99 protein-coding genes, 3 tRNA genes and 1 pseudogene (2 of these 103 running past the window's edge) are annotated in these 114,872 nt (G+C 72.0%); 53 read left to right on the top strand and 50 right to left on the bottom strand.

Going from position 1 to position 114,872, the window contains the following annotated elements; genetic code table 11:
* The 3 genes and pseudogenes from ACF9IK_RS17840 to ACF9IK_RS17850 all read left to right on the top strand — a co-directional run.
* Positions 1-513: the 3' portion of an MBL fold metallo-hydrolase gene (locus tag ACF9IK_RS17840; RefSeq protein WP_395295183.1), read on the top strand. 435 nt of this gene lie to the left of the window's left edge; only the last 513 of its 948 coding nucleotides appear in the window; its start codon lies off the left edge, out of view; the stop codon is at positions 511-513.
* A 51-nt stretch (positions 514-564) separates the two neighbouring features.
* Positions 565-1,558: pseudogene (locus ACF9IK_RS17845) on the top strand (NTP transferase domain-containing protein).
* A complete protein-coding gene (locus ACF9IK_RS17850; RefSeq protein ID WP_395295184.1) occupies positions 1,555-2,760 on the top strand; it encodes a molybdopterin molybdotransferase MoeA in 1,206 nt (401 codons plus the stop codon). Before ACF9IK_RS17845 ends, ACF9IK_RS17850 begins: the two are co-directional and overlap by 4 nt.
* A gap of 34 nt (positions 2,761-2,794) precedes the next feature.
* On the opposite strand, the gene ACF9IK_RS17855 is transcribed toward ACF9IK_RS17850, so the two are convergent.
* On the bottom strand, positions 2,795-3,850 hold the full coding sequence (locus ACF9IK_RS17855) for a potassium channel family protein (protein ID WP_395298609.1): 1,056 nt from the start codon (positions 3,848-3,850) through the stop codon (positions 2,795-2,797).
* Positions 3,851-4,060: 210 nt separating this feature from the next.
* Between ACF9IK_RS17855 and ACF9IK_RS17860 the strand changes: the two genes are divergently transcribed.
* The 5 genes from ACF9IK_RS17860 (at position 4,061) to ACF9IK_RS17880 (ending at position 10,710) form a co-directional block, all read left to right on the top strand.
* The gene (locus tag ACF9IK_RS17860; protein ID WP_395295185.1) at positions 4,061-5,038 is read left to right on the top strand and encodes an NAD(P)H-quinone oxidoreductase; all 978 of its coding nucleotides are present in this window, start codon (positions 4,061-4,063) and stop codon (positions 5,036-5,038) included.
* Between the two features lie 616 nt (positions 5,039-5,654).
* Positions 5,655-6,188, top strand: coding sequence for a hypothetical protein (locus tag ACF9IK_RS17865; RefSeq protein ID WP_395295186.1), 534 nt, complete (start codon positions 5,655-5,657; stop codon positions 6,186-6,188).
* A gap of 273 nt (positions 6,189-6,461) precedes the next feature.
* Positions 6,462-7,067, top strand: coding sequence for a bacterial proteasome activator family protein (locus ACF9IK_RS17870; RefSeq protein WP_395295187.1), 606 nt, complete (start codon positions 6,462-6,464; stop codon positions 7,065-7,067).
* A 322-nt stretch (positions 7,068-7,389) separates the two neighbouring features.
* Entirely contained in the window at positions 7,390-8,820 is a 1,431-nt protein-coding gene (locus tag ACF9IK_RS17875; protein ID WP_395295188.1) for a protein kinase domain-containing protein, read from the top strand.
* A 111-nt stretch (positions 8,821-8,931) separates the two neighbouring features.
* Positions 8,932-10,710, top strand: coding sequence for a protein kinase domain-containing protein (locus tag ACF9IK_RS17880; RefSeq protein ID WP_395295189.1), 1,779 nt, complete (start codon positions 8,932-8,934; stop codon positions 10,708-10,710).
* Positions 10,711-10,719: 9 nt separating this feature from the next.
* Here the strand turns inward: ACF9IK_RS17880 and ACF9IK_RS17885 are convergent, their stop codons facing one another.
* Both ACF9IK_RS17885 and ACF9IK_RS17890 read right to left on the bottom strand, forming a co-directional pair.
* Positions 10,720-11,808: a phosphotransferase gene (locus ACF9IK_RS17885; RefSeq protein ID WP_395295190.1), complete on the bottom strand. Its 1,089-nt coding sequence runs from the start codon at positions 11,806-11,808 to the stop codon at positions 10,720-10,722.
* A 111-nt stretch (positions 11,809-11,919) separates the two neighbouring features.
* A complete protein-coding gene (locus ACF9IK_RS17890; RefSeq protein WP_395295191.1) occupies positions 11,920-12,579 on the bottom strand; it encodes a response regulator in 660 nt (219 codons plus the stop codon).
* Positions 12,580-12,958: 379 nt separating this feature from the next.
* Between ACF9IK_RS17890 and pdhA the strand changes: the two genes are divergently transcribed.
* From pdhA to ACF9IK_RS17905, 3 genes are read left to right on the top strand one after another with little or no spacing between them, the layout of a single operon-like run.
* Positions 12,959-14,113: a pyruvate dehydrogenase (acetyl-transferring) E1 component subunit alpha gene (gene pdhA, locus ACF9IK_RS17895; RefSeq protein ID WP_395295192.1), complete on the top strand. Its 1,155-nt coding sequence runs from the start codon at positions 12,959-12,961 to the stop codon at positions 14,111-14,113.
* Positions 14,113-15,087, top strand: coding sequence for an alpha-ketoacid dehydrogenase subunit beta (locus ACF9IK_RS17900; protein ID WP_395295193.1), 975 nt, complete (start codon positions 14,113-14,115; stop codon positions 15,085-15,087). Before pdhA ends, ACF9IK_RS17900 begins: the two co-directional genes overlap by 1 nt.
* 14 nt (positions 15,088-15,101) lie before the next feature.
* The gene (locus ACF9IK_RS17905; protein ID WP_395295194.1) at positions 15,102-16,520 is read left to right on the top strand and encodes a dihydrolipoamide acetyltransferase family protein; all 1,419 of its coding nucleotides are present in this window, start codon (positions 15,102-15,104) and stop codon (positions 16,518-16,520) included.
* A gap of 78 nt (positions 16,521-16,598) precedes the next feature.
* On the opposite strand, the gene ACF9IK_RS17910 is transcribed toward ACF9IK_RS17905, so the two are convergent.
* Positions 16,599-17,549, bottom strand: coding sequence for a hypothetical protein (locus ACF9IK_RS17910; protein ID WP_395295195.1), 951 nt, complete (start codon positions 17,547-17,549; stop codon positions 16,599-16,601).
* Between the two features lie 219 nt (positions 17,550-17,768).
* Here ACF9IK_RS17910 and ACF9IK_RS17915 point away from each other — a divergent pair, with 219 nt between their 5' ends.
* The 3 genes from ACF9IK_RS17915 (at position 17,769) to ACF9IK_RS17925 (ending at position 21,830) form a co-directional block, all read left to right on the top strand.
* Complete coding sequence (locus ACF9IK_RS17915; RefSeq protein ID WP_395295196.1) at positions 17,769-18,995, top strand: benzoate/H(+) symporter BenE family transporter; 1,227 nt, start codon at positions 17,769-17,771, stop codon at positions 18,993-18,995.
* 184 nt (positions 18,996-19,179) lie between these two features.
* A complete protein-coding gene (locus ACF9IK_RS17920) occupies positions 19,180-20,412 on the top strand; it encodes a M64 family metallopeptidase (protein WP_395295197.1) in 1,233 nt (410 codons plus the stop codon).
* Positions 20,413-20,483: 71 nt separating this feature from the next.
* Positions 20,484-21,830: an MFS transporter gene (locus tag ACF9IK_RS17925; RefSeq protein WP_395295198.1), complete on the top strand. Its 1,347-nt coding sequence runs from the start codon at positions 20,484-20,486 to the stop codon at positions 21,828-21,830.
* 59 nt (positions 21,831-21,889) lie between these two features.
* On the opposite strand, the gene ACF9IK_RS17930 is transcribed toward ACF9IK_RS17925, so the two are convergent.
* Together ACF9IK_RS17930 and tnpA are read right to left on the bottom strand one after the other, a co-directional pair.
* Complete coding sequence (locus ACF9IK_RS17930; RefSeq protein WP_395295199.1) at positions 21,890-22,729, bottom strand: BRO-N domain-containing protein; 840 nt, start codon at positions 22,727-22,729, stop codon at positions 21,890-21,892.
* A gap of 281 nt (positions 22,730-23,010) precedes the next feature.
* Entirely contained in the window at positions 23,011-23,427 is a 417-nt protein-coding gene (gene tnpA, locus ACF9IK_RS17935) for an IS200/IS605 family transposase (RefSeq protein ID WP_395292292.1), read from the bottom strand.
* Positions 23,428-23,452: 25 nt separating this feature from the next.
* Here tnpA and ACF9IK_RS17940 point away from each other — a divergent pair, with 25 nt between their 5' ends.
* A complete protein-coding gene (locus ACF9IK_RS17940) occupies positions 23,453-24,667 on the top strand; it encodes an RNA-guided endonuclease InsQ/TnpB family protein (RefSeq protein ID WP_395298430.1) in 1,215 nt (404 codons plus the stop codon).
* A gap of 15 nt (positions 24,668-24,682) precedes the next feature.
* Here the strand turns inward: ACF9IK_RS17940 and ACF9IK_RS17945 are convergent, their stop codons facing one another.
* On the bottom strand, positions 24,683-25,504 hold the full coding sequence (locus ACF9IK_RS17945; RefSeq protein ID WP_395295200.1) for a maleylpyruvate isomerase family mycothiol-dependent enzyme: 822 nt from the start codon (positions 25,502-25,504) through the stop codon (positions 24,683-24,685).
* Between the two features lie 172 nt (positions 25,505-25,676).
* Between ACF9IK_RS17945 and ACF9IK_RS17950 the strand changes: the two genes are divergently transcribed.
* The 3 genes from ACF9IK_RS17950 to ACF9IK_RS17960 all read left to right on the top strand — a co-directional run bounded on the left by ACF9IK_RS17950 (position 25,677) and on the right by ACF9IK_RS17960 (position 28,547).
* On the top strand, positions 25,677-26,474 hold the full coding sequence (locus ACF9IK_RS17950) for a carbon-nitrogen family hydrolase (protein WP_395298610.1): 798 nt from the start codon (positions 25,677-25,679) through the stop codon (positions 26,472-26,474).
* A 186-nt stretch (positions 26,475-26,660) separates the two neighbouring features.
* Entirely contained in the window at positions 26,661-27,719 is a 1,059-nt protein-coding gene (locus ACF9IK_RS17955; RefSeq protein ID WP_395295201.1) for a GntR family transcriptional regulator, read from the top strand.
* Positions 27,720-27,899: 180 nt separating this feature from the next.
* A complete protein-coding gene (locus ACF9IK_RS17960; protein ID WP_395295202.1) occupies positions 27,900-28,547 on the top strand; it encodes a hypothetical protein in 648 nt (215 codons plus the stop codon).
* 79 nt (positions 28,548-28,626) lie between these two features.
* On the opposite strand, the gene ACF9IK_RS17965 is transcribed toward ACF9IK_RS17960, so the two are convergent.
* Complete coding sequence (locus ACF9IK_RS17965) at positions 28,627-29,412, bottom strand: SLATT domain-containing protein (protein WP_395295203.1); 786 nt, start codon at positions 29,410-29,412, stop codon at positions 28,627-28,629.
* Between the two features lie 457 nt (positions 29,413-29,869).
* Between ACF9IK_RS17965 and purD the strand changes: the two genes are divergently transcribed.
* The 4 genes from purD (at position 29,870) to ACF9IK_RS17985 (ending at position 36,083) form a co-directional block, all read left to right on the top strand.
* Entirely contained in the window at positions 29,870-31,117 is a 1,248-nt protein-coding gene (purD, locus tag ACF9IK_RS17970; RefSeq protein ID WP_395295204.1) for a phosphoribosylamine--glycine ligase, read from the top strand.
* Between the two features lie 543 nt (positions 31,118-31,660).
* The gene (locus ACF9IK_RS17975; protein WP_395295205.1) at positions 31,661-33,235 is read left to right on the top strand and encodes a hypothetical protein; all 1,575 of its coding nucleotides are present in this window, start codon (positions 31,661-31,663) and stop codon (positions 33,233-33,235) included.
* A gap of 240 nt (positions 33,236-33,475) precedes the next feature.
* Entirely contained in the window at positions 33,476-35,017 is a 1,542-nt protein-coding gene (locus ACF9IK_RS17980; protein WP_395295206.1) for a N,N-dimethylformamidase beta subunit family domain-containing protein, read from the top strand.
* A gap of 166 nt (positions 35,018-35,183) precedes the next feature.
* Positions 35,184-36,083, top strand: a complete 900-nt coding sequence (locus tag ACF9IK_RS17985) for a phosphoribosylaminoimidazolesuccinocarboxamide synthase (protein ID WP_395295207.1) — start codon at positions 35,184-35,186, stop codon at positions 36,081-36,083.
* Positions 36,084-36,113: 30 nt separating this feature from the next.
* Here ACF9IK_RS17985 and ACF9IK_RS17990 read toward each other — a convergent pair whose 3' ends face one another.
* The 7 genes from ACF9IK_RS17990 to ACF9IK_RS18020 form a co-directional block, all read right to left on the bottom strand.
* Positions 36,114-36,734 (bottom strand): response regulator, encoded by a 621-nt coding sequence (locus ACF9IK_RS17990; protein ID WP_395295208.1) that lies wholly within the window; start codon positions 36,732-36,734, stop codon positions 36,114-36,116.
* Between the two features lie 37 nt (positions 36,735-36,771).
* Complete coding sequence (locus ACF9IK_RS17995) at positions 36,772-37,995, bottom strand: sensor histidine kinase (RefSeq protein WP_395295209.1); 1,224 nt, start codon at positions 37,993-37,995, stop codon at positions 36,772-36,774.
* A 116-nt stretch (positions 37,996-38,111) separates the two neighbouring features.
* Positions 38,112-38,951 (bottom strand): ABC transporter permease, encoded by an 840-nt coding sequence (locus ACF9IK_RS18000; protein WP_395295210.1) that lies wholly within the window; start codon positions 38,949-38,951, stop codon positions 38,112-38,114.
* The gene (locus ACF9IK_RS18005; RefSeq protein ID WP_395295211.1) at positions 38,948-39,976 is read right to left on the bottom strand and encodes an ABC transporter ATP-binding protein; all 1,029 of its coding nucleotides are present in this window, start codon (positions 39,974-39,976) and stop codon (positions 38,948-38,950) included. Before ACF9IK_RS18005 ends, ACF9IK_RS18000 begins: the two co-directional genes overlap by 4 nt.
* Positions 39,977-40,134: 158 nt before the next feature.
* A tRNA-Gly gene (locus ACF9IK_RS18010) sits at positions 40,135-40,210 on the bottom strand.
* Between the two features lie 40 nt (positions 40,211-40,250).
* A tRNA-Gly gene (locus tag ACF9IK_RS18015) sits at positions 40,251-40,323 on the bottom strand.
* 131 nt (positions 40,324-40,454) lie between these two features.
* A complete protein-coding gene (locus ACF9IK_RS18020) occupies positions 40,455-40,772 on the bottom strand; it encodes a histone-like nucleoid-structuring protein Lsr2 (RefSeq protein WP_238860361.1) in 318 nt (105 codons plus the stop codon).
* Positions 40,773-41,239: 467 nt separating this feature from the next.
* Here ACF9IK_RS18020 and purS point away from each other — a divergent pair, with 467 nt between their 5' ends.
* From purS to ACF9IK_RS18040, 4 genes are all read left to right on the top strand, one after another.
* The gene (gene purS / locus ACF9IK_RS18025; RefSeq protein ID WP_238860359.1) at positions 41,240-41,494 is read left to right on the top strand and encodes a phosphoribosylformylglycinamidine synthase subunit PurS; all 255 of its coding nucleotides are present in this window, start codon (positions 41,240-41,242) and stop codon (positions 41,492-41,494) included.
* Positions 41,491-42,168 (top strand): phosphoribosylformylglycinamidine synthase subunit PurQ, encoded by a 678-nt coding sequence (purQ, locus tag ACF9IK_RS18030; RefSeq protein ID WP_395295212.1) that lies wholly within the window; start codon positions 41,491-41,493, stop codon positions 42,166-42,168. The genes purS and purQ overlap by 4 nt, the downstream gene beginning before the upstream one ends.
* Positions 42,168-44,423 carry a phosphoribosylformylglycinamidine synthase subunit PurL gene (gene purL, locus ACF9IK_RS18035; protein ID WP_395295213.1) on the top strand — a complete coding sequence of 752 codons (2,256 nt, stop codon included), beginning with the start codon at positions 42,168-42,170 and terminating at the stop codon, positions 44,421-44,423. The genes purQ and purL overlap by 1 nt, the downstream gene beginning before the upstream one ends.
* Before the next feature lie 109 nt (positions 44,424-44,532).
* Positions 44,533-45,375: a sterol carrier family protein gene (locus ACF9IK_RS18040; RefSeq protein ID WP_395295214.1), complete on the top strand. Its 843-nt coding sequence runs from the start codon at positions 44,533-44,535 to the stop codon at positions 45,373-45,375.
* On the opposite strand, the gene ACF9IK_RS18045 is transcribed toward ACF9IK_RS18040, so the two are convergent.
* From ACF9IK_RS18045 to fbaA, 4 genes are all read right to left on the bottom strand, one after another.
* The gene (locus ACF9IK_RS18045) at positions 45,372-46,082 is read right to left on the bottom strand and encodes a hypothetical protein (protein ID WP_395295215.1); all 711 of its coding nucleotides are present in this window, start codon (positions 46,080-46,082) and stop codon (positions 45,372-45,374) included. The genes ACF9IK_RS18040 and ACF9IK_RS18045 overlap by 4 nt on opposite strands.
* Before the next feature lie 104 nt (positions 46,083-46,186).
* Positions 46,187-47,143, bottom strand: coding sequence for a DUF3152 domain-containing protein (locus ACF9IK_RS18050; RefSeq protein WP_395295216.1), 957 nt, complete (start codon positions 47,141-47,143; stop codon positions 46,187-46,189).
* Positions 47,144-47,350: 207 nt separating this feature from the next.
* On the bottom strand, positions 47,351-47,782 hold the full coding sequence (locus tag ACF9IK_RS18055; protein ID WP_395295217.1) for a DUF3151 domain-containing protein: 432 nt from the start codon (positions 47,780-47,782) through the stop codon (positions 47,351-47,353).
* Positions 47,783-47,839: 57 nt separating this feature from the next.
* The gene (gene fbaA, locus ACF9IK_RS18060) at positions 47,840-48,862 is read right to left on the bottom strand and encodes a class II fructose-bisphosphate aldolase (RefSeq protein ID WP_395295218.1); all 1,023 of its coding nucleotides are present in this window, start codon (positions 48,860-48,862) and stop codon (positions 47,840-47,842) included.
* 372 nt (positions 48,863-49,234) lie between these two features.
* Here fbaA and ACF9IK_RS18065 point away from each other — a divergent pair, with 372 nt between their 5' ends.
* On the top strand, positions 49,235-49,954 hold the full coding sequence (locus ACF9IK_RS18065; protein ID WP_395295219.1) for a DedA family protein: 720 nt from the start codon (positions 49,235-49,237) through the stop codon (positions 49,952-49,954).
* A gap of 65 nt (positions 49,955-50,019) precedes the next feature.
* Here the strand turns inward: ACF9IK_RS18065 and pyrE are convergent, their stop codons facing one another.
* The 8 genes from pyrE to ACF9IK_RS18105 form a co-directional block, all read right to left on the bottom strand.
* On the bottom strand, positions 50,020-50,556 hold the full coding sequence (gene pyrE / locus ACF9IK_RS18070) for an orotate phosphoribosyltransferase (protein WP_395295220.1): 537 nt from the start codon (positions 50,554-50,556) through the stop codon (positions 50,020-50,022).
* 33 nt (positions 50,557-50,589) lie between these two features.
* A complete protein-coding gene (locus ACF9IK_RS18075; protein WP_395295221.1) occupies positions 50,590-51,798 on the bottom strand; it encodes an SRPBCC family protein in 1,209 nt (402 codons plus the stop codon).
* A 94-nt stretch (positions 51,799-51,892) separates the two neighbouring features.
* On the bottom strand, positions 51,893-53,560 hold the full coding sequence (locus ACF9IK_RS18080) for a polyamine aminopropyltransferase (RefSeq protein WP_395295222.1): 1,668 nt from the start codon (positions 53,558-53,560) through the stop codon (positions 51,893-51,895).
* 142 nt (positions 53,561-53,702) lie between these two features.
* Positions 53,703-54,230 carry a DUF2617 family protein gene (locus ACF9IK_RS18085; protein ID WP_395295223.1) on the bottom strand — a complete coding sequence of 176 codons (528 nt, stop codon included), beginning with the start codon at positions 54,228-54,230 and terminating at the stop codon, positions 53,703-53,705.
* A gap of 475 nt (positions 54,231-54,705) precedes the next feature.
* Positions 54,706-55,866, bottom strand: coding sequence for a pyridoxal phosphate-dependent aminotransferase (locus ACF9IK_RS18090; protein WP_395295224.1), 1,161 nt, complete (start codon positions 55,864-55,866; stop codon positions 54,706-54,708).
* 160 nt (positions 55,867-56,026) lie between these two features.
* Positions 56,027-56,590 (bottom strand): YbjN domain-containing protein, encoded by a 564-nt coding sequence (locus tag ACF9IK_RS18095; protein ID WP_395295225.1) that lies wholly within the window; start codon positions 56,588-56,590, stop codon positions 56,027-56,029.
* 237 nt (positions 56,591-56,827) lie between these two features.
* Entirely contained in the window at positions 56,828-59,434 is a 2,607-nt protein-coding gene (gene clpB, locus ACF9IK_RS18100; RefSeq protein WP_395295226.1) for an ATP-dependent chaperone ClpB, read from the bottom strand.
* Between the two features lie 167 nt (positions 59,435-59,601).
* On the bottom strand, positions 59,602-60,564 hold the full coding sequence (locus ACF9IK_RS18105) for a LysR family transcriptional regulator (protein WP_395295227.1): 963 nt from the start codon (positions 60,562-60,564) through the stop codon (positions 59,602-59,604).
* Positions 60,565-60,635: 71 nt separating this feature from the next.
* On the opposite strand from ACF9IK_RS18105, the gene ACF9IK_RS18110 reads away from it, so the two are divergent.
* Positions 60,636-61,736 (top strand): C4-dicarboxylate ABC transporter, encoded by a 1,101-nt coding sequence (locus ACF9IK_RS18110; protein ID WP_395295228.1) that lies wholly within the window; start codon positions 60,636-60,638, stop codon positions 61,734-61,736.
* Positions 61,737-62,363: 627 nt separating this feature from the next.
* On the top strand, positions 62,364-63,365 hold the full coding sequence (locus ACF9IK_RS18115) for a LuxR C-terminal-related transcriptional regulator (protein ID WP_395295229.1): 1,002 nt from the start codon (positions 62,364-62,366) through the stop codon (positions 63,363-63,365).
* A 29-nt stretch (positions 63,366-63,394) separates the two neighbouring features.
* Here ACF9IK_RS18115 and ACF9IK_RS18120 read toward each other — a convergent pair whose 3' ends face one another.
* Positions 63,395-64,009 carry a nucleoside 2-deoxyribosyltransferase gene (locus ACF9IK_RS18120; RefSeq protein WP_238860323.1) on the bottom strand — a complete coding sequence of 205 codons (615 nt, stop codon included), beginning with the start codon at positions 64,007-64,009 and terminating at the stop codon, positions 63,395-63,397.
* Between the two features lie 343 nt (positions 64,010-64,352).
* Between ACF9IK_RS18120 and ACF9IK_RS18125 the strand changes: the two genes are divergently transcribed.
* Entirely contained in the window at positions 64,353-64,526 is a 174-nt protein-coding gene (locus tag ACF9IK_RS18125) for a hypothetical protein (RefSeq protein WP_395295230.1), read from the top strand.
* A 28-nt stretch (positions 64,527-64,554) separates the two neighbouring features.
* Here ACF9IK_RS18125 and ACF9IK_RS18130 read toward each other — a convergent pair whose 3' ends face one another.
* From ACF9IK_RS18130 to dnaK, 5 genes are all read right to left on the bottom strand, one after another.
* Positions 64,555-65,583 (bottom strand): helix-turn-helix domain-containing protein, encoded by a 1,029-nt coding sequence (locus tag ACF9IK_RS18130; protein WP_395295231.1) that lies wholly within the window; start codon positions 65,581-65,583, stop codon positions 64,555-64,557.
* A gap of 202 nt (positions 65,584-65,785) precedes the next feature.
* Entirely contained in the window at positions 65,786-66,304 is a 519-nt protein-coding gene (locus ACF9IK_RS18135; protein ID WP_395295232.1) for a heat shock protein transcriptional repressor HspR, read from the bottom strand.
* Positions 66,305-66,311: 7 nt separating this feature from the next.
* On the bottom strand, positions 66,312-67,463 hold the full coding sequence (dnaJ, locus tag ACF9IK_RS18140; protein WP_395295233.1) for a molecular chaperone DnaJ: 1,152 nt from the start codon (positions 67,461-67,463) through the stop codon (positions 66,312-66,314).
* 277 nt (positions 67,464-67,740) lie between these two features.
* Positions 67,741-68,364, bottom strand: a complete 624-nt coding sequence (grpE, locus tag ACF9IK_RS18145; RefSeq protein WP_395295234.1) for a nucleotide exchange factor GrpE — start codon at positions 68,362-68,364, stop codon at positions 67,741-67,743.
* Entirely contained in the window at positions 68,361-70,199 is a 1,839-nt protein-coding gene (gene dnaK / locus ACF9IK_RS18150) for a molecular chaperone DnaK (RefSeq protein WP_395295235.1), read from the bottom strand. The genes grpE and dnaK overlap by 4 nt, the downstream gene beginning before the upstream one ends.
* A 336-nt stretch (positions 70,200-70,535) precedes the next feature.
* Here dnaK and ACF9IK_RS18155 point away from each other — a divergent pair, with 336 nt between their 5' ends.
* The 4 genes from ACF9IK_RS18155 to ACF9IK_RS18170 all read left to right on the top strand — a co-directional run bounded on the left by ACF9IK_RS18155 (position 70,536) and on the right by ACF9IK_RS18170 (position 76,329).
* Positions 70,536-72,758 (top strand): (Fe-S)-binding protein, encoded by a 2,223-nt coding sequence (locus ACF9IK_RS18155; protein WP_395295236.1) that lies wholly within the window; start codon positions 70,536-70,538, stop codon positions 72,756-72,758.
* A 309-nt stretch (positions 72,759-73,067) separates the two neighbouring features.
* A complete protein-coding gene (locus ACF9IK_RS18160; protein WP_395295237.1) occupies positions 73,068-74,216 on the top strand; it encodes a sugar phosphate nucleotidyltransferase in 1,149 nt (382 codons plus the stop codon).
* Positions 74,217-74,370: 154 nt separating this feature from the next.
* Complete coding sequence (locus ACF9IK_RS18165) at positions 74,371-75,333, top strand: Yip1 family protein (RefSeq protein WP_395295238.1); 963 nt, start codon at positions 74,371-74,373, stop codon at positions 75,331-75,333.
* Between the two features lie 105 nt (positions 75,334-75,438).
* On the top strand, positions 75,439-76,329 hold the full coding sequence (locus tag ACF9IK_RS18170) for a metal-dependent hydrolase (protein WP_395295239.1): 891 nt from the start codon (positions 75,439-75,441) through the stop codon (positions 76,327-76,329).
* Between the two features lie 143 nt (positions 76,330-76,472).
* On the opposite strand, the gene dcd is transcribed toward ACF9IK_RS18170, so the two are convergent.
* Both dcd and ACF9IK_RS18180 read right to left on the bottom strand, forming a co-directional pair.
* Positions 76,473-77,048: a dCTP deaminase gene (dcd, locus tag ACF9IK_RS18175; protein ID WP_395295240.1), complete on the bottom strand. Its 576-nt coding sequence runs from the start codon at positions 77,046-77,048 to the stop codon at positions 76,473-76,475.
* An 82-nt stretch (positions 77,049-77,130) separates the two neighbouring features.
* Positions 77,131-77,352, bottom strand: a complete 222-nt coding sequence (locus ACF9IK_RS18180) for a hypothetical protein (protein WP_238860297.1) — start codon at positions 77,350-77,352, stop codon at positions 77,131-77,133.
* A 282-nt stretch (positions 77,353-77,634) separates the two neighbouring features.
* On the opposite strand from ACF9IK_RS18180, the gene ACF9IK_RS18185 reads away from it, so the two are divergent.
* Positions 77,635-77,708: transfer RNA gene (locus tag ACF9IK_RS18185), tRNA-Gly, on the top strand.
* Between the two features lie 145 nt (positions 77,709-77,853).
* Here ACF9IK_RS18185 and ACF9IK_RS18190 read toward each other — a convergent pair.
* The 5 genes from ACF9IK_RS18190 to ACF9IK_RS18210 all read right to left on the bottom strand — a co-directional run bounded on the left by ACF9IK_RS18190 (position 77,854) and on the right by ACF9IK_RS18210 (position 82,096).
* Entirely contained in the window at positions 77,854-78,744 is an 891-nt protein-coding gene (locus ACF9IK_RS18190) for a helix-turn-helix domain-containing protein (protein WP_395295241.1), read from the bottom strand.
* A gap of 2 nt (positions 78,745-78,746) precedes the next feature.
* Positions 78,747-78,980, bottom strand: coding sequence for a hypothetical protein (locus tag ACF9IK_RS18195; RefSeq protein ID WP_395295242.1), 234 nt, complete (start codon positions 78,978-78,980; stop codon positions 78,747-78,749).
* A gap of 646 nt (positions 78,981-79,626) precedes the next feature.
* Complete coding sequence (locus ACF9IK_RS18200) at positions 79,627-80,784, bottom strand: tyrosine-type recombinase/integrase (protein WP_395295243.1); 1,158 nt, start codon at positions 80,782-80,784, stop codon at positions 79,627-79,629.
* Positions 80,784-81,005, bottom strand: a complete 222-nt coding sequence (locus tag ACF9IK_RS18205; protein WP_395295244.1) for an excisionase family DNA-binding protein — start codon at positions 81,003-81,005, stop codon at positions 80,784-80,786. Before ACF9IK_RS18205 ends, ACF9IK_RS18200 begins: the two co-directional genes overlap by 1 nt.
* Positions 81,006-81,538: 533 nt before the next feature.
* The gene (locus tag ACF9IK_RS18210) at positions 81,539-82,096 is read right to left on the bottom strand and encodes a helix-turn-helix domain-containing protein (protein ID WP_395295245.1); all 558 of its coding nucleotides are present in this window, start codon (positions 82,094-82,096) and stop codon (positions 81,539-81,541) included.
* Positions 82,097-82,336: 240 nt separating this feature from the next.
* On the opposite strand from ACF9IK_RS18210, the gene ACF9IK_RS18215 reads away from it, so the two are divergent.
* The 6 genes from ACF9IK_RS18215 (at position 82,337) to ACF9IK_RS18240 (ending at position 88,728) form a co-directional block, all read left to right on the top strand.
* A complete protein-coding gene (locus ACF9IK_RS18215) occupies positions 82,337-83,272 on the top strand; it encodes a DUF2637 domain-containing protein (protein ID WP_395295246.1) in 936 nt (311 codons plus the stop codon).
* 430 nt (positions 83,273-83,702) lie between these two features.
* Positions 83,703-84,239, top strand: coding sequence for a plasmid mobilization protein (locus ACF9IK_RS18220; RefSeq protein WP_395295247.1), 537 nt, complete (start codon positions 83,703-83,705; stop codon positions 84,237-84,239).
* A complete protein-coding gene (locus tag ACF9IK_RS18225; RefSeq protein WP_395295248.1) occupies positions 84,236-85,999 on the top strand; it encodes a relaxase/mobilization nuclease domain-containing protein in 1,764 nt (587 codons plus the stop codon). The genes ACF9IK_RS18220 and ACF9IK_RS18225 overlap by 4 nt, the downstream gene beginning before the upstream one ends.
* 74 nt (positions 86,000-86,073) lie before the next feature.
* Positions 86,074-87,006 carry a ParB N-terminal domain-containing protein gene (locus ACF9IK_RS18230; protein WP_395295249.1) on the top strand — a complete coding sequence of 311 codons (933 nt, stop codon included), beginning with the start codon at positions 86,074-86,076 and terminating at the stop codon, positions 87,004-87,006.
* A 212-nt stretch (positions 87,007-87,218) separates the two neighbouring features.
* On the top strand, positions 87,219-87,539 hold the full coding sequence (locus tag ACF9IK_RS18235; protein WP_395295250.1) for a hypothetical protein: 321 nt from the start codon (positions 87,219-87,221) through the stop codon (positions 87,537-87,539).
* A gap of 226 nt (positions 87,540-87,765) precedes the next feature.
* Positions 87,766-88,728, top strand: coding sequence for a hypothetical protein (locus ACF9IK_RS18240; protein WP_395295251.1), 963 nt, complete (start codon positions 87,766-87,768; stop codon positions 88,726-88,728).
* A 25-nt stretch (positions 88,729-88,753) separates the two neighbouring features.
* Here ACF9IK_RS18240 and ACF9IK_RS18245 read toward each other — a convergent pair whose 3' ends face one another.
* Genes ACF9IK_RS18245 through ACF9IK_RS18255 form a run of 3 tightly spaced genes read right to left on the bottom strand, consistent with a single transcriptional unit; the run spans position 88,754 to position 91,153 of the window.
* Positions 88,754-89,116: a hypothetical protein gene (locus ACF9IK_RS18245; RefSeq protein WP_395295252.1), complete on the bottom strand. Its 363-nt coding sequence runs from the start codon at positions 89,114-89,116 to the stop codon at positions 88,754-88,756.
* Between the two features lie 4 nt (positions 89,117-89,120).
* The gene (locus tag ACF9IK_RS18250; RefSeq protein ID WP_395295253.1) at positions 89,121-89,720 is read right to left on the bottom strand and encodes a GNAT family N-acetyltransferase; all 600 of its coding nucleotides are present in this window, start codon (positions 89,718-89,720) and stop codon (positions 89,121-89,123) included.
* Between the two features lie 23 nt (positions 89,721-89,743).
* The gene (locus ACF9IK_RS18255) at positions 89,744-91,153 is read right to left on the bottom strand and encodes a hypothetical protein (RefSeq protein WP_395295254.1); all 1,410 of its coding nucleotides are present in this window, start codon (positions 91,151-91,153) and stop codon (positions 89,744-89,746) included.
* Between the two features lie 370 nt (positions 91,154-91,523).
* Here ACF9IK_RS18255 and ACF9IK_RS18260 point away from each other — a divergent pair, with 370 nt between their 5' ends.
* From ACF9IK_RS18260 to alaS, 6 genes are all read left to right on the top strand, one after another.
* Positions 91,524-92,357, top strand: coding sequence for an aspartyl/asparaginyl beta-hydroxylase domain-containing protein (locus ACF9IK_RS18260; RefSeq protein WP_395295255.1), 834 nt, complete (start codon positions 91,524-91,526; stop codon positions 92,355-92,357).
* A gap of 36 nt (positions 92,358-92,393) precedes the next feature.
* A complete protein-coding gene (locus ACF9IK_RS18265) occupies positions 92,394-93,266 on the top strand; it encodes a hypothetical protein (protein WP_395295256.1) in 873 nt (290 codons plus the stop codon).
* Positions 93,263-93,862 (top strand): LOG family protein, encoded by a 600-nt coding sequence (locus tag ACF9IK_RS18270; RefSeq protein ID WP_395295257.1) that lies wholly within the window; start codon positions 93,263-93,265, stop codon positions 93,860-93,862. The genes ACF9IK_RS18265 and ACF9IK_RS18270 overlap by 4 nt, the downstream gene beginning before the upstream one ends.
* Positions 93,859-94,410, top strand: a complete 552-nt coding sequence (locus ACF9IK_RS18275; RefSeq protein ID WP_395295258.1) for an orotate phosphoribosyltransferase — start codon at positions 93,859-93,861, stop codon at positions 94,408-94,410. The genes ACF9IK_RS18270 and ACF9IK_RS18275 overlap by 4 nt, the downstream gene beginning before the upstream one ends.
* Positions 94,407-95,075: an HAD family hydrolase gene (locus tag ACF9IK_RS18280; protein WP_395295259.1), complete on the top strand. Its 669-nt coding sequence runs from the start codon at positions 94,407-94,409 to the stop codon at positions 95,073-95,075. The genes ACF9IK_RS18275 and ACF9IK_RS18280 overlap by 4 nt, the downstream gene beginning before the upstream one ends.
* 228 nt (positions 95,076-95,303) lie before the next feature.
* Positions 95,304-97,961 (top strand): alanine--tRNA ligase, encoded by a 2,658-nt coding sequence (alaS, locus tag ACF9IK_RS18285; RefSeq protein WP_395295260.1) that lies wholly within the window; start codon positions 95,304-95,306, stop codon positions 97,959-97,961.
* 70 nt (positions 97,962-98,031) lie between these two features.
* Here alaS and ACF9IK_RS18290 read toward each other — a convergent pair whose 3' ends face one another.
* The 7 genes from ACF9IK_RS18290 to ACF9IK_RS18320 all read right to left on the bottom strand — a co-directional run bounded on the left by ACF9IK_RS18290 (position 98,032) and on the right by ACF9IK_RS18320 (position 106,286).
* Positions 98,032-98,727, bottom strand: coding sequence for a GNAT family N-acetyltransferase (locus ACF9IK_RS18290; protein WP_395295261.1), 696 nt, complete (start codon positions 98,725-98,727; stop codon positions 98,032-98,034).
* A gap of 46 nt (positions 98,728-98,773) precedes the next feature.
* Complete coding sequence (locus tag ACF9IK_RS18295; protein ID WP_395295262.1) at positions 98,774-99,835, bottom strand: phosphotransferase; 1,062 nt, start codon at positions 99,833-99,835, stop codon at positions 98,774-98,776.
* A gap of 236 nt (positions 99,836-100,071) precedes the next feature.
* Complete coding sequence (locus ACF9IK_RS18300; protein WP_395295263.1) at positions 100,072-100,869, bottom strand: phosphoadenosine phosphosulfate reductase; 798 nt, start codon at positions 100,867-100,869, stop codon at positions 100,072-100,074.
* A 218-nt stretch (positions 100,870-101,087) separates the two neighbouring features.
* A complete protein-coding gene (locus ACF9IK_RS18305; RefSeq protein WP_395295264.1) occupies positions 101,088-101,732 on the bottom strand; it encodes a hypothetical protein in 645 nt (214 codons plus the stop codon).
* Positions 101,733-101,893: 161 nt separating this feature from the next.
* Positions 101,894-102,805, bottom strand: a complete 912-nt coding sequence (locus tag ACF9IK_RS18310) for a phospholipase D family protein (RefSeq protein ID WP_395295265.1) — start codon at positions 102,803-102,805, stop codon at positions 101,894-101,896.
* Entirely contained in the window at positions 102,802-104,682 is a 1,881-nt protein-coding gene (locus ACF9IK_RS18315; RefSeq protein ID WP_395295266.1) for an ATP-binding protein, read from the bottom strand. Before ACF9IK_RS18315 ends, ACF9IK_RS18310 begins: the two co-directional genes overlap by 4 nt.
* Positions 104,667-106,286, bottom strand: a complete 1,620-nt coding sequence (locus ACF9IK_RS18320) for a DEAD/DEAH box helicase (RefSeq protein ID WP_395295267.1) — start codon at positions 106,284-106,286, stop codon at positions 104,667-104,669. Before ACF9IK_RS18320 ends, ACF9IK_RS18315 begins: the two co-directional genes overlap by 16 nt.
* A 439-nt stretch (positions 106,287-106,725) precedes the next feature.
* Here ACF9IK_RS18320 and ACF9IK_RS18325 point away from each other — a divergent pair, with 439 nt between their 5' ends.
* The 6 genes from ACF9IK_RS18325 to ACF9IK_RS18350 form a co-directional block, all read left to right on the top strand.
* Entirely contained in the window at positions 106,726-107,895 is a 1,170-nt protein-coding gene (locus ACF9IK_RS18325; RefSeq protein ID WP_395295268.1) for a cysteine desulfurase family protein, read from the top strand.
* Between the two features lie 54 nt (positions 107,896-107,949).
* Positions 107,950-109,050, top strand: a complete 1,101-nt coding sequence (locus ACF9IK_RS18330) for a DUF4007 family protein (RefSeq protein WP_395295269.1) — start codon at positions 107,950-107,952, stop codon at positions 109,048-109,050.
* Positions 109,047-112,607 carry an ATP-binding protein gene (locus tag ACF9IK_RS18335; RefSeq protein WP_395295270.1) on the top strand — a complete coding sequence of 1,187 codons (3,561 nt, stop codon included), beginning with the start codon at positions 109,047-109,049 and terminating at the stop codon, positions 112,605-112,607. The genes ACF9IK_RS18330 and ACF9IK_RS18335 overlap by 4 nt, the downstream gene beginning before the upstream one ends.
* Positions 112,608-112,609: 2 nt before the next feature.
* Complete coding sequence (locus tag ACF9IK_RS18340) at positions 112,610-113,446, top strand: phosphoadenosine phosphosulfate reductase family protein (protein ID WP_395295271.1); 837 nt, start codon at positions 112,610-112,612, stop codon at positions 113,444-113,446.
* Positions 113,447-113,589: 143 nt separating this feature from the next.
* Positions 113,590-114,192 carry a hypothetical protein gene (locus tag ACF9IK_RS18345; protein WP_395295272.1) on the top strand — a complete coding sequence of 201 codons (603 nt, stop codon included), beginning with the start codon at positions 113,590-113,592 and terminating at the stop codon, positions 114,190-114,192.
* Between the two features lie 32 nt (positions 114,193-114,224).
* Positions 114,225-114,872: the 5' portion of a DNA sulfur modification protein DndB gene (locus ACF9IK_RS18350; protein WP_395295273.1), read on the top strand. The gene runs 642 nt beyond the window's last position; only the first 648 of its 1,290 coding nucleotides appear in the window; its start codon is at positions 114,225-114,227; its stop codon lies off the right edge, out of view.

Genomic DNA, 114,872 nt, shown 5'->3' on the forward strand with positions numbered 1-114,872 from the left:
GCGCAGCTGCTGCCCCAGCCGCTGATGATCGACCGGCAGGTGGTCCCGGTGCTGCTGCTCGGCCAGGGCGACTGCAGCGGGTCCACCGTCGTCCACGTGCCCGGCATCCGCACCGTGGTGGCCGGCGACTTCGTCTACAACGGCACCCACGTCTGGACCGCGGACACCACCCCGGAGCAGCGGACCGCCTGGGTGCACAACCTCGGCCGGATCGCCGACCTCGGCGCCGACCGGGTGATCGCCGGCCACCGGGCGCCGGGACAGGACGACGACGCGACCCGGGTGCTCGCCTTCACCGGTGAGTACCTGCAGGACTTCGACCGGCTGCTGGCCGAGCACCCGGCCGATCCGGAGGCGCTGGCCGCCGCGATGAACGAGCGGTACGGCGAGCTGACCCTGCCGGCCGTTCTGGAGCTGAGCGCGGCCGCCAACACCGCCCGGGAGGCCGGCGGGGAGGCCCCGGCCGAGCGCGAGGCGGCCGGGCCGGTCGAGTCGGAGGACGACGAGGCCTGACGGCGCCGGGGCGGGTCCGGGCCGCCCCGGGACGGGGCGGATACTGGCGGCATGACGCCGTACGACGTGATCGTGCCGGCCGGGGGCGCCGCCCGACGGCTCGGAGGGGTGGACAAACCCGGTCTGACCGTCGGCGAGAGGACGCTGCTCGACCGCGTGCTCGCCGCCTGTGCCGGCGCCCTGACCACCGTGGTGGTCGGCCCGGCCCGGCCCACCGCGGCGGACGCGGTCCGCTGGACCCGCGAGTACCCGCCCGGTGGCGGGCCGGTGGCGGCCGTCGCGGCCGGCCTCGCCGAGTCCACGGCGGAGGTCGTGCTGCTGCTCGCCGCGGACCTGCCGTTCCTCGACGAGCGGACCGTCCGGCGGCTGGCCGGCACCCTCGCCGTGGCGGACGGGGAGATCGAGGCGGTCGTGCTGGTCGACGCCGGCGGCCGCGACCAGCCGCTCGCCGCCGCCTACCGCACCGCCGCCCTGCGCCGGGTGCTCGCCTCCCTCGGCGACCCGGCCGGCCTGCCGCTGCGCCGCCTGACCGGCGGCCTGCGCACGTTGCGGCTGGCCGACACCGACGACGTGACCTACGACTGCGACACCTGGGAGGACCTGGAGCAGGCCCGCGACCGCGACCGCGGATAGGTGTTCCGTCGGGTCCGTCGGGGGCCGCCGCGGCCCGTACGGCCGGCCGCTCACGGGGGGGTGCCGTGCCGCGTGCGGGAAACGACGCGCGCCGCTCACGGGGTAAACACCCCGGCGAAACCGGCGATCGGGCAGCATGGGGCCCATGGAGCGCACGCTGGATGACTGGATCGCCGAGGTCGGAGCCGAGCTGGGGGTCGACCTGGAGGTCGACGTCCGCGGGCTGCTCGACCTCGCCCGGGTGGTGGCGCACGGCGTGGACCGACCCGCCGCGCCGCTGACCGCCTTCCTGGTCGGCTACGCCGCCGCGCAGCGCGGCGGCGGCCCGGAGGCCGTCGCCGAGGCGTCGCGGCGGACCGCCGAGCTGGCCGAGCGGTGGGCCGCTGCGGCGGCCGAGCCGGAACAGCGGTGAGCACCGTCGAGGAGCACGCCGTGCTCGGTACGCCCCCCGTCGGGCCGTCGGCCTGGCCGCAGGCGCGGGAGACCGCTCGCCGGGCCGGGCTGCGCCCGCTGCCGCCGCAGCCGGTCGACCTCGCCGAGGCGCTCGGCCACACCCTCGCCGAGCCGCTCGCGGCCCTCACCGACCTGCCCGCCTTCGACACCTCGGCGATGGACGGCTGGGCGGTCGCCGGACCGGGCCCGTGGCGGGTGGCCGGCCGGCTGCTGGCCGGTCGGCCCGCCGGGTCGGCGCTGGACGACGGAGCCGCCGTCGAGATCGCCACCGGTGCCCAACTGCCGCCCGGCGCCACCGCCGTGCTCCGCCGCGAGCACGGTGAGCTCAGCGGGGCGCTGCTGCACGACCGCGGGCCGGCCCCGCTGACCACCGGTCAGGACGTCCGTCCGCGTGCCCAGGAGTGCCGTCGGGGCGAGGCGCTGCTGCCCGCCGGCACCCCGGTCGGCCCGGCGGTGCTGGGCCTGGCCGCCGCCTGCGGCCACGATCGGCTGGGCGTCCGCCGCCGGCCGGTGGTCGAGCTGCTCGTCCTGGGCGACGAGCTGCTGGAGTCCGGGCTGCCGCGTCCCGGCCTGGTCCGGGACGCGCTGGGCCCGCTGCTGCCGCCGTGGCTGCGGGCGGCCGGTGCCGAGATCGCCGGGGTGCGCGCGGTCCGGGACGACTTCGGCCTGCTGCGCGACGCCGTCCGGCACTCCACCGCCGACGTGGTGGTCAGCACCGGGGGGACGGCGGCCGGGCCGGTGGACTTCCTGCACCGGGCCCTCGCCGAGGCCGGCGCCCGGTTGCTGGTGGACGGGGTCGCCGTCCGCCCCGGCCACCCGATGCTGCTCGCCGAACTCCCCGGCGACCGACACCTGGTGGGCCTGCCCGGCAACCCGCTGGCCGCCGTGGCCGGCACCGTGACGTTGGCGCTGCCGCTGTTGCACGCCCTGGCCGGGCGGGTGACCGAGGAGCCGGACCTCGCGCCGGCCGCCGTCGACCTGCCCGGCCACCCCGCGGACACCCGGCTGCTCCCGGTGCGCCGCACCGCGCGCGGCGCCGTCCCGCTGGCCTTCGACGGCCCGGCGATGCTGCGCGGGCTGGCCCGGGCGGACGCGCTGGCCGTGGTGCCGCCCGGCGGCGTGGCGGCGGGGGCGGCGCTCGAACTGCTGGAGGCCCCGTAACGGCCGGTGGTTCACCGGGGACGGCCGGGGGCGGTCAGCCGGCCGGCGGGGCGTCCGGACGGATGGTGATCACCCGGTCGGTGAGGTGGAGGGTGGCGGCCTCCGGGTCGTTGTAGTTGAGCACCCGCCGGCCGCGGACCACCGCGACCACCAGGTCGGCGCACTCGCGCGGGCTGTGCCCGGCCTCGGCCCGGGTCACCGGGCGCTCGTGGACGTCGAGGCCGGTTCCGTAGGTGAGCAGGTCCTCCATCACCGCGCCGGCGTGCGGGCTGAGCATCGACATGCCGAGCAGCCGGCCCGCCGAACTGGAGCTGGTGACCACGACGTCCGCACCGCTCTGCCGCAGCAGCGGGGCGTTCTCGTCCTCGCGGACGGCGGCGACCACGGTGGCACCCCGGTTGAGCTGGCGGGCGGTCAGGGTGATCAGCGCGGCCGTGTCGTCGCGCTCCGGGGCGACCACCACCCGCGAGGCGCGGGGGAGTTCGGCGCGGAGCAGGGTGTCGGTGCGGGTGGCGTCGCCGACCACGCCGACCAGCCCGTCCAGGGTGGCCTGCTCGACGACCTTGCGCTGCGGGTCGACCACCACGATCTCGTCCCGGCGCACGCCCTGGCCGATCAGGGTGTCGACGGCGCTGCGGCCCTTGGTGCCGTAGCCGATCACGACGGTGTGTTCCCTCACTGCGGACCTCCAGCGTCCGATCCGCCACTGCCGGCGGGTGCGTTCGGTGAGCACTTCGAGCGTGGTGCCGACCAGGATGATCAGGAAGAGCACACGCAGCGGGGTGATCACGAGGATGTTGGTGAGCCGGGCGCTGTCGCTGAACGGGGTGATGTCGCCGTACCCGGTGGTGGAGAGTGTGACGGTGGCGTAGTAGGCCGCGTCGAGGAAGCTCACCCCGCCGCCGGCGTTGTCGTTGTAGCCGTCGCGGTCGAGCCAGACCAGCACGGTGGTGACGACCAGGACGCCGAGGGCGATCAGCAGCCGCCCGGACACCTGACGCAGCGGCGGGCGCGGCTGCTGCGCAGGCAGGACGACCCGGTCGCCGGCCTCGACGTCGTTCTCCGCCCGCCCGCCGCGGCGCCCCGGCAGGCGCGGTCGGAGGCCGGATCGGCCGGTCTGGGAGGTCTGCTCACCGTTCGTCACGTCCCCAAGGATGGCCTGCGTGCCGGGGGCCGGGAGTCCCGGGTCGGCGGCTCGGGCGTGTCGGCGGAGCGGGTGCACCGGTCCCGGCCGCCGTGCGCGGGCGGGCCGCGCGGGGCGCGCACCCCGCGCCCGGCCGGCGCGGAGTAGCTTCGGGGCATGCATGCGATGACGATTCCTGAACCCGGCGGTCCCGAGGCGCTGGTCTGGGCCGAGGTGCCGGATCCGGTGCCCGGCGAGGGGGAGGTCCTGGTCGAGGTGGCGGCCACCGCCGTCAACCGGGCCGACCTGCTGCAGCGGCAGGGCTTCTACAACCCGCCGCCCGGCAGCCCGCCCTACCCGGGGCTGGAGTGCTCGGGGCGGATCACCGCGCTGGGGGCCGGGGTGGCCGGCTGGGCGGTCGGCGACGAGGTCTGCGCGCTGCTGGTCGGCGGCGGCTACGCGGAGCGGGTGGCGGTGCCGGTCGGGCAGCTGCTGCCGGTGCCGAAGGGGCTGAGCCTGGAGCAGGCCGCGGCGCTGCCCGAGGTGGTCGCGACGGTCTGGTCGAACGTCTTCCTCACCGCCCACCTGCGGCCCGGGGAGACGGTGCTGCTGCACGGCGGGGCGAGCGGGATCGGGACGATGGCGATCCAGCTGGCCAAGGCCGTCGGTGCCCGGGTGGCGGTGACGGCGGGCAGCGCCGAGAAGCTCGCCCGCTGCACCGAGCTGGGGGCGGACATCGCGATCGACTACCGGGAGCAGGACTTCGTCGAGGTGCTCCGGGAGGCCACCGGCGGTGCCGGGGCGGACGTCATCCTGGACATCATGGGCGCCAAGTACCTGCAGCGGAACGTGGACGCGCTCGCGGTGAACGGCCGACTGGTGATCATCGGTCTGCAGGGCGGGGTGAAGGGCGAGCTCGACCTCAACAGCCTGCTGCGCAAGCGCGGTGCGGTGATCGCCACCAACCTGCGCGGCCGGCCGCTGGCGGAGAAGGCCGCGATCGTGGCGGCGGTGCGCGAGCACGTCTGGCCGCTGGTCGAGTCCGGGGTGGTCCGGCCGGTGATCGACCGGGTGCTGCCGCTGACGGACGCCGCCGCAGGGCACCGCGCGCTGGAGAACGGCGAGCAGGTCGGCAAGGTGGTGCTGCGCGCCTAGGGCGGGCGCGGGGCCCTGTCGTGGGCGGGGCGGGCGACCCTGCGGAGGACGCCCGGGGCGGCGGCCGGGCGGGTCGCCCGGCGGGCGGCGGTTGGTGCACAGCCGTTCGAAATGCCCGGATCGTCGGATCGTGTGAGGCTGGTCGGGAGCTGTCCCGCCGCCGACCGCGCCCATGCGCGGCCGGCCGTCGGAAGGACCTCGATCGTGGCCGCACCTTCGAACGCGTTCCTCGGGCCGCTGCCCGCCGTGGTCCCGTCCCGCAGCCGTACCGGCCGCCGGACCCGATGCCGGACCGCTCGCCGACTGCGGGCGCTGCAGGCGGTGGCGGTGCTCGGTCTGGTCGTGCCGCTGGCCCTCGCCCCCGCCGCGGTGGCGGTCGCGGCGGGGCCGGCCGCTCCCGCCGAGCAGCCGGTCGGGCCGGGGGCGTCCGCGCCGACCCGGACGCCGGACGCCGAGCCGTCCTCCGCCGAACCCCCCTCCCCGGGGCCGTCCGGCGGCCGGGCCGGTGCGGCCCGGCTCGCCCGCCGCGGGGGCCGCGACGCCCGGCGGGTCGTCGTCCCCCACCGCTGCACCGGAACCGCCGCCCGCCGGGCCGTCCGCGCCGCCGGAGCCCGTCGTGCCCACGGTGGGCGGGGTGCCGACCCCGGGACCGCTCCTGCAGTCCGCGCCGCCGCCGCACCAGGCCGGCCGCCCCCGGTCGATGGCCGGCGGGCCGTGGGCCGAGCGGGGCCCGGGGCGCCGGCACCGCCCGGCCTCGGTGCCCGAGCGCGCCGGGGCGGCCCCCGACCGGGTCCCGGACCGGGTGCCGCAGCGGCCGGTCGAGCGGCCCGTGGGACAGCAGCCGGGGGAGCCGGTGGAGCGGCCCGTCGAGCAGCAGGTCGGGCAGTCGGTCGAGGCCGGGCAGACGGTGTTGGGCGCCGACCCGGTCCCGCCGGACACCACCGGGGCCGGGCCGGCCGAGGACGGCGCCGCGAGTGAGGGTGCGGCGCTCGCCGCAGGGCAGTCCGCCCCGCAGACCGTCGCGGCCGTCCCGCTCGTCGTCCCCGCGCGCTGGGTCGACGCGTCGACCCGGCAGCTGCCGCTCGGTGCCGGCCTCGGTCTGATCGGCTGCGGCCTCGGTCTGATCGGCCTGCGGTTGCGCAAGGGCTGAGCCCGCGCACCGGCCGCCCCGCCGGAACGTCGACCCGTGCGGATCCCGCCGCAGACGGGCCCCGCGGCGGACGGGCCCGCCACGGAGGAACCCCGCTGGAGAACCCCGCTGCGCCGCCGCGCGGACTGAGTATCCGTACGGATGCCCGGAGCCCGCCCGGCGGCGTAGCGTCGTGCGTGCCGGCGGGCGGTGCGGCCGGCGGGGACCGAACGGCGGGTTCGCCGGAACCGGGGGCTTCCGTCCGACCAACCCCAGTGAGGGAGAATGTGGTTCATGACGAATCCGATGGACGAGCGCTCGTCGCAGGAGATGTACCAGGCCATGGGCGGGCAGCCGCAGGACGGCCAGAAGGTGCTGATCGTCGGACCGGACGGGCTTCCGGTGGGAGAGGGTTTCACCCCGCCGGCGGGTGACGGCGCCGAAGGCCCGCGCGAGCTCCCGGTGACCGAGATGGTGGAGCAGCCCGCCAAGGTCATGCGGATCGGCAGCATGATCAAGCAGCTCCTGGAGGAGGTCCGGGCGGCGCCCCTCGACGAGGCCAGCCGTGCCCGGCTGAAGGACATCCACGCCAGCTCCATCAAGGAGCTGGAACTCGGCCTGGCCCCCGAACTGGTCGCCGAGCTGGAGCGGTTGTCGCTGCCGTTCACGGAGGACTCCATCCCCACCGAGGCCGAACTGCGGATCGCCCAGGCCCAGCTGGTGGGCTGGCTGGAGGGGCTGTTCCACGGAATCCAGACCGCGCTGTTCGCCCAGCAGATGGCGGCGCGAGCGCAGCTGGAACAGATGCGCCGGGCACTGCCGCCCGGTCTGCACGGCGGTGACCACGAGGGCGACGACGGCGCCGAGGGCCGCGGTATCCGGTCGGGCCCGTACCTCTAGCCGCACCCCGGGGAGCCGGGCGGGACGTCCCGGAGGACGGCCGCCCGGCCTCCGGCACCGGAGTCGGGACGTACCGCCACGACCGGGCGCCGGGCGGACCGGCGCCCGCACCGCCTGCGGGTGACGGGTTGCGGCCCGGACACAGTGTCGGCCCTGCGCCGATCACTGTCGCCGCGAGCCGATACCCTGGGCCCCTGTCGCAGGCCGGGCGAGCGCCGCGACGGGGGCGGGCAAGGCCAGGGGGCCCGGCCCGCACCACGCAGGACGAGACCGAACGTCACGGTCGCGGCGGCACGGCCGCGCCGAGGGGGAGCAGAGGACCATGAGCGAGCACGGCAACGCGGTCGAGGGCCACTCCCTGGGCAACGGCAGGTACGTGCTGCAGCGGGTGCTCGGCGAGGGCGGCATGGCCTCCGTGCACCTCGCCTACGACAACGTGCTGGACCGCCAGGTCGCGCTGAAGAGCATGCACGCCGAGCTGGGCCGCGACGAGACCTTCAAGGAGCGGTTCCGCCGCGAGGCCCAGTCGGTGGCCCGGCTGGAGCACACCAACATCGTCACCGTCTACGACAGCGGCGAGGACATCGCCGCCGACGGTTCCAGCACGCCGTTCATCGTGATGCAGCTGGTCGACGGCAAGGGCCTGCGCGACGTGATCAACGAGGCGGTCGCGCAGTACGGCGCGGTGCCCACCGCCGAGGCGCTGCGGATCACCGTCGGCGTGCTGAACGCGCTGGAGGCCTCGCACGACCAGGGCCTGGTCCACCGCGACATCAAGCCCGGCAACGTCATGTTCGACCGCAAGGGCACCGTCAAGGTCATGGACTTCGGCATCGCCCGCGCGCTGGACAGCGGGGTCACGTCGATGACCCAGACCGGCATGGTGGTCGGGACCCCGCAGTACCTCTCGCCCGAGCAGGCGCTCGGCAAGCCGGTGGACGCCCGCTCCGACCTCTACTCGGTCGGCGTGATGCTCTTCGAGATGCTCACCGGCCAGCTGGTCTTCGACGGCGACTCGGCGTTCTCGATCGCCTACAAGCACGTGCAGGAGGAGCCGGCCGCGCCCTCCACGATCAACCGCGCGGTCAACCCGGCGGTGGACGCCTTCGTCGCCCAGGCACTGCGCAAGGACCCGGCGCACCGGTTCCCGAGCGCGGCGGCGATGCGCGACGAGGCCGAGCGGCTGATCGCGGCGGAGAAGGGCGGCAACGGCAACCAGCTGGCCGCGAGCACCCCGCTGGTGATCACCGACGGCCCGCGCTCGGTGCACGCGGCGCCGCAGCCGCCGCAGCCGCAGTTCCATCAGCAAGGGGGACAGCAGGGCTTCCAGACGCCCCCGCCCGCCTTCCAGACCCCGCCGCCGGCCTTCCAGACCCCGCCGCCCGCGTTCCAGACGCCGCAGTCCTTCCCGCAGCAGGCGCACACCCCGCCGCCGGCCTTCCAGACCCCGCCGCCCGCGTTCCAGACGCCGCAGCCCTTCCCGCAGCAGGCGCACACCCCGCCGCCGCAGGCGATGCCGATGCCCGCGCCGCCGTTCCAGCCGGCCCCGGCGTCGAACAGCGGCGGCTGCTCCACGGCCCTGGTGATCATCGGCATCATCATCGGCGTGATCGTGCTCGCGATCATCATCATCGCCATCGTGGTGACCAAGGCGGAGAAGGAGGGCACCACGACGAAGACCACGCGGAGCGCCGAGCGGCCCGCGACCGTCCTGTACCTGGACACCCCGACCGACCGGAATGGCCTGCTCTGATGCGTTCCGCCCGGATCGGGCGTGCTACGGGGGAAGGCCGAAGGCGGTAGCGTTCGGGGATACGAAGCGACAGGGCACCGCGATCCGAGCGAAGGCCCGGGGCGAGGAGCGATGGCACAGACGCATCAGCCGGACGACGACGAGGGTGCCTGGACGGCCGGCCCGGCCGGCGAGCCCCCGAAGGCGGGCGAAACCGGTAGCGACGGTGCCACCACCGCGCTCCCGCCGTACGGCGGCGGCCCCCGGACGCCCGGCCGCGGCACCGCGGCCCCGCTCGGCACGGTCGGCGACGGCCGCTACCGGCTGACCCACCGGCTCGGCCGCGGCGGCATGGCCGAGGTGCTCGCGGCCCAGGACATCCGGCTGGGCCGCACGGTCGCGGTCAAGCTGCTCCGCGGCGAGCTGGCCCAGGACGAGATCGCCCGGCTGCGGTTCACGCGCGAGGCGCACGCCGTCGCGGCGCTCAACCACCACTCGATCGTCTCGGTCTACGACACGGGCGAGGAGTACGTCGGCGACGAGTCGACGCCGTACATCGTCATGGAGCTGGTCGAGGGCCGCACCGTCCGCGAGCTGCTCGTGGACGAGGAGGCGCCGCCGGTCGACCAGGCGCTGATCATCATCGCCGGGGTGCTGGAGGCGCTCGCCTACAGCCACCGGCACGGCATCGTGCACCGGGACATCAAGCCCGCCAACGTCATCATCACCACCACCGGCGCGGTGAAGGTGATGGACTTCGGCATCGCCCGCGCGCTGACCGGCACCGCCAGCACCATGACCCAGACCGGCATGGTCATGGGCACCCCGCAGTACCTCTCGCCCGAGCAGGCGCTCGGCAAGCCGGTGGACCACCGCTCGGACCTCTACGCGGCCGGCTGCATGCTCTACGAGCTGCTGACGCTGCGCCCGCCGTTCACCGGAGACACCCCGCTCTCGGTGGTCTACCAGCACGTGCAGGACCCGCCGGTGCCGCCGTCGCAGGCCAACGGGCGGGTGCCGGCGGCGCTCGACCACCTGGTGCTGCGCTCGCTGGCCAAGAACCCCGACGACCGCTTCCAGGACGCCGACGAGTTCCGCGCCCACGTCCAGCACGCGCTGCGCGAGATGCACGGCGCCGGCGGGGCCTGGGCGGCGGGCGCCGCGGCGGCCGGGCTGGCGGCCGCGGGCCAGGGCCACAGCGGGGCCACCCCGATGATCGGCACGGACGAGACCGCCGTGCTCGGCGCCGGTGCCCCCGGCGAGGCGACGACGATGATGCCGTTCCCGCCGTCCTCGACGCCGCAGACCTCGGCCACGCCCTACCCGGGTGCCGGCGGACCGTACGGCGGGGCTGGTGACGGCTCGGGCGGCGACGGCGGCGACGGGAACGGCTCCGGGCGGCGGCGCGGCCCGTGGGGCTGGGTGGCCGGCGCCGTGGCGGTGCTGGTCGCGGCCGGGGCCGGCATCGGGTTCGCGCTGAGCGGCAACGGCGGCGACGGCGGGACGAAGCACGGGCCCACGCCCAGTGCGACGGTGTCGACCGCCACCACGACCGAGGCCGGGACGCCCACCACGGGCCCGTCCCCGACCATGGCGCCGACCACGCAGGCCACGCGGCGGCCGCAGCAGCCGACCGACAACACCTTCGGCGGCAACCAGAGCCCGGCGCCCACGGTGCCCTCCGGCAAGCACACGCCGACCTCCACCGCGACCGCCACCGGGACCAGGACGTCGACGCCGACGGCGACGGCGTCCGGGACCCCGACGGGTGGTGCGACCAGCACCCCGACGGGCGGCGGGACCAGCACGCCCACCGGCGGGGCGACGGCGACCCAGCCGCCGCCGAAGCCGACCTCGACCGGCGGCGGTGGCGGCGGCGCCAGCCCGACCATTCCGGGGCTCGGCGGCTGACCGCCCGGGTCAGTTGGCGAAGGCGTCCAGGACCTGTTCGTACTCCTGGCACCACCAGGCCAACTGACCCGCCGAGGCGGGGTAGAGCGGGTCGGCCCGGTGGTCGGCCCGCTGGTAGCGCCACTGGAGCATCCAGAAGTCGTTGAGCCGTTCCCACCAGACCCGGTGCACCGCGGCGGCCAGGTGCTCCGCGGTGGCGGCCCCGGTGGCCCGGTAGGCCTGCGAGTAGTGCCGGACCCGGACCAGGTCGAGGACCCCGGTGGTCCGGTCGTTGAAGACCAGCGTGGCGGCCCGGACGGCCTCCTCCGCGCGGGGCTGGGGGCCGAGCTTGTCCCAGTCCAGGACGGCCGCGACCCGGCCGTCCTGGTGCAGCAGGTTGAGCCCGTGGAAGTCGCCGTGCGTCCAGCCGGTGGGCGGCGCGGCCGTCGGCTCCGGCCGGCGGTGGGCGTGTTCGGCCAGCAGGTCCAGCCGTTCGTCGAGACGCCGTTCCACCAGGGCGTCCAGCTCGCCGTACGGGCGGTGGTCGCGGGCGCGCAGCTGCAGTTCGCGGGCGAGCGCCGCGCTGTCGAGCGGGTCGGCGCTGTGGTAGCCGGTGGGTTGTGTGACCAGGGCGCAGACTTCGTCGAGTGCGCCGTGCAGGTGTCCGAGCAGCGCGCCGAGTTCGTCGCACTGCGGCAGGGTGAGGTCGGTACCGTGCCGGTGTCGGCCATTCACCCAGGGGAAGAGTGCGAACAGCCGGCCGCCGTACGCGGCCACCGTGCCGGAGCGTTCGGCGCAGCCCAGCGGAGGGGAGACCGGCAGTCCGAGTGCGTGCAGCGCGCCCATCGCGCGGTGGTGCTCGGAGATCGTCCCGCGGTTGGCGGTGGCGGCGTCGACGTAGCACTTCAGGAAGTACGCGCCGGCCTCGGTGGTCACGCGGTAGCCGCGGTTCAACAGGCCCTCGGCGACCGGCTCGGCGGTCAGCAGCCGCCCCACCCGGTAGCGGCGCAGGACCTCGGCGAGAGCGGCGTGCGGGACGGGCGGGCTGAGCGTCCCTATCGGGGGTGCGGAGAGGTCGGGGCGGGCCGGTGCGCAGGCGAGGGTCTGGCTGAAAGTCACAGCCCGAGGTTAGGGCCAGCCGGTGAGAGTCCTTGACAAGGCGTCAGATCTGTGCATGTAGAAGGGGTCGGCGGTGCGGCGGTCCCGGCCGGTGCTCCGGCCGACGTCGCGTCAGTGCTGCTGGTCGGCCTGGTGCCGGGCCACGAAGGCCGCGGCCTGGGTGCGCCGCTCCATGCCCATCTTGGCCAGCAGGCTGGAGACGTAGTTCTTCACGGTCTTCTCGGCCAGGTGCAGTTCGTTGCCGATCTGGCGGTTGGTCATCCCTTCGCCGATCAGGTCGAGGATGCGCCGCTCCTGCCTGGTCAGCTGGGCCAGTCGCTCGTCCTCCTTCTCGCCGCCTTCGCGCAGCCGGGCCAGGACCCGGCTGGTGGCGACCGGGTCGAGCAGCGACCGCCCGGCCGCCACGTCCCGGACGGCGGTGATCAGGTCGGTGCCGCGGATCGCCTTCAGCACGTAGCCGGAGGCACCCGCCATGATCGAGTCGAACAGCGCCTCGTCGTCCGAGAACGAGGTCAGCATCAGGCACTTGATCTCCGGCAGCCGGGAGCGGACCTCGCGGCAGACCTCCACGCCGTTGCCGTCCGGCAGCCGGACGTCGAGCAGGGCGACGTCGGGGTGGACGGTCGGGATCCTGATGATCGCCTCGGCGGCGGTGCCGGCCTCGCCGACCACCTCGATGTCGTCCTCGACCGAAAGCAGATCGTGGACGCCCCGGCGGACCACCTCGTGATCGTCGAGTAGGAAAACCCTGATATGTCCGTTATCAGTCACGCGCAAAGCCTCCCATATCACCCTACAAAAGACCTCTCGCCTGTACGGGGCCGGGATCGCTATCCGGCCAGAGCGGTCAAAACCGATGCCGGTAACCCCCTTACGCGGAAGCCTCCGCCCGGATAACGTGCGCTGGTGTCCTGAAGGCGACCGAATTGAGAGCTGCGCCACACCCGCAGTTGTCGGAGCCCAACAAGTAGGACGTCCTAGCGCAAGGGCGCCAAGGGCTGCCGCTGGGTAACGTTCTCGTGAGGGACGCCGTCGGAACAGGATCACCACCAGCCTCGCAGCCGGTGCGCACACCCACGCGCGCCCCGCAAGGCGGTGACCGGACCGGTCACCGGCGACCCCGGGCGGCCGGACAGACCGAGGAGTGAACGTGACCGTCAAAAGCACGGCGAGGGCTCGCAAGAAGGCGGCCCCCGGCGTCCCTGACACCCTCCGCGCCAAGGGTACGGACGCCCAGCCGGAGCTCGTACAGCTGCTCACCCCGGAAGGGGAGCGGGTCGAGCACAAGGACTTCCCGCTCACCACCACCCCGGAGGAGCTGCGCGCCCTCTACCGCGACCTGGTGCTGGTGCGCCGGTTCGACGCGGAGGCCACCGCGCTGCAGCGCCAGGGCGAGCTGGGCCTGTGGGCCTCGCTGCTCGGGCAGGAGGCCGCCCAGGTCGGGTCCGGGCGGGCCATGCGCACCGGCGACTACGCCTTCCCCACGTACCGCGAGCACGGCGTGGCCTGGTGCCGCGACGTGGACCCGCTGAACCTGCTCGGCATGTTCCGCGGCGTGAACCACGGCGGCTGGGACCCGAACGAGAAGAACTTCCACCTCTACACGATCGTGATCGGTGCGCAGACCCTGCACGCCACCGGCTACGCGATGGGCGTGTCCAAGGACGGCGCGGACGACGCGGTGATCGCCTACTTCGGCGACGGCGCCTCCAGCCAGGGCGACGTCAACGAGGCCTTCACCTTCGCCTCGGTCTACAACGCCCCGGTCGTGTTCTTCTGCCAGAACAACCAGTGGGCGATCTCCGAGCCCACCACCACCCAGACCAAGATCCCGCTGTACCGGCGGGCCTCCGGCTTCGGCTTCCCGGGCGTCCGGGTCGACGGCAACGACGTGCTGGCCTGCCTGGCCGTCACCCGCTGGGCGCTCGACCACGCCCGCAGCGGCAACGGCCCGGTGCTGATCGAGGCGTTCACCTACCGGATGGGCGCGCACACCACCTCCGACGACCCCACCCGCTACCGGCTGGCCGAGGAGACCGAGGCCTGGAAGGCCAAGGACCCGATCATCCGGCTCAAGGCGCTCCTGGAGAAGGAGGGCCTGGCCGACGAGGAGTTCTTCGCCTCGATCGACGCCGAGAGCGAGCAGCTGGGGCTGCGGGTGCGCGAGGGCGTGCGGAGCATGCCGGACCCGGACCCGACCCTGATCTTCGACCACGTGTACGCGGAGCCGCACGCGCTGGTCGATGAGGAACGGGCCGAGTACCTGGAGTACGCGGCCTCCTTCGAGGCGGGGGAGAACCTCTGATGGCCGGTCAGCTCAGCATCGCGAAGGCGCTGAACGAGGCGCTGCGCAAGTCGCTGGAGAACGACCCGAAGACCGTCCTGATGGGCGAGGACATCGGCAAGCTCGGCGGCGTGTTCCGGATCACCGACGGTCTACAGAAGGACTTCGGCGACGGCCGGGTCATCGACACCCCGCTGGCCGAGTCCGGCATCGTCGGCACCGCGATCGGCCTGGCCCTGCGCGGCTACCGCCCGGTCGTGGAGATCCAGTTCGACGGCTTCGTCTACCCCGCGTTCGACCAGATCGTCTCCCAGCTGGCGAAGATGCACGCCCGCGCCCTGGGCCACGTGAAGATGCCGGTCACCGTGCGCATCCCGTACGCCGGCGGCATCGGCGCGGTGGAGCACCACAGTGAGTCGCACGAGGCGTACTTCGCCCACACGGCCGGCCTGAAGGTCGTCACGCCGTCCAACGCGCACGACGCGCACTGGATGCTGCGGCAGGCGATCGAGTCGGACGACCCGGTGATCTTCCTGGAGCCGAAGCGCCGGTACTGGGACAAGGGCGAGGTCGGCGACGCGGCCGACCTGGACCTGCACGCCGCCCGGATCGTCCGCCCCGGCGCCGACGCCACGCTGATCGCCTACGGCCCGATGGTCAAGGTCTGCCTGGAGGCGGCCGCGGCGGCGGAGGAGGACGGCCGCCGGCTGGAGGTCGTGGACCTCCGCTCGCTGTCCCCGGTGGACTTCGCCACCCTGGAGGAGTCGGTCAAGCGGACCGGGCGCGGCATCGTGGTGCACGAGGCGCCGGTGTTCCTGGGCATGGGGGCCGAACTGGCCGCCCGCCTCACCGAGAAGTGCTTCTACCACCTGGAGGCGCCGGTCCTGCGGGTCGGCGGCTACTACGCGCCGTACCCGCCGTCCCGGGTCGAGGAGGCCTTCCTCCCGGACCTGGACCGCGTGCTCGACGCCGTCGACCGCGCGCTCGCGTACTGAACCGGGGAGCGACCATGACCACCGAAGTCCGCTCGCTCCGCGAGTTCAAGATGCCCGACGTGGGCGAGGGCCTCACCGAGGCCGAGATCCTCAGCTGGTACGTCAAGCCCGGTGACACCGTCACCGACGGGCAGGTCGTCTGCGAGGTGGAGACCGCCAAGGCCGCCGTGGAGCTGCCGATCCCGTTCAACGGGGTCGTGGAGCAGCTGTTCTTCCCGGAGGGCGCGACGGTCGACGTCGGTACCGTGATCATCTCGGTCGCGGTGGCCGGCGAGGCCGGGGCGGCCGCCCCGGCGGTGCCCGCACCCGCAGCCGCCCCCGTGCCGGCCGAGGCAGAGGCCGCCCCGGCCGAGCCGGAGCGGCGAGCGGTGCTGGTGGGCTACGGCCCGCGCACCGGCGGCACCCAGCGCCGGGCCCGGCGCACCACGACCACCACCAAGGTCGCCACCCCGGCTCCGGCCGCTCCGGTGGCGCCCGTCGCTCCGGCCCCCGCACCGGTGGTGCCGGAGCAGCCCTCGGGTGAGCGGCCGCTGGCGAAGCCGCCGGTCCGCAAGCTGGCCAAGGACCTCGGCGTCGACCTGCGGGCCGTCACCCCGACCGGCCCGGCCGGTGTGATCACCCGCGAGGACGTCCACGCGCACGCAGCCGCCGTGGCCGCGCCCGCCGCCCCGGTGGAGGCCCCGGCCGCCCCCGAGGCGCCGGTGGCCGTGCCGGTCGCGGTGTCCGGTGCCGGTGACGTCCGGGTGCCGGTCAAGGGCGTCCGCAAGGCGACCGCGCAGGCGATGGTCGCCTCGGCGTTCACCGCTCCGCACGTCACCGAGTTCGTCCAGGTCGACGTGACCCGGACGATGAAGTTCGTGCGCCGGCTCAAGGAGAGCGGCGAGCTGGGCCGGGACGTCCGGGTCAGCCCGCTGCTGCTGGTCGCCAAGGCGCTGCTGGTCGCGATCAAGCGCCACCCGGAGATCAACGCCCACTGGGACGAGGCCGCCCAGGAGATCGTCATCCGCGGCCAGGTGAACCTCGGCATCGCCGCGGCCACCCCGCGCGGTTTGATCGTCCCGAACATCAAGGACGCGGGCGGCAAGACGCTCTCGGGCCTGGCGGTCTCGCTCGGCGAGCTGATCGACACCGCCCGCCAGGGCAAGACCCCGCCGGCCGACATGCAGGGCGGCACGATCACCATCACCAACGTCGGCGTCTTCGGCGTCGACACCGGCACCCCGATCCTCAACCCGGGTGAGGCGGCGATCCTCGCCTTCGGTGCGGTCCGGGAGCTGCCGTGGGTGCACAAGGGCAAGGTCGTCCCGCGTCAGGTGACCACCCTCGCGCTCTCCTTCGACCACCGCCTGGTGGACGGGGAGCTGGGTTCCAAGGTGCTGGCCGACGTGGCCGCGCTGCTGGAGCACCCGAAGCGCCTCATCACCTGGGGCTGACCGGCCCGGGAGACCGAAGAGGGGCCCTTCCCCCGCACCGCGGTGCGGGGGAAGGGCCCCTTCCGTTGCCGGGTCCGGTCAGCGCTGGGGACGCAGCCGGCGCACGGCGATCATGACGCCGGCGCCCAGGGCCAGGACGGCGGCGGAGGCGGCGGCGAGGAGGCCGGTGGAGGCGTCCGCACCGGTCTGGGCCAGCTCGGCGGTGCCGGCCGGCGCCGTGGCGGGCGCGGCGGTGGTGGGTGCGCCGGTGGCTGGCGCGGCGGGAGCCACCGGTGCGGCCACGGCCTTGCCGTCGGCGGTCTGGGCCGGCACGGGCTTGGCGGCAGCGGCCGGCTTGGCAGCGGCCGGCTGGGCGGGAACCGGCTTGGCGGCGGTGGCCGGCTTGGCCGCAGGGGCGGCGGCCTTCGGGTGGATGACCCGGACGGTGCGGTAGCCCCAGCGGCCCTGCTCGCCGTTGCCCGCGGAGGCGTCCGTCACCATGGTCACCTCGTTGAGGCCCTGCGGGGCGTTCGGCGAGAGGGAGACCCGGAACAGCAGGTTGGCCGACCGGCCGTCGGCCAGGCCGGTCCGGAGCGAGCGCAGGTCGGCGCCGAGCCCGGTACAGCCCTGGTTGAGCTTGAGCGGCTTCCACGCGCCGTGCGTCATGACCTCGACCCGGACGTCCGCGGCCCGCAGGGGGAGGCCCCGTGCCACGTTCGCCAGACCGAAGCTCGGCTCGACGTTCGGCAGGTCGGCGCCGGTGAAGTTGACCATTCCCACGCCGAACTCGGTCCACGATCCGTCGGCGCTGATGGTGGCGGGGAGCGGGTCCCGGAAGTCCGCGACGGGAGCGAGCGCCGTGTTCGCCTGCCCGGAGTCGATCGCCGGCGGGGTGCCGTAGCGGATGTCCCCACAGGCCCAGGCGGTGTCGGTGGCGAGGAGCTGCACACCGCCGGCCAGGACGACGGTGGTGGCCAGGGTGGCGAGGGCGCGGCGGCCGGAGAAGGCGCGGTCGTTCTTCGCGAAACGGTTGATAACGGACTTGCGCATGACGTGACTCCCCAGGGTCATCGTTCTGACGGTGTGTTGGTGAAGACGACCGGCCCCGCTCCTTGCGAGCGGAAGCGCCCCCCGGCTCTGCCGGTCTCGCTCTCCGTGCCTTCATCCGTAGAGACGTCCATCCCCGCCGGGGGTTGCAGGTGGGTTCGGAAGTTCTTCGAGATTCCTTCGGACGGCCCGCCGAGGGGGTCCCTTCGGGATACTGCCGGGATGGCAGAGGAGCTGATAACCCGTTCGAAGGGCCGCCGCACCGACCCGGGGGAACGCCGCTCGCTGCGCCGCGACGCCTCCGTCCCGGCGCTGCTGGCCGGGCTGGTGTGCATCGTGGTCTCGTTCTCCGGGCCGCTGGTGGTGGTGCTCGCCGCGGCCGCCGCCGGGAAGCTGGACGAGGCCCGCACCGCGTCCTGGATCTGGGCCGTGGCGATCGGCAGCGGGCTCACCTGTCTGCTGCTCAGCTGGTGGACCCGGACGCCGGTGATCACCGCGTGGTCCACCCCGGGGGCGGCGCTGCTGGTGACCAGCCTCGGTGAGTACCCGTACCGGGAGGCCGTCGGCGCCTTCCTGGTGAGCGCCGTGGTGGTGGCGCTCTTCGGCGTCACCGGACTGTTCGGCCGGCTGATCGCCGCGATCCCGGCGGGCATCGTCAACGCGATGCTGGCGGGCATCCTCTTCTCCTTCGGCGCCGGGATCTTCGGGGCGGTGCACGGTGCGCCCGTCCTGGTGCTCGGCAGCTTCGCGGCGTTCATGCTGGCCAGACGGCTGGTGCCGCGGTACGCCGTCCCGGCCGCGCTGCTGGTCGGCGGTGTGCTGACGGCGGCCACCGTCGGACTGCCGCTGGACCTGGGGCAGGGCGGGCCGACCCGGCCGGTGCTGACGGTGCCCGCCTTCTCCGGGCCGGCCATGGTCGGCCTGGCGCTGCCGCTCACCATCGTCGTGCTGGCCTCGCAGAACGCCCCCGGCCTCGGGGTGATGCGGGCCTTCGGCTACCGGCCGGACGACCGGCTGTTGATCGGGGCCACCGGCGGGCTCTCCGTGCTGCTGGCGCCGCTCGGCTCGCCGGGGGTCAACCTCGCGGCGATCACCGCGGCCATCTGCGCCGGACCGGAGAGCCATCCGGACCCGCGCCGTCGCTACGTCGCCGGGATGTCGGCGGGCGTGCTCTACCTCCTGGTCGGCAGCTTCGGCGGTGTGCTGGTGAGCCTGTTCACCGGCCTGCCGAAGGAACTGATCGCGGTGGTCGCCGGGGTGGCGCTGCTGGCCCCGCTGCAGGGCAGCCTGGCCACCGCGGTCGCCGAGGAGCGCGGCCGGGACGCCGCGCTGGTGACCTTCCTGGCCGCCGCCTCCGGGATGAGCCTGTTCGGCATCGGCTCGGCGTTCTGGGGCCTGCTCCTCGGCCTCGCCACCCACCTGGTGCTGGAGGTGCGCCGGGGCGGCTGAGGTCACGGTCCGTGAGCGCGATCCGTGTGGTCGGGCTCATCGGTATGACCGGTGTGATTCTTGTCGTTCGGCCAGGTCGGTGACTTTTTCGCCGAACCGGAGGGGAGGCGCACCGGGCCGGGTACGTCTTCGCGTCCACCACCCGGGCGACGCCGGGTGACCGGATCCCCGAGGACGCACCCGTATGCCGCCTGGCAACCCTGGCCGTCTCGTCCGGAGTCTGGCCGCGCTCGTGCTGGTGTCCACCGCCGTACTGCCGGCCGCCCTGGAGCTGGCCGGCCCCTCGCCGTTCGGCGTGATCGGCCCCGGCGCCCCCGCCGACCGGGCGGTGCCGCCGCACACCGCCCAGCGCGCCGACCTGCGCGCCGGCGGCGCCGCCCCGACCGTCGACATAAGGCGGACCGGCGACCCGGCCAATCGCATCACCCTGGTCCTGCTCGGCGACGGTTACGCCGCCGACGAGCAGGACCTCTTCCGCCAGCAGGCCGACCGGGCCTGGCGGGCGCTGATGGAGATCGAGCCGTTCCGCAGCTACCAGGGCTTCTTCAACATAAGGCGGGTCGAGGTGGTCTCCCCGGTCTCCGGCATCGCCGAGACCGAGAGCCGGGGCCGCCACCCGGACACCCCGCTCGGCATGCACTTCTGGTGCGAGGGCACCGCCCGGCTGCTCTGCGCCGACGAGTCCGCCACCGCCCGCTTCGCCGGCGACGGGGACGGTCCGCAGTACCTGATCGCGCTGGCCAACTCCACCGAGTACGGCGGCGCGGGCGGCACCGGCGTCACCACTCTGGCCGGCGGCAGCCAGGATGCCGGGCGGATCATCCAGCACGAGATAGGGCACACCGTGGGCGACCTCGGCGACGAGTACGACAGCGCCCCGGACGACGCCGACTACCCCAACCTCTCCACCGAGAACGCCGACGAGATGCGCCGCAAGCAGAACAAGTGGTGGCGCTGGCTCGGCGCGGAGTCCCCGGACGGCGGCGGGACGATCGGTGCCTACCGGAGTGCGAACGGGATCTACCGGCCCACCCAGGACTCGGTGATGCGCACCCTCGGCGGCTCGTACAACCTGCCGTCGCGGGAGGCGATCATCGAGGAGCTCTACCGCCGGGTCCGGCCCACCGACGCCCCGGTGCCCGCCCCCGGCGAGGTGGCGGGCCGGCCCCGCCTGGAGGTCCGCCCGCTGCCGCTGGCCGGCGCGCGGCAGCTCAAGGTCGACTGGACGGTGGACGGCGTCCCGGTGGAGCCGCAGGCGGCGGACCGCAGCTGGCTCGACACCGCCCACCTCAATCTCCCCGCCGGGCACGGCGCCACCGTCACGGCCACCGTCCGGGACACCACCGACTGGGTCCGGGACGAGGCCTTCCGTGACCGCTACATGACCAGGTCGGTCTCCTGGACGGTCACCGGCTGAGGCGCTTCGCGCACGACCCGTGCGGCCCCGACCTAGGCGTCCAATCATGGGATGACTAGTCTTGGGTCACTATGCCCGTGGAGCCCGCCCGTTCAGCCCGCCCCCTGTCCGCCTCCGCTCCCCGCTCCACCGCCGAGCCCGCCCCCCGGGCCGCCGCGGTCGCCCCACCGCCCGGTGGCTGCGCCGCCTGGCTCGCCTGGGCCATCGGCGCCAGCGTCTACGTGCTCGCCGTCATCCACCGGACCAGCCTCGGCGTGGCCGGCCTCGACGCCGCCGACCGCTTCGGCATCGGGGCGTCCGCGCTCTCCACCTTCTCGATCCTCCAGGTGCTGGTCTACGCGGCCATGCAGATCCCGGTCGGCCTGCTGGTCGACCGCTTCGGCCCCCGCCGGGTGCTCCTGCTCGGCGTCGTGCTGCTCAGCGCCGGGCAGCTCGCCTTCGCCTTCTCCGCCGCCTTCGCCCCCGCGCTGGCCTCCCGGGCGGTGCTGGGCTGCGGCGACGCGATGACCTTCATCAGCGTGCTGCGGATCGCCGCGCGCTGGTTCCCGGCCGCCAGGAACCCGCTCGTCGCGCAGCTGACCGGCCTCGCCGGGATGGGCGGCAACCTGGTCACCACGGTGGTGCTCGCCCAGGCGCTGCACAGCGAGGGCTGGACGCCGACCTTCACCGCGATCGCGCTGCTCGGCGCCGGCGTCTTCGCCCTGGTCGCGCTCTTCCTCCGGGAGGCCCCGGCGGGTGCCCCGGTCGCCCCGGTCGCCGCCGCGCCCCGGCTCGCCGTCGGCCGGCAGGTCCGGGAGGCCTGGCGCGAGCCCGGCACCCGGCTCGGGCTCTGGGTGCACTTCACCACCCAGTTCCCCGGCAACGCCTTCGGACTGCTCTGGGGCCTGCCCTACCTGGTGGAGGCCCAGGGTCTGTCGCGGGCCGGGGCGGGCGGACTGCTCACCCTGCTGGTACTCGCCAACATGTCCTTCGGCCTGCTCTTCGGTCGGCTGCTCTCCCGGACCGCCCGGGCCCGGATGCCGATCGTCCTCACCGTGATCGCCGCCACCGCGGCCGGCTGGGCGGTCGTCCTGGCCTGGCCCGGCCACCGTCCGCCGCTCTGGCTGGTGGTCGGGATCATCCTGGTGATGGGCACCAACGGCCCGGCCTCGCTGGTCGGTCTCGACTACGCCCGCGCCCTCAACCCGGGCGAGCGCCTCGGCACCGCCTCCGGCATCGTCAACATGGGCGGCTTCATCGGCACGATGGTGACCCTCTTCGGGATCGGTGTCCTCCTCGACGTCCTCACCCCGGCCGACGCCGCCGGCTACTCGGCGGAGGCCTTCCGCTGGGCGTTCTGCTGGCAGTACGTACCCATGGCGGTCGGCACGCTGATGATCCTCCGGCTGCGGAAGAAGGTCGCCGCAGCCGGGGCGTAGGGCTTGCGGCCCGGGGAAACGGTGCGACCCTCACCCGAAGTGGGGGTCACCCGAGGGGATCAGCCCCCGTACGCGCGCATCAGCTCGGCGATCTGCGGGGGCGATCCGTAGATCCGGGCACCGTGCAGCTCCGCGTACACGAGCCCGCGATCGGGCGGCGGCGCCGGCTCCTCGACGGGTTCCGGCCGTGCTGCACGGCGCAGCCGGATCAGGTCCACCAGCCTCAGCTTCGGACAGCCCGGGAGCACGCGGCCGCCCCCGATGCCGACCCGCTCCACCGCCGGGCAGGAGTAGTAGCCGCCGAACGGCGGCCCGCTGTCCTCCTCCCGGCCGGGCATCCGGAAGGCCATCTCGCCGTGGCGGCAGTGCACCGTCCCGTCGGAGCGGACGGTCACCTCCGGCCAGTCCTCGTGGTCGATCTGCGCGACGATCCGGACCTGCCGGCCGATCGCGTCGGTCAGGGTCTCCGCCATCCGCCGCTGCTGGGCGGGGACGTCGGTGTCCCCACGGCGGACGGAGGGGAGGAGATCCTGCGTGACCCACTCCTGGAAGGGGCGGGCGTTGGGCTTCCTCGACCTCATGACGAGCAGGTAGAGCCCTCCCTCACTCACCAGATTCAGGAATGGATTTCCACGGGCGAGTCCATTCCCACCTGCGGAAACGCGGTATGCCTCACTTTCAGTGAGGCATACCGAGCGCATGTCCACGGTCCTGGTGTCCTCGGGCGTCACGATCTTGCTGGCCCAGCTCGGATTGCTGCGATCCAGCACCGCACACACGTCGGTCGTCGCGAACCACGGCTTCCCGTCGATCAGCACCACCCTGATCGGCTGCCCCGTGACCGGGAAGCTGGACCGCACCAGCACCATTCGTTCCCGCTGTTCCTGTTCGTCGTCCATCGGGACGTCCCTCCTTCTTCCGGGTGACGGTCGGTTTGCCCGGAACAACGAGGTCGAACGGGTGAGGTGCTGGTGCCAAGCTGACGCACGGGAGCGCGAAGCGTGCCACCCGGCGTGCGGTGGTGTGTGTACGCCGGGTGGGTGACACGGGGCCGGCGTGGCGCTACCTGGACTAATCGCAGTGCACGGGCTTCAGCCCGGTGGTGAAGCGATTCTGAACCCTGCTCTGACCTGTGCGGTGGGCGCCCTCCCGCACTGTGGACGGTGCCCACCGCAGACCGTCAAGCCGGACGGTTCTGCTGCTCGATGTACTGCCGGACTATCGACAGCGGCGCGCCGCCGACTGATCCGGCGAAGTACGAACCGGACCACAGACGCTGTGCCCGCCAGTAGTGCTTGACCAGCTCGGGGTACTCCTGCCGCAGCCGGCGCGAGCTGACGCCTTTGAGCGAGTTGACCAGCTTGGACAGGGCGACCTTCGGCGGGAAGTTCACCAGCAGGTGGACGTGGTTGTTCTCGCCGTTGAACTCGACCAACTCCACCTCGAAGTCGGCGCACACGTCCCGCATGATCTCTTCGAGCCGGGTCAGATGCCGCTCGGCGAACACCTTGTGACGGTACTTCGTCACGAAAACCAAGTGCGCATGCAGGGCGAAAGCGCAGTGCCGACCAGTGCGGATGTTCTGATACTCAGCCATAAACCAAAATGGTACGGTGCTGACCGTGCAGCTCAGGTACAGCTTCCGCGTGTACCCGAACGGGCCTCAGCGTTCCGCGCTGGCCAGGGCGTTCGGGTGTGCACGGGTGGCCTTCAATGATGCCCTCCGGGCACGTGAGACCGCCCGCGCCGCCGGGCTGCCGTTCATCCCGTCCGGCGAGCTGTCCAAGCAGCTCACGGCCGCGAAGAACACCCCCGAACGGGCATGGCTCGGCGAGGTGTCCGCCGTGGTGCTGCAACAGTCCCTCCGGGACCTGGACACCGCCTACCGGAACTTCTTCGACGGCCTCAAGGGCATGCGCCCGAAGATGGGACCGCCCCGGTTCAAGTCCCGCAAGGACACCCGGCAGGCGATCCGCTTCACCGCGAACGCCCGATGGAAGATCACACCGGGCGGCGACCTATCGCTGCCGAAGATCGGCGACGTGCGGGTGAAGTGGTCCCGCGCCTTGCCGTCCGTGCCATCCTCGGTGACGGTGATCAAGGACAGCGCAGGCCGGTACTTCGCCGGCTTCGTTGTCGAGACGGACCCCGAGATCCTTCCCGAGACCGAACCGGTCACCGGTCTCGATCTCGGCCTCGGACACTTCGCCGTCCTCTCGGACGGGCGGAAGATCGACGCCCCGAAGTTCCTCCGGCGCGCAGAGAAGAAGCTCAAACGCGCACAGCAAGCCCTGTCCCGTAAGGCCAAGGGCAGCAAGAACCGCGAGAAGGCCCGTCACAAGGTCGCTCGCAACCACGCACGGGTGGCCGACGCCCGGCGCGAGTTCCACCACCAGGTCTCCACCGGACTGATTCGCGAGAACCAAGCAATCGCGGTGGAAGACCTGGCGGTCAAGGGACTCGCCCGCACACGGCTCGCCAAGTCCGTGCACGACGCCGGATGGTCGGCGTTCGTCACCATGCTGGAGTACAAGGCCGCGAAGTACGGCCGGAACCTGATCAAGATCGGCCGCTTCGAGCCGACCTCCCAGGTGTGCTCCCACTGCGGCGTCAAGGACGGCCCCAAGCCGCTGAACATCCGCGTCTGGCAGTGCCAGGCGTGCGGCGTCTGGCTGGACCGGGACGTCAACGCCGCCGTCAACATAGCCACGGCCGCCGGACTGGCGGTGTCAGCCTGTCGAGCGCGGGTAAGCCGGGGACCCGTCCCCGCACAGCGCGAAGAAGCAGGAACCCACCGAGACGGTCAGACGACCGTGGTAGGAATCCCCGCCCTTTAGGGCGGGGAGCGGAAGTCAAAGCGTGACGGAGAAGTTGGCCAGGATGCGGGAGGCGAGCTCCCGGTCGCCCTCGACGGTGACCGGTCCGGGGCGGCCGCGGCCGCAGGCGAGGCGGACGTAGGTCTCCCAGTCGAGGGTGAGCTGGACGTCGGGGGCGAGACTGATCGACTCGTCGACCGTGCCGCGGCCGCCCGCGTCCACCCGGACGGTGCGCAGGAACTCCACCGGGCCGGTGACGTCGACGACCAGCGCCGTTCCGGCCGGGGCCCCGGCCTGGTGCGCGACCGCCTTGGGCAGCAGCTCCAGCAGGACGTCCCGGGAGACCAGCGCGCCCGGGGAGTCGAGGTTGCCGGGCGCGTCGAGGGCGCGCCGGAGGTCCTGCTCGTGCACCCAGACGTCGAACGCCCGGCGGCGCAGCAGCTCGTGGTACGGCAGCTCGCGACTGTGCGGTCCGGCGGGCCAGCGGATCTGCTCGGTGGGGGTGTGCTTGGCGTTCCGCAGGGCGCGCGAGCGGCGGATCACCGTGTACTCCAGCTCGCCGACCAGCTCCACCGAGGTGTGGCAGCGCCGCTTGTCGACCGGAAGTTCGATGTAGCGGGCGAAGTCGGTGGTGACGTGGCGCAGGTCGCGGGGGAGCGAGTGGATCGGTCGCGGGTCGCCGAGCAGCTCCGACTCGATCGCGATCACGTGGGAGACGACGTCCCGGACGGACCAGCCGGGGCACTCGGTGGCCCGGTTCCAGGAGTCCTCCGGGAGGGGGGCCACCAGTTCCGATATCGATTCGATGGACTGCGTCCACGCCTCGGTGTAAGCCTGCACGGTCTGGTTGTCCGTCACGGGAATCTCCGGCCCTCCGTCAGCTGCCCTGCCATGCGCGCCCTGGCTCCGGCACCGGGCGGGTTGCTCGGCTTCCGGGCGCGCACGCTAAGCGCACGTTACGCTGCCGGGTGAGAGCAGGGCAGTGCTTTCGGGTGACGATCGTAGGACTCTTGCCGTGGACGGTGGTACTGTGCGCGCTTCATTGATCCAACTCGCGGTCTCCGACACCGAGCCGCCCGCCGAGCGGCGGGCCCGGGCGGCCGCCCTGGTCCGCGCCCAGCAGGGCGCGGACCTGGTCGTTCTCCCGGAGCTGTGGCCGCTGGGCGGATTCGCGTACGACCTCTGGTCGGACGGTGCCGAGGCGCTGGACGGGCCGACCTCCGACGTCATGGCGGCGGCCGCCAAGGCGGCCGGGGTCTGGCTGCACGCGGGTTCGATCGTCGAGCGCGACCCCGACGGGCCGATCTACAACACCTCGCTGCTGTTCGCTCCGGACGGCGAGCTGGTGCACACCTACCGCAAGATCCACCGCTTCGGGTTCGACAGCGGCGAGGCGGTGGTGATGGGGGCCGGCCAGGAGATCGTCACCGCCGCCACCGACTTCGGCACGCTGGGCCTGGCCACCTGCTACGACCTGCGGTTCCCGGAGCTGTTCCGGGCGCTGCTGGACGCCGGCGCGCAGCTGCTGGTGGTCCCGGCCGCCTGGCCGGCGCGGCGGCGCGAGCACTGGACGCTGCTGGCCCGGGCCCGCGCGGTGGAGGAGCAGGCGTTCGTCCTGGCCTGCAACACGGCCGGGACGCACGGAGGGGTGGAGCAGGCCGGGCACAGCATCGTGGTGGACCCCTGGGGCCGGGTGCTGGCCGAGGCGGGCGACGGCGAGGAGGTGCTGGCGGTCGAGTTCGACCCGGCCGAGGTGGCCAAGGCCCGCGCCGACTTCCCGGTGCACCGGGACCGGCTGCTGGGGATCCCGGCTCCGGTCCAGCGGTGACCCGCCGGGGCGCCCGGCGGCGGCAGCGGGCGCCCGGCGCTCCGCGGCCGTGCCCGGGGCCGGGTGACGCGGCTGCGGCGGTCCGGCGGCATCTTTGAGAAGATGAGCGTTCGTCGTGTTCCCCGCCCTTCACCTGCCGGTCCGCCCCGGGGCCGGTCGTAGAGCCCGCCCGAGGAGGTCGCGCGCATGTCCGGCACCGGCGCAGGCGACACCCGCCCCGTGATCCACCGCAACAGCCTCCGCGAGCAGATCGCGGGCGCGCTGCGCGAGGAGATGATGGCCGGCCGGCTGGCGGCCGGGCGGAACTTCACCGTCAAGGAGATCGCCGACCTGTACGGGGTCTCGGCGACGCCGGCCCGCGAGGCGCTGGTCGACCTGGGCGCGCAGGGGCTGCTCCGGACCGAGCACCACCGCGGGTTCACCGTGCCCGAGCTCGGCTGGGACGACTTCCTGGAGATCTTCGAGGCCCGGGTGCTGCTCACGGACAGCTACGTCCGCCAGCTCGCGCTGCGCCCGGAGTCCTCGGACACCGACGCCCGGCTGCCCTCGCTGCGGCGGCGTGCGGACGCGGCCGTCCGGGCCGCCCGGGCGGGCAACCTGGACGTGATGGTGGGCTGCGACCGCCGGTTCTGGCAGGAGGTGGCCGGGCTGCTCGGCAACCGCCGGGTCGGCGACTACCTGGACTGGCTGCGGGTGCAGTCCTGGATGTTCGCCGCGCCCTACCTGCGCGGGATGTCGAGGCTGGACGGGGTCTGCTGGGACCGCCACCTCGACCTGGTCGACGCGATCGCCGCGCGGGACCTGGCGGGCGCGTACCGGATCATCTGCGAGTACAACCTGTTCACCGTCCGGTTGCTCGCGGAACTGACCGGCCGGCCGCTGGAGTCGGTGGGCGTGCTGCCGCTGCTCACCGCCGGGCTCGGGCCGGCGGAGCCGGCACCGGAATCGGAGGGGCCCGGGGCGGAGGGGCCCGGGGCGGACGGCGCCGGGCCGGGCGGGTCCGCGGCGGGCGCCGTCGGGTCCACGGCCGGGAGCGACGCGGGGAACGGCGGGGGGAACGGCGGCCCGGGCCGGCCCGCCGAGCCGCCGCACTCCGCCGACGCCACCGCCACCGCCGACGCCACCGCCGGAGGCGCCCGCCTCCGGGACCGCGAGCTGGGCCGGGAGCTCGGCCGCGAACTCGGCCTGGGGCTCGGCCTCGTACCGCAGCCGCGCTCGGTGGCCTTCACCCGATTCGGCCGCTGACCGGCGGACCCGACCTCCGGCCGGCCGGCCGAGGGGCGGCCCGACCCGCACCGCGCGCCGGGCCGGTAGGGTGGGCGGTCGTCGTCCCGCGGTCCCCGTACCGACCGTCCGGACCCGACCCGCCCATCCGTCGTTCGCCCCGCGAGCGACGTCCGCCGTCCGGAGAGGAAGAGCCGGCCCATGGCCTGCGACCTCTGGCTCGTCCCGCTCGTGGACGTCCTGAGCCACAGCCCCGAGAACCCCTTCCGGGACGACCTCGCGCTCTACAACACCGTGCTCACCGCTCACGGACTGCCCGAGGTGCCGGTCTTCCAGTACGTACCCGGGCTGAGCGGGGCGGTCGAGCCGATAGCCGCCTTCGACTACGACTCGCTGCACTTCCTGCGCCGCGCCTACCTGTTGGGGCTGACCGGCCTGGACATCACGCCGGTGGACGCGCTCGGCGGCGACTACGAGCAACTGCTGGAGATGTTCGAGAGCAACGCCGAGCAGTCGCACCTGGTCTGGCACTTCGACCACGCCGGGGCCTACGTGCCGATCGAGTTCGCGGTGCCGCTGGTCGACGACGTGCTGCTCGCCTCGGGCGGCCCGCTCGGCTCCAGCTACGGCCTGCTGCGCGAACTGCAGGCCGTGGCACCGGCGCTGGGCGTCGACCCGCTCAATCCGCCGAGCCCGACCCGGCCGCTCGGCCCGACCGGCCTGGAGCAGCCGTTCGGCCCGCCGCTGGACGACCTGCACCCGTTCGCCCGGGAGCGGCACGCCTGGGCCGGCCTGTACGCGGCGGCCACCCGCAGCGTCACCCAGGGCTCGATGATCGTCTTCGCCTGATCCGGACCGGATGCCCGCCCCGGTGGTCCGGCGGCGGGCCCGGCGGCGGCGCCGGCGTAGTGCACGCCCCGAACGGGCCTCAGCGCAGCGGGCCCTCCGGCGGCCGCTGGCGCGGCATGGTGGGCCTGGTCCCCGGCGGCGGCAGGATCCGCACCTGCGCCCCGCCGACCGTCTCGCTCCGCCCGCCCCAGCTGCCGGCGGCCTGGGTGGGCAGCTGGGTCATCCCGGCGCGGAACTCCAGCATCCACTCCGAGGTCTCGGTGCGGACCATGTCCGAGACGTCCTCGCAGAACCGCCGCAGCACCCCGAGGCAGCGCTCGGCCGCCTCGCCGGCCGTGCCCTCGGTGGGGCCGAGCACCTCGCGCACGCACTCCGACGCCCAGTCGAACTGGAAGGCCTCCAGCCGCCGTTGCAGCGCCTGCGCGGTGGAGACGTCCCGCATCCAGCCGGAGGTCAGCCCGAACACCCGGTCCGCGCCGTAGCAGGCCGCGGCGAGCGACAGACCGACGTAGCCCCAGCTGGTGGCGTGGGCGACGGCACCGGTGAGGTCCACCAGCGGGGCGGTGACGCCGCCGGCCGCGAAGCCGGCCGCGCCGAACCGCAGCAGGCGGGCCCAGCGGCGCTTCCAGACCCGGTCCCGGCGGTACCAGTCGATCGCCTCCACCGCCCGCTCCTCGGACCAGCGGTAGAGCTCCTCCAGCCGCTCGGCGGGCTCGCCCCAGTCCCCGAGCGGGAACTGTCGGGTGCTCAGATCGGCCCGACGCCCGGTGGAGGCCCGGCGCGCGACGGTCGCGGCGGGCGGGTCCTCCTCGCCGATCTCCTTGCCCCAGGCACTCTCCTCGGGCTGCATTTCCGGCTGGCTCACCTGTGGGGCTCCCTGTGGCGGGCGGACTGCTTGGTCAGACGGTGCTTCCCCCTGGCGCGCCGTCGGCCTGGCCGGCCGCGGAGCGTCGGGCGACGCGATCGGACCCGCGACACCCCGGGCAGTGTGGGCACCCCGGGCGGCGCACCGGCCGCGGCCGGTGGTGGTCCAACAGCACTTCTTACCGCCAAATGGCTGACCGTGGGGGCGCTTCGCCAATGATCGTTATCTGATTCGACCGCCGGACGCCGAGGTGAGGGGGTTGCGGCGGTCGGCGGGATTTCACCCGTCCGAGCGAGGCTCCGGTGACCCACCGTCCTGACCCGGACACCCGGGGCATCCGACCGGAGGGGTGCTTTGGAGGAACCTCCCACTCCGGCCGCGTGCGGACGGATCCGGTTGGTGTGTTCCGACGGGACCGGCGGACGGCCCGAACCGGTCAGCGACTACCCTTCCCTCCGTGAAGGTCCTCGTCATCGGCGGCGGCGCCCGCGAACACGCCCTGTGCCGCTCTCTGTCCCAAGATCCCGCCGTGACCGAGCTGCACTGCGCCCCGGGCAACGCCGGGATCGCGCAGGTGGCGACGGTCCACCCGGTCGACCAGCTGAACGGCGCGGAGGTCACCGCGCTCGCCCGGCGGCTCGGCAGCGAGCTGGCCGTCGTCGGCCCGGAGGCCCCGCTGGTCGCGGGCGTCGCCGACGCCCTGCGCGCGGCCGGCGTCCCCGTCTTCGGTCCGTCCGGCCGGGCCGCCCAGCTGGAGGGCTCCAAGGCCTTCGCCAAGGACGTGATGGCCGCCGCCGGCGTGCCCACCGCCCGCTCCTACGTCTGTACCACCCCGGCGGAGGCCGCCGAGGCGCTGGACGCCTTCGGGGCCCCCTACGTGGTGAAGGACGACGGCCTGGCGGCCGGCAAGGGCGTCGTGGTCACCTCCGACCGCGAGGCCGCACTGGCCCACGCCGCCTCCTGCGAGCGCGTGGTCATCGAGGAGTTCCTCGACGGCCCCGAGGTCTCGCTCTTCGCCATCACCGACGGCACCACCGTCCTCCCGCTCCAGCCCGCCCAGGACTTCAAGCGCGCACTGGACGGCGACGAGGGCCCCAACACCGGCGGCATGGGCGCGTACTCCCCGCTGCCCTGGGCCCCCGAGGGCCTGGTCGAGGAGGTCCTGGAGACCGTTCTGCAGCCCACCGTGGACGAGCTGCGCCGCCGCGGCACCGAGTTCTCCGGCCTGCTCTACGCCGGCCTGGCGCTGACCTCGCGCGGCACCCGGGTGATCGAGTTCAACGCGCGCTTCGGCGACCCGGAGACCCAGGTCGTGCTGGCCCGGCTGCGCACCCCGCTGGCAGGCGTGCTGCACGCCGCCGCCACCGGCACGCTGGACCAGCTGGAGCCGCTGCGCTGGGACGACGGCGCCGCCGTCACCGTGGTGGTCGCCTCCGAGGGCTACCCGGCCGCGCCGCGCACCGGCGACCCGATCGAGGGCCTGGCCGAGGCCGAGGCCGCGGACGGCACCGCGTACGTGCTGCACGCGGGCACCAGGGCGGGCGAGGACGGCCAGGTGCTGAGCGCCGGCGGCCGTGTCCTCTCGGTGACCGCCACCGGGGCCGATCTGGCCGAGGCCCGCGACCGCGCGTACCGGGCGGTGGGCCGGATCGCCCTCAAGGGCGGCCAGCACCGGACCGACATCGCGCTCAAGGCCGCCCAGTAGCAGGCGGGTTAAGCGTTCCGCAGGGCGCTGTGTCCGAAGGGGAAACAACCCCCTTGGACGCAGCGCCCTGCGGCGTTTCCGGGGCCGGCGGGCTCGGAGCGGCTCCACCGGTCGCCACACCGTTCGGCGGCCGGAATCCAGCCCATCGAGTGACAGCACCCGCATCCGGCTGACGCAACCGGGCGCACGGCCTTATGGTGCGCTGGTCCGCAGCGCCACGGGCGGGTGGCCCGTGGTCGCCGCCGGGTAGCGGCGGTCGTGCGGGGGGATGCTGGACGGCGTCCGGCCGGGTGGACACGCCCGGGCCGCTTCGCGCGGGCCCCGACGCGTCGTCCGGAATCCGGGCGCCGTCACCGGGACGAGTGGAAACCGGGAGAACCGGAACACCCGCCCGGAGACGGGCGTCGAAAATGTCAGAAGCGCCACGCAGCATGTACTACCGGGGATCGGACGCCGCCGTTTCCCAGTCGGAACTGATCGTTTCGAGTCGGCTCAGGGCCCGTCGCCGGGTGCCCGAGGACTCCGAAGGGGGTGCCGCACCGTATGGCCGCTGTCGACACCGCGCGCGCTCACGCCCAGGCGGTCCTGCGGGTCCGAGGCCTCGCCCTGGCCGTCGCCGCGCTGCCCGCCGCCGTCGCGGTGGTCCTGCTCGCGGGCCGGATCACCGGCCGGATCGGCGCCCCGGGTGCGGCCGACGCCGCGGCCTGGGACGCCGCCCGCTGGGCGGTCTGCGCCGTCGCCGCCGTGACCCTCCTGGTGGCCGGTCTGGCCGCCCGGACCTACCGCCGCGCCGTACCGCCGCAGACCCCGGTCGTCCCGCTGGTGCGCGCCGAGGCCCCCGAGCTGTACCGGTTGATCGACGAGCTGGCCGACCGGCTGGACGTGCCGGCGCCCTCCGCGATCGCGCTCACCCCGGACTGCGACAGCTGGCTGGAGGACGTCGCGCCGGCCGCCCCGCCGGCCCGTCACCGCCGCCGCGCCCGCGGCGCGGAGGCGCCCGCCCCGGTGCTGGTGGTCGGCTCGCCCTTCCTCTGGTGGATGCGGGCCGGGGAGCTGCGCGCCCTGCTGGCCCCCGTGGTGGCCGGCACCGCGGCCGCCGCCGACCCGGAGATCGCCGCCGCCCGCCGCTTCCTGCGCTCCCTGGACGCCAGCCTCGCCGACGCCCCGCCGCCCGGCCTGGGCGGCGCCCCGGTGCCCGCCGCGCCGCGCACCGCCCGCCGCGGCCCGGCCGCCCTGACCGACCGGATCACCCGCCGGCTGCTCCGCGCCTGCCGCGCGCACTCCGCCGAGCTGGAGCGGGCCGTGGCCGGCCGGGCCTCCGAGCGGGCCAGGGCGGTCGACTACGGGCTGCGGATCGCCGCCCAGGAGCAGGTCGGCCTCGCCTACGCCGGATGGGACCGGCTGCTCACCCGGGTCGCGCTGCCCGCCTGGCGGCTCGGGCGCCACCCGGCGCACCTCAACGCCGGCGTGGTCGCCGCGCTCACCGAGCTGTCCCGCCGCGACCGGCTCGCCGACGGCTACAGCAGCCGCCTCGGCGACCGCCCCGCCTGCGACCTGCTGGAGGAGCCGGGCGCCGTCGACGCGGCGGTCTCGCGGCTCGCCGCCGAGCTCTTCTTCGGCCGCCCCGCCTCCGGCGGCTGGCAGGAACTGGAGTGGTCGGACTACCCGGCCGAGGTGGTGGACGCCGGCTGGCGTGCCCGCGCCGCGGCCCTGCAGTCCGCCCTGGACGGCCCGGCCCCGCAGGCCCGGCCCGGTGCCCCCACCCTGACCCGGCTGCTGGTCCGGCTCGCCGAGGGCGACGGCGAGCAGCTGGCCGCCGCGCTGACCGCCCAGCTGGCCCGCACGACGGCCCCCGCGCCTCTGCTGGAGCCCGTCCGCACCGGGCGGGACCTCCTGGTCGACCACGTCACCGCGATGGTCTGCTGCGCGGCCGTCGACACCGCCGGGGCCACCCCCGGCCTGGACTGGCTGGACGGCCCCGTGCTGCTGATGCGCGGGGTGCGCCGCACCGACCTCGCCGGCCCCGTCGCCCAGGCCGTCGAGCAGGGCCAGGACGGCCCGCTGCGGGCCTGGCTGGACGCGGCCGGCGTCCGGCTGGAGAAGCCGGTGCGGCTCTGACCGGCGGCCGGACCGCGCCGGCCGGGGGAGGGCGCTCGCCCGCAGGTCCGCGCCCCCGGCCGGACCGGCGGCGGCAGGTCTTCGCAGGCCGGAGGCCCTTCCGGGGCGGAGCGGAAGATTCCCCACCACCAGTTGCTACCGTTGGGTGACGCAGCGCCAGCGCTCTGTGGTGTATTAGACCGCACGCACCTCCGGTGGGCACCTGCCATCCGGCGGAGGGTGCACCAGTGGGAGGGGCGCGTGGGGACGGAACTCAACCGCCGATGGGAGTCCGGAACGCACGCGTACAGCGTCTCCGATCCCTTCGGCCAGGGCCCGCTGCCCTGGCTGCGCAGCCCGGACCAGTACCTGGCGGGCGCCGGGGGCGCCGTCCCCTGGTACGTCTCGGTCGACGCCCCGGGGCAGCAGCCGCTGACCGCGGGTTCCAGGCCCAAGCCGTCGGTCGGCACCCCGCAGGGCGCCAACGACGTGGTGCAGCAGATCAAGGGCTTCGCCTCGGCCGGGGTGGTCCGCCCCGGCGGCTCGGTGGACTTCCGGGTCACCGTCAACCCGCCCCGCGAGTTCACCGTCGACGTCTTCCGGATCGGCCACTACGGCGGCGACGGCGCCCACCACATGACCTCCAGCCCGCTGATCGCCGGCATGCTCCAGCCCGCCCCGCTGGTGGCCGGCCGGACCGTCTCCTGCCACCACTGGTGGCACACCTGGCGCTTGCAGATCCCCACCCACTGGAGCCCCGGCGCCTACGTCGCCGTGCTGACCACCGGCGACATGCTGCACCGCAGCCACATCCCCTTCACCGTCCGGGACTTCGAGGACCGGATGCACGCCGCCGAACTGCTCCTGGTGCTCCCGGACGTGACCTGGCAGGCGTACAACCTCTTCCCCGAGGACGGCCGCAGCGGCGCCAGCCTCTACCACGCCTGGGACGACGGCGGCCGGCTGGTCGGCGAGCCGGAGGCGGCCGTCACCGTCTCCTTCGACCGCCCGCACGCCACCGCCGGGCTGCCGCTGCACGTCGGCCACGCCTACGACTTCATCCGCTGGGCCGAGCGCTACGGCTACGACCTCTCCTACGCCACCGCCACCGACATGCACGCCGGCCTGGTCGACGCCTCCCGGCACCGGGCGCTGATCTTCCCCGGCCACGACGAGTACTGGTCCGAGCCGATGCGCCGGGCCGCCGAGCGGGCCCGCGACGGCGGCACCTCGCTGGTCTTCCTCTCCGCCAACACCATGTACTGGCGGGTCGAGCTGTCCGCCGCCGCCTCCGGCGAGCCCAACCGGCTGCTCAACTGCCGCAAGCGGCAGAAGGTCCCGGCCGGCAGCCCGGCGGCCGGCGCGTCCGGCGCCACCAGCGCGCTCTGGCGGGACGCGGGCGAGCCCGAGCAGCACCTGCTCGGGGTGCAGTACTCGGGCCGGGTCGCGGCACCAGTCCCGCTGGTCGCGCGGCACACCACGCACTGGCTCTGGGCCGGTACCGGCCTCCAGGAGGGTGACGAGCTGCCCGGCCTGGTCGCCGGCGAGGCCGACCGCTACTACCCTCGGGTGGCCCTGCCCGAGCACACCGAACGGGTGCTGCTCGCGCACTCGCCGTACCGGGACCTCGCCGGCCGCACCCGCTTCCAGGAGACCTCGCTCTACCGGGCGCCGAGCGGCGCCTACGTGTTCGCCTCCGGCACCTTCGCCTGGTCGCCGGCGCTGGACCGGCCCGGCCTCACCGACGAGCGGATCCAGCGGGCCACCGCCAATCTGCTGGACCACCTCTGCAAGAACGGCTGATGCGGGATCGGCCGGCGCGGGATCGGCCTGCAGGAACCGCCGATGCGGACACGGCCGATCCGCCCCGGTCCGGCCGGCACCGGCGTCCATGACAGACTCGGGGGCACTGACCTCCCCTTTCGCGCCGCCCCACGCCCGCGAACGACCCCTGAGGACTGAGACGACCGTGAGTGGATTTGTCACCAAGCCCGAGCCGGTCCAGGTACCCGGCCTGGTCCACCTGCACACCGGCAAGGTGCGCGACCTCTACCGCACCGGGTCGGGCGACCTGGTGATGGTCGCCAGCGACCGCACCTCCGCCCACGACTGGGTGCTCCCCAACGAGATCCCCGACAAGGGCCGGATCCTCACCCAGCTCTCGCTGTGGTGGTTCGAGCGGATCGCCGACATCGTTCCCAACCACGTGGTCTCCACCGAGGTCCCGGCCGGCGCCCCCGCCGACTGGAAGGGCCGCACCCTGGTCTGCCGCAGCCTGGAGATGATCCCCGTCGAGGCCGTCGCCCGCGGCTACCTGGCCGGCTCCGGCCTCACCGAGTACGACGAGAGCCGCACGGTCTGCGGCATCGCCCTGCCCGAGGGCCTGGAGAACAGCTCCGAGCTGCCCGCCCCGATCTACACCCCGGCGCTCAAGGCCGAGGTCGGCGAGCACGACGAGAACGTCCCCTACGAGGAGACCGCCCGCCGGATCGGCGCCGAGCTCGCCAACCAGCTGCGCCGCACCACCCTGGACGTCTACGCCCGGGCCCGCGACATCGCCCGCGAGCGCGGGATCATCCTGGCCGACACCAAGTTCGAGTTCGGCCTGCTCGACGGCGAGCTGGTGATCGGCGACGAGGTGCTCACCCCGGACTCCTCCCGGTACTGGCCCGCCGACCAGTGGCAGCCGGGCCGTTCGCAGCCGTCCTTCGACAAGCAGCTGATCCGGGACTGGCTGGTCTCCCCGGCCTCCGGCTGGGACCGCCACAGCGAGGAGCCGCCGCCGGCGCTGCCCGCCGAGATCGTCGAGCGGACCCGGACCAAGTACATCGAGGTCTACGAGCGCCTGACCGGTACCACCTGGGCCTGACCCCCGCCCGGCCCGCGGGTGCGGCGGATCTCAGATCCAGCCGTGCTCGCGGGCGATCCGCACCGCCGCGTGGCGGTTCTCGGCGCCCAGCTTCCCGGCGGCCGAGGAGAGGTAGTTGCGGACGGTGCCCTGGGAGAGCGACGCGCGCTCGGCGATCTCGGCGATCGAGGTGCCGTCGGCGGCCAGCTCCAACACGTCCGTCTCGCGCGGGGTCAGCGGAGTCTCGCCCGCGCTGATCGCGTCCGCCGCGAGCTCGGGGTCGACGTAGCGTCCGCCCGTGCGCACGGTCCGGATGATCCCGGCGAGGTCGGCCGCCGAGACGGTCTTCGGCAGGAAGCCGCGGATGCCGACCTCCAGCGCCCGCTTCAGGTAGCCCGGGCGGCCGTGGCCGGTGACGATCATGCAGCGGCAGTCCGGCAGCAGCCGGCGCAGCCGGGACGCCACCTCGATGCCGTCCAGCCCCGGCATCTGCAGGTCCAGCACGGCGATGTCCGGGAGGTGCGCCTGCGCCATCGCCAGCGCCTCCGGGCCGGACGCGGCCTGGGCCACCACGGTGATGTCGTCCTCCAGCGAGAGCAGCGCGGCCAGCGCCCCCCGGATCAGGTGCTCGTCGTCGGCGAGCAGGACGCGCACGGGGGCGGTGTCGGTCATCGGGCGGGCCTTCCTGCGGGGCGGGCGGCGGAGCGGGTCAGAGCGGGACGGTCGCGAGCAGCCGGAACCGGCCCGGCCCGGCGTCCGGGACGGTCAGCTCGCCGTCGTGGGCGGCGAGCCGCTCGCGAAGTCCGCGCAGCCCGGTGCCGCTGCCCTGGGAGGGGACCGGCACGGCGGGCACCCCGTCATTCTCCAGCTCCAGCACCGCCCGGTCGCCCGTCCGGGAGAGCCGGATCGCGCAGTGGCCGGCCTCGCTGTGCCGCAGCACGTTGGTGGTGGCCTCGCGGATCACCCAGCCCAGCACGGACTGCACCGGCAGCGGCAGCCGGTCGGCGTCCTCGCCGAGGTCGATCTCGCAGCGCACGTCGGCCGAGCGGAGTACCGCCCGGGCGCCGACCGCCTCGGCGTGCAGGTCGGTCGTGCGGTAGCCGCGCACCACGTCCCGGACCTCACGCTGGGACTCCTGGGCGATCTTCTGCACCTCGGCCATCTGCTCGGCGGCCTCCGCGCGCCCGCGCCGGGCCAGCTGCACGGCGAGCTCGCTCTTCAGGGCGATGGTGGTGAGGTTGCGGCCCATCACGTCGTGCAGGTCGCGCGAGAACCGCAGCCGCTCCTCGGCGACCGCCAGCCGGGACTGCGCCTCGCGGGCCGCGTCCAGCTCCCAGACCACCGACTGCAGCCAGGCGAAGCTGCGGCAGCTGCAGCCGATGAAGGCCATGACGACCGCGGTGAAGGTGAGCGCCCCGCAGGCGGTGGCCGGGTCGATGCCCACCAGGAACATGGGCGGCGCGGCGGCCAGCAGCCCGGCCAGCCCGGCCGGGGCCGACCAGCGCGGCGGCAGCCCGACCGCGGCCGGGCCGAAGGCCGAGAAGAGGATGGTGCTCGCGTAGGCGGCGCTGAACGGCAACGGGTCCGGTCCCGTGCCGCCCCGTGGTCCGAGCAGCAGGACGGCCCAGCAGGCGGCCACCGCGACGCCGCCGTTCAGGGCGAGCCAGCGCAGGTGTTCGGAGGGCCGCTTGAGGTAGTGGTCCAGCGAGGTGCGGTAGGCGCGCAGGGTGGTCAGGGTCAGGGCGAGGCCGGCCACCAGGGCGACCCGGGCGGCGGCCGCGTAGCCCTGGTTCTCCGCGGCGGAGGCGTTGCTCAGCAGGCTGATCGGCAGCGGGGCGAGCGCCATCAGGTAGAGCGACCAGCGGAGGTAGAGCTCGGAGCGCTGCGGCTTGGTGTAGCCCCGCCACTTGCGCACCGGATTCACGACGCCCATCTGTTCCGCTCCCCGTCCGGTCATGATCGTGCTGCTGTCTTCCTATCAGAGGCCGGTGCGGAGGCCGGACCCAGAGGTCGGACGGGGAGCGGACCTCCGGTTCCGCGCCCGGCCGGTCAGCGGCGCGGCTCCCAGCGGAAGTAGCGGACGGCGCCCCAGACGGCCAGCGCGAACCAGGCGGTGCCGGTGACCAGGTGCGGGGCGGCGGCGGCCCAGGTGCCGGCGAAGCCGGTGGGGGCGGCGGAGCCGTCGGTCCCGAACCAGCCGAGGCGCATCAGCTGGAAGGCCGGGGTCGTGGGCAGCAGCCGGCAGCCGTCGGCCAGCCGGTCGGGCATGATCTCCAGCGGGACGAACAGGCCGGAGCCGAACTGGGTGAGCAGCAGGACCGGCATGGTGGTGATCCCGGCGCTCTCGACCGTCTTGGTGAAGGCACTGGAGAGGGCGGCCAGCGCCATCAGGGTGCCGACGACCAGCACCAGACCGGCGGCCAGCAGCAGCGGATTGACCGGCGCGGTCAGGTCCAGCGCGGCGGCGCCGACCCCGCCGACCACGGTGCACATCAACAGGGCCAGCCCGACCGAGGGCACCGCGGTGCCGGCCAGGATCTCCGCGTCCCGGGCCTCGCCGGTGCGCAGCCGCTTGAGCACCAGCTCGCCGCGGCGGGCCACGTAGGCGGCCGTGAGGTTGTAGTAGACGACGAAGGCGAGGACCATCCCGACGGCGCCGTTGACCAGCAGGGAGTCGACGTCCAGGCCGGGGTTGTCCTTGGCCTGCTCGTTGAGGACGTTCTTCAGCCCGAAGACCAGCAGCACCGGCAGCAGCAGGGCGGTGAACAGGGCGGTCCGGTTGCGCAGCAGCAGGACGGCCTCGGCCCGGCCGAGGGCGAGCAGCCGGCGGGCTGTGGTGCTGGGGCGGCCGGTGCCCTGCGGGACGGCGGTGGTGGCGGCGGTGCTCATCGGGCGAGTCCCATCAGGCGGCGGCGGGCGGGGCGGTCGGAGGGGGTGTCGGTCGGGGGCTCGCCCCCGGCCTGGCCGGGAGGTGCCAGGGCGGCCTCGGAGGCGATGGCGAGGAAGGCCTCCTCCAGCGAGGCGCTGCGGGCGTCCAGGCCGCCGAGCTCGATGCCGTGGCGGTCGGCCCAGCCGAGCAGCTCGGTGAGGGTGGCCTGGAGCCGCGGGGTCTGGACGGTGACCTTCCGGCCGTCCAGGGTGACGTGGGCGCCGGCCAGCGGCGGGAGCGAGGTGCCGGCGAAGGCCGGGAGCTCGAAGCCGATCCGGGACGGGCGGCCGGCGATCACCTCGGCCACGGTGCCGGTGGTGACGACCCGGCCGCCGTGCATGATGGCCAGCCGGTCGGCCAGCTCCTCGGCCTCCTCCAGGTAGTGCGTGGTGAGCAGCACGGTGGTGCCCTGGGCACGCAGGTCGCGGACCAGGCGCCAGACGGCGGCGCGGGCCTCCGGGTCCAGGCCGGTGCTGGGCTCGTCGAGGAAGAGCACCTCGGGCCGGCCGAGCAGGGCCATCGCCAGGTCCAGCCGGCGGCGCTCGCCGCCGGAGAGCTGCTTGACCCGGACGCCGCTGCGGTCGGTGAGGCCGACCAGCTCCAGCGCCTCGTCGACCGGGCGGGCGCCGCTGGTCATCCCGGCCCAGGTCCGGCCGGTCTCGGCGACGGTGAGGTCGCCGGGGAAGCCGCCCTCCTGGAGCATGATGCCGATCCGGGGGCGGACGGCTGCGCGCTCGCGGTGCGGGTCGCTGCCGAGCACCCGGACCCGGCCGCCGGTCGGGGCGGCGAGGCCCTCGATCAGCTCCATCGCGGACGTCTTGCCGGCCCCGTTGGTGCCGAGCAGGGCGAACAGCTCGCCGCGGCCGACGGTGAGGTTGATCCCGCGTACCGCGTGGTAGCCGGTGGTGCCGGATCCGTAGTGGCGGTGGAGGTCGGTGACCTCGATCACGGGGTCGCCCGGGGCGAGGGGCTGGCGCGTTTCCATGGCTCAAGCCTTCCGCCGGGAAGGCTGCGCGGGCAGTGCGCGGCCTCATCGGACGGCGGTGCGGATCCACGGGTCGGCGATGACAAATGTCATCGGCCCGGTCGGGGAGTGCACGGGGAATGCCGAAGGGCCCCCTCGATCGAGGGGGCCCTTCGTACTGGAGCGGACGACGAGATTCGAACTCGCGACCCTCACCTTGGCAAGGTGATGCTCTACCAACTGAGCCACGTCCGCATGGTCAAACTATTGAGTTGTGCTGTGCTCGCGCACTGCGAGCGGACGACGAGATTCGAACTCGCGACCCTCACCTTGGCAAGGTGATGCTCTACCAACTGAGCCACGTCCGCACGGTGCCTGGTTGGGCACCGGCCGCTTCTTCGGATCTCTCCGTTGCGGCGACGAGGAATACTCTACAGCATCCATCGGGGTGGTCGTCCCACCCTCCTGAGGTGGATGGGACGACCGGGCCGCGGAGCGGTCAGTTCGCCTCGGCGAACGCCTCGTAGACGTGCTTGGGGATGCGGCCACGGGCCGGCAGCTCCATGCCGCGGGACTGGGCCCAGGCGCGCACGGCGGCCGGGTCCGGGGTGAGTGCGGTACGGCGGAAGGACTTTCCGGTGCGGCTCTGGCGGCGGCCGGCCGCGACGAACGGAGCGAGGGCCTCCCGCAGCTTTTCCGCGTTGTCCAGAGACAGGTCGATCTCGTACGACTTCCCGTCGACGCCGAAGTGGACGGTTTCCGCGGCGGCGCCGCCGTCCAGGTCGTCGGAGAGCGTGACGACTACACGCTGAGCCATGGGTGTCAATCCTCTCGGGCAATTCGGCCGAAGGGCGCGGGGTGCGTTCCCCAGGCCTGATGTGCACCACTCGCGCAAGCGCACGCGGGCAGGCCTGACGGCGTGCCGGATACGCGGCGCTTGCCGCGGCAGGTGGCCCTATTCTGCACCCGAAGGGGGTCGAAATCGAAGAGTCCGGCTTTCTTTTCCGGATATTCACGTGTCTTCGCCGGAGTGCCGGATACCCGCGCACTCGGCCGGTCGATCTGTCCCGGAGTGCCGGTATTCGGGTGCTCTTCGGGCGTTCTCCTTCGGGGCGCCGAATCCACTGAAATCGGATGCCGGGGGGAGTGCCCCGAGGGGCCGGAACCCTTGCGGCGTAAGGGTCCCGGGTCTACGCGCGTCGCCCTCCCCGGCCAGCAATCCCGCCCGAAACCACCGGTAGTCTGGAGTTCCCCCGCCTCACGAAGACACCACCGGGAGTGCCAGTGGCACGCGTCGTAGTCGACGTCATGCTCAAGCCGGAGATCCTCGACCCCCAGGGACAGGCGGTGCAGCGTGCACTGCCCCGTCTCGGATTCGCCGGGATCGCCGACGTCCGCCAGGGCAAGCGTTTCGAGCTGGAGCTGGAGGGCCCGGTCGACGACGCCGCGCTCGCCCGTATCCGCGAAGCCGCCGAGACCTTCCTCGCCAACACCGTGATCGAGGACTTCACCGTCCGCATCGAGGAGGAGGGCAAGTGACCACCCGAGTCGGCGTCGTCACTTTCCCCGGTTCCCTCGACGACCGCGACGCCCAGCGCGCGGTCCGCCTGGCCGGCGCCGAGCCGGTCGCCCTCTGGCACCGTGACAAGGATCTCCACCAGGTCGACGCGGTCGTCCTGCCCGGCGGATTCAGTTACGGCGACTATCTGCGCTGCGGCGCCATCTCCCGCTTCTCGCCGGTGATGGAGACCGTCATCGAGCAGGCGAAGCAGGGAATGCCGGTCCTCGGTATCTGCAACGGCTTCCAGGTGCTCTGCGAATCGCACCTGCTGCCCGGTGCGCTCACCCGCAACGACTCGCTGCACTTCATCTGCCGCGACCAGAAGCTGCGGATCGAGAACGCCGGCACCGCGTGGACCCGGGATTACTCGGCCGGCCAGGAAATCGTCGTGCCGCTGAAGAACGGCGAGGGCCGCTTCGTCGCCGACCAGCACGTCCTGGACGAACTGGAGGCCGAGGGCCGGGTCGTCGCCCGCTACCTGGACGGCAACCCGAACGGTTCGTACCGCGACATCGCCGGCATCACCAACGCCGCCGGCAATGTCGTAGGCCTGATGCCGCACCCGGAGCACGCCGTGGAGCCGCTCACCGGTCCGACCACCGAGGGCCTGGGCTTCTTCACTTCCGTCCTGAAGCAGCTGGTGAACGCCTGATGAGCCTCGACACCGTCAAGAACGCCGAGCAGACGCCGGACGCCGCCCAGCCCTGGGCCGAGCTCGGCCTCAAGGAGGACGAGTACGCGCGCATCCGCGAGATCCTCGGCCGCCGTCCCACCGGCGCCGAGCTCGCGATGTACTCCGTCATGTGGTCGGAGCACTGCTCCTACAAGAGCTCCAAGGTCCACCTGAAGCAGTTCGGTGAGAAGGCCCCCGAGAACGACGCCATGCTCGTCGGCATCGGCGAGAACGCCGGCGTCGTCGACGTGGGCCAGGGCTACGCGGTCACCTTCAAGGTCGAGTCGCACAACCACCCGTCGTACATCGAGCCCTACCAGGGCGCGGCCACCGGCATCGGCGGCATCGTGCGCGACATCCTCGCGATGGGCGCCCGCCCGGTCGCCGTGATGGACCCGCTGCGCTTCGGTGCGGCGGACCACCCGGACACCCGGCGCGTGCTGCCCGGCATCGTCGCGGGCATCGGCGGCTACGGCAACTGCCTGGGCCTGCCGAACATCGGCGGCGAGGTCGTCTTCGACTCCTGCTACCAGGGCAACCCGCTGGTCAACGCGCTCTGCGTGGGTGTCATGAAGCACGAGGACATCCACCTGGCCAAGGCCTCCGGCCCCGGCAACAAGGTCATCCTGTACGGTGCCCGCACCGGCGGAGACGGCATCGGCGGCGTCTCCGTGCTCGCCTCGGAGACCTTCGACGCCACCGGCCCGGCCAAGCGCCCCGCCGTCCAGGTCGGCGACCCGTTCCAGGAGAAGCTCCTGATCGAGTGCACCCTGGAGATCTTCAAGGAGGACCTGGTCGCCGGCATCCAGGACCTCGGCGGCGCCGGCCTCTCCTGCGCCACCTCCGAGCTGGCCTCGGCCGGCACCGGCGGCATGCGGATCGAGCTCGACACCGTCCCGCTGCGCGACAACACGCTCTCGCCGGAGGAGATCCTCATGAGCGAGTCGCAGGAGCGCATGTGCGCCATCGTCGAGCCGGCCAAGGTCGCGCGCTTCCTGGAGATCTGCGAGAAGTGGGACGTCATCGCCACCGTCATCGGTGAGGTGACCGACGGCGAGCGCTTGGAGATCTTCTGGCACGGCGAGCAGGTCGTGGACGTGCCGCCGCGCACCGTCGCCCACGAGGGCCCGACCTACCAGCGCCCGTTCGCCCGCCCGAGCTGGCAGGACGCGCTGCAGGCCGACGCCCCCACCGGCGAGCGGCTGGCCCGCCCGGCCACCGGCGAGGGCCTGAAGGCCGACCTGCTCAAGGTCGCCGCCCACCCGAACCAGGCCTCCAAGTCCTGGATCACCGACCAGTACGACCGCTACGTGCTCGGCAACACCGTGCTCTCGGTCGGCGAGGACTCGGGCATGATCCGGATCGACGAGGAGACCAACCTCGGCGTCTCGGTCGCCACCGACGGCAACGGCCGCTACACCAAGCTGGACCCGTACACCGGTGCCCAGCTGGCTCTGGCCGAGGCGTACCGCAACGTCGCGGCCGGCGGTGCCAAGCCGCTCGCCGTCTCCGACTGCCTCAACTTCGGCTCCCCCGAGGACTCCGACGTGATGTGGCAGTTCGCCGAGGCGACCCGCGGTCTGGCCGACGCCTGCCAGGTGCTCGGCACCCCGGTCACCGGCGGCAACGTCTCGCTGTACAACCAGACCGGCGACGTCGCCATCCACCCGACCCCCGTGGTCGCGGTGCTCGGCGTCATCGACGACGTCACCCGGCGTACCCCGGTCGCCTTCGCCGAGGAGGGGCAGCTGCTCTACCTGCTCGGCGACACGGAGGACGAGCTCGGCGGCTCGGCCTGGTCGCAGGTGGTCCACGAGCACCTCGGCGGTCTGCCGCCCAAGGTCGACCTGCAGCGCGAGCGGCTGCTCGGTGAGATCCTGATCGCCGCCTCGCGCGACGGCATGATCGACGCCGCGCACGACCTCTCCGACGGCGGTCTCGGCCAGGCCCTGGTGGAGAGCTGCCTCAAGGGCGGCCACGGTGCCCGGATCATCGTGCCCGAGGGCATGGACCCGTTCGTCTTCCTGTTCTCCGAGTCGGCCGGCCGCGCGGTCGTCGCGGTGCCGCGCAGCGAGGAGCTCCGGTTCAACGACATGTGCACCGCTCGCGGCCTGCCGGCCACCCGGATCGGTGTGGTCGACGGCGATGCCCTGGACGTCCAGGGCCAGTTCACCGTCTCGCTGGCCGAGCTGAAGGACGCCCACACCGGCGTCATCGAGGCTCTGCTGGCCTGATGCGTGCTTCGCCCCGGGCCGCGCCCGGGGCGAGCTGTCACGTGGCCGAGTGACGCCGAGGGGCGGACGGTTCAGCGGAACCGTCCGCCCCTCGGCGTATGTTGGGGCCATGCCTGCCAAGCCCCGTACGTACCGGCCTGCGAAGGTCCGCGCCGCGCTCGCCGCGCAGACCGAGGCGCTGCGCGCCGCCGTCCGGCAGCTCTGCGCCCGGCCGGACGCCGCCGACCTGTTGGAGCGGCCGGCCGGTCCGGGGGAGTGGCGGGTGCGCGAGCTGGTGGCGCACCTGGCCGTCCGGCTCGACCGGGTGCCCGCCCACCTGGACGACCCGCTGGAGGGTCGCCCCCCGCTGGACCTGCTCCGCTGGGTGGCCCGGGTCACCGAGTCCGCTCCGCTCCTGGACGAGGGGGTGCACGAACAAGCGGCGGGCGGGTTCGGCGGTGCCCCGGCCGCGGTGGCGGCCGCCTTCGACCGGGCCGCGGACGCGCTGCTCGCCGTCCTGGCCGGTCCCGAAGTCGCGGACCCGGAGCGCAGGTTCGAGATCCGGCTCGGCTCGATGCTGCTCTCCGACGTGCTGGTGACCCGGCTGGTCGAGACGGTCGTGCACGCCGACGACCTGGCCCGGGCGGTCGGCGGTGCGGCCTTCCCGCACGACCGGCAGGCGCTCGCCGCCGTGGCCCGGCTGCTCGCCGACGCGCTGGCCGACCGGGCCCCGGGCGGCGCGGTCGAGCTGAGGGTGCCGCCGTACGCGGTGGTGCAGGCGGTGGAAGGCCCGCGGCACACCCGCGGCACCCCGCCGAACGTCGTCGAGACGGACCCGATGACCTGGATCCGGCTCGCCACCGGCCGCACCGACTGGGCCGCGGAGGTGGAGGCCGCCGCCGTCTCGGCCAGCGGTGAGCGGAGCGACCTGCGGCCGTACCTGCCGCTCCTGGGCCGGGCGCCGCAGGCCTAGGGGTGCAGCTGGGCGGCGAGGCGCTCGGTGGCCCTGCGGAGCGGTTCGCCGGTGAGGTCGGACAGCCGCTGGGCGTCATCGGTGTCCTGGGAGAGCGTCAGCGTGATGTCGCCGTTGCCCTTGGCGGCGACCCGGGCGACCCCGGCGAGGCCCGCGCCCGGGGTGAGCCTGGTCTCGCCGGGCTTGGGCTGGTCGATCGAGAACTGGCGGAGCTGGTCGACGCCGACGTTCCCGAACCGCTGGATGTGCGGCAGCATCAGGGAGACCGCCACCCCGTTCTCGGGAACGGCCAGCAGGTCGACCCGGACCGGGGTCGAACCGACGGTGTAGGTACAGGTCACCCAGGCCGTCGGGGGCGTGGCCGGCATCGAGGCCATCGACGGCGGCGCAGTGACGCCCGAGGGCCAGGGCTGGGCGGCGACGCCGTTGCCCAGGTCGGTGTCGACCGCGGGCCGGTCCGCGGCGCCGGGGGTGGCCGGCCGGTCGATCCCGGCGTCCCGGAGGGCGGCCGCGAGATCCAGGCCGAACGGGCAGGACCCGGACTTCGCCAGCCCCTCGGCGGTCGACCGGACGTGGGCGTAGGAGAGCGTACCGCCGCCGGCCGGTTCGCCGGAGGAGGAGCAGGCGGCCGTTCCGAGGAGGATGCCGGCGGCGCCCGCCGCGGCGAGGTGCCGGCGGCGCTGTGCCGGGGTGCGGTCTGCTGTCATGCCGTCAGGGTAGAACGGGTCCCGTACCGTCCGGTCGGTGACGGTGTATCGGATCGGTCCCGGTGCCGGGCCGGCGTCGTGCGCCCACGGGCGGTCCCCGTGGCTCAGGGCACCGAGGGGCCGCCGAGGTAGGTGCCCTCCGCGGTGTAGGGCCAGGCGTTGGGCTCGCAGCCCTTGAGGCCGTAGATCTGCTGCATCATCGCCGGTGCGGGCTTGCCCTTGCCCGGACAGGTCTCGTGCCCGTGCCCGATCCGGTGGCCGACCTCGTGGTTGACGATCAGCGCCCGGTACTCGTCGATCGGGCCGCTGAACTGGGGTGAACCGGTGTTCCAGCGCTTGACGTTGACCAGTACCTGGCTGCCGACGTTGCAGTTCACCTCGCCGTGGGTGTCCAGCCCGGACGCCCTGCAGATCCGGTCCACGGTGGCCGGTGAGGCGATCTTCACCGTGAAGTCGTAGGCGCCGCTCGCGACCAGCTGGAAGCCGTTCCTGCGGTCGTTGGTCCAGCCGCGGCGGTCGGCGAGGATGCCCTGTACCTGCGTCGCGGCCGCCGCCGGGTCGATCCCGATGCCGTCCTCGACCTCGACCCGGTACCGGCGGACGGGGCCCCTGCCGACCGGGGCCGCCGCGCCGGGGGCGACGGTGAAGGTGCCCGCGCCCTTGCTCGGGCCGGGGTCGGGCGCGGTCGGCGTGGGGCTGCTCGGCTGCGGGTCGGGTCGGGCCGACGCAGTGGTGGGCGTCGGCGTCGGTGCGGCGGCCGGGGGCGCCCCGGTGGTGGCGTCGACGCCGGACGGCGCGACCCGGCCCTGGGCGGTCCGTCCGCCGTCCGGCAGGACGTCGGGGCGGCTCAGCACGAAGAGCGTGCCGCCGAGTATCACCAGGGCGGCGACCAGCGCCGCGACCGCCCCGGGCCCCGGTCTGCGGCGCTGCCTGCGCCGCCGGCGGCCGGCGCCCGACCGCCGGCCGGTGCCGTGGGGCGCCGTGCCCCGCGCCCGGCCGGTGCCGGACCGGCCGGCGCTGCGCGCGCGGGAGCCGCGCTGGTCGGATCGGGCTGCGGGCACGCTGGGGCTTCCTGTCGGGACCGGTTGGGGCCGCGGAGCCGTCGAAATGCCGTGTGGTGCGTCCCCCTCGCCCGCACACCCTGGCACGGCGGACGGGTGACTGTCCACATACCGGGTATGCAGAGCGCGCGAAGCCGCCCCCGCTGCCCGGAGGGGCGACGGGGGCGGCCGGGAAGGGCCGGTCGGCCCGGAGGCGGGTGGGGCCGGTCAGCCGAGGGTGGCGGCGGCGGTCGGCGAGCTGTCCCGGAGGAACTGGGTGCAGCGCTCCGCCTCGTCCTTCTCCCCGATCGCGGCGGCGGCCCGGCCGAGCGCGTGCAGCGCCCGCAGGAAGCCGCGGTTCGGCTCGTGCTCCCACGGCACCGGGCCGTGGCCCTTCCAACCGGCCCGGCGCAGCGCGTCGAGGCCGCGGTGGTAGCCGGTGCGGGCGTACGCGTAGGACTCGACGGTGCGGCCGGCCGCGAAGGCGTCGTCGGCCAGCTGCGCCCAGGCCAGCGAGGAGGTCGGGTACTCCGCCGCGACCTCGGCCGGGGACGCGCCGCCGGCCAGCAGCTGCAGCGGACCGGGCTCCGCGGGCAGCTGCGTCGGGGCGGGGCCGCCGAGGAGGTTCTGTCCCTGGAAAGGAGTGGGGTCTGTGGTCATGCCCCCCAGTGAACCACTGAGGGGCATGACGGCAGGACCGGTCCGGGGACCGGGTTGCTACTTCAGGCGGTTGCCGGCCGAGCGCAGCTGCTGGGCGGCCTCCAGCACGCGGGCGGCCATGCTCGCCTCGGCGAGCTTGCCCCAGGTCCGCGGGTCGTAGGTGTTCTTCTTGCCGACCTCGCCGTCGACCTTCAGCACACCGTCGTAGTTGCGGAACATGTGGTCCGCGACCGGGCGGGTGAAGGCGTACTGGGTGTCGGTGTCGAGGTTCATCTTCACGACGCCGTTCTCCAGGGCGGTGGCGATCTCCTCGGCGGTCGAGCCCGAGCCGCCGTGGAAGACGAAGTCGAACGGGTCGGTCTTGCCGTACTGCTTGCCGATCGCGTCCTGCAGCTCGCGCAGCAGCTCCGGCTTCAGCACGACGTTGCCGGGCTTGTACACGCCGTGCACGTTGCCGAAGGAGGCGGCCAGCAGGTAGCGGCCCTTCTCGCCCAGGCCCAGGGCCTCGGCGGTGCGGACGGCGTCGTTGACGGTGGTGTACAGCTCGTCGTTGATCTCGTGGCTGACGCCGTCCTCCTCGCCGCCGGTCGGGGTGATCTCGACCTCAAGGATGATCTTGGCGGCGGCGGCCTGGGCCAGCAGCTCCTGGGCGATCCCCAGGTTGTCGCTCAGGGTCTCGGCGGAACCGTCCCACATGTGCGACTGGAAGAGCGGGTTGCGGCCGTTGGCCACGCGCTCGGCCGAGATCGCCAGCAGCGGGCGGACGTAGCCGTCCAGCTTGTCCTTCGGGCAGTGGTCGGTGTGCAGCGCGACGGTGATGTCGTACTTGGCGGCGACGACGTGCGCGAACTCGGCGAGGGCGACGGCGCCGGTCACCATGTCCTTGTTGTGCTGGCCGCCCAGGAACTCCGCACCGCCGGTCGAGATCTGGATGATGCCGTCGCTCTCGGCCTCGGCGAAGCCGCGCAGGGCGGCGTGCAGCGTCTGCGACGAGGTGACGTTGATGGCCGGGTAGGCGAACTTGCCCGCCTTGGCCCGGTCCAGCATCTCGTTGTAGACCTCGGGGGTTGCGATGGGCATGAGATCCGCTCCTGTCGGGTTGCGGCGTACGGACGGTGCTGTCCGACGCTGTGTACGCCTTCGTTACGACTCCGGGGTACCGGTCGCCGATGCGCGGCACTGCGGTGCGGCTCCCGGTACCAAGGTTCGCGGCGGCCACCGCGGTACGACATGAGGGTGGTTGCGACCGCGGTCCGGACGCCGGGGCCATCCTCCCAGACTCGTGCTTCCAGGTCAGCATGTGGCCCGCCAGTCGGGACGGCGGGCCCGGGGCCGTGCTGCGGCCCCTCGACGCGGTCTTCCCCGGCCGCCCCCACGTGCGACGAAGGGACGAAGCCCACCTCGACCCCCGGGGCCAAGCCGCCGTGAAGGAACGCCCGCTATTCTGCGCGAGTGGACTACAACCAGCTGGCCGTCAACCTGCTCGACGCCAAATCACTGATCTCGTCCCTCGGTGCCATCGGGCTGATCGCGATCATCTTCGCGGAGACCGGCCTCCTGGTCGGGTTCTTCTTCCCGGGTGACTCGCTGCTGATCATCGCGGGCGTCGCCGCCTCGAACGCCGCCTCGTCGGTACTCGGTGACGGCACCAAGCTGCCCATCGCCGCCCTGTTGATCGGGGCACCGCTGGCGGCCATCGCGGGCGCACAGCTCGGGCACCTGATCGGGGTGAGGGTCGGACCGAAGATGTTCGACAAGCCCGAGTCGAAGATCTTCCGCCGCGAGTACGTGGTGAAGGCGGAGGAGTACTTCAACAAGTTCGGGCCCGGCAAGGCCGTGGTGCTGGCCCGCTTCATGCCGATCGTGCGCACCTTCCTCAACCCGGTCGCGGGCACGCTGGAGATGCCGGCCCGGACGTTCTTCCTGTGGAACGTGGTCGGCGGTGTGCTGTGGACCGAGTCGATGCTGCTCATCGGCTACTTCTTCGGTGACGCGCTGGCCCCGGTGATCGACAAGTACCTGATCCCGGCCGTGCTGCTGATCGTGCTGCTCTCGATCTCGCCGATCCTGGTGGAGATCGTCCGCGAGCGTCGGAAGAAGAAGGCCGGGGGTGCCGAGGATCCCGCTGCCGGCGACGCCGTCCAGGCCGGCGGGCGCCACCGCCGGGCCTGAGTGCCCCGGCCGTTCGCATCGGTTGCCCCGGGGCGCGTCGGACACGGCCCGGGGCGACCGGACGATCAGAGACCCAGGTCGTCGAGGGTGTAGGCGGTGACGTAGGGCAGGCCCTCCGCCTCGACCGCGCCGGCGCCGCCGCGCTCCACGATCACCGCGACGCCGACCACCTCGGCACCTGCCTCGCGGAGCGCCTCGACGGCGGTGAGCACCGAGCCACCGGTGGTGGAGGTGTCCTCGACGGCCAGCACCCGGCGGCCCTTGACCTCCGGGCCCTCGATCCGGCGCTGCAGGCCGTGCGCCTTGCCCGCCTTGCGGACCACGAAGGCGTCCAGCTCGCGCCCGCGCGCGGCGGCGGCGTGCAGCATCGCGGCGGCGACCGGGTCGGCGCCCAGGGTCAGACCGCCGACGGCGTCGTACTCCAGGTGGGCGGTCGCGTCCAGCATCACCCGGCCGACCAGCGGGGCGGCCTGGCCGTCCAGCGTGATCCGGCGCAGGTCGACGTAGTAGTCGGCCTCCTTGCCGGAGGAAAGGGTGACCTTGCCGTGGACGACGGCCTTGTCCTTGATCTGTGCCAGCAGGGCGTCGCGGTCGTTGCTCATGAGCGTCCAGTCTAGGGCCTGCGACCTGCCGGGCTAGCGGCGGCGCAGCGCCCGGGCCAGCACGACGGCGCCGCCGAGCAGGGCGACCCCGCCGCCGATCACCCAGGGCACGGCGCTGCGGCCGCCCGGGCCCGGCACCACGATGCCGCCGGCCTCGCCGCCCCAGCGGGAGGCAGCACGGGCACGGGCGCTGCGGGCGGGCAGGGCGGGGGCGTAGCGGCCGCGCGGCGGGGCGTGGTCGACCTCCTCGGCGGAGCGGCCGACGATGCTGCGGCGGACCGGACCGCCGAGCACCGGCTCCTCCTCGTGCTCGAAGGGCAGCCCGGCGGGGAGCCCGGTGGCCGGCTCCGGCTCCGGCTCCGCCCCGGCGGCCGGGCGGTCGTCCTCGGCGGGCTCGGCGCGGTCGTCGTCCTCGTCGGGGCCTCCGGTGGGGAGGCCGAAGCGCTCGGCGTCGGCGTCCGAGAAGGCGATGAGGTCGGAGAGGTCGTCGTCCACGTCCTCGCCGGGGGCATCCTGGTGGTCCTCCAGGAACAGCACGGTGGCGGTGGCCTCCTCGGCCTCCTCGGCCTCCTCGGCCTCCTCGGTGCCGTCGTCCGAGGCGGCACCGTCGTCCTCGGTGCCGTCGTCCGAGGCGGCACCGTCCACGGTCTCGTCGGTCTCCTCCGCGGTCCCGGCCCTTTCGGTGCCGGCGGCACCGGCCTCGGCGGCCTCCGGAGCGGTCCCCGCACCGGAGGCATCCCCGGCGCCGGCGTCCACGTCGGCCTCGGCCTCGGCCTCGCCGTCCGACTCCGCCGCGCCGTCCGGTGCGGCGAGTGCGGCGGCGAAACGGTCCAGCAGGCGGCGGCCGGTCGCGGCGAGGGTCTCCTCGTCGAACTCGGTCAGCCGGCCGGTCGCGTCCAGCTCGCCGGTGAAGCGGACCACCGTACTGCCGTCCTCGGCGCCCCCGGCGACGCTGACCCGGACGGTGGCGGTCGCCTCGCCGCTGCCGCGGGCCTCCTGGCCCTCGGCGAAGACGGTGAGCACGCCCTCGCGGCCCTCGATCAGCGACAGCACCCCGCGGTAGGTGATGGTGGAGGCGCCGATCCGCAGCTTCAGCCGTCCGCCGATCTCCTCGGCCGGTCCGCTGCCGGCCGCGGCGGGTTCGGTGCTCAGCCCCGGCACGCAACGGGCCAGCAGAGCCGGATCCTGCAGGGCCTGCCGGACCTGCTCGGCCGGCATCGGGACGACAACCTCATGCTCCATGGCACGGAGCCTACCGACCGAACCCCCGCCGGTCCCCGATGCGGCCCCACCTTTTGTGCGGTCCTCCCCGGCCGGCCCCGCGGCCGGTCCGCCGTCACCGCGGCCCCAGCAGGGTGAGTGCGGCCGGCGGTCGGGCCGGGCGCAGGGCGGTGAGACGGGCGGCGGAGGCCCGCAGGCCGTCCGCGGTCAGCGCGCGCGGCGGCGGGGCGTCCGGAGCGAGCCCGAGCGGGGGCTGGGCCGCCGACGCGAGCAGGAAGGCCTGTCCGGGCTCCGCATCCGCCGCCGCGCGCTCCGCCGCCTTCTCCGCCGGACCGGGCGGGCAGCTCGCGGTGGCGCCGCCCGCCACGGCGTAGGGGATGGTCCGCAGCCCGGCGGCGCGCAGGCCGGACTCCACCTGCCAGAGCTCCTCCCGCTCGCCGCCGGCCCGGACGGCGAACCGCCCGCCGGGGGAGAGCAGCCGGGTGGCGAGTCCGTAGAACTCCTGCGAATGGAACTTCACCGTCCCGCTGTCGGCCGGCACCGGCAGGTCGGCGAGCACCACGTCGAAGGTCCGGCCGGAGGGCCGGACGCCGCGCAGCCACTCCAGCGGGTCGGCCTCGGCGACGCGGACCCGCGGGTCGTCCAGCGAGCGGCCGGAGAGCGCGGCCAGGCCGGGGTCGGTGCGGGCCAGCCTGGGGAGCGCAGGGTCGGCGTCGACGACCAGCACCGAGCGGACGCCGCCGTGCCGCAGCACCTCGCGCAGGGCGAGCCCGTCGCCGCCCCCGAGCAGCAGGACCCGGGCGTCCGGACCGGCCGCCATCGCGGGGTGGACCAGCGCCTCGCTGCCCCGGTACTCGTCCGGTCCGCAGACCGCGAGCCGACCGTCCCGGTAGAGCCGCAGCGGCCCCTCGGCGGGGCCGGTGAGCACGATCTCCTGGTACCGGGTGTGGGCCGCGAAGCGGACCTGGGTGCCGTACAGGGCGCTGCGTGCGGCGCGTTCGATCGCGCCGGACCCCGCGGCGGCCGCGGCCAGCAGGGCGAGGACGAGCGCGCAACAGCCCCAGAGCAGCAGCCGGACCCGGGGCCCCGGTTCCTCGCGGAAGAGCCAGAGCACCACGGCGGCCCCGGCGACGGCGTTGACCGCCCCGGTGACCAGGGCGCCGGTGCCCGGGCCGAAGGCGGGCAGGATCAGGAACGGGAAGGCGAGCCCGCCGATCAGCGCGCCCACGTAGTCCGCGGCGAACAGGTCGGCGGCGGCCCGCCCGGCGTCCTCGCGCCGGATCCGCTGGATGAGTGTCATCAGCAGGGGGATCTCGGCGCCGATCAGGATGCCGATCAGGCAGGTCAGGCCGACCATCGCGGCCTGGTAGCGGCCGGTCCAGGCCCAGCACGAGTACAGCGCGAGGACGGAGAGCCCGCCGGTGAGCGCGAGCGTGCACTCGACCAGGGCGAAGAAGGTGGCCGGGCGGCAGGTGAAGCGCTTGGCGAGCAGCGAGCCCAGCCCCATCGCGAACACCATCACGGAGAGCACGACCGAGGTTTGGGTGACCGAGTCCCCGAGCAGATAGCTCCCGAGCGCCACGAGTTCGAGCTCGTAGACGAGTCCGCAGGCCGCGCAGACGAAGGCGGCCAGCAGGACGGCGAGGCGGGCGCGCCTCGGGTGCGCGCGCAGCCGGGACGGACGGCGGGCGGGCTGGGGCGTCAGGCTCCGCTCGGACCGGGGTGGGCTGCCGCCGTCGAGATCGAGCCCCTGTGCGGGTGGACCGGCCGGATGGTTGATCACGAACAAACGCTAGGGGACGTTCGGCACGGATGGCTGCATCCATTCGACGGACAGTGCGATGCGCCTGGTTGACGAATCGTTCCTGCGTGCGACCGGGCAACGGATCCGTGGCCTAAGACGGCATCGGCATCGGCGGGTGCCCTCATCCCGCCAGCACCAGCGAGGAGCGGGTGCAGACCAGCTGTCCCTCCTGCGGGTAGGCGTGCCAGGTCCGCCAGAGCAGCCGGTCCGCACCGCCCTGGGTGACCAGCGCGGTGAAGGCGCTCGGATCGCCGGGGAAGACGCCGGCCAGCCCCCGCGGGTGCCCCTCGACCAGGGCCAGCAACTCCTGGGCGCGGGCGGCGAACTCGTGCGGCGGCAGGACTTCGATCCGCGCGGCGAACTCGTACTCCCAGCCGTCCACCTGCTTGGCCACCCGGGCCGGCAGCGGGGTCCGCCGCCCGGGCAGGCAGGCGACGGTCTCCAGGCACTTGCCCGGCCCGGCGGCGATCACCACCTGGTGGGAGGCGCCGAGCAGGCGCAGCTGGACGGTGCCGGGCGGGCCGGGGCGCCCGGCACCGTCCATTCTCAGGTCACGGACCGCGAGAGCGGGCAGCGGTTCGCCGCCCAGGCACCAGGCCAGGTCACCGGCGCGGGTGTCCGTGTAGGAGGTCTGCAGTGTGGTGAGCATGCTCGGCTCCGCGTTTCAGCTCCGTGCGCGCCCGCCGAGCAGCAGCGAGTAGGCCCAGTCAGAGGCGAGGCTGTTCGTGGCTGTGCGGTCCAGGGCGCGGCCGACCGTGGAAGGAAGGATTCCGGCTGGAGATTCAGCAGCAGAGAAGCATGAATACGCCGGGCCCGTCGGTGATTTACCCAACTTTGTCAAGCATTCACCGTTTCGAGCACACCCGCTTCCCCGCTCTGCTCGACCCGGTGTGCGACTCTGCACCGCGCGCGCTCCTCACCCCGGCCTGCGCGCCGTGCACGCAGGCCGTGCGCCGTGCTCGGGGTCTGCACGCCCCATGCCGGCGGAGTGCCGCGCGAGCGGTGGCGTGCGAAGGGCCGCGGCCTGCCAAGGGGGCATGACGAATGTCCGAAAGGCAGCAAACCCCCTTCCGTTCGGGCAAGTTGACGACGCGTTGGAACCTCGCGGCGGGTCGGGCCGGGCGTCAGATCCGGGCGAGCCGGGCGACCGCCTCCCGCAGTACCTCGTCCTTCTTGCAGAAGGTGAACCGGACGAGCGGGCGGCCGGCCTCCTGGTCGTCGTAGAAGACGGCGTTGGGGATGGCGACGACGCCGCAGCGCTCCGGGAGGGCTCGGCAGAACTCGACGCCGTCCTTCTCGCCGAGCGGGGTGATGTCGGTGGTGATGAAGTACGTGCCCTCGGGGTTGAAGACGCGGAAGCCGGCCGAGGCCAGACCGCCGGCGAGCAGGTCGCGCTTGCGCCGCAGGTCGGCGCGGAAGTCCTCGAAGTAGGCGTCGGGCAGACGCAGGGCCTCGGCCACGGCGTACTGGAAGGGGCCGGCGCTGACGTAGGTGAGGTACTGCTTCGCCGTACGGACGGCGGCGACCAGCGGCGCCGGGGCGGTGACCCAGCCGACCTTCCATCCGGTGAAGGAGAAGGTCTTGCCGGCGGAGGAGATGGAGACGGTGCGCTCGCGCATGCCGGGGAGGGCGGCGATCGGGTGGTGGGCGCCGGCGAAGACCAGGTGCTCGTAGACCTCGTCGGTGACGACCAGCAGGTCGTGTGCCACGGCGAGTTCGGCGATGGCGGTCAGCTCATCAGGAGCGAGGACGGTGCCGGTGGGGTTGTGGGGGGTGTTGAGCAGCAGCAGCCGGGTGCGCGGGGTGATCAACGCCCGGAGCTCGTCGATGTCGGGGCGGAACGACGGCGCTCGCAGGGTGAGCGGGACGCGGGTGGCGCCGGCCATGGCGATGCAGGCGGCGTAGGAGTCGTAGAAGGGTTCGAGGGCGATGACCTCGTCGCCGGGCTCCAGCAGGGCGAGCAGCGCGGCGGCGATGGCCTCGGTGGCGCCGGCGGTGACCAGGACCTCGGTGTCCGGGTCGTAGGCGAGACCGTAGAAGCGCTGCTGGTGCTCGGTGATCGCCTGCCGCAGCTCGGGGATTCCGGGGCCGGGCGGGTACTGGTTGCCGCGGCCTTCGCGCAGCGCCCGGACGGCCGCCTCGCGGATTTCCTCGGGCCCGTCGGTGTCGGGGAAGCCCTGGCCGAGGTTGATCGAACCGGTGGCGGTCGCGAGCGCGGACATCTCGGCGAAGATCGTCGTGCCCAGCCCGTCCAGCCTGCGGTTCAGCAGCGGCCTCGTACCCATTGCGGCTCCTCACGCTTCGGTGTCGGGCCCCATCCTCGGGCCGGGCGGGGGCCGCGGACAAGGACGGCCCGCCACCGGGTGCGCCGGTGGCGGGCCGTACGGATGCGCGGGGCCGCGGGATGGCCGCTGGGGCGGCGGGCCGGGCCCTCGGGCGCCGGGCTCAGGCCTCTTCGGTGCCCTCGGGGGCCTCGCCCTCGCCCTCCTCGCCCTCGATGTCCTTCTGCAGGCCGAGGCGCTCGATGATCCACTGTTCGAAGCCGACGGCGGCCTGGGTCCAGTTGGCCGTGGTGGTCACGAAGTAGTCCAGGTTCACGCCGGTGCCGACGATCATCTGGGCCTCGCCGATCAGGCGGACCACGCCGTCCTCGTGGGTGTGGGTGTAGACCTTGGGCCAGAGGGTCTCGCGGTTCCACTCGTCGATCAGGTCGAGGATCTCGCCCTTGGCCTCCAGCGGGTACGGGCGGTCGTAGAACGCCCGGACCGCGAAGAGCTCCTTCTGCTCGCCGCGGAACATGTAGTAGACGCGGAAGCCCTCCCAGGGGGCGGTGAGGTCGCCCTCCTCGTCCACGACGTGCTTCAGCTGCATCTGGTCCAGCAGCTGGGTCACCAGCGCCTGGTCCGGAACGATGATCGGCGGCGGGCCGGCCGGCTGCCCGCCCTGGCCGCCGGGCTGCCCGCCCTGCGGCAGGCCGAACGACGGGATGGACGACGGGTCGATGCTCATGGGGGGTCCTCTTCCTCAGTGCACGTGGTGGCCGGCAATGAGAGGCCGCCCTTTCCACCTCCCATCCTGCCTCATTCGGGCCCGGCCTCACAGGGGCGGCCCGCACTCGGAGGGATCTTGGCCGGAGCGTCCCGGGAGGCCTCGGCGACCCGGGGTGAGCACCCGGTCGGCCGTCGCCGCGTGGCGGTGGGCCGCCCCTTCGGAAGGGGCGGCCCACCGGGTCGCGGGCTCCGGCCGCTACTTCTCCAGCGGCCCTCGGGCACGGACGGTGAGGTTGTCGGCGGCCTCGTCCCGTTCGACCAGGACGGTGTCGCCGTCGTGCACCTGGCCGGAGAGGATCGCCCGGGCCAGCTGGTCACCGATCGCGGACTGCACCAGCCGCCGCAGCGGGCGGGCGCCGTACGCCGGGTCGTAGCCGGTGAGCGCCAGCCAGTCCCGCGCGGCCTCGCCGACCTGGAGGGTGAGCCGGCGGTCGCGCAGCCGCTCGCCCAGCCGGGCCACCTGGAGGTCGACGATCCGGCTGAGCTCGGCGGTGCCCAGCGGGTCGAAGACCACGATGTCGTCCAGCCGGTTGAGGAACTCCGGCTTGAAGGCCGCCCGGACGGACTCCAGCACCAGGGCCTTCTTCCGGTCCTCCGGGGTGGCCGGGTCCACCAGGAACTGCGAGCCCAGGTTGGAGGTGAGGATCAGGATCGCGTTGCGGAAGTCCACGGTGCGGCCCTGGCCGTCGGTGAGCCGGCCGTCGTCCAGCACCTGGAGCAGCACGTCGAAGACCTCGGGGTGGGCCTTCTCCACCTCGTCGAGCAGCACCACGCTGTACGGGCGGCGGCGGACCGCCTCGGTGAGCTGGCCGCCCTCCTCGTAGCCGACGTACCCGGGCGGGGCACCGACCAGGCGGGAGACCGAGTGCTTCTCGCCGTACTCGCTCATGTCGATGCGGACCATGGCGCGTTCGTCGTCGAAGAGGAAGTCGGCAAGCGCCTTGGCCAGCTCGGTCTTGCCGACGCCGGTCGGGCCGAGGAAGAGGAACGAACCGGTCGGGCGGTCCGGGTCGGCGATGCCCGAGCGGGTCCGCCGCACCGCGTCCGAGACGGCCTGCACGGCCTCGCTCTGCCCGATCAGCCGTCGGCCCAACTCCTCCTCCATGCGCAGGAGTTTGGCGCTCTCGCCCTCCAACAGCCGGCCGGCCGGGATGCCCGTCCAGGAGGCGACCACGTCGGCGACGTCGTCCGGGCCGACCTCCTCCTTGACCATGGAGGCGGAGGAGTCCTCGTCGGCGGCGCGCGCCTGGGCCTCGGACAGCTCCCTCTCGGCGGCCGGCACCTCGGCGTACATCAGCTTGGAGGCCCGCTCGAAGTCGCCGTCCCGCTGGGCGCGTTCGAGGGCTCCGTGCAGGTCGTCCAGCCGCTCCTTGAGCTCGCCGACCCGGTTGAGGCTCTTCTTCTCCTGCTCCCACCGGGCCGTCAGCACGGTCAGGTGCTCGTTCTTGTCGGCGAGATCGCGCCGCAGCCGGGCCAGCCGGTCGACCGAGGCCGGGTCGGACTCCTTCTCCAGGGCCAGCTCCTCCATCCGCAACCGGTCGACGGCGCGCTGGAGTTCGTCGATCTCGACCGGGGAGGAGTCGATCTCCATCCGGAGCCGGGAGGCGGCCTCGTCGACCAGGTCGATCGCCTTGTCGGGCAGGAAGCGGGAGGTGATGTAGCGGTGCGAGAGCGTCGCCGCGGCGACCAGGGCGGCGTCCGAGATCTGTACCTTGTGGTGCGCCTCGTAGCGGCCCTTGAGCCCGCGCAGGATGGCGATCGAGTCCTCCACGCTGGGCTCGCCGACCAGCACCTGCTGGAAGCGGCGCTCCAGGGCCGGGTCCTTCTCGATCCGCTCGCGGTACTCGTCCAGCGTCGTGGCGCCGACCATGCGCAGCTCGCCGCGGGCCAGCATCGGCTTGAGCATGTTGCCCGCGTCCATCGCGGAGTCGCCGCCGGCTCCGGCGCCGACCATGGTGTGCAGCTCGTCGATGAAGGTGACGACCTGGCCGTCGCTCTGCTTGATGTCGTTGAGGACGGCCTTCAGCCGCTCCTCGAACTCGCCGCGGTACTTGGCGCCGGCGACCATCGCCCCGAGGTCCAGCGCGACCAGGCGCTTGCCGCGCAGCGACTCCGGGACGTCGCCCGCGACGATCCGCTGCGCCAGGCCCTCGACCACGGCGGTCTTGCCGACGCCGGGTTCGCCGATCAGCACCGGGTTGTTCTTGGTGCGCCGGGAGAGCACCTGGACCACCCGGCGGATCTCCTGGTCCCGCCCGATCACCGGGTCGAGCTTGCCGTCCCGGGCGGCCTGGGTGAGGTCGGTGCCGTACTTCTCCAGCGCCTTGTAGGTGCCCTCCGGGTCCGGCGAGGTGACCCGGCCGCTGCCGCGCACGTCCTTGAAGGCGGCGAGCAGGGCCTTCGGGGTGGCGCCCTGCTGCACCAGCAGCTCGGCGACCGGCCCGCCCTCGTGCGCCAGGCCGACCATCAGGTGCTCGGTGGAGACGTACTGGTCGTCCAGGTCGTCCGCGCGCTTGCCGGCCTCGGTGAGCACGGCCAGGGTGTCACGGGCCAGCTGCGGGGCGGCGACGGTGGAGCCCATCGCGCTGGGCAGCGCGGCCAGTTGCCGGCGGGCCTCGGCGTCGATCCGGGCCGCGTCCGCGCCGACCGCCTCCAGGAGGGGTTTGGCGATGCCCTCGGGCTGTTCCAGCAGGGCGATCAGGATGTGCACCGGCTTGACGTCCGGGTTGCCCGACGAGCCGGCCTGCCGGATCGCGGCGGACAGGGCGTCCTGCGTCTTGGTGGTGAACTTGCTGGCGTCCACTGCTGGGGTGTCCTCCTCGCTCGTGCGGAGCGCTGTGTCCGTGCGCTCAGCTGTGCCGGTGCCCGCTGCCCGTGGTCCTGCCCCTCGGCCGGCCATCGGAGTCAGGGGCATCGTGCTGCCGGGTAGTGCTGATGCATACAGCATGCACTAAGTTGAGTCTATTCCGCTCAACTTTCGGAGACTTTCCGGTGAACGGCTCCGGAGCGGTGCGGGCGCAGGGGCCCGGCCGTCCGCCGGGTCAGCGTCAGCAGCTCCCTGGCCGGCCCGCCGGGCCGTTGCCCGGCGGGCCACACCGCCCGCAGCGGACGCCGCAGGTCCAGCTCCTCCGCCAGCGGCACCGCCACCAGCCGCCGGGTCGCCAGCTCCTCCACCACCGCCAGCTCGCTCAGGCAGACCGGCCCGGCCCCGGTCATCGCGGCCGCCTTGAGCGCAGTCGACGAGGCCAGCTCCAGCCGCGGCCGCGCCGCGCCCCCGAACGGCGCCAGTGCCGCCTCCAGCACCTCGCGGGTGCCCGAGCCGGGCTCGCGCAGCACCAGCGGGGTCGCGGCCAGCTCCGCCCCGGTCAGCCGGGCCCGGCGGCGTGCCCAGGGGTGGTCCGGGGCCACCACGACCACCAGCCGGTCGGCGGCCACCACCGCGCCGGCCAGGCCGGCCGGGGTGGACGGGCCCTCGACGAAGCCGAGGTCCGCCTCGCCGGCCAGCACGTGCCCGGCGACGTCCGCCGAGTTCGCCGTCCGCAGCGTCACCGCGGTCCCCGGGCTGGACTCGTGCAGCGCCAGCAGCCAGCCCGGCATCAGGTACTCGGCGACGGTCAGGCTGGCCACCACGACCAGCCGGGCGTCCCGGCGCTCGCGCAGCGCGTCGATCCCGGCGTCCAGCGCCTGGGCGGCCTCCACCACGTGCCGGGCCCACTCGACCACCAGCCGGCCCGCCTCGGTCGGCCGGCTCCCGCGTGGCGAGCGGTCCAGCAGGGGCACGCCGATCTGCCGTTCCATGCCCTTGATCCGGGCGCTGGCGGTGGGCTGGCTCACGCCCAGCTCGGCCGCCGCCCGGCCGACGCTGCCCAGCCGGGCCACCGCGATCAGCAGCTCCAGCGCACCGAGTTCGGGGACGCGCGGGGAGAGGGTCATAGGTTCAGCCTATGCCGTCATAGAGAGCCCGGCGCTACCGGCATCCGGCTCGGGCGGCGACGGTGGATGCCATGGCCACCCTGATCAGCGCCCGACCGCTCGCCCGCACTCCCCGCCCCGACCTCGCCCAGCTGGGCCCCAACTGGTACGCGGTGGTCATGGGCACCGCGATCGTCGGCAACGGGGCGGCCGCCCTGCCGGTCGGGGTACCGGGGCTGACCGGCTTCTCCGAGGTGATGTGGGCGCTCGGGCTGGCCGGACTGCTGGTGCTCGGCGCGGGGCGGCTGGTCCACCTCACCCGGCACCGCGCCGCCGCCCGGGCACAGCTGCTGGACACTCCGGCCACCGCGGTCTTCTACGGCTGTCCGCCGATGGCCCTGATCTCGGTCGGCCTCGGGACCCTCGTGGTCGGCTCACGGGTGATCGGCGCCGGTCCCGCCGTCGCACTGGACGCCGTGCTCTGGACCGCCGGGACCCTGTACGCGCTGACCGTCGCGGCCGGCATCCCGTACCTGATGATCACCCGGCACCGGGTCTCCCCGCTGGAGGCCAACCCCACCTGGCTGCTGCCCGTGGTCGCCCCGCTGGTGGCCTCCGCGGCCGGTCCCGCGCTCGTTCCGCACCTGCCGGCCGGCACGGCGCAGCAGGCCATGCTGTACGGCTGCTGGGCCCTGTTCGGCGTCGGCCTCCTGGCCACCCTCGCCCTGCTGCCGGTGGTGTTCACCGGCCTGGTCCACAGCAAGCTGCCCGCCCTGGTGCTCACCCCGTCGCTCTTCCTGGTGCTCGGCCCGCTCGGCCAGTCCACCACCGCCCTCCACCAGCTCGCCGACGCCGCCCGCCCGGTCACCCCGAAGCTCGCACCCGCCGCACTCGCCCTCGCCGAGCTGTACGGCGTCGCGGTGACGGGCGTCGCGATGCTCTGGCTGGCCGTCGCCGCCGCCGCCAACCTGCGGGCCCTTCGGGCCGGGATGCCCTTCGCGATGACCTGGTGGGCGTACACCTTCCCGATCGGCACCTGCGTCACCGGCGCGGCCGCGCTCGCCCGGCACACCGGCTTCCCGGGCTTCACCGGCCTGGCCGCCGGGCTCTTCGTGCTGCTGGTCGCGGCCTGGGCGGTCGCCGCCGGCGGCACCGCGGCCGGGCTGGCCGGCGGGCGGCTGCTGGCGCGCTGACGGGCGCACCGGGCCGCCGGGCCGTGCGCCGGTCTGCGGCCGGGTGGTCCACGACCGAATGACCGGACGGTCGGACTCCACGGCCCGGCCTCGCTGACCAGCCCCTTTACCAGCGGCCGCGGCCCGGCGCGGGAAGGCGCTCCGAGTGGTCGGTGCAGGTTCCTGCAATTGCGGGAACCTGCACTCTGGCGGCACTTGTTCACCGGCCGTCACGCTGTGAGGGTGGAGTCACGCCAGGTCGACCGGGCACCGCAGCCCGTGGTGGCGACTTGCTCTTCAGTACTGGATGCGACAGGTACTCCGTACCTGCATATCGGGGGGAAGAGCGCCGGCCGGGACGCCATGTGTGGTGATGGCCCCCGGGACCGGATCCGGCGAGGCGTTGCTGCTCCGCCTCGCCGGAAGCGCGCAGACCCTGGCGTGGCAACGGCGGCCCCCGGCCTCCCGGCGTGCGACGGCACCCGGGACCCGGGGGTGCGCCGGCGCGCAGTACCGTGATCGCGTGCGGCGCGCGGTGCTGGGATCACGACCGGAAGGCGCGTGGGTACGCGTGGCGCCGGCCCGCCCGAGCGCGGCCCGGCCGAGGCACAGGCACATCCGCGATCCATTCGGCAGGGAGTGTTCCAGGTGACGGCGGAGCCGACGGCCGCCCCGGGCCCCGGCGGGCCCGGCGGCGAACCGGACGAGGCGGCCCGGCAGCTCTACCTGGCCGTCCTCGCCGACGGCGGGCGCATCCCGGCCGCCGACGTCCCGGAGTCCGACCAGGGCGCCCTGCGTCAGCTGGTCGACGTCGGCCTGCTGATGCCCAATCCGATCGACGCCTGCTACGTCGCCGTCAGCCCCCGCTCCGTCAGCGACCGCCTGGGCGCCGAGCTGCGCAGCGAGGCCACCCGGTTGCTGGTCCGCGCGGAGAACCTCCCCGGCGCCCTGGACGGCCTCACCCGGGCCTACGACGCGATGCCGCCCCGACCGCCCGAGCGCTCCGGCGGTGCGGTCTACATCGAGGGCCACGTCCACATCCGGCACCGCATCTCGCAGCTGGTCTCGGACTGCCGCACCGAGGTGCTCACCGCCCAGCCGGGCCACCGCCCGCCGGACGCCCTCAAGATCGCGCTGCTGCAGGACGTCCAACTGCTCCAGCGCGGCTGCTCGCTTCGGACCATCTACCAGCCGATCGCCGTCTCGGAGCCGGCCGCCCGCGCGTACGCGGCCGAGGTCACCCGGCTCGGCTCGGCGATCCGGACCCTGGACGAGCCGTTCCAGCGCCTGTTCGTCTTCGACCGCTCGGTCGCGGTGATCTCCGCCGCCCAGGACCACAGCGCCGCGGCGTTCATCTCCGACCCGTCCGCGGTCGCCTTCCTGGTCAGCGCCTTCGAACGGGACTGGGCCCGCGCCGAGAGCACCGACTGGGCCGCCGCGCACGCCCACGGCACCAGCCGCGACGGGCCCGACCGGGTCGGCCGGCTGCTCGCCCGCGGCCTCACCCAGCGTGCCGTAGCGACCCGCCTGGGGCTGAGTGAGCGCACCGTCGCCGCCCACATCTCCCGTCTGCGGGACCGCCACGGTGCGCAGACCCTCTTCCAGCTCGGCTGGCTGATGCGGGGTGAGCAGGACGGCGACGCGGGGTGAGCGCGGCCGCCCGGTGCGGGCCGCCGCGGTCAGCCGGTGGCCGCGCCGGTGGGCCAGTAGCCGGTCGGGGGCTGCTGGCGCGGGACGGTGAACTGCTCGCCCGGGGCGGTCCAGAAGCCCTCGCGCAGCGAGAGCGCCATGCCGGCCCAGTCCAGGGCGGTCTCCACGGTGTGGTGGAGGGCCTCCTGCGACCAGGTGTCGTCGAAGACCAGCGGCAGGACCGGGGCGACCTGCTCGATGGTGGCGATGAGCGGGTTGTGCGTGATCGCCTCGTCCACCAGCAGCACGATGGGCTTGCGCAGGGCCGAGGCCCAGCCGAGCTCCAGGCTCACGCCCGCGGAGAGCGGCGCACCGACGTAGGCGAAGACCAGGTCGGCGGACTGCAGCGCGCGGAAGTCCGAGGGGACCCGGGGCTCGGGGGCCCGGCCGGACACGGTCCACGCGTCGCTGTGGTGGGCGCTGTACACGGCGGCGCCGCTGCGGAGCAGGGTGGTGCGGAGCGTCGTCAGCCGCGTCCGGCTGGCCAGGGTCACCACGCTGTCCGCCGGGCCGGTCAGCCGCATCAGCGGTGCGGCCAGGAAGACCCGTGCACGCCGGCCCTCGTGGGCCTGGCTGTCGTGGTGACGCAGGTAGGGCTCGGTCATTGTCGACTCCGGGGGAAGGGCGTCGGCTCGGCTGCTCCTGGCCGACACCGGGTGTGGAGATCAGGGCGGGACAATCGCAGGGATTATTCGCTGTTCCAACGCCGGGAAGAGGCGTTAGTTGATCGTCCACCGAGCAGAGTCACCAGTCCACTGATGCCTGGTGGCATCCGTCTGCATGGCAGAGAGATGACACCCTCTGACGTGAGTGCGCCCGTGACAGTCAGAACTGCCGTGTGGCACCATCTGATCGTTTGACGGTGCGTCGCGCGTGTATTCGATCCGACGTGCCACTAGAGGATGAGGTGCGCGCATGTCTCGTATACGTCGGGCTGCTCGGACGGTCATGGTGACGATGGCCGCCGGCGTCCTCGTGATGCTTGGCGCCAGTGCTTTTGCCACTGGCCATCATGCTGATCGTTCCGTTCATGTCAATTACTCGGTTTCCGAGGACGGCGCGAACGGTGTTTCCGATCAGGCTTCCGCTCTGCTGCTGGACCAGGACCACTCCTGGACCTGACGGTCGGTTGGGCTGCGAATCTCGCCGCTCACCCGTTCCCGGGGGCGGCGGGATTGGCAGGCCCGTGGTGGGACTCCCGTGACGACCGCGCCAGCGCGTACCCCAGCTGGAACAGCGATTCCACCTTGTAGTCCTCCCGCATCTCGGCGAGGTGGCGGGCCAGGGTGCGTTCGCTGATGCCGAGCCGGCGGGCGATGACTCTGTGGTTGGTGCCGTCGAGCAGCAGGTCGATGATCGTCTGCCGCATCCGGGACACCACCTGCTGGGGGACGGTCCGCCCGCCGCTGAAGTCGAGCCCGCGGTTCCAGTTGCGCTCGAACACCTCGTGCGTGAGGAAGTGGATGACCGCCGGGTCGTGGATGAACGCGGCCAGGTTCAGGTCCTCGGCCACCGGAATGACGGCCAGCGCCCGGTCGACGATGATCAGCCGGGTGTACGGCTCGTCCAGCGTGCGGAACCTCCCGCCGGCCTCGGTGAGCGTCGCCACGTAGTCTCTGGTCGGCGCGTGGTACCGGGTGCTCGGGTGGTAGATGGTCCGTGCGGAGATTCCCCGCCGCAAATCCTCGATGTCCTCGGCGAGGGTTTGGGAGAGGACCTCCGGAGGCCGGGGACCGCCGGGCTGGGCGGCGAGCACCTCTTCCTTCGCCGAGGCGACCGCGTGATTGATGCGCTGATTGATGATCGCCTTGCCGCGGACGTATTCGACCGTCCCCCCGGTCGCGTCCGGGTTGTGAAAGGCGTCGGCGAGCCCCTGGAGGTCGCCGGGTATGGCTATTGCGCGGGCCAGGAGTTCCAGCGCCTGGCGCTGCCAGGTCGCGCTCAGGCCGGACGAGAGCTGCTGCGGATCGGCGGCCAGCAGAACGTGCGGATCATCTGTGTCGGGGACGAGAAGGCCGATGTCCAGCAGTTCGCTGAGATAGCTGTACTCGGATTCCGCCACTTCCTTGCGCGCGATACGGCCGTGCGTGCGGATAACCGCGAGATAGAGATCGTGGGCGCCTGAGGACAGGGTGCCCTGCGTGCCGACGCCCGCGGTGGAGTCGTCCCTCCCGCTCATTCGCGGCTCCTTCTCGACGACAGATTGGCTCCAGGACTGTACGCGCCCCCGCCGGCGATCTTAGGTCGTGGGTCGGGTTCGGGATCAGGCATTGTTCCACCGGTTCGCGGTGGGGCTGTCGAGTGGCAGCCTCTCATCAAACACCGAGCCGCCGGCACCCCCCGTTCAGGAGGGAACCGGCGGCCGTCGGTGAGTGGGCCGGTCAGCGCTTCGGCCGCCAGACGACCAGCGCGCTCGACTGGGTCGGCGGCTGGTACGGGACGAGATCGCGGCGGTACGAGGCGTGCACGGCGGCCTCGCGCTGCTGGAGCGTGGTGGCGGCGCCCTCCAGCGAGTCGATCAGTTCCGCTATGCGGGACTGGAGCGCGGTGACCTGGTTCTCCAGCTCGATGATCCGCTTGATGCCGGCCAGGTTGATGCCCTCGTCCTGGGAGAGCCGCTGGACCTCGCGCAGCTGCTGGATGTCCCGGGCCGAGTAGCGCCGCCCGCGGCCGGCGGTGCGGTCCGGGCAGACCAGGCCGAGCCGGTCGTACTGGCGCAGGGTCTGCGGGTGCAGGCCGGAGAGCTCGGCCGCGACCGAGATCACGTACACCGGGGTGTCCTCGGTGAGGACGTACTGCGGCGGCGGGGCGGTGCGGCGGGCGCGCGGTGCGGCGGACCCGGGCAGGCCCTCGCCGATCCCGGGGCCGATCGGGCCGCGCGCGTTGCTGTCGGGGGTCATCTGGTCGTCACGCTCCCTCCGCCGCCTTGAAGAGGGCGGCACGCGGGTCGTCCGAGGCGGTGGCCTCGCGGTACTGCTCCAGGGCCGTCAGCGCGTCGCCGGTGACGTGCTGCGGCACCACGACCTCCACGGTGACCAGGAGGTCGCCGCGGGTGCCGTCCTTGCGGGTGGCGCCCTTGCCGCGGGCCCGCAGGGTGAGGCCGTTGGCACTGCCCGGGGGCAGCTTGAGCTTCACCGAGGGGCCGTTCAGCGTCGGTACCTCGATGGTGCCGCCCAGAGCGGCCTCGGGGAAGGAGACCGGGACGGTCACGGTGAGGTTGTCGGCCTTGCGGCCGAAGACCGGGTGCGGGTCGACGTGCACGGTGACGTAGAGGTCGCCGGGCTGGCCGCCGCGCTCGCCCTGGGCACCCTTGCCCTTGAGGCGGATGCGCTGGGCGTCCTGGACGCCGGCCGGGATCCGCACCTGCATGGTGCGGGCCGAGCTGGCCCGGCCGCTGCCGTGGCAGTCGGGGCACGGGTCGTCGACGATCATGCCCCGGCCGCGGCAGTCCCGGCAGGGCTCGGACAGGGCGAAGGCGCCCTGTCCGCGGCTGACGGTGCCGGCGCCGACACAGGTCGGACAGACCCGGGGGGTGGTGCCGGCCTTGGCGCCGGTGCCGCTGCAGGTGCGGCAGGGGGCCTGGCTGGTCATCCGCAGCGGGACGGTCGCGCCGTCGACGGCCTCCTCGAAGGAGAGCGTCACCTCGGTCTCGACGTCGGCGCCTCGCCGCGGCTGGGCCTGCCGGCCGCCGCCGCGGTTGAAGAGGCCGCCGAAGACGTCGCCGAGGCCGCCGCCGGAACCGCCCTGGCTGCCGCTGAAGAGGTCGCCGAAGTCGAAGCCGTAGTTGCCGCCGCCGGGGCCGCCGGCGCGGAAGCCGCCGCTGGCGAAGAGGGCGCGCGCCTCGTCGTACTCCTTGCGGCGCTTCTCGTCCGACAGGACGTCGTAGGCCTCGGAGATGTCCTTGAAGCGGTCCTCGGCCTTGGTGTCGCCCTTGTTGGCGTCGGGGTGGAACTCGCGCGCCAGCTTGCGGTAGGTCTTCTTGATCTCGGTGGCGGAGGCGTCCTTGGGCACGCCGAGGACCTTGTAGTAGTCCTTCTCCACGAAATCCTTGCCGCTCATGCGCCCACCTCGCTCCGCTCGGCGGCCGCTTCGCGGAACGCGCACCTCTCGACGATTCGCTCGCTTCGCACGCTCATGCGCCCACCTCGCTCCGCTCGGCGGCCGCTTCGCGGAACGCGCACCTCTCGACGATTCGCTCGCTTCGCACGCTCATGCGCTCCCGCCACCTCCCAGAGTCAACAGTTACGGCGCCAACAGGTACGGCGCTGCGGAGCCGGCCGCCGTACTGGCCGGCGTACGACTCCGCAGCGCACAGGGTCTCAGCTGTCACAGGTGGTCAGCTGTCCGCGCCACCGTCAGCCTCGTCCGAGTCCGCGGACTTCGCGGACTTCCCGGACTCGGCGTCCGGGGCGGAGGTGGTCTGGGTACCGGGCTGGGGCTCCGCCACCGCCACCATCGCCGGGCGGATGATCCGCTCGCCGATCCGGTAGCCGGGCTGGAGGATCTGGACACAGGTGTCCTCGGTGACGTCCGAGGAGTAGCTGTGCATCAGCGCCTCGTGCATGGTCGGATCGAAGGGCTCGCCCTCCTTGCCGAACTGCTGCAGGCCCAGCTTGGCGACGACGGTCTCCAGCGACTCGGCGACGGACTTGAAGCCGCCCGTCACCTCGCCGTGCTCGCGGGCCCGGCCGATGTCGTCCAGGACCGGGATCAGGGACTCCAGGATGTTGGAGACCGCGATCTCGCGCACCGTCAGCCGGTCGCGCTCGACGCGCTTGCGGTAGTTCTGGTACTCGGCCTGGAGGCGCTGGAGGTCCGCGGTCCGCTCGGCCAGCTCGCGCTTGGCCACGGCGACGTCCTCGTCGGAGCCCGCCGCGGCGGCCTCCTCGGCCGCCTTGACCACGGCCTCCTCGGCGGCGGAGTCGTCGCCGGGCTCAGCACCCTGCGGCTTCTCCGTCATGCCGCACCACCCTTGGGCTTCTCGTCGTCCACGATCTCGGCGTCGACGACGTCGTCGTCCTTGGCGCCCGTGGCGTCGCCGGCCGGCGCGGCACCCGCGGCGTCGGCGTTGGCGTAGAGGGCCTGGCCGAGCTTCTGGGCGGTGGTGGAGACCTTCTCCGAGGCCTCGCGGATCTTCGCGATGTCCTCGCCCTTCAGGGCCTCCTTGAGCTCGCCGATGGCGGTCTCGACCTCGGTCTTGACCTCGGCTGGGAGCTTGTCGGCGTTGTCGGCGATGAACTTCTCGGTCGAGTAGACGAGCTGCTCGGCCTGGTTGCGGGTCTCGACCGACTCGCGGCGCTTGTGGTCCTCCTCCGCGTACTGCTCGGCCTCGCGCATCATGCGCTCGATGTCCTCCTTCGGCAGCGCGGAGCCGCCGGTGACGGTCATCTTCTGCTCCTTGCCGGTGCCGAGGTCCTTGGCGCCGACGTGCATGATGCCGTTGGCGTCGATGTCGAAGGTGACCTCGATCTGGGGCAGGCCGCGGGGGGCCGGCGGCAGGCCGGTCAGCTCGAACATGCCGAGCTTCTTGTTGTACGCGGCGATCTCGCGCTCGCCCTGGTAGACCTGGATCTGCACGGACGGCTGGTTGTCCTCGGCCGTGGTGAAGATCTCGGAGCGCTTGGTCGGGATCGTGGTGTTGCGCTCGATCAGCTTGGTCATGATGCCGCCCTTGGTCTCGATGCCGAGGGACAGCGGGGTGACGTCGAGCAGCAGGACGTCCTTGACCTCGCCCTTGAGGACACCGGCCTGGAGCGAGGCGCCGATGGCGACGACCTCGTCCGGGTTGACGCCCTTGTTGGCCTCCTTGCCGCCGGTCAGCTCGCGGACCAGCTCGGCGACGGCCGGCATGCGGGTCGAGCCGCCGACCAGGACGACGTGGTCGATCTCGGAGAGCGCGATGCCGGCGTCCTTGATCACGTTGTGGAACGGGACCTTGCAGCGCTCCAGCAGGTCGGAGGTGAGCTGCTGGAACTGGGCGCGGGTGAGCTTCTCGTCCAGGTGGAGCGGGCCCTCGGCGGAGGCCGTGATGTAGGGCAGGTTGATCGAGGTCTCGGAGGACGAGGACAGCTCGATCTTGGCCTTCTCGGCGGCCTCGCGCAGGCGCTGGAGGGCCATCTTGTCCTTCGACAGGTCGACGCCGTGGCCGGCCTGGAAGGTCTTCACCAGGTGGTCGACGACCTTCTGGTCCCAGTCGTCACCACCGAGGTGGTTGTCACCGTTGGTGGCCTTCACCTCGACGACCCCGTCGCCGATCTCCAGCAGGGAGACGTCGAAGGTGCCGCCGCCGAGGTCGAAGACCAGGATGGTCTGGTCGTCCTTGTCCAGGCCGTACGCCAGGGCGGCCGCGGTCGGCTCGTTGACGATGCGCAGGACGTTGAGGCCCGCGATCTCACCGGCCTCCTTGGTGGCCTGGCGCTCCGAGTCGGAGAAGTACGCCGGGACGGTGATGACGGCGTCGGTGACGGTCTCGCCCAGGTAGGACTCCGCGTCGCGCTTCAGCTTCTGCAGGATGAAGGCGCTGATCTGCTGCGGGTTGAAGTCCTTGCCGTCCAGGTTGATCTTCCACCCGGTGCCCATGTGGCGCTTGACCGAGCGGATCGTCCGGTCGACGTTGGTGACGGCCTGGCGCTTGGCCACCTCACCGACGAGGACCTCGCCGTTCTTGGCGAAGGCGACGACGGACGGCGTGGTCCGCGCACCCTCGGCGTTCGTGATGACGGTGGGCTCGCCACCCTCAAGGACGCTGACGACCGAGTTCGTCGTACCGAGGTCGATGCCGACCGCGCGTGCCATCGTAGATACCTCCACGGAAGAGTTGAGCTTTACGGGCTCAAGGATGCACGACTCCCCCGGGAGCGTCAACAGCGTTGAGTCGGAAGCGCTCAACTTTGCTGAGCTCGGGCGCCGGGTCGGGTGCGGGATCGGTGCGCGGTGCGCGTCGAGCGGGCGTGGGCGGGCCGATTCGAAGTGCCGAGGGTGGACTTACGTGACTGCCGCCATACCTTGAGCATCTTCAGGAGAAGAGTTGACAAACGGTAATGTCCCGCCCGTCGGCCCTGTAAGTTACCGACGAGTACACTGACCCCGGAGAAACTGCACCCCAGGAATGCCGCAGGAGACGGAGAGCCGATGCAGCTAGCAGCGATCGTCATCTCGCTGGTCACGTTTGTGATCGGCACCGCGCTCGCCGCCCGTGCGGCGATGTACATCTTCAAGGTGGTGCGGACCGGCCAGTCCGATCCCACCCGGTTCGGGCAGCCCGTCCAGCGCGTGAAGACCGTGGCCGTCGAGTTCGTCGGCCACACCCGCATGAACAAGTGGGGCGTCATCGGCGTCGCGCACTGGTTCGTCGCGGTCGGCTTCTTCAGCCTGGTCCTGACCATCGTCAATGCGTTCGGCCAGCTCTTCGACGCCGAGTTCGCACTGCCGATCATCGGCCACTGGATGCTCTGGCAGCTCTTCGTCGAGCTGATCGGCACCCTGACCACCCTGGGCATCCTGACCCTGATGGTGATCCGGCTGCTCAACCTGCCGTCGAAGTCCGGCCGCAAGTCGCGCTTCGCCGGCTCGATCGCCTGGCAGGCCTTCTACGTCGAGTACACGATCCTCGGCATCGGCCTCTGCATCACCATGCTGCGCGCCCTGGAGGGCGCCCTCGCCCACGTCGACTCCTACGGGCCGGAGCACCTGGTCTCGTACCCGATCGCCTCGGCGCTGAGCGGCCTGTCGGACGGGACGCTGGAGAACCTGGTCTACCTCTTCGCGATGCTGAAGATCTGCATCTCCTTCGCGTGGGCGACCACCATCGGCCTCAACCCCTCGATGGGCGTGGCCTGGCACCGCTTCCTCGGCTTCTTCAACATCTACTTCAAGCGCGAGGAGGACGGCGGCACCGCGCTCGGCGCCCTGCGCCCGATGACCAGCGGCGGGCAGCCGATCGACTTCGAGGACCCGGCCGACGACGCCGTCTTCGGCGTCTCCCAGGTCGAGCACTTCTCCTGGAAGGGCATCCTCGACTTCTCCACCTGCACCGAGTGCGGTCGCTGCCAGTCGCAGTGCCCGGCCTGGAACACCGGCAAGCCGCTCTCGCCCAAGCTGCTCATCATGAGCCTGCGCGAGCACGCCTTCGGCAAGGCGCCGTACCTGCTGGCCGGCGGCGGCAAGGACATGGAGGGCGAGGAGCGGGCCACCGCCGAGCAGCTCAAGGACGTCCCGGCGGCCGCCCTGGCCGAGGCCGAGCGCCCGCTGATCGGCACCGCCGAGGAGAACGGCGTCATCGACCCGGACGTCCTCTGGTCCTGCACCACCTGCGGCGCCTGCGTCGAGCAGTGCCCGGTGGACATCGAGCACATCGACCACATCGTCGACATGCGCCGCTACCAGGTGATGATCGAGTCCTCGTTCCCGACCGAGGCCGGGACGATGCTCAAGAACCTGGAGAACAAGGGCAACCCGTGGGGCATGGCCACCAAGGCCCGCCTGGACTGGGTCAAGGAGCTCAAGAAGGAGACCGGCATCGAGGTGCCGGTGATCGGCGAGGACATCGACCCCGCCGAGGTCGAGTACCTCTACTGGGTCGGCTGCGCCGGCGCCCTGGAGGACCGCGCCAAGAAGACCACCAAGGCCTTCGCGGAGCTGCTGCACACCGCCGGCGTGCAGTTCGCGATCCTCGGCAAGGAGGAGTCCTGCACCGGTGACTCCGCCCGCCGCCTGGGCAACGAGTTCCTCTTCCAGATGCTCGGCGCGCAGAACGTCGAGACGCTGAACGCGGCCCTGGAGGACGCGCCCAAGAAGCGGATCGTCGCCACCTGCCCGCACTGCTTCAACACCATCGCCAACGAGTACCCGCAGCTGGGCGGTCACTTCGAGGTCATCCACCACACCCAGCTGCTGCAGCACCTGATCGACGAGGGCAAGCTCGTCCCGGTCAACCCGGTCGAGGGCCTGATCACCTACCACGACCCCTGCTACCTGGGCCGCCACAACAAGGTGTACAGCCCGCCGCGCGAGATCATGGACAAGGTCCCGGGTCTGCGCCAGCAGGAGATGCACCGCCACAAGGAGCGCGGCTTCTGCTGCGGCGCCGGCGGCGCGCGGATGTGGATGGAGGAGCGCATCGGCAAGCGGATCAACACCGAGCGCGTGGACGAGGCGCTGTCCCTCAACCCGGACATCGTCTCCACCGCCTGCCCGTTCTGCCTGGTGATGCTCTCCGACTCGGTCAACGGCAAGAAGAACGAGGGTGCGGCCAAGGAGCACCTGAAGGTCGTCGACGTGGCCCAGCTGCTGCTCGACTCGGTCAAGGCGACCCCGCCCGCCGCGGCGGAGCAGCCGGAGACCGTGGACGCGTAGCGCCCCTGTTCGACAGTTCTGCTACAACTGCCCGGCCCGGTGGACGCCGCGAGAGCGCCTGCCGGGCCGGGGCTTTTGGCCCCCGGGGCGCCCGAGGCAGACACCCGCGGGGGGCGGGACCTGTGAGGGGCTGGTGCCAACGGCACGGCCGCCTGACCGAGCCCGCGTTGGAAGGAAATACAGTAGGCGCCTGACCGGCCCTGTGCCGGTCGCCCCGCTCCGGCCCACCGGACGGGCTTCCTGACCACTGACGGAGGTATCGGCCCGCCGGGCCGGGCCGCGGAGACCACAAGGGGAACAGCGCAGACCATGACCGAGGCGATCATGCTGGTCGGTGGTAAGGGCACGCGACTGCGCCCGCTCACCACCCACACCCCCAAGCCCATGCTGCCGGTGGCAGGCGTTCCGTTCATCGCGCACCAGCTGGCCCGCGCGGCCGCGGCCGGGGTCACCCGCGTGGTGCTCGCCACCTCCTACCTTGCCGAGGTCTTCGAGGACCACTTCCAGGACGGCACCCCGTACGGGATCGAGCTGGTCTACCTCACCGAGCGCGAGCCCCTCGGCACCGGCGGCGCCATCCGCAACGCCGCCTCCGGGCTCACCTGCGGCCCCGACGAGCCGGTCCTGGTCTTCAACGGCGACATCCTCTCCGGCGTCGACATCGCCGCCCTGCGCGACGGCCACGTGGCCGCCGGTGCCGACGTCACCCTGCACCTCACCCGGGTCGAGGACCCTCGCGCCTTCGGGCTCGTCCCCACCGACGGGAACGGGCGGGTGCTGGAGTTCCTGGAGAAGCCGGAGACGCCGGAGCAGATCGTCACCGACCAGATCAACGCCGGCTGCTACGTCTTCACCCGCTCCGTGATCGACCGCATCCCGGCCGGCCGGGAGGTCTCCGTCGAGCGCGAGACCTTCCCCGAGCTGCTGGCCACCGGCGCGCTGCTGCGCGGCGTGGTGGACACCTCGTACTGGCTGGACCTCGGCACCCCGGCGGCCTTCGTGCGCGGCTCGGCCGACCTGGTGCTCGGCAAGGTGGACTCCCCGGCCGTCCCCGGCCCGACCGGCGACGCCCTGCTGCTGCCCGGCTCGACCGTCCACCCGGGCTCGGTCCTCAGCGGGGGCACGGTGATCTCCGAGGGCGCGGTCGTCGAGGCCGGCGCGATCGTCGAGGGCAGCGTGATCCTGCCCGGCGCGGTGATCGGCCCGGACACCCTGGTCAAGGACTCGATCGTGGGGGCCTACGCGACCATCGGCGACCGGACCGCGCTGGACGGCGCGGTCATCGGCGACGGCGCGATCGTCGAGGCGGACAACGAGCTGCCGAGCGGCATCCGGATCGCCTGCGGCACGCTGCTGCCGGTCGGCGCCGTCCGGACCTCGGCCGGTCCGGGCGGTTGCCCGGCTGGCACCTCGGCGGCCGCGGCGGTGCACGGCCCGAAGGTCTCCGCGCAGCGCTGAGCCCGGACCGGCCCCGAGGCCGTCCGTGCGGGCGGGGCCGGTGGCGGGCCGTGGCGGCCGTCACCGCCGTCACGGCCGTCACAGGCTCGCTGCAAAGCTGACCCGACCCGGTTCCCGGCCGACGCGGAGTCAGCCGGACGGGTACCTTCGGAACGTGGCTGGTAATCGATACGACAGCGGTCAGGGCGCCGATCCCCGTGGCGGGTGGTCGGCCCCTCCGCCCTCGGCGGGTGCACCCGGTGGGTACGGGCAGACGGACGGGCCGGAGTACTTCACCGCCCCGCACCGGGGTGCGCCCGGCTCCGCCGCCGGCGAGCCGGCCGGGGGGCACGACCCGTACGCCGCGGACCAGCCCGGTCACACCCGGGCCTTCCCGGTCGGCAGCGACCCGTACGCGGGCGAGCCGCCGTACCCCTACCCCGACCAGGGGTACCCGCCGCAGGACGGCGAAGGGTACGGGGCCGGGTACGGCGGGGAGCACGGCCAGGGTGGCTACGGTCAGGAGCAGGGCTACGGCCAGGACAACGTCGCGGTCTACCGGGCCGGCGGACAGTCCGCCCCGCACGCCGCCGGGCCGCGCCCGACCTGGCGCGAGCTGCTGGTCGGCATCTTCCGCAGCCCCGCCGCGACCTTCGACCGCACCCGCGACCACCAGGTCTGGCTGCCCGCGCTGACCGTTTCGCTGATCTACGGCGCACTCGCCGTGCTCGGCATCGGCCTGACCCGCGACGACGTCTTCGATTCGACCTTCGCCGTCGCGCTCACCTCGATGCTGGCCGCCGCGGTCGGCTTCACCGTCGCCGGCGCCACGCTCGGCGCGGTCACCTACTCGCTGGCCCGCCAGTTCGGCGGGGACGGCCCGTGGAAGTCGACGGTCGGCCTGGCCGTGCTGATCGGCTGGACGACGGACGTGCCCAGGCTGCTGCTGGCCCTGGTGCTGCCGTCCGACAACGTCGTCGTCCAGGCGGTCGGCTGGGCCAGCTGGCTGGTCTGCGCCGCCCTGCTGACCACGATGGTCCGCCGGGTGCACGACCTGCCCTGGGGCAAGGCGGCCGGTGCGGCCGCCCTGCAGCTCGCTGCGCTGCTGGTGCTGATCAAGCTGCCGACGCTGGGCTGAGCCCGCACCCGGCCGCCCAGCGGGGGTCCGGGGGAGAATGGTCGACGGGCCCCGCCTGCGGGGCCCGTTCCGCTTCCGCCCACCCTCACCCGCACGGAGCCAGGCATGACCCTCCCCACCACCCACGTCAGCTTCCCGGCCGGGGCGGTGACCGGCGAGTCCCCGGTGCTCGCGGTGCACCCGCTGGACGGCGGCCGGTTCGCGGTCGTCACCGCGGCGACCCCGTTCCACCCGCTCGACCACACCTGGCCCGACCAGCCGGCCGACCTCGGCACCCTCACCGTCGACGGCACCGAGCTGGCCGTGGTGGACTGCCTGACCGGTGCCGTCGGTCCGGACGGCGGCGCCCCGCTGGTCGGCGCCGACATCCCGGTCCGCCGCGGCGACGAGGAGTGGTCCTGGCTTGTCCTGCACGTCCTCGCCACCGACCCCGGCGACATCGTCGGGCACACCGCCGTGCTGGCCGTCGACGCCGAGCGCCGGGGCGCCCTGTCCGCCTCGCACAGCGGCTGCCACCTGTTGGCCCTGGCCCTGAACGAGGCCCTCGCCCCGCGCTGGCGCAAGGACCCGGGCCGTGCCGACGCCTTCGGCCACCCGGACTTCGACAGCCTCGCCATGGCGAGCTCGGTGATGGACACCGAGGCGAGCACCGACACCTACCGGCTCGGCAAGTCGCTGAAGAAGAAGGGCTTCACGGTGGACGCCACCGAGGAGTTCCCGGCCCTCGCCGACGCGCTGCCCGCCCTCACCGAGGCCGTGAACGCCCGGCTGGCCGCCTGGGTCGCCGCGGGCGCCCCGGTCCGCATCGACGTCCCCGGTCCGGAGCTCACCGCCCGCCGCCAGTGGCACTGCGAGCTGCCGGAGGGCGCGGCGCAGATCTTCTGCGGCGGCACCCACCTGCACCACCTCGGCGAGCTGGCCGAGCTCCGCACCGAGCTGCGGCTCTCCGAGGACGGCAGCGAGCTGGTCGCCGTCACCCGGCCCAAGCGGGCCTGAGGTCCCGCGCGGGGCCCCTGGGCGGGGCCCGGTGCGCCGCGGACACGGCTGCGGGCGGCCGCCCCTCATGACGGAGGGGCGGCCGCCCGCTGTGCGTGCGCTCTGCCGCGGTCGGGCCCCGGGGCCGCCGGAGCCCGACCCGGTCAGACCCGGGTGCGGTGGAAGTTCAGGTAGGAGCGGGACGGCGTCGGGCCGCGCTGGCCCTGGTAGCGCGAGCCGTACCGCTCGGAGCCGTACGGGTGCTCCGACGGCGAGGAGAGCCGGAACAGGCAGAGCTGCCCGATCTTCATCCCCGGGTAGAGCTTGATCGGCAGCGTCGCGACGTTCGACAGCTCCAGCGTGACGTGGCCGCTGAAGCCCGGGTCGATGAAGCCGGCCGTGGAGTGCGTCAGCAGGCCGAGCCGGCCGAGGCTGGACTTGCCCTCCAGTCGCGAGGCGACGTCCTCGGGGAGCGTGATGACCTCGTAGGTCGAGGCCAGTACGAACTCGCCCGGGTGCAGGATGAAGGCGTCGTCGCCCTCCGGCTCGACCAGCCGGGTGAGGTCCGGCTGCTCCTCGGAGGGGTCGATGTGCGGGTAGCGGTGGTTCTCGAAGACCCGGAAGAAGCGGTCCAGTCGCACATCGATACTGGAGGGCTGGATCATCGCGGGGTCGAACGGGTCGATCACGACCCGGCCCTTGTCGATCTCGGTCCGGATGTCCTTGTCAGAGAGCAGCACGCTTCGAGGTTACGTGCACAGTGCGGCCCCGGACGAATCGCCCGGGGCCGCACCCTTCACCGCTGTTCCGCGACCGCTCCGGTCAGGCCAGGAATTCCGCGGCCTCCAGCCGCATCGCGCGGGCCAGTTGCGGCTCGGAGAGCTCCCGTGCGTCGGCCAGCACCGAGCTCCGCAGCCGTCCGCACTGCGGACAGCGGATCAACCGGCCGGGCCCCAGCCGGCCGGGTCCGAGGTTCTGCATCGGGAACGTGGTGGTGCTGAACAGGTGCCCCTCGGCACAACGAACGACGGCGCGCTGCTCCATCGGTCCCCTTCCCATCCTTACCCCAGTACTCACCCGTACTCTTCGCGCCCCGAGTGGGCGAGGCCCCTCGGGACAGCGTCACATTAGGGGATGTTCCGGACATTCCACACCGCGGCTCGCCGCCCCGCACCCCACCCGCCCGGAGCGCTCTCACGCGGGCCACACAGTACGCCTCCCACCCCGTTCCGGGCGGCTCCGCCGCGGCCCTCCGCCACTTGTGCAACCGGCGTCACGGATGGGGTACAGTGAGAGCGGATCGAGCGGTCTCTGACGGCTCATCAGGCGGGCGTAGTTTAATGGTAGAACATGAGCTTCCCAAGCTTAGAGCGCGAGTTCGATTCTCGTCGCCCGCTCCAGCAGTAAAGCCCCAGGCCAACGGCCTGGGGCTTTCGCATTGTCTGGACCAATCCACCCCCGCCGTGCCAGATCCGTGCCAGAACGCTCCTGGGGCAGCAGTCGCCTCCAGGTGGGGCGTGCTCGGCGGGGCGCCAGGAGCCGTCCTCAGTCGGCAGGGGGATCACATCTTAGTAGCTCGAATATCTCTCCGTACCACCCTCGGCGGAGACGAATTCGGTCCGTCAGATCCTTGAACTGTTTCATGCGTTGGCCAAAGCAACGTGAGCACCAGAATTCCGAGTCGCTGCTGACGGCCTTTGGGTCAAGGTCCGCCAATGGATTTCTACATCCTGCACATGCGACACTGGCAGGCTCGCCATGCTCGGTGACGGAGTAGGCGTCGTAATCTGGATTCTTCCGCCCTTTGAGCTCGGACCGTATAGAGGATCGCATCGAACGCCTCTGGCTCACAGAGAGTCGAGCTTTCCCCGGGTGCAGCTCTGCGTTTGCCCGCTCCCATGCCATCTCCCATGACTTCAACGTTGGGCCTCTCACGCCGCAGGTTCGCGCGAAGGCCACGACAAATTCGCGGCTCGGCGGGTTCTGCCTATTAAAAACGCGACTTAGGGTTGAGATGGAGAGTCGGCCGTACCCTCCGGCCCGAATGGCCAGCTCGCGGTATGACCTGCACCCATCCCTGCGATGAAGATCTACAAGTGCGGCATGGAGATCTGAGAAACTCTCGACGTAGCTGATATGTACGGCGGGAAGCTGCTTCTTTGCTGGAGAGATGACGTTTTCGCTCCGCGCAAGCTTCCACAACCGTTCGGCTTCAGAGGTGTCGGAGCCGCATGCTTTCGCAAATTCCTGCACTACTGCCAGCCGGGGGATCTTCTTGCCAGAAGCGGCGCGCCTCAGGGTGTCGTCGCCATAGGAAGTCAGTGTCGCCAACTTCTCGTAGCTCAGCTTCGCGCTCTCGCGCTGGCAGCGAAGCCAGTTCGCGAGAGCGCGTAGCGACTCGCTCTGCGCGCCGATGGGATTCTCTCGGCGCCCCACTGCTACGCCGCTTTGAGACGCGCCAAGCGCACCGGCGTGACCCTGAGGCGCTTCTTGAGCCGCAGCCCAAGATCAAACGCCTGAGCGCCCACCGCCAGTGAGAGGGCGCTGGGAACGCTTGAGATCGCAAGGGCCGTAACCAGCAGGATGACGATCACCACCAGCGTGACCTCGTACGAACCGAGCGTTGGCGTCTTGTTGTTGACGCACCGGGCTGCAAGCTTCGACCTGCTCATGAGATGTCCTTCACGTATGGGCTCCAACTGACGGACGTGAAGCGGTGGTTGCCGACACCGTCCGCACGTCTGACTTGATTTTGACAGGACGTCACTTTGAATCCCACTTCGCGACCGCCGGCACAGGGCATTTTCCGCAGCAGTGTTCCAACCTGGCGGCCACCTGGAGCCCCTCCCAAAACGGCCGCACCGAACGGATCTGTGCAGGTCAGAGCCTTGCCTGCTCTGCCATTTCCGCAAAGTCGTTCCAGTTGGGGTTGACCTGCTGGCACCTCGCCCCCATCGTTGTGGCTGAGATGGACATGCATGCCCACCGCAATGGAGCAGCCATCTCTTCCGGGCGCTGTGGGCTCCACCCAGGCTTCGGAACCGCCGGAAGTGGATCACGTTGCCGCGAGGATCGCTTCTGAAGTAGCGCACGTCAGCCATCTGGCGTGCGCTACTGGGTCGCACCCTCGGCCGTCGAGCCTGGTTTGTCGAGCGGTGACAGGTAGCGATTCCTATGGCGTGCCGGTCTGAGCCCCCTGGCCTGGCATGGCGCACGCTGGGAGGCCACTTCACCGAATCGCGTGTGCTCTGGATCGCTGTCGGGAGCGACTGAGCCCGGCCAGCGAGAAGCTGACCGGGCTCTTCCCCCCTTGGGTGGTTACGCCTCGCGGGCCTCCTTCGTCTCGTCGGCGGTCGGCCGACGGCGGCGGGTGCGGATGTCTACGACAGCAGCGCTGATGCCGTCGGAGATCTTGGTCTGCTGCTCCTCGGTGGAGTGCTGGTAGATCAGCGCGGCGCGGGGGGAGTTGTGGCCCATGAAGGCCATGAGGTCGCGGAGGCTGGCGCCGGTGCCGGCCGCGAGGACGTTGCCGGTGTGGCGGAGGTCGTAGAAGCGGAGGTGGTCGAGCCCCAGCTTCTTGCGGGCCTTGCGCCACTTGCGGCCGAAGGTCGAGCGGCGGAAGGGGGCTCCGCGCTCGCCGACGAAGAGCAGGCCGTCCTCCCCTTCCTGGGCGTACCAGCGCAGGTGCCGCTCGAACTCCGGGAGGAGTTCGGGCGGGATCCGGAGCGCCCGCTTGCCGGCTTCGGACTTGGGGTCGCCCACGGCTCGTTCGCCGGTGCAGAGTTCGGGGGCCGCGCGGCGGATCCACACGACTCCCTTCTCCAGGTCGACATCGCGGCGCCGGAGTTCGGCCTGCTCCTCCGGGCGCAGGGCCATGAAGGCGGCGATGAAGACCATCAGCTGCCAGCGCGGGCCCATCAGCTCGGCGAGCTGGAGCACCTGCTCGATCGTCGCGTGGGGACGCTCGGCGGCCACCTCCTTGCCACCTCCCTTGACGCGGCACGGGTTGCGGCGGATCAGCTCGTCGTCGACCGCGGTCTCCATGACCGACTTGAGCAGCCGGTACGACTTGGCGGCGGTGGTCTTGATGCCGCGCTTGCGGAGTGCGGCGCGCCAGGAGCGGACTTGGGGAGCGGTGATGTCCTTCACGTCGGACTCGCCGAAGGTCGGTGCGATGTGGAGGCGGAGGAGCCGGCGGTACAGCTCCTCGGTGAGTGGTGCGAGGTCGCGCTCGTCGATCCAGGCAGTGGCGTAGAGGAGGAAGTTGACGGCCCCGGCGTTGGGGTCGCGCCAGTCGCCGCGGCGCATGTCCGCCTCGGTTTCGACGAGCCAGGCTTCGGCGTCGGCCTTGGTCTCGAAGGTCTCGGGCGCGTTGCGCAGGGCGCCGTCGGGGCCGGGGTAGCGGGCCTGGAAGCGGCCGGAGGGGAGCTTGCGGACGGAGCCCCAGCGGCGCCGGCGGCCGGAGTTGTTCGCCATCAGACAGCCCTCCCGAAGCGGGAGCGGCCGGAGCGGGTCGAGCGGATGGCCGGGACGGTGCTGGCCTCGATGTAGGCGGTGAGGACGCTCTCGGCGATGCGGACGTGGGTGCCGATCTTGACGAAGGCGATGCGGCGCTCGGCGATCAGGCGTCGGGGGAAGCGCTCGCTGGTGCCCAGGCGTTCGGCGACCTGGGCGACGGTGAGGTACTGCTCGGGCACGTGGCTCCAATCGCGGTGGCCGGTGGGCTGCAACCCGGGCCACCGCGTGCGGTGTCGTGGATGGGCGGTGTGAGGGGAGGGGAGTGGGCGCCGTCTCCGGGCAGGTGTGGGCGCGCGGGTGCGCGGCGACTGCGGGAGTGGCGTGGAACAGCGCGGGGCGCTGGAAGGGGAAGCCGCCGGGTGCGGGGTAGGCGGGCGGCGGCTGGAGAGGACCGTCAGATCGGTCTGGGAATTTCGGCGGTGAACGCCGGAGCCGTCGGAGTCGGCCGCGTGGATGGGCGGGGCGACGGGAGGGTGGCGTGCTTGGTTGGTGGCACGCGGTTCCTTCCTCGGTGGCTGGCGGGCTGCAACCCTGCACCGGGGTCGATCGTCGTGGATGGGCGGTTCACGCGGTTGGTGGCCGCGTGGGGTGTGACGTTAGCTCTGCTTCCCGGCCGCGCCAAGTGGCGCTTCCGTGGTGCAGTGGGGACTGTAACCGGGGTCCGGCTCGCTCTGAAGAACGATCATGGTCGTGCTCAGGATCGGCCGGTGACTTACTCCTGCGCGGCGGCGTCCGACGGCTTCTCGGCTTGCTGGAAGGTCGGGTAGCGCAGGAAGACCAAGGGGCTCTCGCGGACGGGGCCGCGGCGGCGGTTCTCCTCGGCGATGGCGCGGGCGATGCGGTCGTTCAGCTCCGCGGCGTGCTGGGGAAACATCGCGCAGTACTGGTCGACGACTTTGAAGGCGTCGCCAGTGCTCTTCATCAGGTCGAGGAGTCTGCGGTACATGTCGAGCACGACGTCGGTGACATCGGCGATGTGCTTGTTGGAGGAGGACTCGGGTGGGCCGAGGAACTCCTCCAGCGGCAGGCCGAAGACCTTGGCGAAGCCGATCGCCTCGTCGAGGTTGATCCGGCGGCGGGGCTCGCCGCTCTCGATCCGCCAGACGGAGGACTGGTTCATCGGGTAGCCGGCAGCGGTCATCCGCTTCGCGAGTTCGCCGGTGCTCCACCCCAGGTACTCGCGTTCCAGGCGGACCCGTTCGGCGGCGTGTTCTTCGCTCAGCTCGGGTGTTGGCGATGGGCTTTCCGGCGTGGTCGGCTGCTCGGACATTTGATTCACCTCGCATCGATGACTGATGGCATTTGCATGGGAGCCGGGTCGACTATAGAGTGACCCGTAGAGGATCGCAAGTCGATGCAAAGCGCATCGTGCGCCGTCTCTGCTCGCGGAGATGCCGAAGGCCCCCGGTGCTACCAACACCGAGGGCCTGAAAGGTCCCAAAACCGCCCATCCACGACGATCGACCCCGGTGCAGGGTTGCAGCCCGAGCGCACCGAGGAAGGAACCTGCGTGCTCCAGCGTACGGTGTTGCCCACCGCCGACGCAGCCGTCCGGCTCAGCCCCCTTGTTGTCTCCCGTCCCCGTGCCACCTTCTGGGACCGCCTCGCCGTCTCGCTGATCGGCTTGGCCGGCTTCATCCTGTCCTTCGATGCCCTCCAGCAGATGGCCGTCGCGATCCACGTGCGCGGACCGCTGACGTACGTCTTCCCGTTCACCATCGACGGGTTCATCGCCTACGGCGTGCGCGCCCTGCTCGTCCTGCGTGCCGCACCCTGGCCGGCCAGGGCCTACGCCTGGCTGCTGTTCGCAGGAGCGACGGCGGCGAGCGTGTGGGCGAACGCCCTGCACGCGGTCCGGCTCAACCACGTGCTCGACGGAACTGGTCCGCTCCGGCTCGGGGACGCGGCGGTCGGCGTGCTCGCCACGCTCTCGCCAATTGCCCTCGGCGGCGCCGTCCACCTCTACATCCTCATCGCCCGGCACATTCCCGAGCAGCCAGCTGGCCAGGGCGGCCCGGCCGAGGCGACTTCTGCCGACCCCGTGCCGTCGGCCGCAGACGAGCCGGACGGGACGGCTGCGGCCGGTCCGGTCCAGGGGCCCCGCGATGCCGACGACCATCCGTCCGCCGAGGGCGGTGATGGTCAGGGGGCCGGGTCGGCAGAACTGCCCGTCCCCGAGGAGCCGACGGACGGCCTCCCCTCGGACGAGGGGGAGGAGGCCCGGGCCCGGCGGACCGGACGGCCTCCGGGCGCGTCGATGGACCAACTGCTGGAGGTCAGCCGTCCGGCGGTCCGGGCGCATGGCCGGCCCAGCCGTCCGGTCGTCGAGCGCGCGGTCCGCGAGGCCAACCTGCCGCTCGGCAGTACTCGCTTCACGGTCCTGATGGACGAACTTCGCAAGGAGTTCCCGGAGGACCAGGCCCGCCAGCACCCGTCGACCGACTGACCCGACCGGGGTGACCGGCCGGACCGGTCCGGCCGGTCACCCCGACTTCTGCCGATGCGCAGAAGTCCTCCACGCACCGGTCCCGCCTGCGGTCGATGACTGACCCTGGCGGGACCGGCAGCTCTCGTCCCGTCGACCGCGTGGTTCCCGACGCCGCGTGACCGCCGACCCGTACCAGCGGTGTCCGGCACCGCCAAGCCGGACGCCGCGCGGACACTGCCTCCGCGCTCGCAGACCCGTACCCGAGGAGCATCCTCTGACCGACATCCGACCCGCAGCGTGCCAGTACCCGGCTGGTGTCATAACCTCTACGGGCCCCAACGGAGTTGACCACCGCCACGCCAACGGCGGAGCAAGCGAGTGCATCCGGACCCCTGATCGGGGCCCGGATGCGAACGCCCCCGCCCAGGAGGGCGCGGGCGAGGCGGTGTTGCCGAGCGCGAGGGCGCGCCCGGCAACACCGCAGGAGCACCGCGAGGGCGCGGCACTCCAGGAGAAACCCATCGCCGTCGGCGCTGCCGCCGTCCACCCTGCTGATCGTGCCGACGCGCGCTGCAAGCCCAAGCGCCGCCGCCGTGACGACGAGAACCCGAAGCACACCAAGGTCTCGTTCCGCGTCAGCCCCGCAGCGAAGACCGAGATCGAGAGCCGGGCGAAGGCCGCGGGACTGACCGTCGCGCACTACCTGTTCCGCAAGGCCTTCTCCGAAGACGGCGCCGGCATCGGCGGATGGGACGCGAGCCTGGACGCGGCCGTCGACGAACTCAGGGCGACCCGCCGCCAGCAGGCCGGCGCGATGAACAACCTCAACCAGCTCACCCACGTCTACCACTCGGGCGCCAGCGTGCAGCCCGCCGCAGTCCGGGACGCCGCCACGGCCGTCCGAGCCGCCTTCGAGGCGGGGCTGCGGGCCATTGCCGGAGTCGACTCCGCCGCGATGCGGCTGGCGAAGGCGAAGCAAGGTTGATCAGCAAGGCCGTCCACGGCAGCAACACCCTCGGCGCGCTCCGCTACCTGTTCGGGCCCGGCAAGGCGAACGAGCACACCGACCCGCACATCGTCGCCTCGTGGGACGGATTCGTTCCCGACCCCGGTCGCGACCCGGCAGCCACCCTCGAACAGGTCCGGGACGCCCTCGACCTCCACGTCGTCCAGTACGGAAGGAAGATCAACAACCACGTCTACCACCGCATGATCCGCGCCGACCCCGGCGACCGCATCCTCGGAGACGAGGACTGGGCGGCCATCGCCCGCCGGGTCATGTCCGCCGCCGGCATCGCCCCGGACGGTGACGAGGACGCCTGCCGCTGGGTCGCCGTGCGCCACGCCGACGACCACGTCCACATCCTCGCCACCGTCGTGCGGGCCGACCTCAAGCAGGCCCGCCTGCGCGGTGACCAGTACCGTGTCGAAGCCGAACTCACCAGGATCGAACGTGAGTACAAACTCGCCGACCTTTCCGACACCCGCACCCGCGAGTACCGGGATGCGATCCCCAGGCGTGCCAAGGGCTCCGAACTGCGCAAGGCTCAGCGCCTCGGCCGGGAAGGTACCGACCGCGACCGGCTGCGTGCCGCCGTCCGCCAGGCCCTGGTCGGGGCTGTGGACGAGGAGGAGTTCACCGTCCGGCTCGCCGCGAAGGGTGTGCTCCTCGGGGTGCGCCGCGCGCCGTCCGGCGACGTGACCGGCTACAAGTTTGCGCTCTCCAACGGCGACGGGGGCGGGCCGGTCTGGTTCTCCGGCAGCAAGCTCGCCGCCGACCTCACCCAGCCCCAGATCCAGGCGCGCTTCGGCCTCGGCGTCGACCGGCCCGCCCGCTCCGCACCCGATCCGCGCGTTCGGCTCGTCGCCGGCCGCCACCGGGCCAGCACCACCGTCGAACGCGCCTACTCGGCGTTCGTCGACGGCCAGGACGTCGCCCGCGCGGAGGCGGTGATCCGAGGCGGCCTCGAAGTCCTCGACGCGCTCGCCACCACCAGCCCGACCCTCAGCAGGAAGGAGGTCCACCAGGCCGCACGGGCCCTGGAGTGCACCCGCATCGCCCACACCCGCGCCGCCGGCGCCGACCTGCGCGCGATGCGCTCCGCCGCCCGCGAACTCCTCTACGCCGGACCCGCCACCAGCCGCGGCGAGGACGGCACGGCCGCCGCCACGATCCTGACTAGCCTCGTGCTGCTCGCGATCGTGATCGCCAAGTGGCACGCCGCCCGGGGCCACCGCCACCAGGCCGAAGCCGCCCACGCCGCGGCGGGGCACCTGCGCGCTGCCTACTCCCGGCACGCGGCCAAGCCGCTCGCCCACCTCGACCTCGAAGGCCGGCACCTGCCCGCCGCGGTCCGGGACCGGCAGGAAGCAGCACTCCGCCGCGTCCTCCCCGCCGACCAGGCTGCCCGCCTGCTCACCGAGGACGGCTGGGCTGCGCTCGCCGCCACCCTCGCCGAAGCCGTAGCAGCAGGCCACGACCCCACCACCCTGCTCACCCAGGCCGCCGGACGGCGCGAACTCGTCACCGCCGACTCACCCGCCGCGGTCCTCACCTGGCGCATCCGCCGCAGTGCCCGCCTTCCCGCACCCGCGCAGACCGTTACCCAGGAGGAACTGCGCACCGCTGCGGCCCGCTCCAGGGGCACCACCGGCCGCCCCACCGCTCCCGCGGTGACCGCGACCGTGCAGCCGTCCAGGCAGCCGGCGCCGCCCGCCCCCGGCGCGGGACGCCCCAGGCGGTAACCGTCCGGCTCATGCCGGGCCCTTGACTGTCGCCGCACCGGCCAACCCGCACCTCTACCCCTTCAAGGAGTCATGTGAAGGTCCACCCCCTCACCGCCACGTTCCCGACCATGAGCGAGGCCGAACTGCTCGACCTCGCCCAGGGCATCAAGGAGGACGGCCAGTACGAACCGATCCTGCTCGACGCCGACGGCGTCCTGCTGGACGGCCGCAACCGCCTCGCCGCCTGCAAGCTCGCTGGCGTCGCCCCCCGCTTCACCACCTACAAGGGCGATGCCCCCGCCGGCGACGCGGCCTGGTCTCTCAACGCCCGACGCCGCAACCTCACCCAGGGGCAGCGCGCCATGATCATCGCCAAGGAGCGTTCAGCTTCGAAATTTTCCGCGCGAGCCGACGCTGCCACCTACGGCATCAGCCCCGCCCGCGTCTCCCTTGCCACCACGGTGATCAAGTACGCCCCAAGCCTCGCCCGTCCGGTGATCACCGGGGCGATGGGCCTGGACGCCGCCTACGAGCAGGCCCGCAAGAACAAGGCCGACGCCAAGGCCAAGCAGGCCCAGTACGACCGTCTCCGTGACCAGGCCCCCGACCTCGCCGCACGCGTCACCGAGGGCGACTTCGACCTGCCCGCAGCGCTCACCGAACTCGAGCGCCGCCAGGAGGAGGACCGGCTGCGCGCGCGGGTCGAGCAGGCCGACGCCGTCCGCGCCGCCGACGGCGACACCCAGCCGGCCTTCGCCCAGCTGGTCGACGACGGCGTCATCGACTGGCCCGAGGCCGCCCAGCGCGCCGACCACTTCCACACCCAGCGCCAGGACGCCGTCCAGCACTCCCAGCAGGCACTCCACCTGATCACCCACCACTGGACCACCATCCGCAACCTCGCCCTCCGGCCCGACAGCGCCTTCACCCGCGAGGTCCTCGACGGCCTGGTGCCCGAGGCGCAGGCCCTCGTTGACCAGCTCCTCGCGCGCGAAGTCGGCACTTCGCTCACCGGTCGAGACTGACTCGCCGCCCGGCACGAGGCTTTTCCCGGAGAATCCGCAGTGGCTTTCCGGGAAAAGCCCCTCGGATTTTCCGAGAAGGGACAGTCGAGGCGACCCTCAACCGGCTTGCCGCGCAGTCGTGATGTCGATCCGATGTCGTTCTCCGGTGACCGGGAACCGTCCGGCCACGGGTCGGCTTGTGGTGCTTGCATCCGAACCGAAGGGCACCGCACTTGACCAATCCCGCCGACGCCGGCCGCAACGTCGTCCTCGCCGTTCCCCACCCTGCACCCCTCAACCCCCGCGGCATCACCATCACCTGCGCCATGTGCGACTCCGCCCGCGACTGGCTGCTGATCCACGTCCAGCCCGACCTGGTCTTCGTCCGGTGCCGCTGCACCCACGAATGGCGCGAGCACGACCTCGGCGCCACCTACGTCACCGTCGCTCGCGGCGCCGACAGGGACGAGCGGGAGTGGGAGTCGTTCGAGCAGATGTACCGGGGACTCGGCTTCGACGGGCTGCTTGCCGGCGCGGTGTGGAATCTGAGCTGACCGGCGACGGGGCCGCCGCTGACCGGCGGCGGCTCTCCCTCTCGGAGGGGAAGTTTCGACGTGTCAACTTCCCTACTGTCATTGGCCTCAGAGTGTGATCGTGATCGCTCACGATCCTTCGATCTTCCGGCCCTACGTGTGCTACGTTCCGTAGTCCAATCGAAAATAGGCGACCCCGGCAGCGCGCCAACGCTCCGGGGTCCGGCAACAGGAGCCACAACTCCCGATGCGAATCCATCGTAGCGCCCACGCGCGCAACTTCACCGTGCTGCCCAACGCCGTCCTGCAGTACCGACGGCTCTCCTACACCGCCCGCGGCCTGCTCGCGGACCTCCTCTCCCGCCCCGACGGCTGGCGCGAGGACGGCCGGCACATGGCCGACACCAGCCCCCAGGGGCGTGGCGCGATCCGCAAGGCCCTGAAGGAGCTGGCCGAGGCGGGCTTCTACAGGGTCGAGAAGATCCGCATGGCCGACGGCACGATCATTACCGAGACCCACGTCTACGACACCCCGCAGCTCACGGCGCTGCCGGGTGCCACCCGTCCGGTCTCCGGTGAAGCGACCACCGGCGGTCCTGACGCCCTTGTAAAGGACCTGGTGAAAGAACCCTCCCTCCCCGCCGAGCAGACCGTCGAGCCGGTGCTCGCCGACGAGCCGCAGGCGACGGCGGGAGGGCGGGAGGAAGACTCCGAGGAGAAGGTCGTCGAGCAGCCCGCGGCGGTGCCGGACGAGCAGGTCCGCGAGGCGGTCGCCACGCTGTTCCGGGTGATCCGCCCCGAGCCGCGCCTGCGGCTCGGGCAGGCCGAAGCCGAGGAACTCGCGCCCCTCGTCGCGCAGTGGCTGGAGCGCGGCGCGACCCAAGCCGACCTCGCCCAGGCCCTGCTGCCGGGCCTGCCCGCACCGATGCACTCGGCGGTCGCGGTGCTCCGCTACCGCCTGGAGCGCAAGATGCCGCCCGTCCAGCTCGCTGCACGGCCCGCAGCGGCCCGCTACGCCGAGTGCTCCAAGTGCCACGACCCCGTACCGCAGCCGGGCATCTGCCGGGCGTGCGCGGGCCTCGGAGAACGCACACCCGCCGTTGGAGGAAGCGAGACGGTCACCCGCAGCGGGGCGGCCCGCGCCAGGGCGGCCCTCCGCGCCGCGCGGCCAGCCGGGCTGAGCATCGGCAACCTGGTCCCGACCGGCTGACCGACACGTCCGCCCGACAGCAGCACTACCGAGGGATCAGCGACCAGCTCGAACGACGATGGCGGCCCGGGCGCCTGGCCGCCGGCCGGGGTTCTCGGCCCTGCGGGGCGGGCTGTGCCGGACAGGACGGCTCGTCGTTGAGCAGGATCGAGCGCCAGACCCGTTCCTGGAGCTCGCGGATGCAGGGTCCGCAGGCGTACATGGGCGCCTGGGCGCCGGCGACGTGAGCGGGGCCGATCCACAGGACACGGGTCCACTGCTGGCCGCAGTACAGCCAGCAGAAGCCGTCGACCCAGGCGTTGCCGTCGTCGGTCGCCGGCGGGTCGGGCACGTCGCCGCGGGCGAACCCGGTGATGCCGGGGATCACGATGTGCGGCTCGGGCAGCATGGGTTCACCTTCCCGGGCTGTGCTCGCCATCGGATTCAGCGGCTCCGTCCGTTTCCAGCCCGTCGATCGGTGCCCACTCGTGTTCCAGGATCGAGTAGGTGATCGAGTCGCGCCACGCCCCGTGGACGAAGACGTGGTCGCGGATCCGGCCGTCCTCGGTCATGCCGGCGCGGAGAAGCGTTCGCGCGGAGGCCTCGTTGAGCGGTGATCGGGCGGCCCAGATGCGGTGCAGGCCGAGGGTGTTGAAGCCGAGGGCGCACAGCAGGTGGACGGTCTCCGTGCCGAGGCCCTTGCCCCACGCGGCCGGGTGGAGGGCGAAGCCGATGGTGGCGGCCTGCTGCGGCTCGGTGGCCAGGCGCGCGTAGCCGATCAGCTGGTGCTCACCGCGTCGGGTCACGGCCAGGCAGTACTCGGTGCGCGGGGCGGCGTGCGCGGAGTCGATGGAGCGGGTGGTGATCACTTCGACCTGCTCGCGGGTGCGGGGTTCGAAGCTGAGGTGCCGGGTGGCCTCGGGGTCACCGTAGATCGCCAGCAGGTCGTCGGTGTCCTCGGGTTCGACTTCGCGCAGTGCCAGGTTGGGGCCGTTCAGGTGGAGTGGGGTCATGGCTGCGGAGCCTATCCGCGGGGTCACCGGACGAGGGCCGAGGTGGGGGTGGCGGTGAAGGCCTCGATCTCCTGGCGCAGACCGGCCGCCGCGCCGCCGCTGCTGCGACGGCCGGCGCCGTGCAGGGCGGCGTGGACGCGTTGGGCGCTGCTGACGATGCCGAAGTTCCGTTGTTCGACGGGGAGGTCGAGCACGGGGCGGACGGCTTCGGCGGCGCCCTCGATCTCGCCGCGGGCGATGCGGGCGAGGGCGAGGTCGGTCTGGGCGCCGGCCTGGTCGCCGAAGGCCCACTCGTCCTCGGTGGCGTCGCGGTAGGCGGAGACGGCGGCTTCGGACTGGCTCTCGCCGAGGGCCGCGTCTTCGCCGAGCTGCACGGTGGCCTCGGCGACGTAGTAGAGCTGTCGGGGGATCGGGAAGGTCATGATGCCGCCGAAGGCGTCGAGGTCGTCGGGTTCGACGGTCGCGCGGGCCTCCTCGGCCTGTTGGATGGCGGTGCGGGTGGCCTCGCCGTCGCCGAGGAGGGAGTGGGCGCGGGCGGAGAGGCAGGCCAGCCAGACGCTGGTGGTGCCGCGGACGTCGCCGATGGCGCCCTGTCCGAGGGCGGCGTAGTCGGCGGCCTCGCCGGGGCGGCCAGCCCAGTAGGAGATCAGCGACTGGAGCGAGCGGACCCAGGCGCGCATGGCGTGGTGGTCGGCGTTGTCGGCGCAGACGAAGGCGGTGCGGGCCTGCATCATGGCGGCGCTCGGGTTGCCCAGGTCGTGGCTGGCCTTGGCGAGCATGCCGGAGGTGATCCCGGCGAGCAGGTACAGCTCCCGGGCCTGCGACGGCTTGGCCCGTCCGTGTTCCAGCAGTTGGAAGGTGAGGTCCTGGACCTCGACCAGGTCACCGAGCAGGGTCGGCAGTGCCAGCTTCGGGTAGGCGACAGTCAGTCGCCGTACCTCGTCGTTGATCTGGCCCAGGGTCTCCGAGCCGATGCTGCTGCCCTCCGCCATCGCGGTGAATCGAAGTGCACGACGAGCCGCCATCGTGACCTGCCTTTCCAATTCCGTGGTGCCCGCGTCGAAGCGGGGCTCGCTGCTGAACGGGCCACCGACAGGCAGTGCCGCTGTCTGCTCGGGTGGGAGGAGGACAGGGACCGGCCGTGGTGGCGGGACGGCGAACGAGGCGGTGGTGGCGGGCACGGATACGGGGCCGGCCGGTGCGGGCGCGAGGAGTTGGTCCACGCCGACGCCGAACATGGCCTCCAGCACCCGGCACTGGTCCGGGTAGGGGCGGGTCTTCACCGCGCCGCCGTACCAACGCTCGAACTGCCGCTTGGAGACCGACAGGCCCCGAAGTCGGGGGTCGCGCTCCTGCTCGGCGGCCGAGTTCGCCGTCGCCTCGAACCGGAGGCGGAAGGTCTCGTAGACCTGCCAGTGTCGCTGAAGCGTCAAAACCCTTAGGAGTGTGGGAGTTTCAGCCACCGCGGATCATCTCCGTCCCCGTTCGTCTGTTCTGACGATAGCCATGGTCGCTCGACAGGAAACCCGTTCGAGGTCGTCTCAGCCCAGATGACGGCGGCCGTGACGGCAGTCATGACGCGTACCGACATGGTTCGCCTTTCGGGACGGCGGGACGGTGACGGCAGCCGCGTCGTATCGATGCCGCACCCGGCGCCGCCATCCTGAACGCCACCTTGCTGTCCGTGCATCGCCGACAGCGAAGCGTGAGATCAAGGCGCTGGGATCCGCGCCCGATCGACCCCATCCAGCACCACGTGCATTCCGGTTCGCCATGCCGCGAGCCGGCAACGGGAGGGAACCGATGGACAACACCCTGACCGCTCTGGCCGGGCAGATCGCCCAGCTGGACGCCGTGGACTCCGCCCACCTGGAGCGGATGCGCCACGAAGCCCTGACCGCTCAGGCCCCCTGGAAGGCGGAGTACGGCGCCTACCAGTCCGGCGGCTGGTGGACCACCTCGCTGATGAACGCCTCCGGTGACGCCGCCGACGTGACGATCGGAGACTGCGCGGCCCGGCCGACCGACCTGCTGGGCCGGATGCCGGCCACCGCCGCATTCCTGGCCGACCTCGGCCTGGACTTCATGTGGGTGCGGCTCGCCCGGCTGGAGGGCAACGCCTTCCTCTGGGAGCACCGCGACTACGACGACCTCGACCAGGTCGAGCGGCACCGGCTGCACGTCCCGCTGCACACCAACAGGTCCGCCTTCCTGGTCACCGGCGGCACCAAGGTGCACATGACGGGCGGGCGGATCTGGCGGCTGACGCCGACGTACGCCCACGGGGTGTGCAACCTGCTCGGCCCGGACCGGATCCACCTGATCGCTGACGTGTACGCCGACGACGCCTACCGCCACCTGGCCCGCCGTCCCGCGCTCAGCCCGGTGGTCGCGGAGCCGCTGCCCGTCGCCGACCAGACCGTCCTGGCCGCGCGGCTGGAGAACGCCCGCAACATGGCCACCCTCGGCTACACGGAGGCGGCCGAGCGGATGCTGCTGCGGCTCTTCTACACCTACGCCCTGCCGGAAGGCACGGCCTACGACCTGATCGCCGAACTGCACACCTCCCTCGGCGACATGGAGGCCGCGACGCGCTGGGAGACCGCCAAGCGCCGCCTCCTCGCCATCCCTGCCTGATCCCAGCCCGCACCCACGCCCGGAAGGAAGAAGCGCATGCCCACCCTGCAACTGGCGGCGATCACCCAGGCCAACCGGCCCGCGCAGCTGCCGCTGCTGTCGAAGCTCGCCGACATCCTGGCCACCTCCCCGGCGGTGACCCACCTGATGGTCCGCGGGTCGCTGGCCCACGGCACCGCCGACCGCCTGTCCGACGTCGACTTCGTCGCCGGCGTCCACGACGCCCGGTTCCCGTCGTTCGTCGAGGCCCTGGACACCCTGATGCCGGTCGAGGCCGGCGCCCTGCTGCCCGGCTGGCGCGACACCATCGTCGCCGACCTCGGCGGCGTCGGGATGGTCTTCCTCGTCCCGGACGAGGGCAAGCTCCACCAGATCGACCTCTACGTCGCACCGGCCTCCCGGATCCCGCGGCTGCAGGAAACGGTCAGCACCGCCGTCCTCCTCGACCGCCGGCCCGGACCGGTCACCGCGCCGGACGTCGCGGCGGCCGAGAGCTTCGCCGCCGCCTTCCTCGCCCGGCCGCGCTCCTGCGCCGAGCTGCTGATCGAACACCTGGTGCTGGCCGTTCTCCTGCACAAGCGGATCAAGCGCGGCCAGCGGTTCGTGGCGTACTCCGAGTGGCACCGGCTGCACACGGCCACGAAGGACCTGATCAAGACCGCCCTGGCCCCCGCCTCGCGGTTCTGGGGCTGGTACCAGCTGCGCGAGGAGATCGCCGTCACCCCGATCGGCCGCGCCTGCCTGGGCGACCTGGACGCCGCGATCAGCGGCCCGGCCATCCCGGAGGCGGCGGACGTCACCGAGGCGATCGAGCGGGTGCTCGCCCTGGCCGAGCGGGCCTGCCCGCAGGCGCTCGACGGCCTGCACGACGCCGTCGCCGCCTACCGCACCTACCAGGAGCTGGTGTGAACGCACTCCACCTCGCGGGCCCGGCCGCCAGCCGGGCCCGCGAGGGCCTGACCGCCGTCTTCTTCGGCGGCGTCGTCCCCGCCTCCGCCCAGGAGGAGACGCTGGCCGAGGAGATCGGCCGGGCCCTCGCCCAGGCCGGCTACCAGCTCCTGCACGGCGGCTACAACGGGCTGATGGAGGCCGCCGCCCGCGGAGCCGGAGGCCAGGGAGCCATGGTCACCGCCGTCACGCTGACCGGCAAGCACGACGAGTGGGGCGCGTTCAACCCCCACACCACCCTGTCCGTCCACCTGCCCGACCCCGGCGCCCGCCTCAGCCACTACCTGGAGAACGCCGACCTGGTCGTCGCCATGGGCGGCGGAGTCGGCACCCTCCACGAGCTGACCGCCGCCCTCTACTACGCGACCACCATCCGGCCCGTGCCGGTCTGTCTCGCGGGCGCGTCGGCCCTGCGCCTGCTCGCCTTCCTGCGCGAGGAGCGGTGGCTGTACGAGACCCCGACCCGGCCGCTCGGCTTCCTCGCCACCGTCGAGTCCGCCGACGCCTTCCGCGCCCACCTGGCCTCGCTTGACACCACCTCGATCGGAGGAGCATGACCACCCGTACCCCGCCGGCCGGCCTCGCCGCCCGACTCGCCGAAACCGCGTGCGTCAACGCCCCGTTCAAGCTCGCTGACGGCGGCCGGCTCGACGCGTACTTCGATGAGTACCGGCTCGCCTCCGACCCCGCGCTGCTGCGCGACACCGCCACCGCCATGGCCGGCCTCGTTCCCGGCGACGCCCAGGTGCTCGCCGGCATCGAACTCGGCGGCGTCCCCCTCGTCGTGGCGCTGTCCGCCGCCACCGGCCTGCCCGCCGTCTTCGTGCGCCGCAAGCCCAAGAGCTACGGCTCGCGCCATCAGGTCGAAGGCCTTCCCATCGACGGCCGCCGCATCGTCCTGGTCGACGACGTGGTCCGCTCCGGCGGCCAACTGCTTCACATGGCACGCATCCTGCGGATGGTGGGCGGACCGGTCACCCACGCGCTGTGTGTCCTGGAGCGCCCGCTCGGCGGCCGGACGCTGCTGGCCGAGCACCGCGTCACGCTGCGCTCGCTGTTCACCGAGGCCGACCTGCCGTCACCCCGGGCGGGCGGTGCCGCGTGAAGCGAGCCGTGCTCTTCGATCTCGACGGCGTCCTCGTCGACAGCCGGGACGCCCAACTCGCCACCCTGGCAGGCTATGCGACCGCCGCGCTCGGCAGGCGGGTGACCGTCGCCGATCTCCCGGCCGGCGCCGCGACCACCCCGCGCGAGTACGTCCTGTCCGACCTCGGACTGGACGGATCGATCAACGAGGAAGGCTGGGCCGCGGCGAGCGCCACGGCCACCCTGACCGCCGAGGTGTTTCCGTACGTCGCCGAGACCCTTGCGGCGCTCCGCGAGGCCGGAGTCGGCACAGGTGTCGTCACCCTGCGAAGCCGCGAACGGGTCAACTGGCTGCTGCCACAGGACATCCTCGACCAGCTGGACACCGTCGTCTGCTACGAGGACGCCCAGCCCAAACCCGCCCCCGACGGCGTCCTGCTCGCCCTCGACCGGCTCGACGTTCCTCCGAGGGCGGGCATCTTCGTCGGCGACACCGAGACCGACATCCACGCCGCCCACGCCGCGGGCGTCACCGCCGTCGGCGCAGGCTGGGGCTTCGCCGGCCCCGAAGCCCTCACCCGGGCGGGAGCCCACCTCGTGATGCCCCGCGCCGACCACGCCGCCTTCGTCCTGCCCCTCCTGGTCGGCATCGGCCGTCAGGAGGACTACTCCAAGCGATCTTGACCCCGGAGCCGCTACTGTTGGTGGCGCAGTCGCAGCGGACCGTTGCGTCCGTTGTCGGCTGCGCCACCTCAGAGCGACGGATACCGGAGTCATGGTCTACACCGTGGGGGCGCGAGCTATCTGCGCCGAGCTGGAGAACTGAGAACCACTCAGTCCTCGTTCTCGGCCCGGCTCGGCGTGTGATCACCCCCCACCTCTCCGCGACTCTTCCGTGAGGGCCCTACCGCCATGCGCTCGACGCAGATCCGCTCCACCTTCCTGGACTTCTTCACCTCACGCGGCCACCGCCACGTCCCGTCCAGCCCGCTCATCCCCTCCGACCCGACCCTGCTGCTGGCCAACGCCGGCATGAACCAGTTCAAGCCCTACTTCCTGGGCGAGGTCACCCCGGAGTACCCCCGCGCCACCACCATCCAGAAGTGCGCCCGCACCTCCGACATCGACAACGTCGGCCGCACCAACCGGCACGCCACGTTCTTCGAGATGATGGGCAACTTCTCCTTCGGCGACTACTTCAAGGCCGACGCCATCGCTTACGCCTGGGAACTCCTCACCCAGGGCTACAACCTGGAGAAGGACCGCCTCTGGATCACCGTCCACCAGAGCGACGACGAGGCCGAACAGCTCTGGCGCAAGATCGGCGTCCCCGCCGAGCGCATCCAGCGCCTCGGCGCGGACAACTTCTGGGACATGGGCGTCCCCGGCCCCTGCGGCCCCTGCTCCGAGGTCAACTACGACCGGGGCCCGGCCTTCGGGCGCGAGGGCGGCCCGGCCGTCGACGGCGAACGGTACGTCGAGATCTGGAACCTCGTCTTCATGCAGTCCATGCGCGGCGAGGACGACGACAACGGCACCTTCCCGATCCTCGGCGACCTCGCCCAGCAGAGCATCGACACCGGCCTCGGCCTCGACCGCCTCGCCGCGATCCTCCAAGGCGTCGAGAACGTCTGCAGCACCGATCTTCTCCTACCCACCCTCACCACCGTCCAGGAACTCGCCGGCCGCGGCTACCCCGGCAGCGGCGGTGGCGAGGAGAAGGTCTCCTTCCAGGTCGTCTCCGAGCACGCCCGCTCCATCGCCTACCTCATCGCCGACGGAGTCCTGCCCTCCAAGGACGGCCGCGGCTACGTCCTGCGCCGCCTGATGCGTCGCGCGATCCGGCACGCCCGTATGCTCGGCATCGACCAGCCCGTCCTCGCCCCGGCCACCGCCAGCGTGATCGCCAACCTCGGCGACGTCTGGCCCGAACTCACCAGCCAGGCCAGCCTGATCGAGCAGGTCGTCACCGCCGAGGAAGAATCCTTCACCCGCACCCTCACCCAGGGCACCCGGCTCCTCAACGCCGCCATCACCCGTAGCCGTGAGGGCCGCTCCACCACCCTCACCGGAGACACTGCCTTCGAACTGCACGACACCTACGGCTTCCCCGTCGAGCTCACCATCGAGGCCGCCCGCGACGCCGGGCTGAGCGTCGACGAGGACCGCTTCACCGCCCTGCTCGCCGAACAGCAGAAGCGCGCCAAGGCGGGCGGCAAAGCCAAGACGGCCGAGGCCCTGCGCCGGCAGGACGCCTACCGCGAACTGTCCTCCCGCCACGGCCGCACCGACTTCACCGGCTACGATCGCCTCGACACCGAAGCCACCGTACTCGGCCTCATCTCCGACGGCATCGTCGTGCCCGGCGCCGACCAGGGCAGCACCGTCGAAATCGTCCTCGACCGCAGCCCGTTCTACGCCGAGTCCGGCGGCCAGGTCGGCGACACCGGCACCATCCGCACCACCGGCGGCGCGCTCCTGGACGTCCTGGACACCAAGCTCGGCCTGGAGGGCTTCCACGTCCACACCGTCCACATCCGCGAAGGCGAGATCCGCACCGGCGAGCAGGCCGAAGCCCTCGTCGACGGCCCGCGCCGCGACGCCGTCGCCCGCTCCCACTCCGCCACCCACGTCCTGCACGCCATGCTCCGCCGCACCCTCGGCGACCACGCCCGCCAGCACGGCTCCCTCGTCGACGCCGGCCGCCTGCGCTTCGACTTCGCCCACTTCTCCGCCGTCGAACGCACCCAGCTCGCTGCCATCGAGACCCTCGTCAACGACCACCTCCTCGACGATCCCGAAGTCCGCATCTGGCAGGCCACCCGGTCCGAGGCCGAGGCCGCCGGAGCCACCGCCCTGTTCGGCGAGAAGTACGGCGACCACGTCCGCATCGTCGACATCGGCGACTTCTCCCGCGAACTCTGCGGCGGCACCCACGTCGGCCACGGCTCCAACGCCGGCCCAGTCCGCATCCTGGGCGAGGCCTCCATCGGTTCCAACCTCCGCCGCATCGAAGCCCTCACCGGCCGCGACGCCCTCACCTACCACGACACCGAACGCCGCCTCCTCGAAGAACTCTCCACCCTCCTCGGCACCCGCCCCCAGGACGCCCCCGACACCCTCCGCAAGCGCCTCGACGCCCTCACCACCGCCCAGCAGGAACTCGCCCGCCTCCGCGACGCCGAGCTGCGCACCCGTGCCCAGCAGCTTGCCGCCTCCGCCCGCGCCGTCCCCCGCGGCCGGATCGTCACCGAGAAGGTCACCGGCCTCGGCCCCGACGAACTCCGCACCCTCGCCACCAACACCGCTGAGGCCCTGGGCAACGACCACACCGTCGTCATCCTCGGCACCGAACACGACGGCAAGGCCCTCCTCGCCGCCGCCATCACCCGCAGCCTCCACGACACCGGCACCCAGGCCAGCCAGATCCTCGTTTCGGCCGCACGCACGGTTGGCGGTGGAACAGGCGGCAAGGGCCCCGTCGCCAGCGCCGGCGGACGCCACACCAGGGCGCTCGACCAGGCGCTCGCCCTCGCGGCCCAGGACGCGACCCGAGTCCTCGGCCAGTAGAGCCAGGCCAGCGGGCACGGGCTGCCGGCCCCCTACACAAGGGAGGTCAGCAGCCCGTGCCACCACCGCTTCAGGCCGCCAGGTTCTTCAACAGGACCACGCTCTCGTAGTTGGTCACGTCCCACCTCCACGTCCCGATTGGCAGGTAACCCCGCCTGCGGTACCAGCGGACCAGCTCGACGGCCTCGGCCGACGTATCGATGACCGCCACCGTGGACCCGAGCGCAACGATGCGCTCCTCCGCCAAGGTCAACAGCAGCTGTCCGAGGCCCACCCCCTGACACGCGGGATCCACCGCGAGCTGCCAGAACGAGCCCGCTCCTGCCGGAGCCGGATAGTCCTCGGGCGTCACGTGGGGGGCCGCCACTGTCACCGACCCCACCAACTTGCCACCCCGAAACGCGAGCCAACACTCGCCCGTACCGACTCGATGGGCTGTGTCCCGAACGGACTGGTACGAGGCGAAGAACCTACGGCCAGCTACCGCGTGATCGGCGTACGCACGGTGCAGTAGCGAAGTGAGCTCCTCTGCCGAATCACTCTTGCCGAAGCGTTGTACCCAGACGCCTGGGTCGGAGTCGGTGAAGTGGTCATGGATGCCGCGCAAGATCACAACAACAAGTCTTACGCGGATGCGGCGAGTCAGCCTCCCGACAGCCGCAGGCACGACATCGGCCGCCGGGCAGGGACACGCTGCCGAACTACTACAAGGCGCTGCGCCAGGTGATCGTGCTGAAGGCTCCGCTGGCCCCGCTCCGAACTGCATGGAACAGGCGGCCGAGGCCTCCCCACCGTCCTGTCCCGCATGGTGCTCACGGCATAGCCGCGAACGCCTCCTGCACGTCCCGGCGCCGCTCGGTCCACCGGGCCAGGAAGCGCTCGGCGGGCAGGAACAGGTGGTCGCAGGAGTGGTCGTCGCGGTCGTAGTGGAAGACCAGCTGCCAGTAGTCCGACATCCGCTTCCACCACAGCCGCTCCACCGCGTCCGCCAGGGCTGGCACCGGGATCGGCACCACCGACCGGTAGCCGGCCACGAACGCGGACGTCCGCTCCAGATCGAGGAAGCCGGCCTCACAGCCGAACTGCACCGTGGCGGTGCGGGCGACCTCCTCGCCGAACGGCCTGACCCGGATCCGGTCCCAGTCGATCACCCCGACGATTCCGCCGTCCCGCCACAGCACATTCCGGTGCTGCACGTCACCGTGCGTCCACCCCACCGGGCCGACCACCACCTCGCCGGCCGGGCGTTCGTTCCCGTACTTCTCCAGCAGCACCTTGCGCTCGGCCAGTGCCACGGCGGCCTCGGCGTCGAACGTCGTGCGGTTCTCCAGGCCTGCGATCAGAGCGAGGAAGCGGTCCGCCTCCTCGCGAGCCGCAGCGGGCGTGGTTACCCGGGCAGTCACCTGCTCCGGCCCCGGCGGCAGCAGGCCGGCCACCTGCTCACCGTTCAAGCTCCGGTGGATCCGACCGAGGAGAACGCCGAGACCAGCGGCCTGCTCGATCGAGAGCGCCGTACCTGGCAGATGGCTCCCCTCCATCCACGGGATCAGGCAGTACCCACGGCCAGCGACCTCGGCCACTACATCCCCAGCTGAGGAGACCCGAGCCCTACCCACCGGCAGGCCATCGTCGGCCAGCGCCGACAGCACAGCCAGGTTTCGGCGCGTGAGGGGCAACGGCACGTCCATGATCCGCTTCAACGCGAACGAGTCTTCGGCCGTATCCAGCCGCCAGTTCCCGTTCATCAAGCCAGCCGACAGGAAACGGCACTCCTGAACCTCGCCCAGCCCGAAGGTCTCGCCAAGGACCGCCAAATCCTCTGCGATCTCGCTGTACCGAGAGTCACACAAGGGGGCGCTAGCAGCTTCCTTCACCCTCCGCAGGCTAGTGGAGCGCGGCTGCCGATGTGTGGAGTTCGGTGCAATGCAGAAGACTGCATGGGCTCGCCCAACGGCAGAGGTAGGCCCACGCACTCGGTTCGGCAGCCGTAAGGGGACCCGGCTTGCCTTGGCAGGATCGGTGCTGAGGCAGCTGGCCTGGTAGCCCTCTCGGGTCAGGCAGTCGTCTTCGATGAAATCCTCACGAGCACTCCGCTCCTTGAGCCAAGCGCTCAGGTCATGCACCAGCCGGAGTCGCAGCCGCTGTCGTCAGACTCCTCGGCTGGGCTGTCCTGCTGCGCGGGGATTGCTTCGGTGAGGGGGCGACCGTAGCGGGTCAGGTAAACCGGGTCGCGACCGAGAGCGGCGCGGTGACGGTTCACCGTCTGCTCAAGCGCTACCGATCTGGCGAAGAGCTCGGGCTCCTGCCAGCGCTGTTCTCGCCATGCGCCAACGGTGCGGAAAGGACAGAAGAAGCACGAGCTCTTGGGTGGGACGGGCAGACCCGCATCCTTGATGATCCGCTCGCAATCCTCCCGCCGCAGACCCAGGTCGAGCAGGGGGTACTCGACTTGCTCGTGCGGTTCGCTCCGCCGACGGTTCGCCCGGTGGATTTCATCGACAGAGATTCCGATGCCGACTGTCGCTGGCCTGTTCGGCGTGGCTCCCCGCTCGCGGAGCCATCGACCGACAACTTTGATCTTGAAGTCGGACGTGCAAGACCGGCGCCCAGGCGCCCCGTTCGCCATCCTCACAGGGATCGGAATCGATCGGGCGCCTGGCCTGGTGAGTCTCCCCATGAGCGTTTCGGTGGTGCCGTCGCGCCGTACTCGTTCGAGCTGGTGAAGTTCGAGACCTGCGCTGGCTGCGTATGGCCTGGCGATGTCGCGGACGTAGGTGAGGGTCGCCGGATGCTCGCTGTCGTCGCCGACATTGGCGAACAGGAAAGTGGCGTAGTCGATCTTGCGCGCGGCTGCGAGGACGAGGAGCGCCGTGGACTGGATCCCGCCACCGTAGGAGATCACTCTCACGAGTCAGCCTCCCGTCCACAGGCTGTGGATAGATCTCTGCGGGTACGAGTCGGCGCGATGGTGGCGCTGGTGTTGCGTGACATGAGGCCTCCGAGGAGAGTGGACTCCGATGTGGGAGATTCTATTGATAGAATCTCCCACATCAACTGTTTCTCTCAAAGGAGTGCATGTGAGTGCAGTCGTGGGAGCCAGCGAAGTGGCTTCTGGGTGGGGTGTGGCTACCTCTTCGGGCGGATGACCGTGCTGTGCCCCTCGGACAGCATCTCGGTGACGAAGGCGACCGCTTCCTCCTGTTCGGAGCTGGTGAAGATCTGCGCCTTGGGGAGTGGCTTCTTTGGCGGACGCGGCTCGGTCGCCGCTCTGCGGCCCCGTGGCTTCTGTGAGGCACGCTTGCCGGCCTGCAGCCGCTCGATCTCTTCAGCTACCAGCCCGCGCCCACGCTCGGTGGCGTCCGCGGTGATGGTGTCGAGCAGCCAGAGAGGGGATCGCGAGAGCACCAGATCGGCCTCGGCGATCCGCTTGCGGTGTCGCCACCGGGACACCGTCTGCTGGTCGGTGCCCAGAATCCGGGCAACTTCCTGGATCCCCACGATGACGGGCAGGAGCTCTCGGCTCTTGACTGAGTACCCGCTGGGGATTTTCGTTTCGTACTGCCGTAGGCGATCTGCGGTGACGCGTCGGCCAGCGTGGCCATCGAGGTTGAGGACGGTCACTAGCAACCAGTACGGGTTGCCCGAGGCAATAAGATCGGGCTCACCTAGCGTGCCATCGACGCGCCACTTCGCTGATGTCTGGCGCTCGACGCCAAAGAGGCCGGCGATCTCGGCATGCCCCAGCAGATACGGGATCCGTACTGCTGCCATGTCCCGAGCCTTCTCCGCTGTGCGCGCCGCATACGAGCCCTGTTGTGGGCGCCATCAAGATACCGCGCTGCTCGGCTTCGCACTGGGTGCTGCCCTTGAGGCTGGCGTCGTCGGGGGTGGGCAGCGCAGCCTTGGTTGCGTCACCCACCCCCCCCGCTCGGTTACGCGAGCTCCTTGCCCTGGCGGATCTCCCAAGGACCGGTGGGAACGAAGTGGACATCGTCGAAGTAATGGAGCCAGGCCGCGATGGTCTCGACGGTGCGTTGGGCCTGCTCGGCTGTGAGTTCTCCCGACGCAAGCAGTGCCGCTTGCGCATCCGCGAGGCTCATCCGTCCCGCCGCTGTCAGTGCGTGCAGCTCGGGCATGGAGTGGAGCTTGGCCAGAACTTCGGAGCCGAACGCCTGCTCGTCGAGGCCGGGACCGATGTCGAGATAGGCGAGGTCGCGGAGAACGCCAGCGAGTACGTCACTGCCGATGTGGCGGTGCCGTCCGTTGTAGGCACGGTAGAGCCGTTCCGGATTGCGGGTCTCCGGCAGCCACCGCGTTGGCTGCTCGTCCTGGCCAGGTACGACAACGCGGGGGCCATCTTCGTCGTCCCGCATGAGGGATGCCTGCTCGCGTATTTGCTCGGCCAGCTCCACCGTCCCGGGCACCGCGCTGGCGTTCACAGCAGCTAGGACCCGCTGCACCTCCGGGTGGTTGGTGCCGACTTCAACAAGGAGTTCGACGTTCGCCGCGGGGACACGCCCGGTGGCCTTGCCCGTGAGATTCGCCGACCCGACGAGGCAACGACCATCGGCCACGTACAGCTTCGCGTGCAGGTTGTGGCAGAGCCGGATGGCTGCGCGTCCGTCCTGCTGCGCCAGCTCGGCGATCTCGGGATCGGAAACGCCTGCGGCCACCTCGGATACGGACCAGCGGGTGACGCAGGTGATCTCCACGACGCCTGCAGGCACGGCAGCGAGCACTGCCTGGAAGACCTCCTTCTTGATGAAGGGGGCCACCAGGATGACGCGGTCAGTCGCAGTGGCGAGGAGCTGTTCGATCTGGCGCCAGACGTGGTCGGCCGTCACTCGTCGTCCTCGTCGTCGGCGTCGCTGGCGCCGAGGAACTCGCTGGCGATGCGGCCCCAGTCCTGGCGCATCCGCTTGGCGCGCTCGCGGGGCTTCTCGGGCTGCTCGTCTTCGAACCGTGCCCAGGAGATCAGGATGAGCTTGAAGGCGTTGGCGGCCAGGGCGAGGCGTTCGGCGAGTTCTTCGCGGCTCGCGCCGTCGATGTCTCCGTCGAGGACGGCGATCAGGTCGTTGTAGACCGGGTGGTCCATGTTGAGCGCGACCTGGAGCATGTTGGGGATGTACTCGACGTTGAAGAAGGCCGGCGAGTCGGGGTTGCGGCTGGTCAAAAGCCGGACGTGCTTACCCTGCGACATCGTCTCCTCGATGATGCGCTGGGCGTCGGCCGGGCTGTAGCGGTGCGTTTCGACGAGGCTCTCGTACTGGAGCTGCTTGCTTTCTTCCTCAGTGGTTTCTTCCGCGAGCTGGTCGGTGAGACTCGGCCGGGTCTCGGTACGTCGCCGCTGGACCGCCACCTCGGCCTGGACCTCGGCTGCCTCGTGCCGCTTGCGGCTAGCCCGGGTGCCCTCGGTCTGGTGTGTGAGCTCGGTGCGCAGGCGGCCGAGGAGTTTCTCGCGGATGTGGTAGACGATCTCGATGAGCGGAAGGCGCGCGTCGCCTTCCTCGCGCAGTTCTTCGCGGTACTCGTCCCACGACAGTCCGGCCGCCTCCTCCCGCCAGTTGAAGTGGGCGAGGCTTGAGAAGATCGTCGCGGACTGCTTGTTGTTGGTGACGCCGAAGATCTCATCGAGGTCCGGCGGGAAGTCGATCTCCACGCCCCACCAGCGCTCGACCGGGTCGTAGGAGTTGATCCATCCGGTGTCGAGGTCGAGCTCGCGGTCCGCGCGGATGAGGGAAATGCCCAGGTTCTTCGCGGCGTGCTTGCCCCACGGCGTCTCGCCGGGCTTGAGGCTCGGTGCCACGTTCGCGGGCCACGGTTCGCCCGCGATGTCGGTGCGACGCGCGGCGTCCACCGAGAGGGAGGAGCGGACATAGACGGGGTACTCGTGCCCGTTCGCCGCTCGGACCATGAACCTTTCGACCCCCACCTCGCCAGTGTTGCTGGCGCCGAAGGGCCGGAACATCGGCTTCTTGTCGAAGGGTTCCGGAGTGGCGCTCGGCGTCATGAGATAGAGCGGGTCGTTCGGACGGGTGGGGCCAGCTCCGGGGAGCGGGGCCCAGCCGCGCACCGGGACAAGCTTGATCCGCCTGCCCTTGGCGATGAGACGCCGGTAGATTCGTCCGATCAGGTTCTCGGTATTGGCGACGGTGGTCTGAGCACCGCGCCACTGGACGCGTTCGAGTTCGGTCCACTGCACCAGGGTGCCGGAACGACCGAGTCCCTCCGACAGGGCCTGCCATTCGTCGGGGACGGCGTCGAGCTTGGGCTCTGGCACCTCCTCGAGGCCCTGGGCGATTTCCTTGAGATCGAGGTAGGTGTGCAGGGCGTTCTCGGGCCCGTTGGTCCAAGACCAGACGTCTACGCGGTTGCACTGCGAGATGCTCGAGTTGGGCAGGCCGACGCCGAAGCGGCCGATGCCCTTGCGCTGCTGGCGGGTGCCGGCGCCGAACCGCAAGGACTGCCGCAAGGTCTCGGGGTCCATGCCGGTGCCGTTGTCGAGGACAGCGATCTTCTCAACGCGGTACCGCGAGCGGCGCCCGGTGTGCTCGTTGCCTTCCACGACGAACAACTCGACGAGGTCGGCGTCGGCTTCGAGGCCGTTGTCGATGAGTTCGGCGATCGCGTGGGCGGTGGACTTGTAGCCGCTGTCCTGAAGCGCCTTGACCGTCAGATCGGAGGTGACGATCGAGTACTTGGATGTCATCGGGCCTTCCACACGTCCTCCCAGTTGGTGAATGCTTCCGCTACGTCTCCGAAGCCCGGGAGCGCGGGGTCGATCACGGTGACGATGTCGCAGGTCGGGGTGCCGCCGGCCTTCGGGCCGCGGATGACCCGTCCGACCATCTGGCTGTAAAGGACCAGGGAGCGGGTAGGGCGGGCGATGACGGCCGCGCTCGCGGCTGGCGCGTCGAAGCCCGTGGTCAGAACGCCGTAGTTGGAGAGGATCATCGGCCTGGTGCTCGGTCCTTTGAATCGAGCGATGGCCCGATCGCGGTGGCGTGGGGAGGACTCTGCAGTCACCTGATCTGCGTCGAGTCCGAGAGAAGACAGGATCGCCACCAGAAGGCGGCTGTGGTCGACGGAGGCCGCGAACAGGAGGATCCGGCGGTGGTGCTGACTGAGGTCGAGCGCGGTCCGCACGATCTGCAGGTTCCACTGCACGTTGCTGGCGAGCCGGGCCATGAGAGTGTCGGGGATATCGAATGAGGCGGCGAGCGCCTGCTTGTCCCGGCTGCTGAGTATGGTGCCGGACTCTGCAGCCACGGTGCGGAAGTACGGTCTGGCGAGGTATCCCTGCTCGATCAGGGCGGTGACAGGGTTGTCGTAGCCGTCGATCTCCAGCATCACCTTCTGGCGTGCGAAGAAGTCCGACAGCCTCTCGTCCTCAGTCATGTCGGCCCAGGTCCGACCAGGGGTTGCTGTGAGACCGAGTAGGCTCGAGTCGCTGCGCAGAGTGAGGGCGTCGACGGTCCTGCGGTAGGTCGGGGCGATGGCCTGGTGGGCTTCATCGAAGGTGGTGAGTGTAGTCCGCATGCCGAGGCGATCAAGGAAGGTCGGATCTGTGCTTGCGGCGGCAGTGGCTTTGTCGAGGCCGAGGATCACGACACCGTCTTCGACGCCGTCGAGGTCGGTCGGCGCGTCTCCCCACATCCGCACCACGGAGACCTCTCGGTTGCCGAGCGATGCCCAGGCGTTCTCGAACTCCACCGCGGCCTGTTCCAGCAGCTCGCGTCCCCGGGCCAGCCACACCACGACGGTCGGCTCGTGTCGGCGTAGGTGGTCACAGATGATGTTCATGCCAGTGCGGGTCTTGCCGACACCGGTGGGGAGATGGAGCACGACCCGCCGTTCGCCGGAGTACAGCTGTCGCTGCACTCGGCCGGCCGCGAGGCGCTGGTGAGGGAAGAGCCCGTACTGGGGGGTGCTGGCGCCCCGGAAAGTCGGGGGCGGTTCGGGTACGCGGTCGACGATGAGGCCGAGAAAGCCGAGGAGCGTGCGGCGCTGTTCCTGGGACCAGGGCTGAGCTGTGAGGAAGTCGTCGGCGGCGTCGTTGGGTGCTCCACCGAGGCGGCCAACGAGTTCGGTGCGCTTCTCCTGCGGGAGCAACTGCAGGAAGCCTGCGCGCTCAGTTGGGTCGCCGATGATCCGTTCCGGGGAGACGGCTGATGCCGCAACCTTCCGGAGTGCCGCTTCGGTGTCCTGCCCTTGGTGTAGGAGGTTCAGGAGGTCGCAGGCGTGCTCGCCGAGCAGGTTGCGGATATAGGGCAGGGGTGCGCTGTCGAGGACCGTCTCGAACGCGATGCCGGGTGATCCAGTCATGCCGTAGCCATGTTCGTTCGCATCGCGCCGCCGCTTCGCACCGCGTCGTTCCCCTCTTGTCCTCGCCCGCTCGCGCCACCAGGTGCGCTGTGACCTTCCCCTCGCACCGCAGGTGGTGATCAAACCCTAGCCCTACGCGCCGACATGCCGAGGCTGGTCACGGAAATCCGGCTTTGGCATAGCCCTGCCTGTATGAGCAGTAGACGAACTCCGCTGGTGGGGAAGGGTTTTCGCTTCGATGTCTGCCGTGATCGATCTATGGGAACATTTGTTCGTAGCTTGAGGCTTTGCGTCTGCCTCGGGGGATGGAGGCCGAAGCCTCCATCCCATCCGTCCTTCGTTCCGGCTAGGATCGCGGGGTACTCCTGGTGGCAGGTCTCGTGGCCGAAGAGAGCACCCACCAGTCGGTCGACCAGAGCAGAGTGAAACGGGGCGGATCATGACATTCCAGTCACCTGATGCGGGTCTTGCCTACCTCGACTACAACGCCACGGCACCCGTTCGCCCCGAAGCCCGGCAGGCCGCTCTAGCTGCAATGAGCACCGTGGGTAATGCATCGAGCACGCACCGATCCGGCCGCGACGCCGCCGACCGCGTAGACCTGGCGCGCCGTCAGGTTGCCGACCTGCTGAATTGCTCCCACGGGGAGATCGTCTTCACCTCCGGCGCGACGGAGGCGAACAACCTCGCCCTGCGTGCGGCGTTCGCAGCTGGCGGGCAGCTGGTCACGAGCGCTGTGGAGCACCCGGCCGTCCTGGAGACGGCGAAGGCGATCACAGCAGAGCTGCCACAAGCACTGACGGTGCTGTCCGTGGACGTCGATGGCCTGGTGGATCTGGAAGCCCTTCACGAGGCCTTGGCGGCCGGGAACGTGGCCGTCGTGTCGCTGATGGCCGCGAACAATGAGACCGGGGTGCTCACTGACCTTGCTCCGGTCGTCAAAGCCGCACACGATGCGGGTGCCTTGGTTCACACCGACGCCACGCAGCTGGTCGGCCGGTTGCCGATCAACCTCACCGAGACGGACGTCGATCTGCTGTCGCTGTCTGCTCACAAGTTCGGAGGTCCGCAGGGAGTCGGGGCACTGTTCGTCCGCCGCGGGGCTGCCCTGCCCTATCGCCCGCTGCTGTTCGGCGGCGGGCAGGAGCGCGGCTGGCGGGCCGGCACGCTGAACGTGGCAGGCATCGCCGGCGCGGGGGCTGCGGCGGAGGCTGCCCGCCACGGGATGGCCGCCGAAGTGCCCCGGATCACACGGTTGCGTGACTCGCTTGAGAATGCGCTCGTTGAACAGATCGGCGACTGCCGCGTCAACGGGGCGGTAGACCGTCGCCTGCCGGGCGTCAGCAGCATCACCTTCCATCGGGCTCCGGCAGACGCGATTCTCGCTTCTATGCCGGACGTGGCAGCCTCGGATGGGAGCGCGTGCTCCTCAGGCGCGCCTACTCCGAGCCACGTGCTCCTGGCCATGGGGCGCAGCCGGGAAGACGCGGACTCCACCGTCCGGTTCTCCCTGGGGTACGCCACGACCGCCGAGGACATCGACCGGGCCGTTGCTTCGACGGTTCGTGCCGTCCACCACGTGCGCGGCACTCTCGCATCCGCGACGTAGCCGCGCCCGCCCGCTAGACCACCTGAACCTGAACGGACACGGAGAACGCCTCGCATGTCAGATAGCCGGCTCGCGGAAGCCGCCAACTACGCCTTTGCGCGCCACGACACCTTCGCGCCGCGCTTTGGCTGGCTCCACAAGGCATACGTGCAGGTGAAGCAGGACCCGGAGACCTTCCTCCGTAACGATGCCCCGGTGCTCCTGGGCGTAGGCAAGAACATGGCTGTCGCCATGCGGTACTGGTCGAAAGCCTTCAAGCTGACCCGCGAGTCCTACAGCGACGAAACCAACTCCCGGGCCATGCGGGCCTATCCCACCTGGGAAGCCCGCTGGCTGTTGGACGAGGACGGCGCCGACCCGTACCTGGAGGAGCACGGCAGCTTGTGGCTGCTGCACTGGTGGCTGGTGTCCTCGCGGCCCGGTGCGAAGAGCTGGGCGCCATCCTGGTACGTCGCCTTCCAACTCGCCCCGTTCGCCCGCTTCACCGCCGCCGACCTGACCCAGCTGATCGTGCGCCATGTCAACCTGTCCTACAAGAAGGCACCGGAGGAGGCGTCAATCGCCAAGGACGTCGACTGCATCACCAAGATGTACGTCCCCGTCAAGCGGACGACCAAGGGCGGCGCCCCGGGCGCGTTGGAGGATCTGGTGCTTGGCCCGTTCCGTGAGCTGGGCCTCATTGAGGTGGTGGACCGTCCCATGTCCGGCCGCACGGAGTGGGAGTTCACGACCGGCACGCGCATTACGTTGCCGGACCGGGTCGTGGCCTACGCGTGCCTCGACTACGCGGCGAGCACTGCGCCCGGTGCCGGTTCTATCTCCCTGGCGCGTCTCGCCAATGAGAGCGGCGGTCCGGGACGGGCCTTCCGGATCCGGGAACCCGACATCGCCGCGGCCCTGGAGCGAGTGACCGCGACCACCCCGAACCTGAAGGTCATTGAAGCCGTCGGCCAGCGCAGCCTCGTCTTCGACACCGACCCCTTCGAGCTCGCCTGGGACATCCTCGACGCCCAGTACGACAACGTTCGCAAGCGGCCGGGCTTCCCGACCCGCGACGCCTGGGACCGTGCCTACCCGAAGCTCGCCGACGCCGAGGCGCGAGAGCTGGAGCAGGAAGCCGAGCAGCAGCTCCCCCTGAACGGAGACGACGAGTGACCACCGCGACCCAGCGGCCCAAGACCGCCCGCAAGACCGCCGGTGGCCCCGAGTTCCCCGCCGGCGTCGAGCTCGTCGGCTCACGCATGCGATCCACCAACCTGGAACGCGACGTCCTCGACGAGCTCCACTCCCCTTACGTAGGCGCCCGAGCCCTGGACGTGCTCGACCGGCTTGCCAACGCCCTCGGCGACCCACGTCGTACACGGTCCTGGTCGTTCACCGGCGCCTACGGTTCGGGCAAGTCGACGCTCGCCAACCTGATCGATGCGCTGCTCGGGCACGACGAACCTCGCCGCGCCGAGGCGCAGGAGGTCCTGGCTGGCACCAGCAGTAGTCTCGCCCAGCGGCTGTCCGCAGCGCGTGAGCAACTGGCACCGGCGGGTTTCCTCGGAGCGGTGACGACCGCGCGCCGCGAACCGCTCGTCGCCACTCTTGCTCGGGCGCTTCACATTGCGGCCCAGCGCCGCTGGCTCAGCCGCACCCCGAAGGCCGTCTCGGCGGCGCTCGCGCGCTGTGCGGACCCGTTGACCACGCAGCCGCAGGACATCATCGCGGCGGTCACCGCGCTGTGTGCACAGCAGCCACTGCTGCTGGTTGTCGACGAGTTCGGCAAGACCCTCGAGCACCTCGCTGGGCAGATCCAGGTCGCCACTGCCAAGGAGGACCTGTTCCTCCTGCAGGAGCTCGCCGAGAAGAGCGCCGGCACCAAGGGGTTGCCCCTCTTCATGGTGACGCTGCAGCACCTCTCGTTCACCGACTACGCCGCGCAGTCCAGCGAGCTTCAGACTCGCGAGTGGGCGAAGATCCAAGGGCGTTTCGAGAGTGTGACGTTCACCCCGCACATCGGCGACTCCGTGCAGCTGATGCGCCGCCGCCTCGATCAGTCCGGTGTCGCCAAGGACGGCCAGAAGCTGATCTCCACCTACGCGCAGGCAGCGGCAGCAGCGTGGCGCGAGCACGGCCTGAACGACGTTGCCGTGCTCGACGCCCAGGACTTCACCGACCTGTACCCGCTGCACCCGCTGACCGCGGTTGCCGCTCCGCTCCTCGCGTCACAGATCGGCCAGCACGACCGCAGCCTGTCCGGTTTCCTCAACAACGACGAGCCCCACACCGTTCGCCGCTCGCTCGAATCGTTCTCCAGCGACAAGCCCCGCCGCGCCAGCACCGTCAAGCTCCCCCAGTTGTACGACTTCTTCCTCGACTCCGGTCGAACCTCGCTGCTGGCCTCCAGCAACGCGAGCCGCTGGATCGAGATCGAATCGCGCATCACCCAGGCCAACGGCCTGACCACCGCCGATCAGAACCTCCTGCGCGCCATCGGCATGCTGAACCTGATTGACGAGGACGGCGCGCTGCGGGCCACCGCCGCGATGATCTACTTCGCGTTGAACGAGCCGGCCGAGGCCGCTAGCCCGAAGAAGTTCGCGGCCCTCGAGGCGCAGCTCCAGGACCTCGTGGACCGAGGCTTCCTCGTCCACCGGCGCTTCAACGGCGAGTACCGGCTGTGGCGCGGCACCGACGTGGACATCGACGCGCGGCTGCGCGAGGCACACGGTCACCTCGACGAGGCCACTGTCATTCAGCGGCTCGGCGACTACCTGCCGTTCGCGGTCGCCGCCAGCAGGCACAGCCAGGTGACCGGCATGCTTCGTCCTCTGTTCGTTCAGGTCACCAGCGCGCAGACCAAGGTCGTCACGGGGCCCGACGAATTTGCCGACCACGCCGACGGTCTTCTGGTCTTCCACCTCGGCACCATCGAGGACCGGCCCGTCGTCGAATCCACCCTGCCGGTGGTCCTCGGCGTCACCAAGGAGCCGGGCCTGGTCCTGCGAGCCGCGTTCAACCTGGTGGCGCTGGAGGAACTCCACCTCGACAAGACCCTCGACGCGGTCGCACGGCGTGAGATCAGCGAGCGCACATCCATCGCCAAGCGTGAGCTGCTGCAGCTGCTGGGCGCCGCGTTCTTCCCGCCGACCCCGCGGGCGACCTGGTGGCTGTGGCGCTCCGGGATTGCTGCCGACGCGGAGCTGGGCGAGGAGATCGAGGGCCGCAGTCTCAGCGGCCTCGCCTCCATCGCCTGCGACAGGGTGTTCCCCAAGAGCCCGCGCATCCGCAACGAGATGCTCGGCCGACACGAGCTGACCAGCCAGGGGGCCAAGGCCCGCCGCGAGCTGCTGACCGCCATGCTCCTCAAGTCCGGTGAGCAGTACCTCGGCATCGAGAAATATCCGGCGGAACGTGCCCTGTACAGCGGTGTCCTCGCGTACATGGGCCTGCACCGCGAGAACACGAGCGTGGCCGACGACGGCACATCTACGTCCCTGCTGCCCTACGGCCTCTCCCGCCCGGGCCCCGCGGACGAATACACCCTGCCGGTGTGGAAGGCCCTGGAAGAAGCGCTCTCAAACGCGCATGAGCGCACGAGCCTGGAGCAGATCATCCGGGTTCTCATGGTGCCGCCGTACGGAGTGAAGGCCGGCGTCGTGCCGCTGCTCGTGATGACCGCGTTGATCGTCCGCAGTCAGGACGTCGCCCTGTTCGAGGACGGCTCCTACCTGCCCCGGCTGACGCCTGACGTCGTCGAGCGCATGGTGAAGGCCCCCGGCCGGTTCGCGGTGAAGGCCACACCTGTCGGCGACGGCCTGCGGCACAGCGTGGTGAAGAAACTGTCCCTGTCCCTGAAGGTGGAGCCGCCCCGCTCCCAGGCGTTGCGCAACCCCGCCCTGTTGGCGGTGACTCGCGCGCTGATGGAACGGGTCATGGTGCTCACCCCCTACGCGCGGCGTACCCAGCGCATTAGTAAGGACGCCATCGCCGTCCGCTCCGCCCTGTTCACCGCGCAGGACCCGGACGAGCTGCTTTTCCGAGCGCTGCCTGCGGCCCTCGGTCTCGACCCGATCACCCCGGAGCAGCGCAAGAGCACGGCCGGGAACAAGGGCTACACCGAGCGCCTGGCTGCCGCCGCGGAGGAGATCTCCAGCGCCGACCGCGCCCTGCGTGCCGAGGTCGTCGAGACGATTGCCCGAGAATTCCGCCTCCCTGCGGAGCTGTCCGAGCTGCGCCGCGCCCTTGCCACCAGGTTGAAGGGCTTCGCTGGCGTTGCGCTCAGCCTGGAGCTGCGCGGCTTCGTCGCCATAGCTCTCAACGAGGGCCTGCCGGACGAGGACTGGCTCGACCCGATGATCGTCCGGTTGTCCCATGCGGCCCTGGGCGACTGGTCCGACAACGACGTCAAGGTCTTCCCCCGCAAGGTGCGGGAGATGGCCAGCGCCCTCGATCGGGTCAGCCACCTGTACAAGAGCAACGAGTCGGCGGACACCTCCGAGGAGGTCGAAGCACGGCTCCTCACCCTGACCGACAAGGACGGGGCGGAACAGCGCACCCTGATCTACCTGCCCAAGCAGGCCAAGCAGGAAGCCGAGAGCCTCGCTGTCAGTGTGCTGACGCAGGCTGAGAAGGTGCTTGGCCCCGACGGCGCCAGGATCCTGCTCGCCGCCCTGGCCCAGCGCGTCACCGACCCTGCGACCAGCGAACTTGAGAGGACGGAGTGACCATGACCGACACCACCGCTTCCGGAAAGAAGGTCCGGCACGTCCTGGGCCTGTCCGGCGGCAAGGACTCGTCCGCCCTCGCCATCTACATGCGTGACCGTGTGCCCGAGATGGAGTACTTCTTCTGCGACACCGGCGCCGAGCTGCCTGAGACGTACGAGTACCTCAACAAGCTCGAAGCCGCCGTCGGCAAGCCCATCGTGCGCCTGAACACCGACCGCGACTTCGACCACTGGCTCGAGGTCTACCAGGGCACCCTGCCCAGCCCCCAGATGCGCTGGTGCACCAAGAACCTCAAGATCAAGCCGCTGGAGGAGTGGGTCGGCGACGACGAGGTCATCTCGTACGTCGCCATCCGCGCCGACGAGAACCGCCTCGGCTACGTCAGCACCAAGCCCAACATCACCGCAGTCTTCCCCTTCCGCGAGGACGGCATCGACCGCGACGGCGTCAACCGCATCCTCGACGAGGCCGGCACCGGTCTGCCCGCCTACTACGAGTGGCGCACCCGGTCCGGCTGCTACTTCTGCTTCTTCCAGCGCAAGCACGAGTGGCTCGGCCTCAAGGACCGCCACCCCGAGCTCTTCGACAAGGCCGTCGCCTACGAGGAGAAGGTCCGCCACCAGGACACCGCCATGCAGGGCCGCGACTACACCTGGTCCCAGGGCGAGTCCCTGCACGAGCTCATAGAGCGCCGCGAGGAGATCCAGGCCAAGCACGAGGCCAACCTCGCCCGAGCCGCGAAGCGGGTCAAGCCTAACCGGCCGTTGCTGGAGGTCCTGTCGGACGCCCTCGACGCTGACGACGACGAGGCCGGCTGCTCCGTCTGCCACCTCTAATCGCACAAAGCGACCAAAGTGCCCGGTAGATGACAAGTGCCATCTACCGGGCACTTTTCCGTCTCACAGCTCCAGCTGTCGGTGCTGCGTGTAAGGATGTGTGCGCCCGTCACACACCGTTACCCAGCCGGAGCGAATCAGGAATGGCGACACCCGACACCGTCGCACGAGCGGTCAACCGACACCGCCTGGGCGCCAGTCCCGCTCTCGAGATCCAGCTCGGCATCACACCGATGCTGGACGTGCCGGCTCACCAGGTACTTCAGGACGACCTGGAGCGACTCGCCTCCCCGTGGGAACGGCTCAAAGCGACCGAGGGGATCGTCGATGCGATACCCGACGAGCCGGGCCTCTACATGTTCGTCTGGTCGCCATCGATCAAGCTGACCATGGCGGATCGGACCGCTGCCAGCTTCCACCAGGTCCTCTACATCGGACACGCAGGTGGCGCCGGTCAAATGGGCAACACGCTGAGGAACAGGTACCGCGACTACCGGAAGCACCTGCGCGGCAACCCCGAGAACCTCTGGACCCGCGAGCCGCCGACCAACCGGGAAGACCGCCTGACCCACTACCTCGCTTTGCGTCCCTTGGAGTACTGGTTCGCGACCATCGATGATCGGTCGATGATCAAAAACCTCGAGGACCGCCTGCTTCACCTGTACAACCCGCCCATCAACATCCAGGGCGGCCCCATCCTGCGCGGCCGGATCGCCTCCGTGGGCAAGCCCGCACTCCGCTCCTAGCTCGAACCCGCTTCCTGACACAGAGGTACCTCATGCCGTCCAAGACGTTCGTCCCCGCTTTCGAGGCCAAGGTAGGCAACTGGACCTACTACTCCTGCCTGATGAGCTACGCTCAGGTAGCGCGCGAGATCAACTTCGCACACGAGCTCGGCGGCAACCGGGATCTCGGCACCATGATTCAGCGCGGTGTCGGTGATCGAACGGAGAAGATCACCGAGTACCTGCTCACCAACGAGAACCGCTTCCTCGGAGCGCTCATCATCGCGGTGTGGGGTGGAGATCCCAAGTACCACTCCGTCTCGATGGACGCGGATGACCAGGCCGTCCTTCAGGGCCTGGACCGCAATTTCGGTGTCCTCACCTTCGACGGCACTCAGCAGTTCTTCGCTCTGGACGGCCAGCACCGCCTCAAGGCGATCAAGGAAGCGATCAAGCAGAACCCCGAGCTCGGTCGCGAGGACATCAACGTCATCGTTGTGCCGCACTTCGACACGGAAGAGGGCCGGCGGCGTACCCGTCGGCTCTTCACCAACATCAACCGGAACGCCAAGAGCACTAACCTGCAGGAGAACATCGCTCTCGACGAGGACGACAGCTTCGCCATCCTCACCAGGCGCCTGCTCGACGAAGACGACTTCCTGAAGCGGGAGAAGGTCGTCCTGGTGTTCAGCAAGGTTGGT

It is taken from the genome of Kitasatospora hibisci (assembly GCF_043950205.1).
Classification (GTDB): Bacteria; Actinomycetota; Actinomycetes; order Streptomycetales; family Streptomycetaceae; genus Kitasatospora; species Kitasatospora hibisci.

Bases quoted from the DNA above. Each gene is read 5' to 3' on its own strand.
- ACF9IK_RS17860 (WP_395295185.1), top strand. From the start codon at position 4,061: ATGCATGCGATGACGATTCCTGAACCCGGCGGTCCCGAGGCGCTGGTC.
- ACF9IK_RS17870 (WP_395295187.1), top strand. From the start codon at position 6,462: ATGACGAATCCGATGGACGAGCGCTCGTCGCAGGAGATGTACCAGGCC.
- ACF9IK_RS17875 (WP_395295188.1), top strand. From the start codon at position 7,390: ATGAGCGAGCACGGCAACGCGGTCGAGGGCCACTCCCTGGGCAACGGC.
- ACF9IK_RS17880 (WP_395295189.1), top strand. From the start codon at position 8,932: ATGGCACAGACGCATCAGCCGGACGACGACGAGGGTGCCTGGACGGCC.
- ACF9IK_RS17900 (WP_395295193.1), top strand. From the start codon at position 14,113: ATGGCCGGTCAGCTCAGCATCGCGAAGGCGCTGAACGAGGCGCTGCGC.
- ACF9IK_RS17905 (WP_395295194.1), top strand. From the start codon at position 15,102: ATGACCACCGAAGTCCGCTCGCTCCGCGAGTTCAAGATGCCCGACGTG.
- ACF9IK_RS17910 (WP_395295195.1), bottom strand. From the start codon at position 17,549: ATGCGCAAGTCCGTTATCAACCGTTTCGCGAAGAACGACCGCGCCTTC.
- ACF9IK_RS17915 (WP_395295196.1), top strand. From the start codon at position 17,769: ATGGCAGAGGAGCTGATAACCCGTTCGAAGGGCCGCCGCACCGACCCG.
- ACF9IK_RS17920 (WP_395295197.1), top strand. From the start codon at position 19,180: ATGCCGCCTGGCAACCCTGGCCGTCTCGTCCGGAGTCTGGCCGCGCTC.
- ACF9IK_RS17925 (WP_395295198.1), top strand. From the start codon at position 20,484: ATGCCCGTGGAGCCCGCCCGTTCAGCCCGCCCCCTGTCCGCCTCCGCT.
- ACF9IK_RS17930 (WP_395295199.1), bottom strand. From the start codon at position 22,729: ATGGACGACGAACAGGAACAGCGGGAACGAATGGTGCTGGTGCGGTCC.
- tnpA (WP_395292292.1), bottom strand. From the start codon at position 23,427: ATGGCTGAGTATCAGAACATCCGCACTGGTCGGCACTGCGCTTTCGCC.
- ACF9IK_RS17955 (WP_395295201.1), top strand. From the start codon at position 26,661: ATGTCCGGCACCGGCGCAGGCGACACCCGCCCCGTGATCCACCGCAAC.
- ACF9IK_RS17960 (WP_395295202.1), top strand. From the start codon at position 27,900: ATGGCCTGCGACCTCTGGCTCGTCCCGCTCGTGGACGTCCTGAGCCAC.
- ACF9IK_RS17975 (WP_395295205.1), top strand. From the start codon at position 31,661: ATGGCCGCTGTCGACACCGCGCGCGCTCACGCCCAGGCGGTCCTGCGG.
- ACF9IK_RS17990 (WP_395295208.1), bottom strand. From the start codon at position 36,734: ATGACCGACACCGCCCCCGTGCGCGTCCTGCTCGCCGACGACGAGCAC.
- ACF9IK_RS17995 (WP_395295209.1), bottom strand. From the start codon at position 37,995: ATGGGCGTCGTGAATCCGGTGCGCAAGTGGCGGGGCTACACCAAGCCG.
- ACF9IK_RS18000 (WP_395295210.1), bottom strand. From the start codon at position 38,951: ATGAGCACCGCCGCCACCACCGCCGTCCCGCAGGGCACCGGCCGCCCC.
- ACF9IK_RS18005 (WP_395295211.1), bottom strand. From the start codon at position 39,976: ATGGAAACGCGCCAGCCCCTCGCCCCGGGCGACCCCGTGATCGAGGTC.
- ACF9IK_RS18020 (WP_238860361.1), bottom strand. From the start codon at position 40,772: ATGGCTCAGCGTGTAGTCGTCACGCTCTCCGACGACCTGGACGGCGGC.
- purL (WP_395295213.1), top strand. From the start codon at position 42,168: ATGAGCCTCGACACCGTCAAGAACGCCGAGCAGACGCCGGACGCCGCC.
- ACF9IK_RS18040 (WP_395295214.1), top strand. From the start codon at position 44,533: ATGCCTGCCAAGCCCCGTACGTACCGGCCTGCGAAGGTCCGCGCCGCG.
- ACF9IK_RS18045 (WP_395295215.1), bottom strand. From the start codon at position 46,082: ATGACAGCAGACCGCACCCCGGCACAGCGCCGCCGGCACCTCGCCGCG.
- ACF9IK_RS18055 (WP_395295217.1), bottom strand. From the start codon at position 47,782: ATGACCACAGACCCCACTCCTTTCCAGGGACAGAACCTCCTCGGCGGC.
- fbaA (WP_395295218.1), bottom strand. From the start codon at position 48,862: ATGCCCATCGCAACCCCCGAGGTCTACAACGAGATGCTGGACCGGGCC.
- pyrE (WP_395295220.1), bottom strand. From the start codon at position 50,556: ATGAGCAACGACCGCGACGCCCTGCTGGCACAGATCAAGGACAAGGCC.
- ACF9IK_RS18075 (WP_395295221.1), bottom strand. From the start codon at position 51,798: ATGGAGCATGAGGTTGTCGTCCCGATGCCGGCCGAGCAGGTCCGGCAG.
- ACF9IK_RS18085 (WP_395295223.1), bottom strand. From the start codon at position 54,230: ATGCTCACCACACTGCAGACCTCCTACACGGACACCCGCGCCGGTGAC.
- ACF9IK_RS18090 (WP_395295224.1), bottom strand. From the start codon at position 55,866: ATGGGTACGAGGCCGCTGCTGAACCGCAGGCTGGACGGGCTGGGCACG.
- ACF9IK_RS18095 (WP_395295225.1), bottom strand. From the start codon at position 56,590: ATGAGCATCGACCCGTCGTCCATCCCGTCGTTCGGCCTGCCGCAGGGC.
- ACF9IK_RS18105 (WP_395295227.1), bottom strand. From the start codon at position 60,564: ATGACCCTCTCCCCGCGCGTCCCCGAACTCGGTGCGCTGGAGCTGCTG.
- ACF9IK_RS18110 (WP_395295228.1), top strand. From the start codon at position 60,636: ATGGCCACCCTGATCAGCGCCCGACCGCTCGCCCGCACTCCCCGCCCC.
- ACF9IK_RS18120 (WP_238860323.1), bottom strand. From the start codon at position 64,009: ATGACCGAGCCCTACCTGCGTCACCACGACAGCCAGGCCCACGAGGGC.
- ACF9IK_RS18125 (WP_395295230.1), top strand. From the start codon at position 64,353: ATGGTGACGATGGCCGCCGGCGTCCTCGTGATGCTTGGCGCCAGTGCT.
- ACF9IK_RS18130 (WP_395295231.1), bottom strand. From the start codon at position 65,583: ATGAGCGGGAGGGACGACTCCACCGCGGGCGTCGGCACGCAGGGCACC.
- ACF9IK_RS18135 (WP_395295232.1), bottom strand. From the start codon at position 66,304: ATGACCCCCGACAGCAACGCGCGCGGCCCGATCGGCCCCGGGATCGGC.
- dnaJ (WP_395295233.1), bottom strand. From the start codon at position 67,463: ATGAGCGGCAAGGATTTCGTGGAGAAGGACTACTACAAGGTCCTCGGC.
- grpE (WP_395295234.1), bottom strand. From the start codon at position 68,364: ATGACGGAGAAGCCGCAGGGTGCTGAGCCCGGCGACGACTCCGCCGCC.
- dnaK (WP_395295235.1), bottom strand. From the start codon at position 70,199: ATGGCACGCGCGGTCGGCATCGACCTCGGTACGACGAACTCGGTCGTC.
- ACF9IK_RS18155 (WP_395295236.1), top strand. From the start codon at position 70,536: ATGCAGCTAGCAGCGATCGTCATCTCGCTGGTCACGTTTGTGATCGGC.
- ACF9IK_RS18160 (WP_395295237.1), top strand. From the start codon at position 73,068: ATGACCGAGGCGATCATGCTGGTCGGTGGTAAGGGCACGCGACTGCGC.
- ACF9IK_RS18170 (WP_395295239.1), top strand. From the start codon at position 75,439: ATGACCCTCCCCACCACCCACGTCAGCTTCCCGGCCGGGGCGGTGACC.
- ACF9IK_RS18180 (WP_238860297.1), bottom strand. From the start codon at position 77,352: ATGGAGCAGCGCGCCGTCGTTCGTTGTGCCGAGGGGCACCTGTTCAGC.
- ACF9IK_RS18195 (WP_395295242.1), bottom strand. From the start codon at position 78,980: ATGAGCAGGTCGAAGCTTGCAGCCCGGTGCGTCAACAACAAGACGCCA.
- ACF9IK_RS18200 (WP_395295243.1), bottom strand. From the start codon at position 80,784: ATGGCGAACAACTCCGGCCGCCGGCGCCGCTGGGGCTCCGTCCGCAAG.
- ACF9IK_RS18210 (WP_395295245.1), bottom strand. From the start codon at position 82,096: ATGTCCGAGCAGCCGACCACGCCGGAAAGCCCATCGCCAACACCCGAG.
- ACF9IK_RS18240 (WP_395295251.1), top strand. From the start codon at position 87,766: ATGCGAATCCATCGTAGCGCCCACGCGCGCAACTTCACCGTGCTGCCC.
- ACF9IK_RS18245 (WP_395295252.1), bottom strand. From the start codon at position 89,116: ATGCTGCCCGAGCCGCACATCGTGATCCCCGGCATCACCGGGTTCGCC.
- ACF9IK_RS18250 (WP_395295253.1), bottom strand. From the start codon at position 89,720: ATGACCCCACTCCACCTGAACGGCCCCAACCTGGCACTGCGCGAAGTC.
- ACF9IK_RS18260 (WP_395295255.1), top strand. From the start codon at position 91,524: ATGGACAACACCCTGACCGCTCTGGCCGGGCAGATCGCCCAGCTGGAC.
- ACF9IK_RS18265 (WP_395295256.1), top strand. From the start codon at position 92,394: ATGCCCACCCTGCAACTGGCGGCGATCACCCAGGCCAACCGGCCCGCG.
- ACF9IK_RS18275 (WP_395295258.1), top strand. From the start codon at position 93,859: ATGACCACCCGTACCCCGCCGGCCGGCCTCGCCGCCCGACTCGCCGAA.
- alaS (WP_395295260.1), top strand. From the start codon at position 95,304: ATGCGCTCGACGCAGATCCGCTCCACCTTCCTGGACTTCTTCACCTCA.
- ACF9IK_RS18290 (WP_395295261.1), bottom strand. From the start codon at position 98,727: ATGCAGTTCGGAGCGGGGCCAGCGGAGCCTTCAGCACGATCACCTGGC.
- ACF9IK_RS18305 (WP_395295264.1), bottom strand. From the start codon at position 101,732: ATGGCAGCAGTACGGATCCCGTATCTGCTGGGGCATGCCGAGATCGCC.
- ACF9IK_RS18320 (WP_395295267.1), bottom strand. From the start codon at position 106,286: ATGACTGGATCACCCGGCATCGCGTTCGAGACGGTCCTCGACAGCGCA.
- ACF9IK_RS18325 (WP_395295268.1), top strand. From the start codon at position 106,726: ATGACATTCCAGTCACCTGATGCGGGTCTTGCCTACCTCGACTACAAC.
- ACF9IK_RS18330 (WP_395295269.1), top strand. From the start codon at position 107,950: ATGTCAGATAGCCGGCTCGCGGAAGCCGCCAACTACGCCTTTGCGCGC.
- ACF9IK_RS18340 (WP_395295271.1), top strand. From the start codon at position 112,610: ATGACCGACACCACCGCTTCCGGAAAGAAGGTCCGGCACGTCCTGGGC.
- ACF9IK_RS18345 (WP_395295272.1), top strand. From the start codon at position 113,590: ATGGCGACACCCGACACCGTCGCACGAGCGGTCAACCGACACCGCCTG.